Here is an 83,470-nt window from a genome sequence, read left to right as displayed (position 1 = left end):
TGCGTCAGTTGTGTATAAGAGACCGGGTCCCGGACCGCCCGGTGCGGTCCGGGACTCGGGACCGGCGCGAGGTCCCTCAAAGCGCGGGCGCATCAGAGGGCTGCGAACCTGACCACCTCCGCGTACGACGAATACGGGAACACGCTGGGCGCGGCCACGGCCACTGCCTACGGATGGCTGGGCTCGCACCAGAGGGCGGGCGAGGGCGTGAGCGGCCTGACCCTGATGGGAGCCCGTCTGTACGACCCGAGGACCGGGCGCTTCCTTCAGGTCGACCCGGTGTACGGCGGGAATTCCGACGCCTACACCTATCCGGGTGATCCTGTGTCGATGCTGGATCTCGACGGGCTGACGAAGAGTCCGCGTTCCTGCGGAATCATCTGTCAGGCGCTCTTCTCGGCGGCCAAGTTCGGCATCGGCAAGATCGCGTGCAAGGCCACGGGACTCGCGTCGTTCGTGTGTGCCGGCCTGGTCGGAGCGGTCTTCGCCGTCCTGAAATACGCGTACGGCTGCTACGAGCGCTGCTGGAAGACCACCACTGCCGCCAAGAAATTCGCTACCGGATTCGTCACCGGCGTTGCCGGAAAGATGGCTTTCGGTAAGGCCAAGGCGAAGTACGGACCCAAGCTGACCAAAGCGATCAAGAAATGGGGAGGCGTCATCAAGAAGACCCTCAGAAGCTGGGGCGGCAAGCTCTGGAGCAGGGTACTGGTCGTCATGGCTAAACTCGGCCTCCGGTAGAACGGCCTCGTTCTGAGCAAGGGGGCCGGTGGGAATCCGCGACGGCCCGAGCCGCAGCGCGCCGATCCACCGGCCCCTCTGACCCCACGTACAGCGAAACAGCAGGAATCGGAAACCGAGCACGTCATGCACATATTCTTTTACGTGGCCCGCCGTGCGCTGGTGGGATCTCTTCTCTTCAGCGTCGTCGCCACGAGCCTCGTGGCGATCGAATCGTTCTACGAGGACGGCATGCCACTGGATGCCGGCAGTGATCGGGTTCCGGTCATCGCGTTCTGTCTACTGATCGGCTTTCTGGGCTTCCTCCTGATCGCGGGCTACAGCGGTTTCCGCCATGTTCAGGAGATCAAGAAGGCAGGGTTTCCGGTCGACCTGGCCCACGTGTCGATGAAATCGGAAGAGGAATTCGGACTCGACCTGCCGGCCGACAGGGCATGCGATGCCGCCCGGAACGGCCTCGCATCGCTGGACGGACTGCGTCTGCGTGACGGTGGGACGACCGAGCGGCAGGACCTCCGGGCCGTACGGCGCATCGGTCCCGAATTCGCCGAGGAGACGTACCGGCAGGTGGTCTCGGTACGGATTCGCCCCGCGGCAGCAGGCACCTCACGGGTGACGGTCCGCAGCCGGGCACGGTTCCGGCTGAGTCTCTTCGACCACGGGCGCAGCAGACAGCACCTGGCCGAGGTGGTCGCCGCGATCCGGTCCCACGCGGCCGGTTCCTGAGCCGGCGGCCACCCTCCAGCAGGGTGTCTCTCCGGCCACTCCGCCCGCCGGGCGACGCCCGGCTCGCACCGTTCGCCGCGGTGCCGGAACCGTCCTCGTACGCCCGCGCGAGGACGGTTCCTCCATCTTTCAATCGCGCGCACCGGACGCCGCCGGACCGGCCTCCGGCCGGGCGGCGGCACTCCCTACTTGCCGCGAGCCCGGGCGGAAGCATGGGCCGATGCCTCGGCGTCCGGGGCATCGTCCGGGGTCTCCTCGAAGTTCACCCGGCCCATGTGGCGGTTCATGGACTTCATCAGCAGCCACACGCCGACGGCGAGCGCGGCGAAGACGAGGAAGCCGAGAACGCCGGGGGTCACCTTGTTCTTGTCGAGCTCGTCGGCGGCCAGCGGGACGAGATGCGTCAGTGCCTGGGTGGAGTACATATCAGGCATTGTCGCGGATGCCCGCGAAGAGATCGCTCTCGGGGAGGGAGGTATCGACGCCGGACCTCACGAGCTCGTACTCCTCGGTCGGCCAGACCTCCTTCTGCACGTCCATCGGCACGCGGAACCAGCCGCCGTCCGGGTCGATCTGCGTGGCGTGGGCGATGAGCGCCCGGTCCCGCACCTCGAAGAAGTCCGCGCACGGGATGTGCGTGGTCAGGGTGCGTTCGGTGTGCTGCGTCTCCTCCCAGCGCTTCAGCCAGTCGCCGTACGGGGACTCCAGGCCGCGCGCCAGGAGCGCTTCGTGCAGGGCGAGGGTGCGGGGCTTGTTGAAGCCCTGGTTGTAGTAGAGCTTCCGCGGTTCCCAGACGGGGCCGAACGCGTCCTCGGGGAAGCGCTCCTTGTCGTTCGCACCCTCGAACGCGATCATCGTGATCTTGTGGGTCATGATGTGGTCGGGGTGCGGGTAGCCGCCGTTCTCGTCGTACGTGGTGACGACCTGCGGGCGGAACGAGCGGATCCGGGCGACGAGGCGCCCCGCGGCGGTCTCCTCGTCCTCCAGCGCGAAGCAGCCCTCGGGAAGCGGGGGCAGCGGGTCGCCCTCGGGAAGGCCGGAGTCGACGAAGCCGAGCCACTCCTGCTGGACGCCGAGGATCGCGCGGGCCTCGTCCATCTCCTTCCTGCGCACCTCGTGGATGTTCTCCTCGATGTACGCGTCTCCCTGGAGCCGGGGGTTGAGGATGGAACCACGCTCGCCACCGGTGCAGGTGACGACCATGACCTCCACCCCCTCGGACACGTACTTGGCCATGGTGGCCGCGCCCTTGCTCGACTCGTCGTCGGGGTGGGCGTGGACGGCCATCAGGCGCAGCTGCTCGGTCAAGACTCGGTCCTCAGTTATTTGTCGCGATGGGCAACTCCTATAGTGACCGAACGGGAAGGTGGAAAATTCCTCGATTCCCCGCACAGGAGGAACGATCATGACGGCGCTGCGCGAGGCCACACCCGAGGGCCGGTACGGCCGGAACCGGGACCAGCAGGCCGACCGCACGCTCCGGGTGGTCGGCGCGGTCCTGGGTGCGGCGCTGGTCGGCGTGATCGTCTGGATCGGTGTGGACTACATCGGCGGTACGGACATCAGCGCTGAGCTGATCAAGTCCAAGGTCGTCTCCGACGAGCGGGCCGAGGCCCATCTCGAAGTGCACAAGGACGAGGACTCCGGCGGCTTCTGCACGGTGCGCGCCCTGGACGCGGCGGGCAGCGAGGTGGCCCGCAAGGACTTCCGCTTCGACCAGCACGTGGGCCGTATCGACGAGGTCGTGGCGCTGCGCACGACGGCCCGGGCCAGCGCGGTGGAGCTGGTGGGCTGCACCAGCGGCGGTTCGGCGGGCTGAGCCCCGGCGTTCCGCCCGACGCCCCCGGCGCACGGCCCGACGCGGACCAATCCGCCCGGCGTCCCTACACCCCGTGGTTCCTCATGGCGGCCGTACTGTCCGCCACGCCTCCATCGGCACCGGGTAACCTTCTCCCCCTTTGCCCGGGAAATTGTTAGGCTCGTGGTTTCGCCCACCCGAGAGGGAACAAGCTCGGGGCAGGGCGATGCTTTGTATTCCCAGCACCGACGAGGAGCACCTGTGACCCAGACCAGCGAAAACGTCACCTGGCTCACGCAGGAGGCGTACAACCAGCTCAAGGCCGAGCTGGAGTACCTGTCTGGTCCCGCGCGCACGGAGATCTCCGTAAAGATCGCGGCGGCCCGTGAGGAGGGCGACCTCCGCGAGAACGGCGGGTACCACGCGGCCAAGGAAGAGCAGGGCAAGATGGAGCTCCGGGTGCGCCAGCTCACCCAGCTCCTGGAGCACGCGAAGGTCGGCGAGGCGCCGGCCGACGACGGTGTGGTCGAGCCCGGCATGGTCGTGACGATCGCCTTCGACGGCGACGAGGACGACACGGTGACCTTCCTGCTCGCCTCCCGTGAGTACGCGAGCACGGAGATCGAGACGTACTCGCCGCAGTCGCCGCTCGGCAAGGGCGTCAACGGCAAGCGCATGGGCGACGACGCGGAGTACGAGCTGCCCAACGGCAAGAAGGCCACGGTGAAGATCCTGTCGGCCAAGCCGTACACCGGCTGAGCCACCGAGCCGTCCGCGTCGCGCCGCGACGCGTGAAGCCCCGGCGGCGGACTCCCGAGGAGTCCGCCGGCCGGGGCTTTCGCGTGCGGCGTCCAGCGGGACGCGGCACCCTCAGGTGGCCGCCCGCCGGTATTTGCGGACCGCCAGCGTCCGGAAGACCACGGTGATCACGACGGACCAGATCAGCGAGGCCCAGACCGGGTGCTGCATCGGCCAGGCGTCGGACGGGGAGACGCCCGGGTTGCCGAAGAGGACGCGGCACGCCTGCACGGTCGCGCTGAACGGATTCCAGTCGGCGATCGGCTGGAGCCAGGACGCCATCTGGCTGGAGTCGACGAAGGCGTTGGAGATGAAGGTCACCGGGAAGAGCCAGATCAGGCCGCCGGAGGTCGCCGCCTCGGGGGTGCGTACGGTCAGCCCGATGAGGGCGCCGATCCAGGAGAAGGCGTACCCGAGCAGCAGGAGCAGGCCGAACGCGCCCAGGGCCTTCCAGATGCCCTCGTGGATGCGCCAGCCGACGAGCAGGGCCACGACCACCAGCACCAGCACGGTGAGGGTGGTCTGCACGAGGTCGGCGATGGTCCGCCCGGTGAGGACCGCGCCCCGGGCCATCGGCAGGGAGCGGAACCGGTCGATGAGGCCCTTGTGCATGTCGTCCGCGATGCCCGCGCCCGCGCCGGCCGTGGCGAAGGTGACGGTCTGGGCGAAGATGCCGGCCATCAGGAAGTTGCGGTAGACCTCCGGGGAGGTCGAGCCGCCCACGTTCATCGAGCCGCCGAAGACGTAGCTGAACAGCACCACGAACATGATGGGCTGGATCAGGCCGAAGAGGACCACCTCGGGGATGCGGGTCATCCGGATGAGGTTGCGTTTGGCGATCACGAGGGAGTCGCCGACCGACTGGACGATGCCGCCGGACGGGCGGGGGGCCAGGCTCGTTTGGACCTCTTCCGTGCGCGTGGTCACCGTACGTCCTCCTTCGCGTTCCCGGGCCCGGGGGAAGCCGCCGTCGAGCCGCCTCCTCGCCTGCCGCCCCTGGCGTTGCCGTCCCCTCCGTCCGCGCCTTCGCCGTTCCCGTTCCCGTTGCCGTTCTCGGTCTCGGCCGCGTGGCCGGTCAGCGAGATGAAGACGTCGTCCAGGGTGGGGCGGCGGAGCCCGATGTCGTCGATCTCCACGTTCCGGCCGTCCAGGTCACGGATGACCTCGGCGAGGAGTTTGGCGCCGCCGGTGACCGGGATGGTGAGCTTGCGCATGTGCCGTACGACGGTGACCTCGCCCTGGCCGTACCGGGCGAGCGCCTCGCGGGCGGGGTCGATCTCTTGTGGGCTGTGCACGACGACCTCGACGCGTTCGCCGCCGGTACGGGCCTTGAGCTGGTCGGACGTACCGCGCGCGATGACCTTGCCGTGGTCGATGACGCAGATGTCGTGGGCGAGGTGGTCGGCCTCTTCGAGGTACTGCGTGGTGAGCAGCAGAGTCGTTCCGCCACCGACGAGTTCCTCGATGACCTCCCAGAGCTGCTGGCGGTTGCGGGGGTCGAGGCCGGTGGTCGGTTCGTCCATGAACATGACCGGTGGCCGGACCACGAGGGCCGCCGCGAGGTCGAGCCGCCGCCGCATGCCGCCGGAGTACGTCTTGGTGGTCCGGTCGGCGGCGTCGGTGAGGTGGAACCGCTCCAGCAGTTCGTCCGCCCGCGTCTTCGCGTCCCGGGCGCGCATCTGGTAGAGCCGGGCGACCATCCGCAGGTTCTCGCGGCCGGTCAGGTACTCGTCGACCGCGGCGAACTGCCCGGACAGCCCGATGGAGCGGCGTACCTCGTTGGGTCGGGCCAGTACGTCGATGCCCGCGACCTCGGCCCGGCCGCTGTCGGGCTGCAGCAGGGTGGTGAGGACGCGCACCGCGGTCGTCTTCCCCGCGCCGTTGGGGCCGAGGAGGCCGAGAACCGTTCCCTCGGGGACGTCGAGATCGACGCCGTCCAGCGCTCGTACGTCGCCGAAGGTCTTGACCAGGCCTTCGGCGTGGATCGCACCTGGCACAGGAGATACCCCCCGTCTGCTGTGGGACCGTCTGCTGTCGGACGGACCGGTTGTCCGTTCACATACCTACGGAGCGCATCCTAGGGCGTTACGGACAATTCGCACCCGAGGGGAACGGCCGGGCGCGGCCCCGCCTCACTCGACGATGAGGTGCCCCGCGGCACGGAGGACGGCGGCGACCTCCTCGCAGTGTTCCGGGCCCTTGGTCTCCAGGTGCAGTTCGACCTCCGCCTCGGTGAGGCCGAGGCGCGGCTCGGTCCGTACGTGGCTGATGTCGAGCACGTTCGCGTCGGCACCGGACAAGGTGGCCAGCAGGGCTGCCAGCGCGCCGGGCCGGTCCACCATCCGCACCCGCAGGCTCAGGTAGCGTCCGGCCGCGGCCATGCCGTGGCGCAGGGTGCGCTGCATCAGCAGCGGGTCCACGTTTCCGCCGGAGAGCACGGCCACGACCGGCCCCCGGAAGGACGTCGGGTCGCTGAGCAGGGCGGCGACGGGGCTGGCGCCCGCGGGTTCGACGACGAGCTTGGCCCGTTCCAGGCAGAGCAGCAGGGCACTGGAGAGTTCGTCCTCGGTGACCGTGCGGACCTCGTCCACCAGCTCCTGGATCAGGCCGAACGGTACGTCGCCGGGGCGGCCGACCCTGATGCCGTCGGCCATCGTCTGCGGCGTCGTCTCCAGGGCGACCGGGTGCCCGGCGTCGAGGGAGGGCGGGTACGCGGCGGCGCCCGCGGCCTGCACCCCGATGATCTTCACGTCGGGACGGAGCGCCTTGACGGCGACGGCGATGCCCGCCGCGAGTCCCCCACCGCCGATGCCGACGACGATGGTGCGGACCTCCGGGCACTGTTCGAGGATCTCCAGACCGACGGTGCCCTGGCCCGCGATGATGTCGGGGTGGTCGAAGGGGTGGATGAAGACCGCTCCGGCCCGCTCCGCGTACTCCTGGGCGGCGGCCAGGGTCTCGTCCACGACCTGGCCGTGCAGCCGGACCTCGGCACCGTACTCGCGGGTCGCGGCGACCTTGGGGAGGGGGGCGCCGACCGGCATGAAGACCGTGGAGCGTACGCCGAGCAGAGAAGAGGCGAGTGCGACACCCTGCGCATGGTTTCCGGCACTCGCGGCGACGACTCCGCCCGCCCGCTCCTCCGGGGTGAGGCCCGCGATGCGTACGTAGGCTCCGCGCAGTTTGAAGGAGCCGGTGCGCTGGAGGTTCTCGCACTTGAACTGGACGGGGGCGCCGACGAGCTCCGACAGGTGGCGACTGCCCTCCATGACGGTCGTTCTGGCCACGCCGGACAGTATTTTCTGCGCGCCCCGGACGTCGTCGAGGATCAGCGGCGGGTGGGGTGCGGACGTACGGAAGCTCATGACCGCCAGTCTCGCAGCTCGCCGCCGGGCCGCCCGCCGAGTGGTCCTGCCGCCCCGGCGTCGCGGCCTCCACCGTCTTCCCGGGTGCCCGGGTTTGCCTACCGTGGACACACCCGCCCGCATCGCCGCGTACTGTGTCCCCCACCCATCCGACACCGCACGAAGAGAGCTATTGGCCATGCCCCCTCAGGACATGACGAATGCTGCGTCTCCTTCCGGGGACGACGTCCCCGCCCCCCGGGGCTACGACCCCGTCGTCCTCGACACGCTCCAGCACCAGGTGGCGGTCTTCGCCCGGCGTGCGGAGCAGACCCGTCTCGGCGGCGTCGGCAAGGTCCGCAACTCGATGGACCGGGCCGCCTACTTGCTGCTGAACCGGCTGGACCGGGAAGGCCCGATGGGCGTGAAGGCCCTCGCCGCGGGCATGGGGATCGACTCCTCGACGGTGACCCGTCAGGTCGCCCCGCTCGTGGACACCGGGCTGGTCAAGCGGACCTCGCACCCGGAGGACGGCCGTGCGGTCGTGCTCCAGTTGTCCCCGCGCGGACAGGCCCGCCTGGAAGAGGTGCGCACCTCCCGCCGCGATCTGATGTCGCAGGTCACGAGCGACTGGAGCGAGGAGGAGCGGGAGACCTTCTGCACCTTGCTGACGCGCTTCAACGGTGCTCTGGCGGTCCGGCAGGCTGCTCACCAGCAGCAGAGCGACTGACCTGGAACTACCCTGGAAAAGCAGGCCCACGTGAAGAACGAGGAGGCCGCCATGACCAGGAAAGTCGCCGACTGCCGTAAGTATCCGAGCGTGTCGGGCTGCTCGCTGACCATCTCCGGCGAGGAGAACGAGGTCGTCCGGGCAGCGGCCGAGCACGCCGTCTCGGTGCACGAACACAAGGACGGCCCCGAGCTGCGTGAGCAGATCAGGGCCTCGCTGGACGACGAGAACGCGAAGTCCGCCGTCTGAACGGCCGGCTTGAGGGCCCGAGAGCCGGAAGCCCGTGCCGGGAGCCCGAGAGCCCGTGCCGGGAACCCGGGCCCGAGCGCCTGCCGGATGTCCTGCGGTGTCTGCGGGTGTCCGGGAGTACGGTGCCGGGGAGCGTTCCCCGGCACCGCTCGTACGGGCGGACGCCACGCGCAGTGGCGAAGTGACGGAGTGGCGGAGGGCCGGGCAACACCCCTCCGCCGTGACGGAGTCCTGTGTCGGCCGAGCCTCCGCCGCAACGGATTTTGGTGTCAGCCGAGCGCCTGGGCGAGGTCGGCCAGCAGGTCGTCGCCGTTCTCGATGCCGACGGAGAGCCGGACCAGGTCGGCGGGGACCTCCAGCGGGGAGCCCGCGGCGGAGGCGTGGGTCATCCGGCCCGGGTGTTCGAGCAGCGACTCGACCCCGCCGAGTGACTCACCGAGGGTGAACAGCTCCGCTCGGTTGCAGACGTCGACGGCCGCCTGCTCGCCGCCGCGCACGCGGAAGGAGACCATGCCGCCGAACGCCCGCATCTGCTTGGCGGCGATCTCGTGGCCCGGGTGGTCCGGCAGTCCGGGGTAGAGGACCTGCGTCACCGCGGGGTGGCGGGTGAGGAGTTCGGCGATCCGGCCGGCGTTCTCGGTGTGCCGGTCCATGCGCACGGCGAGGGTCTTGATGCCGCGCAGCACCAGCCAGGCGTCGAACGGGCCCGCGACCGCGCCCATCGCGTTCTGGTGGAAGGCCAACTCCTCGGCGAGTCCCTTGTCGTTGACGACGAGCGCGCCGCCGACCACGTCGGAGTGGCCGCCCATGTACTTGGTGGTGGAGTGCACCACGACGTCCGCGCCCAGCGCCAGCGGCTGCTGGAGGTAGGGGCTGGCGAAGGTGTTGTCGACGACCAGCCGGGCACCGGCCTGGCGGGCCACGTCCGCGACGGCCGCGATGTCGGTGATGCCGAGCAGCGGGTTGGACGGCGTCTCGACCCAGACCGCCTTGGTGCGCGGGGTGATCGCGGCGCGTACCGCGGCCACGTCCGAGGTGTCGGCCACCGAGAACTCCACGCCCCACCGCGACGCGACCTTGGCGAACAGCCGGAAGGTGCCGCCGTAGGCGTCGTCCGGGATCACCACGTGGTCGCCGGGGGTGAGCAGCGTACGGAGCAGGCAGTCCTCGGCGGCGAGTCCGGAGGCGAAGGCCAGTCCGCGCCGGCCGCCCTCCAGCGCCGCCAGGTTCTCCTCCAGGGCGGTGCGCGTCGGGTTGGCGCTGCGGCTGTACTCGTATCCCCCGCGCAGTCCCCCCACACCGTCCTGCTTGTACGTGGACACCTGGTAGATGGGCGGAACGACGGCGCCGGTGAGCGGATCGGCGGTGTTTCCCGCGTGGATCGCGAGGGTCTCGAAGCTGTGCTGGTCGGTCATGAGGCCCGAGCGTAGTTCGTCGCGAGGGCCCGCACCGGACGCTCGGCCGTACGGGGACAATGGGTCCATGGAGATTCTGTGGTTGCTGGTCGCGCTCTGCATGATCACAGCGGTGCTCGGGCCGTTCCTGTGGCGCCGCCGGGACGGTGGTGTCCAGCTCACGACGCCCGGTTCGCCGGACGCGGCCGATCCGGAGACGTACGGCTTCCTGCGGCAGGAGCTGCTGGACGTGCGGCTGCCCGGTCCGGACCAGGACCTGGTCGACGTGCTCCACGTGGTGCAGGCCACCCAGGAGTGGCGGGCGGCGGCCCAACTGCTCGCCGGTACGCCGCAGGAGGGCGAGCTCCGGTGGCAGCGGGTACAGGCGTTCGCAGGGGCAGCCGCGCTCGAACTCGGCGAACGGCCGGGCGTGGGCGGTGCCTGGCTGCGCTCGTGGCGTGCAGAGGCGCCCGGGGACCCGGGTGCGGCGGCGGTGCACGCGGAGTTCCTGGTGCAGCGGGCGTGGCGGTCCTCCGCGGTGGGCAGCGAGGACTTCCGGGTGCTGCTGGACGAGGCGCGCACGGTCGCCGGTGAGGCGTCGGCGCTCGCGCCCGGCGACCCCGTTCCGTACCTCACGCGGCTGGCGGTGGCGCGCGGACTGGGCTATGCCCCCGAGGAGTTCGACCGGCTCTGGGCGGAGGTCCTCGACCGCGCCCCGGCGCACTTCGGCGCGCACCTGGCGGCACTGCACTACTGGTCCTCGAAGTGGCACGGCTCGCGCGAGCTGGCCGACCGGTTCGCCACCTCCGCCGCCGCGCGCGCCCCGCAGGGCTCGCTGCTCGCCGCGCTGCCGCTCTTCTCGCTCTACGACAATCTGCCCGAGCTGAACCTGACACCGAGCTTCTACCGGAGCGCGGCGGTGACGAAGGCCGTCGAAGGGGCGATGTACACGGTGCACTCGGCGCGCCAGGACGACCCGACGCTCGCCCATGTCCGGCACCTGCTGGTGCTCTTCCTGGTCCGGATGGACCGCTGGTCCGAGGCGATGCACCAGTTCGTCCGCATCGACGGGTACGTCGGAGCGCTGCCCTGGACCGAGGACGCCGACCCGGCCGGCGCGTACGCGATCCACCGCGCGCTCGCGGTGGCCGGCTACGAGGCGAACGGCGGCAGCCCGGCGCGACTGCTCGGCTGAAGGTTGGGGTGGACGGAGGGCCCCGCCCTGAGCCCATCGGGCCCCTCCGCCCCGCCCGGCCCCTCGTGCCCCACCACGCCCACCGCTCCCTCTGCGTCCCCTGCCTACCTCACGCCCTCGGGGTCCCCCGCGCCCGCCAGGTCACCGGTGGGACACGATCCGATCACTCCCCACAACCATTTGACCTCGGGCTTTGTCGTTTTTCGCGGACTGTCACATCCATCGGCTGATGTCCGTCCGCCGATGCCCGATTCCCGTGGGGGGAACCATTCCGTGGGCGCAACCCTGCGCGCGCTGCGCGCCCTCGTCCTGCTCGCCGGCTTCTACGTCTTCGGACTGCTGCTGCTCGCGGCGATCCTCGCCGTCGACGTGTCCCTCGCCCTGGCCGGCCTGCGCGGCCCGGCGCTGCTGAAGCTGTGCATCCTCTCGGCGCTGGTGGCGTGGCCGATCGTCCAGGGCTTCCTGATGCTCCGGACACCGCACGGTGAGGACCCCGTCGGGCTGGAGGTCTCCGAGGCCGACGAGCCGGAGCTCTGGCGTACGGTGCGCGAGCTCGCCGACGCCGTCCGGACCCGGGCCCCGTCCCGGATCGTGCTCACCGGCGACGTCAACGCCGCGGTCTCCGAGGACTCCCGCTTCCTCGGCATGCTGCCCGGCCCGCGCGCCCTCTGCCTCGGCGTCCCGCTCGTCCAGGGGCTCAGCGAGGCGCAGCTGCGCTCGGTGCTCGCCCACGAGCTGGGCCACTACTCGCACGCCGACACCCGGCTGGCCGGGATCACCGTCCGGGGCCGCGCCCAGGTGATGCGTACCATCGCCCGGTTCGAGGAGCGCGCGGGCAGGACGGCTGACCGCGAACGCGCGCGGCTGCAGGAGAAGTCCGACCGCGCCGTCGCCAAGGGCAAGCAGCCCAAGGACGTCGACCCGGGCCGGGCGGGCATCAGCTTCCGCACGATGGCGAAGGTGTACGGCCTGTACGCCCGGTTCTACTTCTGGGCGACGCTCGCGGGCGCCCGCCGCCAGGAGTTCGCGGCGGACGCGGCGGCGGCCCGGATCACGGGCCGCGACGCCACCGCGTCGGCGCTGCGCGAGATCCCCGGGCTGAGCGCCGCCCACGCCTTCTACCTCGACCGGTACGCGACGCTCGGGCTGTCCGCGGATCTGATGCCGCCGCGCGGCGAGGTGTTCGGCGGCTTCGGCCGGATGCTGGCGGCGCGTGAACTGGAACTCGCCTCGATGCGCGCCGAGCTGCCCACCGAGACCGTCTCCCGCTACGACTCGCACCCGCCGATCCAGGAGCGCGTGCGCCGCATCGAGGCGCTGGCCCCCGACGGCCGCACCGACGAGGGCAAGGGCGCCGCGTCGGGGCTGCTCGCCGACGTGGACCGGACACTGGCGGCCCTGGAGGACGTGGTGCTGATCGACACGGTGCGCTCGCTGCCGCGCGCGGCCGGCTGGCAGGAGCTGCTGGACGCGTCCATGGACGTGCGGCTGCGCTCGGCGGACTCCCCCGTGCACCGCGCGCTGGCCATGTACACGCAGGCGCCGCCGACGCTCGCCGCGCTGCTGAAGGTGATCGAGGACGGTCAGCTCTGGAAGCTGGCGCAGCGGCTGCCGCTGTCGGAACAGGCCGCCGCCGCCAAGGGGCGCGCCTTCCGCGAGTTCGCGCGGCCCTCGCTCCTCGGCGGGGTGAAGGCGATGGCGCTGGCGGAGCTCTCCGCCGAATCCCGTCTGACCTGGGAGTTCTCCTGGTCGGAGCCGGCCGCGCCGCGGGTCGTGGCGCTTGCGGACGGCACCGAGCCCGATGTGGAGGCCGCTGTGGAAGCGGCGGTGGCCGACGTCCCCGAGACGGCCGCGCTGCGCGCGCTGGTCGGGTCGGCCCGGCCCACCGCGCCCTCGCCGGACTCCCCCGGCTCGCCGGAATCCCCGGACTCGCCGGATTCCCCGGCCCCCGGTGCCTCCGCGTGAGCCCCCGCACAAGACCGCACGCACGACTCCGCCCCGTTCATCACCACACGGATTCACAGAGAGACACGACGTGACCATTATGCTCTGGGTCGTCCTGACCCCCATCGCCCTCATCGCCCTGGCCATCGTGATCTTCTTCGGCAAGGCGATCCTGGCGGGGGCCGTCGAGGGCTGGCGCGAGGGGACCTCCGAGACCGACGCGAACGGCGACGCGTACGAGCTGCCCGAGGAGTGCGCGGCGCTCGGCCTGCTCCCCCGCGACCAGCTGGACAAGACCGCGCCCGGCCCGGAGCCCGAGGTGGTGACCGCCGCGCTCACCGCTGCGGTGACCGGTGACTGGCAGCCCGCCGCCGAGCTGATGCGGAACACCGCCGAGGCGAAGGACTGGGAGCGCCGCTCCGGGTACGCGTACACGCTGGGCGACAAGGCGGCGGAGGACGACGCCTGGCTGCTGGCCTGGGAGACCGCGCGCCCCGACGACCCGGACGCGGCGGTCGTACGGGCGCGCAGCACCGTCTCACTGGCCTGGAACATCCGGGGTGCGAAGCGGGCCGAGTACACGACGGGCGAGCAGTTCCAGGGGTTCCACACCGTCCTGGCCCGCTCCCGCGAGGAGATAGCCCGCGCCGCCGGGCTGAACCCCGCCGACCCCACCCCGTACATCACCGAGATCTGGACGGGGCTCGGGCTGGGCTACCCCCACGCGGAGATGGACCGGCTGTGGGCGGAGATCACGGCGCGTGCGCCGCACCACTACGAGGCGCATTTCTCGGCGCTCCAGTACTGGTGCAAGAAGTGGCGCGGCTCGGAGGAGCTGGCCCACGCCTTCGCCGCCGAGGCCGCCTCGAACGCGCCGCTGGGCAGTCTGCTGAAGGTGTTCCCGCTGATCGCGCACTTCGAGCACGACGACACCTCCGACGGCGACTTCACGAAGACTCCCGAGGTGCTCGCCCGTGTGGACGCCGCACTCGCGGACGCCGCCGCCGCCGACCCCGGCCACCCGCGCCTGGCGGAGGTCCGCCACGTGCTGGCGTACTTCCTCTCGTTCCAGGACCGCGACGAGGCGGCGGTGGAACAGTTCAAACTGGTGGACGGGTACGTCGGCTCGCTGCCGTGGTCGTACGACGGAGATCCGGCCAGGCTCTACTGCCACCTGCGCGACCTGTCCGTGAAGGCGGTGGCGAAGGCCTCCTGACCGGCCTCCGGACCCGGCCCGGCGCGAGAGACGCCGGAAACGCCGGACGGAATGCGGGGCGGTACGCAGGCGTTGTCCGGATACCGCCCCGCAGAAGGAGGACCGATCATGTTGTTCGGCCGTACACCCGTGCTCCCCACCCCCGAGCAGGCCCTCAAGGGCAGCCCGACCCCCACCTTCACGGTGCCCGACCGACACATCGTGCTCGGCAACCCGCTGCAGGGGCCGTACCCGGAGGGCCTGGAGGTCGCCGACTTCGCGCTGGGCTGTTTCTGGGGAGCCGAGCGCAAGTTCTGGCAGACGGAGGGCGTCTGGACGACGCTCGTCGGCTACCAGGGCGGCTACACCGAGAACCCGACGTACGAGGAGACCTGCTCCGGCCAGACCGGCCACACGGAGGCGGTCCGCGTCGTCTTCGACCCCGAGGTCGTCCCGTACACCGAACTGCTGAAGCTGTTCTGGGAGTCGCACAACCCGACCCAGGGCTTCCGCCAGGGCAATGACGTGGGTACGCAGTACCGCTCGGCGCTCTACACCCACTCCGCCGAGCAGGCCGAGGCCGCCGCCGCGTCCCGTGAGGCGTACCAGAAGGTCCTGACGGGCTCCGGGTACGGCGGGATCACCACGGAGATCCTGCCCGCCGAGGGCCGTACCTTCTGGCCGGCCGAGGGCTACCACCAGCAGTACCTGGAGAAGAACCCCGGCGGCTACTGCGGTATCGGCGGCACCGGAGTCTCCTGCCCGATCGGCGTGGCCCGCGCGGGCAGCTGATCCCGGCCGGGCCGGGCCCCGGGGCGCACGCGTCCCACGGTCCGGTCCGGCAGCACACCGCCACGAGGGGCGTCCGTCATGGGCGCCCCTCGTCGCGCTCCGGGGAGAGCTGTCCGGGAGGGGTCAGCCGTTGTCGGTGAGCGCGGCGAAACCGGCGACGAGGCCGACGAGGGCCAGCACCCCGAGCAGGCAGAGGAGCAGCACCAGCCAGCCCGTCAGGATGGACGCCAGGGCGACCCCGCGCCCGGCGCCGCCCAGGCGCTTGCCCCGGAAGCGGCCCACGTGTCCGGCGGGGATGGCGATCAGGGCGCACAGGATCGCGAGGGCGATGAAGACGGGCGGGTTGATCAGCGCGAGGCCGGTGGCGAAGTTCCCCATGGCACCGACGGCGCCCAGCGCGAAGACCCCGCTGACCGTCGCCGCCCGGTTCCTCGGCGCGGAAGCGGAAGCGTCGTCCGAGGCAGTCGACTGTTCCGTCGCCTCGGCCGTCACCGGTATGCCGTCCGTCTCGCTGCCCATGTGCCCCGCCCCCGTGATCTCCGTGCTCGCTCGTCACGGGATCCTACGGGGCCGCCGGGGACGCCGGCGGCGGCGGGAGAGCCGTCGCCCCGTCAGGCGGCCAGCCGCACCTGCGCCCTGGGTATCGCGCGCGCGGGCACGAGCCCGGCCGCTCGGGCCGCCGTACGGAACGCGCCCCGGCGGGCCAGCTCCGACGTCGCCCGGCCGAGCACGTCGGCGAGGCCGAGCCCCAGGGCGTGCGCGGCGGAGGCGAGCACCTCGGAGGACGCCTCCTTGCGGCCCCGCTCCAGCTCGGAGAGGTAGGCGAAGGAGATCCGCGCCGCGTCCGCGACGTCCTTCAACGTCCGCTCCTGGGAGAGGCGTTCCTGGCGCAGCACCTCGCCGACGAGGTCGCGCAGCAGCGGCTCCCGGGCCGTGCCCGGTGCGGGAGCCGGGACCTCGGACGGAGAAGCCGCGGGCGCCGGGGTCGCGGGAGCGGGGGTCGCGGACGCCGGGACCGGTCGCAGGGGTATCACCCGGGCGCCACGCGTGGGGCGGCGCGGTCCGGGGGCGTACGCGCTGGGTTCGTACGGGCTGGTGTCCCTCGCTCGGTTCGTCATCGCTCAAGCGTAGGAGCGGCGCCGCGCCCGTGGGGCGTACAGCGCTGTGCCCTCGGCGGATCTGCTGACGGAGAAACAGCGCAACCCCCGGCCCAGGCGCACCGTCCCGGCACCGTCAAGCACCGCCGAGCACCGCCCACCCCAGCACCGGGGCCGGTTCCGTACGCGCGCGCGCACGCACGCACCGAACCGGCCCCGGCCGGGAAACGGTCACCCGTGACCGTCGCCCGTCACCCGTGACCGTCGCCCGTCAGATGAGGCCCTGGGCCAGCATCGCCTCGGCGACCAGCTCGAAGCCGGCGATGTTGGCGCCGACGACGTAGTTGCCGGGGCTGCCGTAGCGCTCGGCGGTGGTGTAGCAGGAGTCGTGGATGTGCCGCATGATCTCCTCCAGGCGCGCCTCGGTGTGGGCGAAGCTCCACGAGTCGCGCGAGGCGTTCTGCTGCATCTCCAGCGCGCTGGTGGCCACGCCACCGGCGTTCGCCGCCTTGCCGGGGCCGAACGCGACGCCCGCCTCCTGGAAGACGCGGACGGCCTCCGGGGTGGTCGGCATGTTGGCGCCTTCGGCGACCGCCTTCACACCGTTGCGCACGAGCGCGCGGGCGTCCTCCTCGTGCAGCTCGTTCTGCGTGGCGCAGGGCAGCGCGACGTCGACCGGCACGGTCCACAGGCCGCTGCCCGCCACGAAGGTGGCGGAGGCGCCGCGGCGCTCGGCGTAGTCGGAGACCCGGCCCCGGTCCTGCTCCTTGATCTCCTTGAGCAGGTCGAGGTCGATGCCCTTCTCGTCCACGACGTAGCCGCTGGAGTCGGAGCAGGTGATGACGGTGGCGCCGAGCTGCTGGGCCTTTTCGATGGCGTAGATGGCGACGTTGCCGGAGCCCGAGACGGCGATGCGCTGGCCCTCCAGCGACTCGCCCCGAACGCGCAGCATCTCGGAGGTGAACATGACGCAGCCGTAGCCGGTGGCCTCGGTACGCGCCTGGGCGCCGCCCCAGCCGAGGCCCTTGCCGGTGAGGACGCCGGACTCGTAGCGGTTGGTGATCCGCTTGTACTGGCCGAAGAGGTAGCCGATCTCACGGCCGCCGACGCCGATGTCACCGGCGGGGACGTCGGTGTACTCGCCCAGGTGGCGGTGGAGTTCGGTCATGAAGGACTGGCAGAAGCGCATGATCTCGGCGTCCGAACGGCCCTTGGGGTCGAAGTCGGAGCCGCCCTTGCCGCCGCCGATCGGCATGCCGGTGAGGGCGTTCTTGAAGATCTGCTCGAAGCCGAGGAACTTGACGATGCCGAGGTTGACCGAGGGGTGGAAGCGCAGTCCGCCCTTGTACGGGCCGAGCGAGCTGGAGAACTCGACACGGAAGCCGCGGTTCACGTGGATGTCGCCGTTGTCGTCCGACCACGGCACGCGGAAGATGAGCTGACGCTCGGGCTCGCACAGCCGCTCGATGATGCGCGCGTCCACGAACTCGGGGCGCGCGGCGAGCACCGGGCCGAGGGTCTCCAGGACCTCCCGGACGGCCTGGTGGAACTCCTTCTCGCCCTGGTTGCGGCGGAGGACCTCCGCGTAGAGCGGCTCGATGACGCGGCTCTCAGCCGTGGGCGTGAGAGCGGATTCAGAAGATACCGACATCTGATCAAGACCTTCCTTGGAGCAGTGGCAGATACGTGCGCGCCCGTCCCGAGAACGCACCCGGCCCCGTCGCCCCCCGTGCGTGTGCGGGTGTCGCGCGCGGGACGGACAGAAACCGGTGTATGGCTCAATTGTCCTCTCGGACGGCGCGCGCCTTCCGGATCATCCACATAGTGGCCATCGCGCGACGGTCGCACCCGACGGACCGGGCCGCCGAACGGCCGTACGGCTCCGAAGGATCACCGCCTTCCCGCCGTCCGGACGGACGGCTCGTGGTGTGACCGTAATCACGGAGGGGCGGCTTTTGGTCTCCGCCGTGCGGAACGTGCCCGCGTACGCGGACGCGCCGGCCACCCGGGGGTGGTCGGCGCGTCCGTGGCGCGGGGCGGCCGGGTCAAGCGGAGGCGTTCTCCGTGATGGTGACCTTGCCCTTGCGGATGGTGGCGAGGCGCGGGGCCTTGCGGGCGAGGGAGCTGTCGTGGGTGACCATGACGAAGGTCAGCCCCAGCTCCTTCCAGAGCCCTTCGAGCAGCGTCATGATCTCGTCGCGCATGGACTCGTCGAGGTTGCCGGTCGGCTCGTCGGCGAGGAGCACCTTGGGCTTCTTGACGAGCGCACGGGCGATGGCGACGCGCTGCTGCTGCCCGCCGGACATCTCGCTCGGCAGGTGGGTGGGGCGGTCGCCGAGGCCGACCGACTCCAGCGCCTCGATCGCCCGTTCGCGGCGGATCTTTGCACTGATGCCGAGCGGGACCAGGGCGGTCTCGACGTTCTCCGCGGCGGTGAGCGTCGGGATCAGGTTGAAGCTCTGGAAGACGAAGCCGATGGACTCGGCCCGGACCTTGGTGAGCTTGGCCTCGGAGAGCTTGGCGAGGTCGACGCCGTCGAGCTCGATGGTGCCCTCGGTCGGCCGGTCGAGGCCGCCGAGCATCTGGAGGAGGGTGGACTTGCCGCCGCCGGTGGGGCCCTGGATGACGAGCCGGCCACCGTCCTCGATGGTCAGGTCGACCCCGGCGAGCGCGTCGACCCTGGTCTTTCCCCGCATGTAGCGCTTGGTGACGCCTCTGAGCTGATACACGTGTGGACTCCTGCTGTACGTACGGAAGGTGAGGTCGTGGAGCCGGTGACTACTCGACGCGACGCAGGGCGTCGGCCGGGCGCAGCCGGGAGGCACGCCAGCCGCCGAACGCGCCGGCGATGAGCCCGCCCGCCACGGCCAGTACGACAGCGATCACGATGGTGGAGAGGGAGACCGGCGCGGTCAGCGCGATGTCCAGGGTCTTCGCGGCGGACTGGCGGCCGGGGCCGCCCATCCCGCCGCCGCCCATGCCGCCGAAGCCGCCACCACCGCCGCCACCGCCACCACCGGAGCCGAGCTCCGCGGTGAGGGTGGGGCTGATCGCGGTGACGATGTACGCGCCGGCCAGGCCGACGGCGATGCCGAGGACACCGCCCATGAGGCCGTTGACGAGCGCCTCGCCGATGACCTGGCGGGTGACCCGGCCGCTCTTCCAGCCGAGGGCCTTCAGGGTGCCGAACTCGCGGACGCGACGGCTGACCGCCGAGGAGGTGAGCAGGCCCGCCACCACGAAGGCGGCGATCAGGACGACGATGGAGAGCCACTTGCCGACGCTGGAGGCCAGGTCGGAGGCGGTGGAGAGGGAGCCGGAGACCGTGTCGGCCAGGTCGGCGGAGGTGGTGACGGTGGTACCCGAGATGTTCTTCTGGATGGCCGACTTGACGCTGTCGATGGCCGTGGAGTCCTTGGCCTTCACGTAGACCGTGGTGACCTTGGCCTTCGAGTCCGAGAGCGTCTGGGCCTGCTGGAGCGGGATGTAGACGTTCGCGGCGGCGTCACCGCTGCTCGCGGTGGAGACACCGATGATCGTGAACTTGGTGCCGGAGATGGTGACGGTCTTGTCGACCGCGAGCGACTTCTCCTTGGCGTAGGAGGCGTCGACGATCGCGACCTTGCCGTTGGTCTCGGTGGTCTTGAAGGTGCGGCCCTTGGTGATCTCGGAGGAGGTCAGCGGGCCGAGGTCCTGGTGCGTGACGTCGGTGCCGTACACGGTGAAGGAGTTGACGTCGAAGGAGGCGCCGCCACCCTCGACGCGGCCCTGCGGGGCGCCACCGCCGCCGCCCTGACCGCCGAAGCCGCCCTGGCCTCCGCCGTTGCCGGACGACTGGTCCTGCTTGAACTCGCCGCGCTTGAACTGGCCGTCGACCTTGAGGACGTTCAGGCTCAGCCCGCCGACCGCGGTCGCCACGCCGGACTGCTTCCCGACCTTGGTGACGGTGGAGTCGGCCAGGGTCTGGAAGCCCTGGACCATGACGCGGTCGGTGGACTGCGTCGCGTCGTCGTCGCTGTCCTTGGCGTCGAAGTTGAACCTCGGGCGCTCCTGGGCGCCCGAGGTGCCCTGGGCGGCGGCGGCCTTGGTCACGGTCATGTCCGTGCCGAGACCGTACAGCGATTCCAGGACCTTGTCCTGGGCCTTGCCCATCCCGGCGGTGACCGAGCTGACGACGATGACCAGCGCAATGCCGAGGGCGAGCCCCGAGGCGACGACCAGCGCCGCCTTTCTGCGACGGCGCAGCTCGCGCCGGAGGTAGGTGAAGAACATGCCGCGAACCTATGGACCGGGCGTGATGGTGAGTTAAGGCCATCATGAGAGGAGGATGAGAACCTGCCGGGCCGGGAACTCCCGGAGGATCACCGCCCCCGCCAACGCCCGAGGGCGGTGGCACCGGCGGTCCGTGGACCGGGGTGCCACCGCCCTCGGCGGGGGAAAACGGGGTGCCGGGGATCAGGCCGCCGAGCCGGCGGTCCACTCCGACCAGCTCATGTTCCAGCCGTTGAGACCGTTGTCGGGGGCGATGGTCTTGTCCGGGGAGTTCTTCACGACGACGACGTCGCCGATGATCGAGTGGTTGTAGAACCACGCGGCGGGCTGGTCCGCGTCGCCGGCGCCCTTGACGTCCTGGAGGCCGACGCAGCCGTGGCTGGTGTTGGCCGAGCCGAAGATGCTGGGGTCGCCCCAGTAGTTGCCGTGCACGAAGGTGCCGGAGCTGGAGAGGCGCATGGCGTGCGGGACGTCCTTGATGTCGTACTCGCCCTTGCCGTCGTCGTCGGTGAAGCCGACCGTGGCACCGTTCATGCGGGTCTCCGTGTACTTCTCGGAGATCACCATCTGGCCGTTGTACGTGGGGTTGTCGGGCGAACCGGAGGAGATCGGGATCGTCTTGATCGTCTTCCCGTCCTGGGTGACGGTCATCGTGTGCGCCTTCGCGTCCACGGTGGAGACCTGGTTGCGGCCCACCTTGAACGTGACCGTCTTCTGCTGCACGCCGTAGACGCCGTCCGCGCCCTCGACACCGTCCAGCGCGAGCTTCAGCGTGACGGTGGAGCCGCTCGTCCAGTAGTCCTCGGGGCGGAGGTCGAGGCGCTGCGAGTTGAACCAGTGGCCGACGACCTGCTGGCCGCTGCTCGACGTGACGGTGATGCCGGCCTGGACGGCGGCCTTGTCGCTGATCGCCTTGTTGAAGTTGATCGAGACCGGCATGCCGACGCCGACGGTGGAACCGTCCTCGGGGGTGAAGTTCCCGATGAAGCTGTTGTCCGGCGAGACGGTCGTGAAGGAGCCGTTCTCGTGCGCCTCGCGGCCCTGGGAGTCCTTCGCCGTGGCGATGACCTTGTACGTGGTGGAGCGCTCCAGCTGGGCGGCGGGCTTCCAGCTCTTCCCGTCCGCGGCGAGCGTGCCCTCCACGGTGTCCCCGGCCGCGGTCGTCATGGTGACGGTGGTCAGCGTCCCCTTGGCGACGGTGACCTTGGCCGCGTTGTTGATGCTGGCGTTGGTCGAGCCGTTCTTCGGCTCGATCGATATCTGGGCCTCGGACACGTCCTTGGCCGCGGCCTCGTCGACCGCGGTCTGGGACTTCTGCGTGCTGCCGGCACCCGTGGGACTCGCATCGTCGCCGCCACTGCACGCCGAGAGCACCAGCACGCCGCCGAGCAGTGCGGACGCGGCCATGAGGCCCTTGCGCCGCTTGCTGTCCGTGATCACACGCTTCTCCATCGTTGCCAATTCCCCAAAATCCCCGTAACGGCGCCGCCAGATGCGGGTTCCCGTCAATGTTCCAGAACCCCGGTCGGTGGCGATCCGTTCCACATCCGCACCGGATGTGGGGAACACCACTCATCGACGCGTCCCCGACGGCCTTGGTTCCCGCCCGCGCGTGTCCGGCCCGGTGCGGTTCCGGTCCGGGCCGGCGCGCGGCCCGGAAACGGTGTCCTCACAGGTCGGACCGGTCGCCGCGGACGGCTGCCCGCGTGGTCGCCCCTTCCATTCTCCTCGGCTGCCCACCGCCCCGGCCCCGGTGCGGAGCCGGGGCCGGACGCCGGCTACTCCTTCCCGCTCTCCTCGTCGTCCTCGTCGTAGTACTCGTAGGCGTCCGCATCGTCGTCGCCGTCGTACGCGTCGTGCTCGACGGCCTCGCTGCTCCAGGAGGCCTGTGCGAGCTCGATCCCGGGTACGGCGCTGACCAGGTCGAAGGGGTCGATCAGCGAAGCGAGCGCCTCTGCGGCGTCTGCCCGGACAAGGGACTCGGCATGCCTGCGCTCCTGGTCCGCCCCGTCGTCGTCGGGGTCGGGGAGGGCGTCCTCGTACTCGGCGGCGACCGCTTCCAGGGCGGTGCCGGTGAGGGCTTCCAGGTCGGTGACCTCCACCACCAGCTCCACCTGGAGGCGGACGAACGCGGGCTCCGGAGCGTCCTGTGCCACCGGCTCCCGCGCGTCCCGGGCCAGTCCCCGCGCCATGTTCTGTGAAGTGCTCTCGGAAGTGCTCATGGCCGGAGCGTATGGCTCCGGTTCCCGCGCGCTCCAGCGACCCGCTGCGGGCGGGGCCCCTTCGCACCGGCCCGTTCGCGGCGGTGGTCGTCCCCGGGGCCGGACGCGCCGGGGCCGCTCGGTGCTCCTTGATGAAGGTCGTACCATCGGCCCACGGGGGTCAACTCAAGGTCGTCGTCAGGGGATCGAATCTGTGACCATCACTCGTCGCACACTGCTGACCGTTTCCGCCGCGGGCATCGTGCTGGGCGCGCTCTGCTTCGTACCGTCGGCGAAGACCACGGGCGACACGCGTGCGGACACCGCGTCGGCGAGAACCGCGGCCACCGTTCCGGTGCAGGGGACGGACGAGTCGTACGGCTCGTCGAGCCGGGAGTTCGCCCAGGCGGACTCCGGTTCCGGCACGGACGCCACGCCGTATCTGATCGGCGGCACGGTCCTGCTGGGCCTCGGCGCGGGGTACGTCGCGCGCTCGGACCGCCGGTCCTCCTCGCCCGCGTGACATGACGTCACCCGCGTGACACGACGGTCGCCCGCGTGACACGGCACCGCCGCCCTGCCGCCCGCCCTCCGGACCGGGGGACGGGCGGCAGGGCGGGCGGAGCCGAGGCGGGTGCGTCAGTCCAGCGGTCCGGTGACCCGCTCCACGGCCCGGACCAGCCCGCCGCCGCGGACGAACGCGTCGGCGGCGGCCAGGTCGGGGGCGAGGAAACGGTCCGGCCCCGGCCCCTCGGCGCCCGCCTCGCGCAGCGCCTCGACGGCCGCACGGGTGGCGAGTGCGGGGAACAGCCCTCCGGCGGCCCGCAGTTCGACGGCGCGCGCCGCCGCGTACAGCTCGACCGCGACGATCCGCGAGAGGTCGTCCACGGCGGTACGGAGCTTGCGCGCGGCCGACCAGCCCATCGAGACGTGGTCCTCCTGCATCGCGGAGGACGGGATCGAGTCGGCGGACGCGGGCACGGCCAGCCGCTTCATCTCGCTGACCAGGGCCGCCTGGGTGTACTGAGCGATCATCAGGCCGGAGTCCACCCCGGCGTCGTCGGCGAGGAACGGCGGCAGCCCGTGCGAGCGGTTCTTGTCCAGCAGCCGGTCGGTGCGGCGCTCGCAGATGGAGCCGAGGTCGGCCGCGACGATCGCCAGGAAGTCGAGGACGTACGCCACCGGGGCGCCGTGGAAGTTGCCGTTGGACTCCACCCGCCCGTCCGGCAGCACCACCGGGTTGTCGACGGCGGAGGCGAGCTCCCGTTCGGCGACCGTGGCGGCGTACGCGAGGGTGTCCCGGCCCGCACCGTTGACCTGGGGCGCGCAGCGTACGGAGTAGGCGTCCTGGACGCGGGGCGCGTCGTCCTGGTGGTGGCCGGTGAGGCCGGAACCCTCCAGCACCCGCAGCATGTTGGCGGCGCTGACGCCCTGCCCGGGGTGCGGACGGATGGCGTGCAGTTCGGGGGCGAGGACCTTCTCGGTGCCGAGCAGCGCCTCCAGCGAGAGCGCGGCGGTGATGTCGGCACTGGTGTAGAGGGCGCGCAGGTCGGCGAGGGCCATCACCAGCATGCCGAGCATGCCGTCGGTGCCGTTGAGGAGGGCGAGTCCCTCCTTCTCGCGGAGCTCCACCGGCGTGATGCCGTGCTCCGCGAGGAGTTCGGCGGCGGGGCGTACGGTGCCGTCCGGCCCCTCGGCTTCCCCCTCGCCCATGAGCGCGAGGGCGCAGTGCGAGAGCGGGGCGAGGTCGCCGGAGCAGCCGAGCGAGCCGAACTCGTGGACGACCGGGGTGATCCCGGCGTTGAGGAGGTCGGCCATGGTCTGCGCGACCTCGGGGCGTACGCCGGTGCGGCCGGAGGCGACCGTCTTGAGGCGGAGGAACATCAGCGCGCGCACCACCTCGCGTTCCACGTGCGGGCCCATGCCCGCGGCGTGCGAGCGGACGATGTTGCGCTGGAGGCGTCCGCGCAGCTCGGGGCTGATGTGGCGGGTGGCGAGGGCGCCGAAGCCGGTGGAGACGCCGTAGACGGGTTCGGGGCGCGCGGCGAGCGCGTCGACGGTCCTGCGGGCGGCGGCGAGGGCGTCCAGGGCCTCCGGGGACAGGACCACGCGCGCGTCCTCGCGGGCCACGGCCAGGACGTCCTCGGCGGTGGTTCCGGAGGTCCCCACCACGACAGTGTGCATATCCATATTCAGGACCCTACGCACTGAAACTGGCCATGTCACCAGTGCTCGGCGGGTTGACCCCTTACCGACGACCTGCCCCGGCCGCTCCACCCGCCGGCCCACCCCGGCCGCCCGCACGGCGGGTCTTCACACCGCAGGTCTTCACACCGCAGGTCTTCACACCGCAGGTCTTCGCACCGCAGGTCTTCTCGCGGCAGGTCCTCTCACGGCAGGTTCCCCCGCAGCCTCCGGCGGTCGTGGGCCGGGGCCGGCGGCGAGTCGGCGAGCCGCATCACCTCGCCGTCCCGCCCGGCCACCACCGGGCCCACCGCACGGTCGGCCTTCGCCCGGTACTGCGCGGCGTCGGCGAGCCGGAAGAGCCGCCGGGCCGAGTGGACCGGCCCGATCGGGTCGCCGGTCGAGGCGAGCCCGCAGGCCACCCCGTCGCCCAGCTCCATCGCCGCGGCGCGCTCGCACAGTTCGGCGGCGACCCGGATCACCTCGTCCGCCCCGGGGCCCACGGAGATCAGGCAGAACTCGTCGCCGCCGAGCCGGGCGGCGAGGGCGTCCGGGAGTATCGCCCCGCACCGCGAGAGCACCGAGCCGAAACGTTCCAGCAGGCGGTCGCCGACGGCGTGGCCGTGGGTGTCGTTGACCGCCTTGAGCCCGTTGAGGTCGCAGACCACCAGGCTGACCACGGCGCCCTCGACGCGGTGCCGCTCCACCGCCTCGTCCAGCCGGATGTCCACGGCCCTGCGGTTGGCGAGGCCGGTCAGCGGGTCGGTGAAGGCGAGCTTGCGCACCTCTTCCAGCCGCTCGGTCTGCGCGATGCCCGCCGCGACCACGGCCGCGAGCACCGTCGCGAAGTCGGCGTCGTCCCGGTCGAAGACGGGCGTCCCGACCGGCCGGGCCACGTACAGCTCGCCCCAGGCCCGGCCGTGCAGCACGATCGGCGCGACCACGCAGCATCCCCGGCCGCGCCGCTGGAGCGCGGCGACCCGCTGGTGGCAGAACGGGCGGGCGCCCCGGGCCGGTGCGCCGCCACCCGGGTGGTGCCCCTCCGCGGTCTCCACCCAGGCGTCGGGTTCGCCGCCGCCCGCCCAGCGCTCGTGCAGGAACTCGGTGATCTCCGGGAACCGGTGGACGGGGTACGCCTCCTCCTCGGGGAACTCCTCCTCCCCCTCGGCCCGCTCCCCCGCGTTCACCAGGACGCGGAGCCTGCCCCGGTCGCGCTCCCACACGGAGAGAGCGGCGAAGGAGCCGCCCAGCGCCTCGCAGGCGCCCAGGGCCGCGGCCCGCCACGACTCCTTCGCGGTGCAGGCCGCCGCCATGGTCTGCGCCAGCGACACCACCGCCCGCAGTCGCACATCGTCACCACCCATCACACCAGCTTATGTACGTATGAGCCGGTGTGATCACCCGAAGGGTCCGCGCCGGGCCGGGAACTCCCCCTGCCGCCCCCGGCTCCGCGGTCACACTGCGTCATGCACCCGCGGCCGGGTCACCCCAGCCCCGGCCACCGGGGCTCGCGCTTCTCGTTGAACGCGGCCACGCCCTCCGCACGGTCGCCGGAGAAGGCCACCGTGCGCCAAGCCGCGTCCTCCACCTCCAGCCCCGTCCGCAGGTCGAGCCCGTGGCCGAGGCGCAGGGCGCGCTTCGCGGCCCGCAGCCCGACCGGGGAGTTGGCGGCCATCCGCCCGGCCAGCGCCAGCGCCGCGTCCCGGTCCGTGCCCTCCGCCACCAGCTCGTCCACCAGCCCCAGGGCGTGGGCCTCCGCCGCCTCCACCCGGCGCGCGGTGAAGATCAGCTCGGCCGCCCGGGCCGCGCCGACCCGGCGGGGCAGCAGCTGGGTGCCGCCGCCGCCCGGGATCACCCCGACCGACACCTCGGGCAGCCCCACCACTGCGGTGGAGTCGGCCACGATCACGTCGCAGGAGAGCGCCAGCTCGAACCCGCCGCCGAGCGCGTAGCCGTGCACGGCGGCCACGGACGGCATCGGCAGCTCCAGCACCCCGGTGTACGCGGCGCGCGCGACCGGCCGCTGCCGCCCCAGCTCGGCGTCGCCGAGGGAGTTGCGCTCCTTGAGGTCCGCGCCCACGCAGAAGGCGCGCGGGCTGCTGGAGGAGACGACGGTGACGCGTACGTCAGGGTCCGCCCCGAGCGCCTCGCAGGCGGCGGCGACCGACCGGGCCATCTCCGAGGAGACCGCGTTCATGGCCTTCGGCCGGTCGAGCACCAGCTCCGCGACGTGCCCGGACTCCGCGTGACGCCGTACGACGACGAACTCCCCGAACCGCTGCTCGGACGTGACACTCATGGGTTCCATCCCTCCGGTGGTGGCGTTCCGGGGGAGCTTAGGCCGGATCGGGCAGCAGGCGTGGTCCGAGCGGTGCGGACGAGGGGCTGGGGACAGATGAAGGGCACGGTGCGTCACGCGTGGCCCGAGCGGGGGCCCTGCCCTCCGGCCGGACCGCGGTGCGGGAGGCACGCGGGGCCGAGGGGGCAAGGTCGCGGTCGGCCGTTGCCCGTTCGAGCAGCCGGTCCTGCCCGGAAGTACGGGGCGGCCGGAAGGAACCTCGTGTAGGAAGTCAACGAATCCACGTCGTTGAAGGGGTCTCCTTGTACAGCCATGAGAGCGCCAGGACGGGCGGGGCCGAGAAGGCCGCGCGTCCAGCCCACCGGTCCGGGTCCGCCCGTCCCGGACAGCCTCAGGGCCTCGTCGGCCTTCAGCAGGCGGCCGGCAACGCGGCGGTCGTCCAGCTGCTCCGCCAGTCCGGCCACTCATGGGCTCAGCCCGATCAGCACCAGCACTCCGCCGGCTGCGGTCACCGGGAGGAGTCGCCCGCCGTGCAGCGCTCCGCCGTCCACGACGTGCTGAGGTCCGGCGGCAGCCCGCTCGACCAGGCCACCCGTACGGACATGGAGACCCGGCTCGGCGCGGACTTCTCCGACGTCCGGATCCACCGGGACAGCGCGGCCCGCGCCTCCGCCGCCGAGGTCGGCGCCCGCGCCTACACCAGCGGGAACCACGTGGTCATCGGCGAGGGCGGCGGCGACAAGCACACCCTGGCCCATGAGCTCACCCACGTCATCCAGCAACGTCGGGGCCCGGTCGCCGGGACCGACAACGGCCGGGGGCTCTCCGTCAGCGACCCCGGCGACCGGTTCGAACGGGAAGCGGAGGCCAACGCGACGCGGGTGATGCGGAGCAGCACGTCGCTTCCGCCGCGGACCGCGGAGGCACCCGCCGAGAGCAGCGGCGGGCCGGCCGAGGGCGCGATCCAGCGCCGGGTGAGCCTCCGGGACGCGCAGAATCCGCAGAGCACCCGGGAGTTGGGCGACGAGAAGAGCGTGCGGGAATTCCTCGAACAGCACGGCATCTCGGTACTCGATTCCGTCAAAGCCCGGATGGGTGCGTCCCTCGGCGTCGCGGCGGCGATTCGCGTGGAGCTCAAGGCCACGGCCGTGATCAAGGAAATCGTCGCCGACGCGGACCATCTCGTCCACGACGACAGCAAGGCCGGCGCGGAGGAGCTGGCCGACGTCATCTGCGACCGGGTCATCGCCTCCTTCGCGGCGCCACCCGCGCACTCCGCGCCCAGCACTCCGGGCGCGATGCTGCGGCAGATGAACCAGCGGCAGTCGGGCGACCGTCCCGGACCGTCCTCCAGCGGTCCGGAGCACGGGCCCGTCGCGGACGTGCTGTCGCAGTTGGCCCGGCGGAAAATGGCCGAGCGCACTCCTGAGACACCGTTCCTGAGCGGGCTGGCGAGCGGAGCGAAGTCGGCTGTCACCGGGCGTGCCGCCGGGTTCTCCGAGCCTCTGCCGAGCCGGGGGAACGTGTCGGAAGGGATGCTGTGGACTGCCTGGGTCGCCCTCGAGGGTGAAGAGAAGGTGCGCCAGGCACTGGAGCAGGCCGCCCAGCAGACGAGTCCGGCGGAGGGCCGACGGCTTCTGGCTCAGTTCGACGACACCCTGGAAGCGAAGAAGCAGGAAGCGGCGGGGGCCGTCGTCGGCTCCGTGGCCACGAGCCAGGTGATCGGCCAGGTCGCGAATGCCATCCCGCACCCCGGCGTCAAGGCAGCGGTCAAGGTCGGTTCGATGTTTCTCGGAGGTCTGGCGGCGGCCAGGAAGTTCGGCGACGGCGCGGATGCCGTCCAGAAGCTCGAAGAGGTCAGCCCCCAGACCTACGCGAAGCTCCGGAGCGCGCGTGACCAGGCCCTGGACCAGGCCGCCGACAAGTTCGTGGCGAGGAACCGGGAGCACATCCTGGACCACGTGGCGGACATGGGCTTCTGACGCCCCCCGTGCCCGGGGCGGGCGGGCGCCGTCCCGGGCACGGGCGGGGACGGGGGCGGGCCGAGGCGCGCGGGACGCCCCGGCCCGTGAGACCCGTGAAGGCGGTCGCGGGCCCGGAGCCGTGCCGGGTGGACCGGAGCGGTCTCAGCGACCGCCCTCGCGCGGGGCGCGCCGGGTCAGCATCCACGGCTCGACCACGCCGAGACCACGCACCGGCCGCTGCCACATGGGCTGGAGCTGGAAGCGGTAGGCGGGCAGCGGCGGCTCGTCGGTGAGCGTCCGGCCCTCCTTCTCGGCGATCCGGGCCCGCTCGGCCGCGGCGGCGAGCTCCTCGGCGGCCCTCGCCTCGGACTCCGGCGAGTCGCCCGTGCGGATCAGCTCCTCGGCGAACGCCCCGTCCACCAGGACGGCGTCCTTCGCCGCTATCGAAGTGAGCCGGCTGGCCAGGTTGACGGTCGTACCGAAGACATCGCCCATCCGGGTGGTGACGGTGCCGAAGGCGATGCCCACGCGCAGGGCGGGCATGGTCGTGTCGGCGGACATCGCCTCGATGAGCCGGAGCGCGATCTCGGCGGCCGTACCGGCGTCGTCGGCGGCGAAGAGCACCTCGTCACCGAGGGTCTTCACCAGTCGGCCGCCGTGCGCGGCCACCAGGTCGGCGGCGGTCGTCTCGAAGGCCTCGACGAGTTCGCCGAGCTCCTCCTCCTCCAGCCGCCGGGTGAGCCGGGTGAACCCGACCAGGTCGGCGAAGCCCACCGCGAGCCGCCGGTCGACCATCTCCTCGTCGTCCTGCGCCTGCACGACCCGTCCGGTGGAGGCGGCCAGCTGGCGCCGCCACACGTAGACGAGGAACTCCTGGAGCTCCGGCAGCAGCAGTTCGACCAGGGGGTAGGTGACCTCGGTGCGGGTCATCCCGGGCTCGGGCGGCTCGGTGAGGCCTTCCAGGAAGGAGTCGATCTGCCATTCGGCGAGGCGGGCGGTGGTCTGGCCGGTGGAGCGCGCCACCTGGATCGCCATCGGCTCGCTGAGCAGCCCGGCCTCGACGAGACCGGCGAGGCGGCGCAGCGCCAGCACGTCGGCCTCGGTGAGCGCCTTGGCCTGGCCGATGTCGGCGAAGCCCATGGCGCGCCAGAACCGCGAGGCCAGGTCCATGGAGACGCCGGCGGTGCGGGCCGCCTGGAAGGGGGTGTACTGGCGCTCGGCGCCGAGGATCAGCTGCTCCAGCCGGATCGCCAGCGGGTCGTCGGTCGGTTCGGCCGTGTGATCGACCTCGTGATGGGGCGTGGCATGGACCGAGGGGTCCGTAGGCGGCCTCGCGCCCCCGTCCGAACCCGTGTCGCCGACGGTCACTGCCCGCCTCCTGCCCGTTCCCTGCGCACTGCCCTGCCGATCTGTGATCTGTCGCTGGATCGCCTCAACGATACGGCAGGTGTGCCCTGGCTCACGTCCCCGATGGGCCGGTACGGGTGCGTCGGACGTGACAACTCACGCTTTCGCACTCCGGCGCGCGCCGCGTTCACCCTCCCGGGGGGCGCGTGTTCACTCTCCGTACGCCCCCGCACGCACACTCGCGCGACCCTCGCACGCGTGCGCGTCCCCTCCCCCGGGGCCGTCCGCCGTCAGACGAGCCCGCCCGCCGTGCCGCGCAGGTGCACGATGTCGCCCGCCGAGACCGGCTGCTGGAGCCCGTCGCCGGTGGAGAGGACGAGACGGCCGTCGCCGTCGATCGCGACGGCCTGCCCGACCACCGAGCGGTCGCCGGGCAGCTCGGCCCGCACGGTGCGGTCGAGCGTGGCGCAGCCGGCCGCGTACGCCGCCTGGAGCCCGCTGCGGGCCGCGTCGCCGCCGGCCGCGCGCCACTCGCCGTACCACTGCTCCAGCGAGCGCAGGACGGCCCGCAGCAGGGTCTCGCGGTCGAGCGAGACGGCCTTGGCGAGGGCGAGGGAGCCGGCGGTGGGGGCGGGGAGTTCGTCGGCGCGGAGCGAGACGTTGACGCCGAGGCCGACGACGACGCCGTCCCCCGCGCGTTCGGCGAGGATGCCGCCGGCCTTGCGCTCCACGCCGTCGACGGTCACCAGCAGGTCGTTGGGCCACTTCAGCGCCATGTCCACCCCGGCGGCGCGGGCCAGCCCGGTCGCGGCGGCGACCCCGGTGAGCAGCGGCAGCCAGCCCCAGCGCTCCACGGGTACGTCGGTGGGCGCGAGGTGGACGGAGAAGAAGAGCCCGGAGCGCGGCGGGGCGGTCCAGACCCGGTCGAGCCGGCCGCGTCCGGCGTTCTGCACCTCGGCGACGAGCACCGCGCCCTCGGCGGGCGGGTTCGCCGAGGCGGCCCGGGCGGCGAGGTCGGTGTTGGTGGAGCCGGTCTCCTCGACGACGTCGAGCGAGGTCCACAGCGCGCCCGGCCGCAGCAGTCCGCGGCGGAGCGCGGTGGTGTTCAGGGGCGGCCGGTCCAGGTCCGACCAGCGGTTCGAAGGCGCATCCGGAGGTGTCATGCAAGTAACCCTAGGTGTGGCAAAGGACGCACTGCCGATCCGCGGGGCCGCCGATACGCTACGGGGCAGTAGCTGTACAGGAACGAGGGCTTCCCCGCGGGTGCGTGCCGGGCCCGTCCCCGGGACCGAGCCCCCGTCATGTCCCGTCACCAGGCAGGGAGCCGCCACCCGATGTCCGAGCCGCAGAGCGACATCCACACCACCGCGGGCAAGATCGCGGACCTGCAGCGCCGTATCGGCGAAGCCACGCACGCGGGTTCCGAGCGCGCGGTCGAGAAGCAGCACGCGAAGGGCAAGCTCACCGCGCGGGAGCGGGTGGACCTGCTGCTGGACGAGGGTTCCTTCGTGGAGCTGGACGAGTTCGCCCGCCACCGGTCCACCAACTTCGGGATCGAGAAGAACCGTCCGTACGGGGACGGGGTGGTGACCGGGTACGGCACGGTCGACGGCCGTCCGGTGTGCGTGTACTCGCAGGACTTCACGATCTTCGGCGGCTCGCTGGGCGAGGTGTACGGCGAGAAGATCGTGAAGGTCATGGACTTCGCGCTGAAGACCGGCTGCCCGGTCATCGGCATCAACGACGGCGGCGGCGCCCGCATCCAGGAAGGGGTGGCGGCGCTCGGGCTGTTCGCCGAGATCTTCCGGCGCAACGTGCACGCCTCCGGTGTGGTGCCGCAGATCTCGCTGATCGTCGGCCCCTGCGCGGGCGGCGCGGTCTACTCGCCCGCGATCACCGACTTCACGGTGATGGTCGACCAGACCTCGCACATGTTCATCACCGGACCCGACGTCATCAAGACCGTCACCGGCGAGGACGTGGGCTTCGAGGAGCTGGGCGGAGCCCGTACCCACAACACCACCTCCGGTGTGGCGCACCACCTCGCGGGCGACGAGAAGGACGCCATCGAGTACGTCAAGTCCCTGCTGTCGTACCTCCCTTCGAACAACCTCTCCGAGCCGCCGGCCTTCCCGGAGGAGGCGGACCTGGGGACGACGGACGAGGACCGCGAGCTCGACACGCTGATCCCGGACTCGGCCAACCAGCCGTACGACATGCACACCGCCATCGAGCACGTGCTGGACGACGCCGAATTCCTGGAGACCCAGGCGCTGTTCGCGCCGAACATCATCACCGGCTTCGGCCGCGTGGAGGGCCACCCGGTGGGCGTGGTCGCCAACCAGCCGATGCAGTTCGCCGGTTGCCTGGACATCGACGCGAGCGAGAAGGCCGCGCGCTTCGTCCGCACCTGCGACGCGTTCAACGTGCCGGTGCTGACCTTCGTCGACGTGCCGGGCTTCCTGCCGGGCGTGGACCAGGAGTACGGCGGCATCATCCGCCGGGGCGCCAAACTGATCTACGCCTACGCGGAGGCGACCGTCCCGCTGATCACCGTCATCACCCGCAAAGCGTTCGGCGGGGCGTACGACGTGATGGGCTCCAAGCACCTGGGCGCCGACGTCAACCTCGCCTGGCCGACCGCCCAGATCGCCGTCATGGGCGCCCAGGGCGCGGTGAACATCCTGCACCGCCGCACCATCGCCGCCGCCGAGGACCCGGAGGCGACCCGCGCGCAGCTGATGACGGAGTACGAGGACGCGCTGCTCAACCCGTACGTCGCGGCCGAACGCGGTTACGTGGACGCGGTGATCATGCCCTCGGACACCCGCAAGCACGTGGTGAAGGCGCTCCGGCAGCTGCGCACCAAGCGCGAGTCCCTGCCGCCGAAGAAGCACGGCAACATCCCGCTGTAGGCGTGCGTACGCCCGACATCCCACTGCAGGGCGCGTGTACGCCACCCGCCGCACGGAAGGAGCCCGACCATGATCAGGGTCGTACGGGGAAACCCGACCCCCGAGGAACTCGCCGCCGCCCTCGCGGTGGTCCGGGCGCGCGCCGCCGCGGCGGCCTCGGCGCCGGACACCGGGGCAGCGGCGACGCACGCGCCGTGGTCCGACCCGGCACGGATCGCCCGTACCGCCCGGCCGGCGCCGGGGCCGGGGGTCTGGGCGCGCACGTACTGGCCCGCCTGAGCGGCCGGCCACGCCTTCGCACCGCCGTCCGCCGAGCGACGGCGGTGCGAAGGCGCGCCCCGGGAGCGGTCGCCGAGGGTGACCGGACCCGGCAAACGGGTGGTTGAGTACCCGTACTCAGGCAGGACCGCGGCGGGCGGAGCAGGATCGGACGCATGCTCTGGTCCGACCCCGACGACCGCCCGCCGAAGGAACTGCGCGACGCCCAGGAGATGCTGCGGCGCGCGGGGTTCCTCCTCGCGCTGGCCATGGTGGTCGGGATGTTCGTGATCGGCCTGCGCTGAGCCGCCGGGCCGTACCTACAGCGTGACGACCCACAGGACCGTCTCGGCGACGGCGACGGCCACCACCGCGATCCAGCTCAGCCCCCGGGCCCAGTGCGGGAAGCGGTGGCGGTCGGGGGCGGGAACGGTCCGGTTGTGCCACATCCACCAGAGTGTGCCGACGCGCACGGCGAGCGAGACGGCGCTCAGTGTGAGGTGCATGGCCCGGTTGTCGGTGGCCGCGATCCCGAGGGCGAGAAGCAGGTTCGGCAGCAGGAGCCAGGCGAGGGCGATCCATCGGCGGGTCCGGCTCCACCACGGCGACAGGCACAGCGCGACGCCCGCGCCGAAGGCCAGCAGGAAGACGGGGAGCGAGGCGACGGCGGCGATCTCGTCGTCCGACGGGAGCATGCTGAGGACGCGCACCGCAGTGGCCGCCGCCAAGCCCCACACGATCGGGCCGGGGCTGCTCCACCAGGGGGCCCGCCCGTCCGCCCGGTGCCCCGCCACGTCGTCCGGGGACCCCGGTTCGGCCGGGGCATGCTGATGGTCGGCGGCATGAGCCTTCATGGCGACTGCTTTCGGGGTGGGAGCACGGAGGTGCGAGGGCCGGTGGCGGCGCGCGGGCGCCGCCGGTCAGTAGGCCGCGGTGCGGCGGCGCAGCACGCGGAGTGCGGCGGCGGTGAGCAGGGCCGCGGCGGCGAGCACCAGCACGCTGGAGGCGATCTGGTAGCCCCAGTAGTCGCCGGGTGTGAGGGAGTTCATGAGGTAGCTGTCCTGGGGCAGGGCGTCGTAGAACTGGAGACCGACGATGCCGCCCGGGTGGAAGCCGTCGACCTTGGAGAAGAGCGGGAAGTCGACCAGCAGTACGGCCCGGGAGCGGACCAGCGCTCCGGCGACCAGCCAGGTGAGGACGGGCGCCGCGACGAGGGCGGGCAGGGTGCGGCGGAGGAACGTTCCTGCGAGTGCGCCCGCGGCGACCCCGAGGAGGACGTGGGCGACGGTCACCGGGCCGATCGTGTAGTACGCGTTCTGCCGCTCGGCGCCGAAGGTGAGCAGGTTCCGGCCGAAGCCGTGCACGACGCTGATCCGGTAGAGCACCACCGGGGGGACGGTCACCGCCGCGAGGACCGCCGCCAGGACCGCCCAGCGGACGGTGAACCACCGGCGGGGCGTGACCGACTGGGTCAGCGCGAGGACGACCCGGCGGCTCTCCCACTCCCGCGCGGTCAGGACGGCGGTGACGACCGCGGCGAGCAGGGCCGGCTGGAAGGCGAGGGACGCGCCGTCGTTCACCAGCTGGGCGGTCACCTGGTGGGCGTCGTGCGCGTACCGCCCGAAGTGGTACTCCTGACCGCCGACACGGTCGCGCAGGGCCAGGGCGTCGGCCCAACTTCCGTAGTGCCGAAGGAGCGCGACGCAGACGCGGGCGGCCGGCAGCGCGACGACGAGCGCGATCCACCGGTACTGCCGTACGGCGATGAGCACGAGCGGCATGCGAGTTCCGGGCCCGGGGCGGGTGAGCCGGCCGGTCGGGGCGGTGGTGGTGGCGCTCATGCGGCGTCTTCCTTGCTGAGGGAGGTCGGGGCGGCAGCGTGGCCGACGGCGGCAGGGGTGAGGTGGGCGAGGACCAGTTCCTCCAGCGAGGGGGTCCGCGCGTCCCACCCGGCGGGCAGCGGCCCGGCGGGGCGGATGAGCGCGCTGGTGCCGCGCCCGGCCGGGCGGGTCTCCACGACGGTGTGCCCGCCGAGCCCCTCGGCGCCGCCGGGTACGGCCACCACCGCGTGGGAAGCGGTCAGTTCGTCGATGTCGCCGCAGAGCCGGACCGTGCCCCGGTCGAGCAGGAGCAGGTGGTCGCAGACGTCGGCCAGCTCGGAGATGATGTGCGAGGACATGACCACGGTGGTGCCGGTGTCGGCGACGTGCGCCATGAGCAGCCCCATCACCTCCTGCCGCGCCAGCACGTCGAGTTCGGCCATCGGCTCGTCCAGCAGCAGCAGGTCGGCGCGCTTGCCGAGGGCGAGGGCCAGGGCCAGGCGGGTGCGCTGGCCGCCGGAGAGGGTCCCGACCCGTTCGTCGCCCAGGGGCTCCGCGATCCGACCGGCCAGCTCCGCGTCCCAGTTGGACGGGTTGGTCCGGGCGCCCAGTCGCAGCGTCTGACCGACCGTGAACCGGGGGAAGAGCGGCCGGTGCTGGGCGAGGTACGCGACCCGGGGATGCCCGGCTCCGGGCGGTCCGCCCAGGACCTCGAGCGTTCCCGACGCGGGCCGCCGCATGCCGGCCACCAGCTCCAGCAGAGTTGACTTTCCGGCACCGTTGGGCCCCACCAGGGCGGACACGACCCCTGCGGGGACGTCGAAGGTGCAGTCGTCGAGGACGGCGCGCCCCTTGCGCCCGAATCTCTGGGTGACCCCGCGGGCGGCGAGCGCCGTGTCAGGGCTGCTGGTGGGGAAGGGCATCGGATTCCTCCGGTGGGTAGAGATCGTCCAGCACGTCGGTGAACAGGGCGGCGAGGTCGGCGCGTTCGGCACCCTCGGCGGCGGCCCGGGCGGCCACGTCCGCGAGCTCCGCCCGCCAGGGCGAGTCGGCCGAGGACGCGCCGAGGGTGCCGGTGACGAAGGTCCCGTGTCTGCGCCGGGTCTCGACCAGCCCCTGGGACTCCAGCTCGCGGTAGGCCTTGAGCACGGTGTTGGGGTTGAGCGCGGTCGCCTCCACCACCGCCCGGGCGGTGGGCAGCCGGTCTCCCGGCTTCAGCAGCCCCAGCCGGAGCGCCTGCTGGACCTGCTGGATGATCTGGACGTAGTTCGGCACGCCGCTGCGCCGGTCGATCCGGAAGGCGAACCCCATGGCCTCACCTCCCGTATGACCAATGAACTAATGGAATGATGCATTGAATGATCCATGCACGTCAAGGCGTCCCCGGTAGCGGTGACGGCTGCGGCTTCGGCCGTGGCCGGACGACGGAAGTACGCACGTGCGCGGGCAGAAGGGCGCCCCGGTGCGGCCACCTCACCGGGGCGGGCCGCACGGGGCGCGCAGCGGCCGGGGCCGCACCCGGCCCGGGACCTACGATGGCCCGCATGACTGCTCAGCGCCGGCTCGTGCTCGCCTCCGCCTCCCCCGCCCGTCTCGGCCTGCTGCGGCAGGCGGGCTTCGCCCCCGAGAAGATCGTCAGCGGGGTGGACGAGGACGCGCTCTCCGCCCCGACCCCCGGCGAACTGGCGCTCGTACTGGCGCAGGCGAAGGCGACCGCGGTGGCGGCGCTCCCGGAGACGGCCGGGGCCCTGGTCGTGGGGTGCGATTCGGTGCTGGACCTGGACGGGGAGGCGCTGGGCAAGCCGGCCGACGCCGAGGAGGCCACGGCCCGCTGGCAGGCGATGCGGGGCCGGGCCGGGGTGCTGCGGACCGGCCACAGCGTGATCGACCGGGCGAGCGGCCGGACCGCGTCCGCGACCGCGTCCACCGTCGTCCGCTTCGGCGAGCCCACCGACGCCGAGATCGCCGCCTACGTGGCCACGGGCGAACCGCTGCACGTCGCCGGGGCGTTCACCCTGGACGGCCTCTCGGGTCCGTTCGTCGACTCCATCGAGGGCGACCACTCCAACGTGATCGGCCTCTCGCTGCCGCTGCTGCGCCGACTCCTCGGCGAACTGGGCGTCTCCGTCACGGAGTTGTGGGACTGATCACAGGCGGAGCCGGGGCCCCCGCCACGGGGGCCCGCCCCTCGGAGCCGCCGGGGCCGTCGGAGCCGGAGGGGTCGCCGGAGCGGCCGGGGCCGCCGGGGCCCCGGCGCCGTCGCCCTCGGTGCCGGGCGACCGCCGCCCGGGCCCGTACCCGATCAGCGTGCCGACGAGCAGCGCCAGCGCGGCCATCAGGAAGCCGAAGGCGTACCAGCCGATCAGGCCCACCGCCAGGGCCCCGAGCACCGCGTGCGCGACGGCGGTGAGGATCAGCGCGATCCGGCCCACCCGGCCCGGGGAGCGGTCGCGTACGGCGGCGGTCAGCACGACGAGCGCGACGATCACCAGCAGGGCCGTCGAGACGCCGCCCATCACCCAGGCGCCGGTACTCATGGCCCCGGGCTCCAGTCCGGCCAGCGACATGTTCTGGTTCTCCGCCACGGTGGCGAGGACGGTGTTGACGATCGCCACCCCCACGGCCTCGGCGAGGAGCACGAGCGCCGTCACGACGGCCACCGGTCTGCGCAGCACGGCGCCACCCCCTGTTACCCAAAGTTACGTCCGGTACCGCGGACCTTACTAACGGGTAATCATCTGGACAAGAGCGTGCGCACGGCCGGCGCGGTTCCGCCGTACGGCAAGGGAATCCTTCATCCATTCGTGGGGACCCGACAAAGAAAAGCCACCGGTCGTTGCGCCTACAGACAGAGACCTGAACCACACCGGGTGGCTACTGTGCGGTTAAGGATCGCGGCGTACCGTGGTCCGACAAGGGATTTTGCGACTCCGGAGACCTCGAAATCACACTCCGTGTGGGCAAGCTCACCACTGGGGACGAGTCGTACGGCCGTGTTGGTAGTCCCTAAACTCAGCTTGTTCCTAGGAGGGAGTCATCGTGCGCAAGGTGCTCATCGCCAACCGTGGCGAAATCGCAGTCCGCGTCGCTCGGGCCTGCCGGGACGCCGGGATCGCCAGCGTCGCCGTGTACGCCGATCCGGACCGGGACGCTCTGCACGTCCGCGCGGCGGACGAGGCGTTCGCGCTGGGCGGTGACACCCCGGCGGCCAGCTACCTGGACATCGCCAAGGTGCTGCGCGCCGCCGCCGACTCGGGCGCGGACGCGATCCACCCGGGGTACGGATTCCTGTCCGAGAACGCGGAGTTCGCGCAGGCGGTGCTGGACGCCGGGCTGACCTGGATCGGCCCGCCGCCGCACGCGATCCGCGACCTCGGCGACAAGGTCGCCGCCCGGCACATCGCGCAGCGCGCCGGTGCCCCGCTCGTCGCGGGCACCCCGGACCCGGTCTCCGGTTCCGAGGAGGTCGTGGCGTTCGCGCGGGAGCACGGCCTGCCCATCGCCATCAAGGCCGCCTTCGGCGGTGGCGGACGCGGCCTGAAGGTCGCCCGCACCCTCGAAGAGGTCCCGGAGCTGTACGACTCCGCCGTCCGTGAGGCCGTCGCGGCGTTCGGCCGGGGCGAGTGCTTCGTCGAGCGCTACCTCGACAAGCCGCGCCACGTCGAGACCCAGTGCCTGGCCGACCAGCACGGCAACGTCGTCGTCGTCTCCACCCGCGACTGCTCGCTCCAGCGCCGCCACCAGAAGCTGGTCGAGGAGGCCCCGGCCCCCTTCCTCACCGAGGAGCAGAACGCCCAGCTGTACGCGGCGTCGAAGGCGATCCTGAAGGAGGCCGGCTACGTCGGCGCCGGCACGGTCGAATTCCTCGTCGGCACGGACGGCACGATCTCCTTCCTGGAGGTCAACACCCGCCTCCAGGTGGAGCACCCGGTCACCGAGGAGGTCACCGGCCTCGACCTGGTCCGCGAGATGTTCCGGATCGCCGACGGCGAGGAGCTGGGATACGGCGACCCGGCCGTACGCGGTCACTCCTTCGAGTTCCGTATCAACGGCGAGGACCCGGGCCGGGGTTTCCTGCCCGCCCCGGGCACCGTCACCACCTTCAACGCCCCGACCGGCCCCGGTGTCCGGCTCGACGCGGGTGTCGAGTCCGGCAGCGTCATCGGCCCGGCCTGGGACTCGCTCCTGGCGAAGCTGATCGTCACCGGCGCCACCCGTGAGCAGGCGCTCCAGCGCGCCGCCCGCGCGCTCGGCGAGTTCACCGTCGAGGGCATGGCCACCGCCATCCCGTTCCACCGCGCGGTCGTGGTGGACCCGGCGTTCACCTCGGACCCGTTCCGCATCCACACCCGCTGGATCGAGACCGAGTTCGTCAACGAGATCAAGCCCTTCACCACGCCCGCCGAGGCGGACGAGGACGAGGGCAACCGGGAGATCGTCGTCGTCGAGGTCGGCGGCCGGCGCCTGGAGGTCTCGCTCCCCTCGTCGCTGGGCATGAGCCTGGCGCGTACGGGCCTGGCGGCCGGTGCGAAGCCGAAGCGCCGCGCGGCGAAGAAGGCCGGCTCCGCCGCCTCGGGCGACACCCTCGCCTCCCCCATGCAGGGCACCATCGTCAAGGTGGCCGTGGAGGAGGGCCAGGAGGTCAAGGAGGGCGACCTCGTCGTCGTCCTGGAGGCCATGAAGATGGAGCAGCCCCTCAACGCGCACCGCTCCGGCACGATCAAGGGCCTCTCGGCCCAGGTCGGCAGCTCGCTGTCGTCCGGCGCCGCGATCTGCGAGATCAAGGACTGAGCCCGTCGGGCTCCCCTCCGGGGCCCCGTCCGGTCCGTACGCCCACCGCGTGCGGACCGGGCGGGGCCCCGGTGCGTACCGGCTCCGGGGCGACGCGGCCCCGCCGCGTCCGGGGGTCGGTGGCATCCTGGAGGCCGAGAAGACCCGGGAGGACGACCCCACCATGGCCAGCGTGACGCCGCCGAGCACGGCACCGAATCCGGACCCGGACAAGGCCGGTCCCTGTTCGCCCGCGCCCGGACGGCCGATGCGCGCCGACGCCCGCCGCAACCACGACCGGCTGGTCGGCGAGGCCCGCACCCTCTTCGCCGAACAGGGCACCGACGCCTCGTTGGAGGACCTGGCCCGGCGCGCGGGCGTGGGGATCGGCACGCTGTACCGGCACTTCCCCACCCGGCCCGCGCTGATGAACGCGGTCTTCCAGGACGCGCTGGCGGACCTGCTCGACCGCTCGTACGCCCTGGCACGGGCCGAGCGGCCCTGCCACGCCCTGGTGGAGTGGCTCGGCGCGATCGTCCGGCACGCGGGCGAGTACCGGGGGCTGGCCCGTGCGCTGCTCTCCGCCTCGCGGGACGACACCTCGGCCCTGGCCCCCTGTCACATACCGCTGCGCGAGGCGGGGGCCCGGCTGCTGGCACGGGCGCAGGAGAGCGGGGCCGTGCGGGCGGACGCGTCGATCGACGATCTGATGCGGCTGACGAACGCCATCGCGCTCGCCGCCGAGCAGCACCCCGAGGATTCGGAGCTGGCCGACCGGCTGCTCCTGCTGACGCTCCAGGGGCTCAAGAGCAGGCCTGAGACCTGAGACGACGAGGGACGACGCCGGGGGCCCGAGTACCGGCCCCCTCCGCCCTCAGCGCCGCCGCAGGTCCGCGACGCGGGCGCGCTCCGGGGGGCCGGGGTCGGCGAGCACCGCGGCGCCGCGCAGTTGCTGTCCCAGGCCGCCGCCGTTCTGGGTGCGGCGCTGGCCCGGCAGCGGCATGTCGCGCCGGGGTCTGCCGTTCGGCGGGGCGCTCTCCATGCCGGTGCTGCCGGAGTCGGTGTCGCCACCGGCGAGGGTGATCTCCACACCCTGGTCGGCCAGGGCCTGGATCTCGGCGGCGGCCCGCTCGTCGTGCAGCGGGGGTTCGTCGGTGACCAGCCGGGTGACCAGCTCCGTGGGTACCGTCTGGAACATGGTGTCGGCGCCCAGCTTGGTGTGGTCGGCGAGGACGACCACCTCGGCGGCGGCCTGCACCAGGGCCCGGTCGACGCTGGCCGAGAGCATGTTGGAGGTGGAGAGGCCGCGCTCGGCCGTCAGCCCGCTCCCGGAGAGGAAGGCGCGGGAGACCCGCAGCCCCTGGACGGACTGCTCGGCCCCGCTGCCCACCAGGGCGTAGTTGCTCCCGCGCAGCGTGCCGCCGGTCATCACGACCTCCACGCGGTTGGCGTGCGCCAGCGCCTGGGCGACCAGCAGGGAGTTGGTGACGACGGTGAGGCCGGGCACCCGCGCGAGCCGGCGCGCCAGCTCCTGCGTGGTCGTACCGGCGCCGACGACGATGGCCTCGCCCTCACCGACCAGGGCCGCCGCCGCGTCGGCGATGGCCGTCTTCTCCGCGGACGAGAGATGGGATTTCTGCGGAAAGCCGGACTCCCGCGTAAAACCGCCCGGCAAGACCGCACCGCCGTGCCGGCGGTCGAGGAGTCCTTCTGCCTCCAGTGCCCGCACGTCCCGCCGTACGGTCACTTCGGAGGTCTGGACGACGCGGGCGAGCTCACGGAGCGATACCGCCCCGTTGGCGCGCACCATTTCGAGGATCAATTGACGACGTTCTGCAGCGAACACAGAACTGACAGTAACCTGACCCGCGCGCGTTTTCAGCGCATTGGGCCGAATTGCAGAAGTTGGCAACGGAGTGCGCCACCAAGTGATATACGCGAACCCGATGTTGTCAGACTTGCCTGCGGAGTCGCCGTCCGTCGCCGCCGGATTGACTGGAACGTGCACACAACTGGTCGGGGAGCGGTCAGATGCGATCCGCCCGAATCCCAACAACCCCCGCCACGACGGCAGTTGCCGTCGCGCGGGGGCGGTCGCGCGGGGTGACTAGGCCTCGCCGTCGAGCTTCCGGGTGTGCAACTGGCGCGCCACCTCGGCGATCGAACCCGACAGGGACGGGTACACGGTGAACGCGTTAGCGATCTGTTCCACCGTCAAGTTGTTGTCGACCGCGACCGAAATCGGATGAATCAGCTCGCTGGCGCGCGGCGCGACGACGCAGCCGCCGACCACGATGCCGGTGCCGGGGCGGCAGAAGATCTTGACGAAGCCGTCGCGGATGCCGAGCATCTTGGCGCGCGGGTTGCGCAGCAGCGGGAGCTTGACGACCCGGGCCTCGATCTTGCCGGCGTCCACGTCGGCCTGGGTGTAGCCGACGGTCGCGATCTCCGGGTCGGTGAAGACGTTGGAGGAGACGGTCTTGAGGTTCAGCGGGGCCACCGCGTCGCCCAGGAAGTGGTACATCGCGATCCGGCCCTGCATCGCGGCGACCGAGGCCAGCGCGAAGACGCCCGTGACGTCGCCGGCCGCGTAGACGCCGGGGGCGCTGGTGCGGGAGACCTTGTCGGTCTTGATGTGGCCGGACTCCTTGAGGTGGACGCCCGCTTCCTCCAGGCCCATGCCCTCGGTGTTCGGGATCGCGCCGACCGCCATGAGGCAGTGCGTGCCGGAGATGACCCGGCCGTCCGCGAGCGTGACCTCGACCCGGTCGCCGACGCGCTTGGCGGCCTGGGCGCGGGAGCGGGCCATGACGTTCATGCCGCGGCGGCGGAACACGTCCTCCAGCACGGCAGCGGCGTCCGGGTCCTCGCCCGGCAGCACCCGGTCGCGGGAGGAGACGAGGGTGACCCGGGAACCGAGCGCCTGGTAGGCGCCGGCGAACTCGGCGCCGGTGACACCGGAACCGACCACGATGAGCTCTTCGGGGAGCTCGTCGAGGTCGTAGACCTGGGTCCAGTTCAGGATGCGCTCGCCGTCGGGCTGCGCGTCCGGGATCTCGCGGGGGTGGCCGCCGGTGGCGATCAGCACCGCGTCGGCGGTGAGGCGCTCCTCGCTGCCGTCGGCGGCGGTCACCACGACCTGGCGGGAGCCGTCGGCGGCCTGGAGGCCCTCCAGACGGCCCCGGCCGCGCATCACGCGGGCGCCGGACCGGGTGACCGAGGCGGTGATGTCGTGGGACTGGGCGAGCGCGAGGCGCTTGACACGGCGGTTGACCTTGCCGAGGTCGACGCCGACCACCCGGGCGGCCTGCTCCAGGGCCGGGGTGTCGTCGGCGACGATGATGCCCAGCTCCTCGTAGGAGGAGTCGAAGGTCGTCATGACCTCGGCGGTGGCGATCAGGGTCTTGGAGGGGACGCAGTCGGTGAGCACGGACGCTCCACCGAGGCCGTCGCAGTCGACGACGGTGACGTCCGCCCCGAGCTGGGTGCCGACCAGTGCCGCCTCGTAGCCGCCGGGGCCGCCGCCGATGATCACGATCCTGGTCACGAAATGTCCGCCTCGCGTGGTGTCATCCCGCGGCCGTCTGCCGTCCCGGCCGGGGTCCGGGGGATCGCCCCGGGGGAATGCAGTACGTACTCCATTGTCCCGCACCCGCCAAACTGCTTCGCCCCGGGTCCCTCCATCCGGGCGCCGGAGCCGTCCTCGCAGGTCGGGCCCTTCGTCCGGACCACGCCGGGATCGCGCGCCCGGACGCCGCCGGGCGGCCGTGGGAGGTTCGCTCTCCCGGGCTGTTCCTGCCAGGAGTTCGGCGCGCCGCTCCGCATCTCCCGTACCCTCGGACTCATGTCGCTCTACGCCGCGTACGCCGGCAACCTCGACGCGCGGCTGATGACGCGCCGCGCACCGCATTCCCCGCTGCGCGGTACGGGCTGGCTCAACGGCTGGCGGCTGACCTTCGGCGGGGAGCAGATGGGCTGGGAAGGGGCGCTGGCGACGGTCGTCGAAGCGCCGCGCTCCCAGGTGTTCGTCGCGCTGTACGACATCGCGCCGATGGACGAGGACTCCCTGGACCGCTGGGAGGGCGTCGGCCTCGACATCTACCGGCGGATGCGGGTGCGCGTGCACACCCTGGACGGCGAGGAGCCGGCCTGGATGTACGTGCTCAACGGCTACGAGGGCGGTCTGCCCTCCGCCCGCTACCTCGGCGAGGTGGCCGACGCGGCGGAGTCCGCCGGGGCCCCGCACGACTACGTGATGGAGCTGCGCAAGCGCCCCTGCTGACCCGGGGGCGGGTCTCCCTGGACACACCCTGGCCACAGCTGCCCCAGGGGCCCCGTACGCCCCACGGGCGCTGCCGTCTCCCGGCCCGCCGACCCCCCTCGTCAGCGCCCTCGCGGACCCCTCCTCGGCCCCCGCCTCGACCCCCTCGTCGTATGAAAATACGAAAGGATCGGACAGATGGCATGCCGGTCCATCTACGCGCGTAGGGATTCAGCGGTTACCCTCGTCCGGTGAACGCATCTGTTATTCCGGACGACATCCAGGACGACCCGCACGCGGTGGCCGCGGAGGCCGCCGCCAGGCTGCGGGAGCTGACCGGCGCCGAGACCCACGACGTGGTCCTCGTGATGGGGTCCGGCTGGGGACCCGCGGGCGATGCCCTCGGTACCCCCGACGCCGAGTTCCCGGTGACGCACCTGCCCGGATTCCCGCCCCCCGCGGTCGAGGGGCACGGCGGCACGGTCCGCTCGTACCGCATCGGCGAGAAGCGCGTGCTCGTCTTCCTCGGCCGCACCCACTTCTACGAGGGACGCGGCGTCGCCGCCGTCGCCCACGGTGTCCGTACGGCCGTGGCCGCGGGCTGCCGGACCGTCGTGCTGACCAACGGCTGCGGCGGTCTGCGCGAGGGCATGCGCCCGGGGCAGCCGGTGCTGATCGGTGACCACATCAACCTCACGGCCACCTCCCCGATCATCGGCGCCAACTTCGTCGACCTGACCGACCTGTACTCCCCCCGGCTGCGGGCGCTCTGCCAGGAGATCGACCCCTCGCTGGAAGAGGGCGTGTACGTGCAGTTCCCCGGCCCGCACTACGAGACCCCGGCCGAGATCGGCATGGTCCGCGCGATGGGCGGCGACCTGGTCGGCATGTCCACCGTGCTGGAGGCCATCGCCGCGCGCGAGGCCGGCGCGGAGGTGCTCGGCATCTCGCTGGTGACCAACCTCGCCGCGGGCCTGTCCGGCGAACCGCTCAACCACGAAGAGGTCCTGCAGGCCGGCCGCGACTCGGCCGCGCGCATGGGCGACCTGCTGGCCCGCGTGCTCGACCGCATCTGACCGGCCGGTCCGGTGGCGGCCCCGCACGACCGGCCGGGCCGCCACCGGGCAACCACCCGCTCCCCCCGCACGCCCCGCACGCCCCGCACGCCCCGCTCGCCCCGCTCGCCCGGCACTCCCCGCACCACCGGCACCCCCGTCATCCCCGAAAGGTGGACCCCGTGCACCACGACGACCTCCTCGAACGGGCCAGGGCCTGGCAGGCCGAGGACCCGGACCCCGAAACGCGGGAGGAGCTGGGGCGGCTGATCGCCACGGACGGCCCCGAGGCCCGCGCCGAACTCGCCGCGCGCTTCGCCGGCACCCTCCAGTTCGGCACCGCCGGTCTGCGCGGGGAGCTGGGCGCCGGGCCGACGCGGATGAACCGCGCCGTCGTGATCCGCGCCGCCGCGGGGCTGGCCGCGTACCTCAAGGCCGAGGGCCACACCGGTGGGCTCGTCGTGGTCGGGTACGACGCCCGCTACCGCTCGGAGGACTTCGCCCGGGACACCGCCGCCGTGATGACCGGCGCCGGGCTCCGCGCGGCCGTCCTGCCGCGCCCGCTGCCCACCCCCGTGCTGGCGTACGCCATACGGCATCTGGGCGCCGTCGCGGGTGTAGAGGTCACCGCGAGCCACAACCCGCCGCGCGACAACGGCTACAAGGTCTACCTCGGCGACGGATCGCAGATCGTGCCTCCGGCCGACGCGGAGATCGCCGCCGCCATCGCCGCGGTCGGCCCGCTCGCCGGGGTGGACCGGCCGGAGGACGGCTGGCAGGTCCTGGGCGAAGAGGTCCTGGACGCCTACCTGGCCCGTACCGACGCCGTGCTCCTGGCCGGCTCCCCGCGCACCGCCCGGACCGTTTACACCGCGATGCACGGCGTCGGCACCTCGGTGCTGACCGCCGCGTTCGAGCGGGCCGGGTTCCCGGCGCCGGTGCTCGTCGCCGAGCAGGCCGAGCCCGACCCGGCGTTCCCCACCGTCGCGTTCCCCAACCCGGAGGAGCCGGGCGCGATGGACCTCGCCTTCGCGACCGCGCGCCGGGCGGACCCCGATCTGATCATCGCCAACGACCCGGACGCGGACCGCTGCGCCGTCGCCGTCCCGGACCCGGCGGCCGAGGGCGGCTGGCGGATGCTGCGCGGCGACGAGGTCGGCGCGCTCCTCGCCGCGCACCTGGTGGACCGGGGCGCCGAGGGCGTCCTCGCCGCCTCGATCGTCTCCTCCTCGCTCCTCGGCCGGATCGCCGAACGGGCCGGTCTCGGGTACGAGGAGACGCTGACCGGCTTCAAGTGGATCGCCCGGGTGGACGGTCTGCGGTACGGCTACGAGGAGGCGCTCGGCTACTGCGTCGACCCGGACGGCGTACGGGACAAGGACGGCATCACCGCGGCGCTGCTCGTCACCGAGCTGGCCTCGGTGCTCAAGGAGCGCGGCCGGACCCTGCTCGACCTGCTGGACGACCTGGCTCTCGCGCACGGGCTGCACGCGACCGACCAGCTGTCGGTCCGGGTGGAGGACCTCTCGGTCATCGCCGACGCCATGCACCGGCTCCGCGAGCAGCCGCCGACCGCGCTGGCGGGGCTCGCGGTCACCTCGGCCGAGGACCTGTCGAAGGGCTCCGCGGAACTGCCCCCCACGGACGGGCTGCGCTACCGGCTGGACGGTGCCCGCGTGATCGTCCGCCCGAGCGGGACCGAGCCGAAGCTCAAGTGCTACCTGGAGGTCGTCGTGCCGGTCGTCTCGGCGGACGGACTGCCGGCCGCGCGGGCGCGCGCCGCCGAGCTGCTGGCCGGGATCAGGCGGGACCTCTCCGCCGCGGCCGGCATCTGACCCGCCGCCCCCTGCCGCACGCGCGAAGAGCGGGCCGGCACCTCCCCGGGGGAGGCACCGGCCCGCTCGCGTACGCGGCCGAGGGCGACGCGCGCGTCACGTCGTGGCGAACAGCACCACCAGCGCGATCCCGCCCGCGACGGCGGGGCCGATGATCTCCCACGCCCAGCGCACCGAGGCGGTCACCTCCTGGGCACCGGCGGCGCCCCGGGTCGCGGCGTCCTCCTCGGCGAGCTTGCGCAGATCCCCGACCGCCTGGTCGGCCACCGCGGGGCGCACCTGCTTCGCCGCGGCGGCGCCTTCGCGCCGGGCGGCGGACGACTGGCGTACCGCCCGCTTGCGGTCGCGCAGCGAGACGGGCAGCGCCCACACCTGGTACTTCTTCCCGTCCGTGGTGAACAGCTCGGTGGAGTACGCGGCGCGGACGTCGGCCATCCGTGACCACGGCAGCACGATGGTGCGGAACGGGTTGCGGATCAGGATGCGGCGGGCTCCGGCGCGGACGGCGGGGCGGAGCGTGAAGGCGACGACCAGCGGCGCCACCAGCACCGCTCCGGCGAGCGCCAGCCAGGGCGCGCGGCCCTCTCCGGAGATGAGCGCGTCGCCCAGCAGCCAGGCGATGAGCAGGAGCAGCAGTACGCCGGCCACCGTCGCGGGGGTGGACCGGTAGGTCCGGTCGGCGTAGGTGGGCTCGCCGGGGGGCGTGGAGCTCGTCATGGCCCGATTGTGCCTGACGCCCGGGGCCGGGTGCCGTGCGGCCGGGTCGCGGCGCACGGCCGCACGGCACTGAAGCGTGTCCCGGCCGGGGCGTACCCGGCGTGCGGGGCGCCCGCGCGGGGCGTGTGAGGGTCCGTACCCCCCTGTACAGGCTGCTACGCGCGTAGATATGCTCCCCTGGTGACCATGCCCACCACTGCACCCGCATTCTCCGGCGCGACCGCGTCCGACGGTGCGCTGCGCCGCTTCCTGCACGGGCTGCCCGGCGTCGACGCCGTCGGCCTCGAAGCGCGCGCCGCCTCGCTCTCCACCCGGTCGATCAAGACGACGGCCAAGGCGTACGCCATCGACCTCGCCATCTCGATGATCGACCTGACGACGCTGGAAGGCGCGGACACCCCTGGCAAGGTCCGGGCGCTCTGCGCGAAGGCCCTGCATCCCGACCCGACCGACCGGACGACCCCGCGCACCGCCGCGGTCTGCGTCTACCCCGACATGGCGGCGACCGCCGTCGCCGCGCTGGCCGGCTCCGACGTGAAGGTGGCGTCCGTGGCGACCGCCTTCCCGGCCGGCCGCGCGGCGCTCGACGTCAAGCTCGCGGACGTCCGCGACGCGGTGGCGGCCGGGGCCGACGAGATCGACATGGTGATCGACCGGGGCGCGTTCCTGGCGGGCCACTACCTCAAGGTGTACGAGGAGATCACGGCCGTGAAGGCCGAGTGCGGCAGCGCCCGCCTCAAGGTCATCTTCGAGACCGGCGAGCTCTCCACGTACGACAACATCCGCCGCGCCTCCTGGCTCGGGATGCTGGCCGGGGCCGACTTCATCAAGACGTCGACGGGCAAGGTCGCGACCAACGCCACCCCCGCGAACACCCTGCTGATGCTGGAGGCCGTCCGCGACTTCCGGCTCCAGACCGGCGTACAGGTCGGGGTGAAGCCCGCGGGCGGCATCCGTACGACCAAGGACGCGGTCAAGTTCCTGGTCCTGGTCAACGAGACCGCGGGCGAGGACTGGCTGGACAACCACTGGTTCCGGTTCGGCGCCTCCGGCCTGCTGAACGACCTGCTGATGCAGCGCCAGAAGCTCAGCACCGGCCGTTACTCCGGCCCCGATTACGTGACGGTGGACTGATCCCCATGGCATCTGCATTCGAGTACGCGCCCGCCCCCGAGTCGCGGTCCGTCGTCGACATCGCGCCCTCGTACGGCCTGTTCATCGACGGCGAGTTCACCGAGGCCGCCGACGGCAAGGTCTTCAAGACCGTCTCGCCGAGCAGCGAGGAGGTCCTGTCCGAGGTCGCCCGCGCGGGCGAGGCGGACGTGGACCGCGCGGTCCGGGCAGCCCGGAAGGCGTTCGAGAAGTGGTCGGCGCTGCCGGGCTCCGAGCGCGCCAAGTACCTCTTCCGGATCGCCCGGATCGTCCAGGAGCGCAGCCGCGAGCTGGCGGTCCTGGAGACCCTGGACAACGGCAAGCCGATCCGGGAGACCCGCGACACGGACCTCCCGCTGGTCGCGGCGCACTTCTTCTACTACGCGGGCTGGGCCGACAAGCTCGACCACGCCGGTTTCGGCGCCGGCCCGCGCCCGCTGGGCGTGGCCGGCCAGGTCATCCCGTGGAACTTCCCGCTGCTGATGCTGGCGTGGAAGATCGCCCCGGCGCTCGCGGCCGGCAACACGGTGGTCCTCAAGCCCGCCGAGACGACCCCGCTCTCCGCCCTGTTCTTCGCGGACATCTGCCGCCAGGCGGGTCTGCCGAAGGGCGTCGTCAACATCCTGACGGGGTACGGCGACGCGGGCGCGGCCCTGGTCGCGCACCCGGACGTCGACAAGGTCGCCTTCACCGGCTCGACCGCCGTGGGCAAGGCCATCGCCCGGCAGGTCGCGGGGACGGAGAAGAAGGTCACCCTGGAGCTGGGCGGCAAGGGCGCCAACATCGTCTTCGACGACGCCCCGGTCGACCAGGCGGTCGAGGGGATCGTCACCGGCATCTTCTTCAACCAGGGCCAGGTCTGCTGCGCGGGCTCCCGCCTGCTGGTGCAGGAGTCGGTGCACGACGAGGTGCTGGAAGCGCTGAAGCGCCGGCTGTCCACGCTGCGCCTCGGCGACCCGCTGGACAAGAACACCGACATCGGCGCGATCAACTCCGCCGAGCAGCTCGCCCGGATCACCGCGCTGACGGAGACGGGCGAGGCGGAAGGCGCCGAGCGCTGGTCCGCGCCGTGCGAACTGCCCTCCTCCGGCTACTGGTTCGCCCCGACGCTCTTCACCGGGGTCACCCAGGCCCACACGGTCGCCCGGGACGAGATCTTCGGCCCGGTGCTCTCGGTGCTGACCTTCCGCACCCCGGACGAGGCCGTCGCGAAGGCCAACAACACCCAGTACGGCCTGTCGGCGGGCATCTGGACGGAGAAGGGCTCCCGCATCCTCGCGGTGGCCAACAAGCTCCGGGCGGGCGTCGTCTGGGCCAACACGTTCAACAAGTTCGACCCCACCTCGCCGTTCGGCGGGTACAAGGAGTCGGGCTACGGCCGCGAGGGCGGCCGTCACGGCCTGGAGGCGTACCTCGATGTCTGAGCACGGATCGACCAACGGCTCCGCGTCGCGGCGCCTCAGCGTCTTCAAGACCTACAAGCTGTACGTCGGGGGCAAGTTCCCCCGTTCCGAGAGCGGCCGGGTGTACGAGGTGACCGACTCCAAGGGCACGTGGCTGGCGAACGCTCCCCAGTCGTCCCGCAAGGACGCGCGGGACGCGGTCGTCGCCGCCCGCAAGGCCTTCGGCGGCTGGTCCGGCGCGACCGCGTACAACCGGGGCCAGGTCCTCTACCGCGTCGCCGAGATGCTGGAGGGCCGCCGGGAGCAGTTCGTCCGCGAGGTCGCGGACGCGGAGGGGCTGTCGAAGTCCAAGGCCGCGGCCGTGGTGGACGCCGCGGTGGACCGCTGGGTCTGGTACGCGGGGTGGACGGACAAGATCGGCCAGGTCGTGGGCGGGGCCAACCCGGTCGCCGGGCCCTTCTTCAACCTGTCGACGCCGGAGCCGACCGGTGTGGTCGCGGTGCTGGCGCCGCAGCGCTCGTCGTTCCTCGGGCTGGTCTCGGTGATCGCCCCGGTGATCGCGACGGGCAACACGGCCGTGGTGGTCGCCTCCGCGGAGGCCCCGCTGCCCGCGCTCTCGCTGGGCGAGGTGCTGGCCACCTCGGACCTGCCGGGCGGCGTGGTGAACGTGCTCTCCGGCGCGACCGCCGAACTGGCGGCCCCGCTCGCGGCGCACCAGGACGTCAACGCCATCGACCTGACCGGCGCGGACGCCGCACTGGCGAAGGAGCTGGAGATCGCGGCGGCCGACAACCTGAAGCGCGTACTGCGTCCACAGCCTGTGGACGGCGACGCGGGACCCGACTGGACCGCCGACCCGGGCACGTACCGCCTGACGGCCTTCCTGGAGACCAAGACGGTCTGGCACCCCACGGGCGCGCTGGGCGTCTCCGGGTCGTCCTACTGACGGTCGCGCACCGCGGTCGGCGGGGCGTACGCACACGGCGGGGCCGGTCCTCCCGCGACGGGAGGGCCGGCCCCGCCGGTGCGTCAGCCGGTCAACGTCCCCCGGTGATCAGCCCGGTGACCTGACCCACCACGGGCAGGTCGCGGAGCGCGCCGCCCTGGGTGAGGTGGTCGGTGACCAGGGCGGTGGAGACCGGCTTGAAGTCGGCGACCTGCGTGCCGACGGCGTTGTCCAGCGGATCGGACCCGGTCTTGGCCAGCGGGTCGAGCTGGAGCGCGGTGACGGGGGCGAGGCTGTTCGACAGGGCGCCGGTCACCGCGGGCAGGGCGGCGTCCGTCACCGCCGACACGGCCGCCTGCGTGCTGTCGCTCGCCTCGGTCACCGCCTCGGGCGTGGCCGCCTGCGCGGACGCGGCGCCCGCGCCGAGGGCGGCGCCCAGTGCGGTGACGGTCAGCCCGGCGCGCAGCAGGACGTGCCGCGAGGGCTTGGTTCGTGCATGACGTGCCATTTTTCCCACCTGATCGACTTCGTTCCGGTAGTCGTACGTGCGCGCAGAGTAGTGGAGATGTGATGCTCGATACCAACAGGACTTCCGAGGGGTCCCCTGCTCGGGTCATGCCTCACACTTTTGTTCTGTGAGTTCCCAACCGATCCCGACGCGCGTCGTCCTGCTGACAGGACCCTCCGGCTCCGGGAAGTCCTCCCTCGCCGCCCGCACCGGTCTTCCGATGCTGCGGCTGGACGACTTCTACAAGGAGGGCAACGACCCGACCCTCCCCCAGGTCACCGGCAGCACGGACATCGACTGGGACTCCCCGGAGTCCTGGGACGCCGACGCCGCCGTGGCCGCCGTCGCCGACCTCTGCCGCTCCGGCAGCACCCACGTCCCGGTGTACGACCTCGCCACCAGCTCCCGCACCGGCACCGAGGTGCTGCACATCGACCGCTCGCCGCTCTTCGTGGCCGAGGGGATCTTCGCGGCGGACATCGTCGCGCGCTGCCAGGAGCTGGGACTGCTCGCCGACGCGATCTGCCTGCGCGGGCGCCCGTCGACCACGTTCCGGCGGCGGCTGATGCGGGATCTGCGCGAGGGCCGCAAGTCGGTGCCGTTCCTGCTGCGGCGCGGCTGGCGGCTGATGCGCGCGGAGCGCGGGATCGTGGCCCGTCAGGCCGCCCTCGGCGCGCACCCGTGCGGCAAGGAGGAGGCGCTCGGCCGCCTGGCCGCCGCCGCCGCGGGCCGCTGCCGCCGCACCCCGGCGGGGAGCGGCGCGGCTTAGGTCGTGTGTCGAACGTGGCGCCGTCCGGGAGCGGGAACGACGGACGGGGCCGTACCGGGCCCCCCAGCCCGTACGACCCCGCCGTTCCCCCGTCGCTCGCCGTTTCCCCCCGGAGCGGCGAGCTCCGTCGTTCCCCCGTGGTCCCCCCGTTTCCCCCGTGGGTCCCCCGTTGTTTCCCCCGTAGCCTCAGGCCACCAGCTCGCCGAAGGATTCCTTCTCGTCACGTCCGAAGCTGAGGACCTCGTCCTCACGCAGCCGGCGGAGCGACCGCCAGATGCTGGACTTCACCGTGCCGACACTGATGTCGAGGATGGCCGCGATCTCCGGGTCGGTGCGCCCCTCGTAGTAGCGCAGGACCAGCATGGTGCGCTGGAGTTCGGGCAGCCGGGCGAGCGCCTGCCAGAGCACCGCGCGCAGCTCCGTGCCGCGCATCGCGTCCGAGTCGCCGACCGTCTCCGGCAGTTCCTCGGTCGGGTACTCGTTGAGCTTGCGGCGGCGCCAGGCGCTGATGTGCAGGTTGGTCATGGTGCGGCGCAGGTAGCCGCCGACGGCCGCCTTGTCGCTGATCCTGTCCCACGCCCGGTAGGTCGAGAAGAGGGCGCTCTGCAGCAGGTCCTCGGCCTCGAACCGGTCGCCGGTCAGGTGGTAGGCGGTCGCGTACAGGGAGGCGCGGCGCTCCTGGACGTAGGCCGTGAACGCCGCTTCGGCGTCCTCGACCGGCGCCTGAGGCGTCCGCTCCCCCGTGATGCCCTCCCCGTACGCGCTTCCCCCGTGTCCCCCGTACGTTCCCCCGTACGTGCCCGGTCCGTCCCCCGTGACGTCGGTGACCGGCGTCGGAGCCGGGTGCTGGCGCCCGGTGCCGCGAACGCACCCCCGTCCGTTCACCGCACCGGACTTCTCCGGACCCCGGCCGACGTCGTGGAGACGCGTGACAACCGCGCTTGAGCCGTTGCGTTGCAGTCGCAGTGCGTTCATCGTGCGCCTCCCCGTCGTGGAGTCCGTTCGAACCGTGTGCCCTTGAGTCTGGCCGGGCAGTTTCATGGCACTGTCCGCCGACTGTCACAGAGCTGTCACAGGCCTCGTGGGGTCGTAACCGTCACAACTGGGGCCGCTCACGCACAGGAAGTGACCCCCGGCGGTCGAACTGGGGCGCCACCATGGGACAGAATGGCCCGCGTGCCTTTCCTGTTGCTGATCGAGGACGACGACGCCATCCGCACGGCCCTCGAACTCTCGCTGTCACGCCAGGGCCACCGAGTGGCCACCGCGGCGACGGGCGAGGACGGCCTGAACCTCCTGCGGGAGCAGCGGCCCGACCTGGTCGTGCTGGACGTGATGCTGCCCGGGATCGACGGTTTCGAGGTCTGCCGCCGCATCCGCCGCACCGACCAGTTGCCGATCATCCTGCTGACGGCGCGCAGCGACGACATCGACGTCGTGGTGGGCCTGGAGTCGGGGGCCGACGACTACGTGGTGAAGCCCGTGCAGGGCCGGGTGCTGGACGCGCGCATCCGTGCCGTACTCCGGCGCGGGGAGCGGGAGTCGACCGACTCGGCGACCTTCGGGAACGTGGTCATCGACCGTTCCGCGATGACGGTCACCAAGGACGGGGCTGATCTCCAGCTGACCCCGACCGAGCTGCGGCTGCTCCTGGAGCTGAGCCGCAGACCCGGACAGGCCCTGTCCCGGCAGCAGTTGCTGCGGCTGGTGTGGGAGCACGACTACCTCGGCGACTCGCGGCTCGTGGACGCGTGCGTGCAGCGGCTGCGCGCGAAGGTGGAGGACGTGCCGTCCTCGCCGACGCTGATCCGTACGGTGCGCGGGGTGGGCTACCGGCTGGACTCGCCTCAGTGAGTGGACGTGCCGGGCGCGGGGTCCGTGCGGGACTCCGCTGGAGCAGCCTGCGGCTACGGCTGGTCGTGGTGTTCGGCCTGGTGGCCCTGGTGGCGGCGGTGTCCGCGTCGGGGATCGCGTACTGGCTCAACCGCGAGGCGGTGCTGACGCGTACGCAGGACGCGGCGCTCGGGGACTTCCGGCGGCAGATGCAGAACCGGGCGGCGGCGCTGCCGTTGCAGCCGACCAAGGACGATCTCCAGTCCGCCGCCGTGCAGATGGCGGACAGCGGGCCGGGGTACGCGGTGCTGCTGGAGGACGAGCGGGACGGCGGGAAGCCGATCGTCGGCTACTCCGACCTGGACTCCTTCACCAAGGTGGACGTGCCGGCCTCGCTGGAGCGCCAGGTCTCCGCCCAGCAGCGGCTGACCTCGGGCAACACGTACGAGTACCACCTGTTCTGGCAGCGTACGAGCATCGACGGCACCCCGTACCTGGTGGCCGGGACGCGGATCATCGGCGGCGGACCGACGGGGTACATGCTGAAGTCGCTCGACCAGGAGCGCCAGGACCTCAACTCGCTGGCCTGGTCGCTGGGGATCGCCACCACGCTGGCGCTGGTCGGCGCGGCGCTGCTCGCGCAGGCGGCGGCGACGACCGTGCTGCGGCCGGTGCAGCGGCTCGGCGAGGCGGCGCGCAAGCTGGGCGAGGGGAAGCTCGACACCCGCCTGGTGGTCTCCGGTACGGACGAACTCGCCGAGCTCTCCCGCACGTTCAACCGGGCGGCGGGTTCGCTGGAGAAGAAGGTCGCGGACATGAGCGCGCGGGAGGAGTCCAGCCGCCGGTTCGTCGCCGACATGTCGCACGAGCTGCGCACCCCGCTCACCGCGATCACCGCGGTGGCCGAGGTGCTGGAGGACGAGGCCGACAGCCTCGACCCGATGATCGCGCCCGCCGTGCATCTGGTGGTGAGCGAGACCCGGCGGCTCAACGACCTGGTGGAGAACCTCATGGAGGTCACCCGCTTCGACGCGGGCACGGCCCGGCTGGTCCTGGACACGGTGGACGTCGCCGACCAGGTCACCGCCTGCATCGACGCCCGGGCCTGGCTGGACGCGGTGGAACTCGACGCGGAGCGCGGCATGATGGTCCGGCTCGACCCGCGGCGGCTCGACGTGATCCTGGCGAATCTGATCGGCAACGCGCTGAAGCACGGCGGTTCACCCGTGCGGGTAGGCGTGCGCACCGAGGGCGGGGAACTGGTCATCGAGGTACGTGACCACGGGCCGGGGATTCCCGAGGACGTGCTGCCGCACGTCTTCGACCGGTTCTACAAGGCGAGCGCGTCCCGCCCGCGCTCCGAGGGCAGCGGGCTCGGGCTGTCGATCGCCATGGAGAACGCGCTGATCCACGGCGGCACCATCTCGGCGGCCAACTCCCCGGACGGCGACGGGGCGGTGTTCGTCCTGCGACTCCCCCACGCCGAGGACGAGGCCACCAAGGACGACGCGAACGGCGCCGGCGACGGCGCGGACGGCGGGGAGTCGTGAGGCGGCGCGGCCCGGCGGACGGGCACCGGATCCCGGCGGACGGACGGCGGAACCCGGCGGGCGTACGGCGTCCGCTCACCGCGGTGGTCCTCGCCGTGGCCGCCGCCGCGCTGGCCGCCGGATGCGGCATCCGGTCCACCTCGGTGCCGGTCGACGCGGGGGCCGCGCCCTCCCGGGTGCCGTGCCGCACCAGCGGTACGGACTCCGGGGCGCGCGAGGGGGACGAGCGGGTGCGGGTGTATCTGGTCTGCGCGTCGGAGCTGGTGACGGCGGACCGGACGCTCGCGGAGACCGGCCGGGGCGACAGCCGCCTGGACCTGGCGCGGGCGCTGCTGGCGCAGATCCGGCAGGCGCCGCTCGCCGCCGAGCGACGGGCCGGTTTCACCACGGCGGTCCCCTCGGACCTGAGCGTCGGGGAGGGCACCGCGGACGATCCGGCGGGCGCCCTGCGGCTGAGCGCCCAGCCCGAGGACCTGTCCTCGGAGGCGCTGGCCCAGGTGGTCTGCACGTTCGCCGAGGAGCGCGCGCTCGTCACCGGCGACGCGGTGCTGCTGGGCGGGCCGAGCGACGACTACGCGCCCCGGGGCTACCTCTGCACGACGGAGACGAAGGCCCGGCCGCAGAACGTACCGACCGTCAGCACGCCGTCCCCGTCGCCCCGCTGAGCGCGACGGGGTCCGCCCAGCCGGCCGAGCGCGCCGGGCGCACCGGTGCGCCCGTGAGGGTGCCGGTGCTGCCGGTGGCCGTGTGGCGGTTGGGGCGCGGCGGGGGCGCGCGTCCCGTGGTCTGCGCCACTTCCAGCCGTTTGCCCGGAACCGTTCCTTCAGGAGCGGGCGTCTAGGGGGGCGTGCGTCAAGGTCCCGGCGGTAAGGCCGTCACCCTGTTCCGCGTGGTGGGGTTCACGCTTCTCCTCGCGCATCTCGTGCTCGTCGGGTGGCTGACGCTGCGCCCCCTGGACGTCCCCTGGATCACCGCCGCGAACTTCACCCCGCTGGACGGCATCAAGGCGGACCTCGCACTCGGCCCGGGGGCCGCGGTCCGGCGCATCGGGGCGGGGCTGCTGCTGCTCGCGCCGCTCGGGTTCCTGCTGCCGATGGCCGACGCGCGGCTCACCGTCTCCCCGTGGGCGTCGCTGGTCCGGACGACCGCCGCCGGAGCGCTGATATCCCTCGCCATCGAGCTCGGGCAGACCGGGGTCCCCGGCCAGGTGGTCGACATCGACTCACTGCTGCTCAACACGGTGGGGGTGCTGCTGGCGCATCTGCTGGTGGTGCCGTTCGTACGGGCCCGGCTGCGCCGCAGGCACCACCGGGTGACGGCGGGTGCCGACGCGGACGCGGCCGACGGAACCCCTCAGGGCACGACCCCGACGATTGACAGGGTCGGGGTCGCCCCGTAGAGGGAGGCACCGACCCCACCGGTGGAGCGACCATGGATACATCGGGAGCGCCGCGGCGGCTGCTCCCCCGACGGTTCACCGAGGAGCCCATCATGGCCGGATTGGTCCGCCCCATCGACGGGCGCATGATCGGCGGAGTGTGCGCGGCGCTGGCACAGCGCTTCGGCACCTCCGCGACGACCATGCGCGTCATCTTCCTGGTCTCGTGCCTGCTGCCCGGCCCGCAGTTCCTGGTCTATCTGGCGCTGTGGATCCTGCTGCCCGGGGAGAAGTCCTCGTCGGGCACCACGTCCGCGACGGCCTGGTGACGCGGGTACGACGGGGGACGGCCGTCACGTCGGCCGACAGCACGGAACACGCGGTGGGGCACCCGGCCTGAACAGGCCGGGTGCCCCACTGGCGTATGCCGGGCGGATCAGCCGCCGATCGGCAGACCGTTCGCGGTCAGGCCCTTGGTCGGCAGGCCGCCGAGCAGCTGGGTGACGGGCTTGGCGGCGTCGGTGGCCTTGCCGCCGAGGAGGCTGCCGGTGGTCTCCTTGACCGGGAGGGTCTGGGCGGTGTGACCGAGGTTCGCCAGCGCGTCGGTGGAGACGGGCAGCGAGCTGCCCGCGTCCAGCGGGAGCGCCTGGGCGGCGGACGCGCTGCCGGCGGCGGCAGCGGCGAAAGCGGCACCGAGAGCGGCGACACCGATGATGCGGGCGGAGGAGAGCTTCATGACATTCATCCTTGGGGAAAGGGGATGCGAGCGGCTCTGCAAACTAGTCACCCCGCTCCCCGCTCCGCAAATGGCGCGACACACGGAAAAGGGCCGGGAAATGTGTTCCCCGGCCCCTTTCGGAATGGTCTCGTTCAGCTCTGTTCGACGGAGGAGACGCTGGTCGCGGCGGTCTGGCTGAACAGCCATGCGGACTTCAGTTCGGCGTATCCCGGCTTGACCACATCGTTGATCATCGCGAGACGTTCATCGAAAGGAATGAATGCTGATTTCATCGCATTGACGGTGAACCACTGCATGTCGTCGAGCGTGTATCCGAACGTCTCGGTCAGCCGCTCGAATTCCTGGCTCATGCTGGTCCCGCTCATCAGACGGTTGTCGGTATTCACCGTGACGCGGAAGTGCAGGGTGCGCAGCAGCCCGATCGGGTGCTCCGCGTAGGAGGGGGCGGCGCCGGTCTGGAGGTTCGAGGTGGGGCAGAGCTCCAGCGGGACGCGCTTGTCGCGCACGTAGCCGGCGAGGCGGCCGAGCTTGACCGTGCCGTCCTCGGCGACCTCGATGTCGTCGATGATCCGGACCCCGTGGCCGAGCCGGTCGGCGCCGCACCACTGGAGGGCCTGCCAGATCGACGGGAGGCCGAACGCCTCGCCCGCGTGGATGGTGAAGTGGTTGTTCTCCCGCTTGAGGTACTCGAAGGCGTCCAGGTGGCGGGTGGGAGGGAAGCCGGCCTCGGCACCCGCGATGTCGAAGCCCACGACCCCCGAGTCCCGGTACCGGTTGGCGAGTTCGGCGATCTCCAGCGAGCGGGCGGCGTGCCGCATCGCGGTGAGCAGCGCGCCGACCCGGATGCGCCGGCCGTCCTCGCGGGCCAGCCGCTCCCCTTCACGGAAGCCGTCGTTGACCGCCTCCACGACCTCTTCGAGGGTGAGCCCGCCGGTCAGGTGCTGCTCGGGGGCGTACCGCACCTCGGCGTAGACGACGCCGTCCTCGGCGAGGTCCTGGGCGCACTCGGAGGCGACCCGGACGAGCGCGTCACGGGTCTGCATGACGGCGCAGGTGTGGGCGAAGGTCTCCAGGTAGCGCTCCAGGGAGCCGGAGTCGGCCGCCTCGCGGAACCAGGTGCCCAGCTTGTCGGGGTCGGTCTCCGGCAGGTCCTCGTACCCCTGCGCCCGGGCGAGTTCGACGATGGTGCCGGGGCGCAGCCCGCCGTCGAGATGGTCGTGGAGGAGCACCTTCGGGGCGCGGCGGATCTGGTCGGCGTCGGGGACGTCACGGAGCTGGCTCGTCATCTGCGCACTCTAGCGCCTACGCGCGTAGATGGCCGAGTGAAGATACGTAACAGTGATGGTGAGGACAGGTGGAGTACACCCGCGCTTCTGACACTGTTCCGTTATGGCCATGCGCGCGCTTCCCCTGTCCACCGCCCGGCTCGGACGCTCCGTCCGGGCCGCGGGACCGTCCTCGGAGGTCGGTGGTGTCGTCCTGCTGCTCCCGGACGGAGCCGCCGAATCCCACCGCAAGCCGTCCCCGTTCACCTACGCCGGCCAGCTGCCGTTCGCCCGGGCACTGGCCCGGTCCGGCCGGGACGACGGGCTGACGGTGCACGTCCTGCACTACCGCCACCGCGGCTGGAACGCCCAGGACGCCGACCCGGCGGCGGACGCCGGGTGGGCGGCGGACGAGGTGGTGCGCCGCTACGGCGACGTGCCGGTCTGCCTCGTCGGCCACGGCATGGGCGGCCGGGCGGCGCTGCGGGCGGCCGGGCATCCGGCGGTCTCCGCCGTGCTCGCGATGGCCCCCTGGCTGCCGGGGCGGGCCGGGCCCTTGGCGCACAGCGCGCCCGAGACGGCGGCGGAGCCGGTGAAGCAGCTCGCCGGGCGCCGGGTGCTCATCGTGCACGGCACCAACGACACCCGCACCGACCCCGAGCTCTCCTTCCGGCTGGCCTCCCGGGCCAAGAAGGCCAACCGGGACATCTGCCGCTTCGAGGTCCACTCGGACGGGCACGCGCTCCGCCAGCACCGGGCCGAAGTGGTGGCGCTGGCGGCCGACTTCGTCCAGGGCTCGCTCTTCGACCGCTCCTACGCCCGGCCGGTCGAGGACGCGCTGGCCGCGCCGCCGCCGCTGGGGCTGCGGATGCCGCTGGCCGCCGGTTTCGGCAGGTCGCTGCGGCACTGAGGCGGGTCGTGGGGCGCTGCGGCCGGTCAGGGCTTCCGGTGCGGTGCGAGGCGGGCGAGGCTGCGGTCGTGCAGGCGGCTGAGGAGGAGCAGGGAGCAGACGGCGCCGATCAGCGCGCAGAACATGTCCCACTGGGTGTCCCACACGTCGCCCTGGGTGGCGAGGAACGAGTCGGCGGCCTGCCCTCCGACCTCGGCCGCCAGCCATTCCAGCATCTCGAAGACGGCGCTGAAGGCGAGGCAGGCGCACACGGTCAGCGGCGGGAGCCAGCGGCTGCCGCGCAGGGGCGAGGTGCGGACGAGGAGTTCCCGGACCAGGATCGCGGGCACGAATCCCTGCATGAGGTGGCCGAGCCGGTCGTACGGATTGCGTTCCAGGCCCAACCGGTCACGCACCCAGTCGCCGGCCGGGACCTCGGCGTACGTGTAGTGCCCGCCCACCATGAGGACGAGGGCGTGGACGGCCAGCAGTCCGCAGAGCAGGCCGCTCAGCGGGAACCGCTTGCGCAGCAGGAACAGGACCGGCAGCCCCAGCATCACCCACACCGTTTCCAGCACCCAGGTGCCGGACTCCTTGGCGCCCCAGGCGGACACCGCGAGTGCCACGGCGACGGCGGGCGCGAGCACGGCGGGCAGCAGGCGGCCGGTGGCCGCGGGGGCGGCCGGCGCAAGGTCCTCGGACGGAAGGGTGGCGGACATCGGGGGCTCCTCGTGTCTGGGCTGTACCGCCATCCTGCGGCGCCCCGCGAGGCCCGCACCTGAGTGCGGATACTCAACGGCCCCGACTTTTCACCCGGTTGGGAGCGCTGCGGGAAGCCCCGCGCGGCACGGCGTCCCGAGCCCCGCCCGGCGCACCGGGGTTCAGTCCGGCAGCAGGTGGCCGCGCCGGGAGATCAGGAACTGCTTGAAGGCGGCGACCGGCGGGGTGTCCGGATGGCCGTCCAGCCAGGCCACGCCGATCTCGCGGACCGCACGCGGCGCGGTCACCGTCAGCTCCACGACCCCGGGGCGGGCGACGGCGGGCGGCGGCAGCAGGGCGACACCGAGCCCGGCGGCCACCAGCCCGCGCAGCGTCTCCGCCTCCTCGCCCTCGAACGCGACCCTCGGCACGAACCCGGCCTCCGCGCAGAGGTCGTCGGTGATCCGCCGCAGGCCGTACCCCGGCTCCAGGGTCACGAAGGTCTCGTCGGCGGCCTCCGCGAGCCGGACCCGGCGGCGGGCCGCGAGCCGGTGGTCGTCGGGGACGACCAGCCGCAGCCGCTGCTCGTCCAGCCGCCGGGCCACCAGGTCGGGCGCGTCCGGGACCGGTGAGGTGAGGCAGAGGTCCAGCTTCCCCGCGCGCAGCCGCTCGATCATCGCCTCGCCGTAGTTCTGCACCAGCTGGAAGCGGACGCCCGGGTGGTCGACGCGGAAGGCGCGGATGAGGGCGGGTACGGTCTCCGAGCCCATGGTGTGCAGGAACCCGAAGGCCACCTTGCCGGAGGCCGGGTCGGCGTCGGCCCGTACGGAGTCGGCGGCCTTCTCCACCTCGGCGAGGGCGCGTTCCGCCGAGCCGAGGAAGGTGCGTCCGGCGGGGGTGAGGGAGACGGTCCGGCCCCGGCGGGCAAATAGGGCGACGCCGAGGTCCTCTTCGAGGCGGACCATGGCCCGCGACAGCGTGGACTGGGGCACCCCGAGCTCGTGCGCGGCCCGGGTGACGTGCTCGTGGCGGGCCACCGCCTCGAAGTGGGCGAGCCGGGGCGCGAGGACCGCGCGAATGTCTTCTTCGTAACTGCTCGGTGACAGTCGTGGCTGTGAGCTGCGGTCATGCACCATGGGAACGATTATCGCGGTTTCATGCATTGGACGCATCAAACGCACCGGCCTACCGTCGAACCATGCCTCCTGCCGATACCGGGGCATCCACCGTCGTGGTGGGTGCCTCCGCACAGCCCGCTCCGCACACCTCCGCCCCGGCCTCCGACGAACCGGCCGCCACGGAACCGGCGTCCACCGGACCCGCCGCCGCCCCGGGCGACACGCGCCTCGACCCCGGCCGTCCCGGCTACCGCCGCATGAGCTTCGGGCTCTTCGCCGCCGGTGTCGCGACGTTCGCCCTCCTCTACTCCACCCAGGCCCTGCTGCCCTCGGTCTCCGCGTCGTTCGGCGCCACGGCCGGGCAGGCGAGCTGGACGGTCTCCGCCGCGACGGGGGCGCTGGCGCTCGCCGTGCTGCCGCTGAGCGCGCTCTCCGAGCGCTTCGGCCGCCGTCAGATGATGACCGCCTCGCTGACCATCGCCGTCACCATCGGCATGCTGGTGCCGTTCGCCCCCTCGCTCGGCTGGCTGATCGCCCTGCGCGCGGTGCAGGGCGCGGCACTGGCCGGGCTGCCCGCCTCCGCGATGGCCTTCCTCGCCGAGGAGGTCCGGCCCAAGGCGCTGGTCGCCGCGATCGGACTGTTCGTGGCGGGCAACAGCATCGGCGGCATGAGCGGACGCATCCTGACCGGCTGGATCGCCCAGCTCTGGGGCTGGCGGGCGGCGCTCGGCGCGGTCGGTCTGCTGGCGGTGGGCTGCGCGGTGGCGTTCCACCTGCTGATGCCCCGGGCGCGGCACTTCGTCCCCGGCTCGCTCAACCCGAAGGCGCTGGTGCGGACCGTCGGCGGGCACCTGGCCGATCCGCTGCTGCGCCGGCTCTTCCTCATCGGCGGGCTCTTCATGACGGTGTTCGGCGCCGTCTACACGGTCATCGGCTACCGCCTGGTGGAGGCTCCGTTCAACCTCCCGCAGGGCGTGGTCGGTTCGATCTTCCTCGTCTACCTGGTCGGTACGGTCTCCTCCGCGGCGGCGGGCCGACTGGTCGGCCGGTTCGGCCGCCGGGGCGCCCTCTACCTCGCGGTCTCCACCACCGCCGCCGGGCTGCTGCTCTCGCTCGCCGACCAGCTGGTCGCGGTCCTGCTGGGCCTGGTCCTGATCACCGCCGGGTTCTTCGCCGGCCACGCGGTCGCCTCCTCCTCGGTGAGCCGTACGGCCACCACGGGCCGCGCCCAGGCGTCGGCGCTCTACCAGTCCTCGTACTACCTGGGCTCCAGCGCGGGCGGCACGCTCGGCGCGGTCGCCTTCCACGCCGGCGGCTGGTCCGGCACGGTCGGGCTCGGGCTCCTCGCGGTGCTCGGTGTCGCCTCCGTGACGCTGTACGGGTCGCGGTGCGCGCGGGCCGAGCGGAAGGCCCGCCCGCAGCACACCACCATGGCCGTCGCACGCTGAGCCGTTGACCCCGGTCCTTGCCGAACCGGACCTGGACCGGGGCCCGTTCCGGCCCTCGCACTCCCCTTCGCCGCACCGCGGGTGACCAACCTGCCGGGGGCGGAGGGGAGTCGGCGTACCGGGGTGATCACGGGGGCACCGGGCCCCGACCCGGGCCCGCGCCCGGAACCCGGGACCGCCACGCCCGCCGACGCCGTACCGGGCGCCCGCGCCGACGTGCGCGCCACCTGCGCGCGGGCATACTGGAAGCTGCTCGTGAACGGCGACGACGACCGTGTCCACGGGCGCGCGGAGGGCCACGGACGGCGCGCGGGGCCAGGGACCTGAGCGGTTGTGCGCTTCCCGCCCGTGTGTGCGTGCGCTGCGGTAGCTTCCTGACTGCGGGGGGCGGTGTCACAGCGCGACAGGGGTAGAGCGATGGGTGATCTCACGACGACGGCCGCGGAAGGCGCGGCGGTGCACGGCGTGGAGGGTACGGCGGACGCTGCGGAGGCAGTGAGCGTCGAGAGCCGGCTGGAGGGGCACCGGGTCGAACTGACCGGATACTGCTACCGGATGCTCGGTTCGGCCTTCGAGGCCGAGGACGCGGTCCAGGACACGATGGTGCGGGCCTGGCGCAACTTCGAGAAGTTCGAGGGGCGTTCGTCGCTGCGCTCGTGGCTGTACCGGATCGCGACCAATGTCTGCCTGGACATGCTGACGGCGGGCAACAAGCGTGCCCGGCCCGTCGACCTGTCCGGGCCGACCCCGCTCGCGCAGGCCGCTCTCAACCCGCTGCCGGAGAACACCTGGCTGGAGCCGATGCCGGACGGCCGTGTCCTGCCGTCGGCCGCCGACCCGGCGGAGGCCGCCGTGGCCCGCGAGTCCGTACGCCTCGCCTTCGTCGCGGCGCTCCAGCACCTGCCGCCGAAGCAGCGGGTGGTCCTCATCCTGCGCGAGGTGCTCGCGTGGAAGGCGGCCGAGGTCGCCGAGCTCCTGGACACCTCCGTCGCCTCGGTGAACAGCGCCCTCCAGCGGGCCCGCGCCACCCTGGCCGAGGCCGGGGAGCGCGGCCCCGACACCGCCGACCCGCTCGACGAGGAGCAGCGCAAGCTGCTGGAGCGGTACGTCGCCGCCTTCGAGGGGTACGACATGAAGGCGCTCACCGCGCTCCTCCACGAGGACGCCGTGATGACCATGCCGCCGTTCGACCTCTGGCTCCGGGGGCACGACGACATCACCGGCTTCATGCTCTCCATCGGCGCGGGCTGCGCGGGTTCCCGGCTGGTGGCGACCGCCGCCAACGGCACTCCGGCCTTCGCCCACTACAAGCCGAACCCGGACGGGCCCGGGTTCGTGCCGTGGGCGGTGCAGATCATCGACATCGAGGACGGTGCGATCACGGGGATGCACTGCTTCCTGGACACCCCGCGCTGGTTCCCGCTGTTCGGGCTGCCGGACACGCTCGACGCCGACGGGAAGGCGGCCGAGGGGGAGATTCCGGTCGGGAAGTGAGCCGTCAGGAAGTGAGCCGGGGGGAAGTGAGCCGAGGGGGAAGGCGTCCGGCGGAGGCGACCGCGCGTCTCAGGGCGCCTCGGTGAGGCCCGCCTGACCGGCCAGCCCCACCAGGTCCAGCAGGGTGCGCAGTTCCGGTGGTGTGCCGCGCAGCCGCAGCGGGCCCCGGCCCGCCCGGCGCGCGGTGAGGGAGAGCCGGGCGAGCGCCTCCACGGCGGTGAGGCCGGGGCGGACCACTCCCGTCAGGTCGCACTCCACCGGGGCGGCGGCGTGCCCGGGGGCGGCCAGGAGCCGGTCGAGCGCGGCGCAGAGCTCGGGTACGTCGGCGCGGGTGACCGGGCCGGTGACGACGAGGGTGATCGGCGGTGTGGCTTCCACACCCATGAGACCGTCCCCGCCGCCACAACTCATCGGTGCGCGGCCACCGGGCTTCCCCGCCCACGCGTGCGACGGCGGCCGGGTGGCACGGATCTTCCCGTGCCACCCGGCCGCCGTGGTGCGGACCGGCCGCCGTCACACCGCGGACCGGCCCGCGTCACTCGCGGGAACCGGCCCGCGTCACGCGATGCGCTCGCGCACCACGGCGGAGGCGGTGAAGTCCGTACCGGCCGGGGCGATGTCGTAGGCGTTCGGCAGCGCGTCGAGGGCGTAGGAGAACTTCTCCGGGGTGTCCGTGTGCAGGGTCAGCAGCGGCTGGCCCGCGGTGACGGTGTCGCCGGGCTTGGCGTGCAGCTCGACACCTGCTCCCGCCTGCACCGCGTCCTCCTTGCGGGCGCGCCCGGCGCCGAGGCGCCAGGCGGCGACGCCGATGTCGTACGCGTCGAGCCGGGTCAGCACGCCGGAGGCCGGGGCGGTGACGACGTGGCGCTCGCGGGCGACCGGGAGGGCCGCGTCCGGGTCGCCGCCCTGGGCGGAGATCATGCGGCGCCAGACGTCCATCGCGGAGCCGTCGGCGAGCGCCTTCTCGGGGTCGGCGTCCTTGAGGCCCGCCGCGTCGAGCATCTCGCGGGCGAGCGCCAGGGTGAGGGCGACGACGTCCCTCGGGCCGCCGCCGGCCAGCACCTCGACGGACTCGCGGACCTCCAGGGCGTTGCCCGCCGTGAGGCCGAGGGGGGTGGACATGTCGGTGAGCAGGGCGACCGTGCGCACGCCGCTGTCGGTGCCGAGGGCGACCATGGTGGAGGCCAGCTCGCGGGCGTCCTCGATGGTCTTCATGAAGGCGCCGCTGCCGACCTTCACGTCGAGGACGAGCGCCCCGGTGCCCTCGGCGATCTTCTTCGACATGATCGAGCTGGCGATCAGCGGGATCGACTCGACGGTGCCGGTGACGTCGCGGAGCGCGTAGAGCTTCTTGTCGGCGGGGGCGAGGCCGTCGCCCGCCGCGCAGACGACGGCGCCGGTGGTGTCGAGGACGCCGAGCATCTCCTCGGTGGAGAGGTGGGCGCGCCAGCCGGGGATGGACTCCAGCTTGTCGAGGGTGCCGCCGGTGTGGCCGAGGCCCCGGCCGCTCAGCTGCGGGACGGCCGCGCCGCAGGCGGCGACCAGCGGGGCGAGCGGCAGGGTGATCTTGTCGCCGACGCCACCGGTGGAGTGCTTGTCGGTGGTGGGGCGGGAGAGCGCGGAGAAGTCCATCCGCTCGCCGGAGGCGATCATCGCGGCGGTCCAGCGGGCGATCTCCGTACGGTTCATGCCGTTCAGCAGGATCGCCATGGCCAGGGCGGACATCTGCTCGTCCGCGACCTCGCCGCGGGTGTACGCGTCGATGACCCAGTCGATCTGTTCGGGGGTCAGTTCGCCGCGGTCCCGCTTGGTGCGGATGACGGAGATGGCGTCCATGGGATTCCTTCCGGCAGGGGAGCTCGATCATGAGGGCGCGGGCCGCGCGGGGCAAGAGGACGGACCCGGCAGACTCTACGCGCATAGAGGTGGGACACGGAGGTGGCCCTCCCGCCGCGCGGGAGGGCCACCGGAGTCGAGGAACGCCGTCTCAGGCCAGGTTCTGCGGACCGAAGGCCTGGGGCAGCATCTCGTCGAGGGTGCGCAGCCCGTCCGGGGTCTCCAGGACGAGGTCCGGGCCCCCGAACTCGTACAGCAGCTGACGGCACCGGCCGCACGGCACCAGGATCTCCCCCGAGCCGTCCACGCAGGTGAAGTGGGTCAGCCGGCCGCCGCCGGTGGCCACGAGCTCGGAGACCAGCCCGCACTCGGCGCACAGGCCGATGCCGTACGAGGCGTTCTCGACGTTGCAGCCGGCGACGGTACGGCCGTCGTCGACCAGGGCCGCGGCACCGACCGGGTAGCCGGAGTACGGGGCGTACGCCCGGGACATCGCCTCCCGGGCCGCCTTCCGCAGCCCTTCCCAGTCGGCCTCGGCCGCCGGGGTCGTCACTTGCCCTGGCCCTTGAAGTACGGCATGCCGTCCGCCTTGGGCATCCGCAGCCGTTGCGCGGAGAGCGCGAGGACCAGCAGCGTCGCCACGTACGGGGCGGCGTCCACGAACTGGCTGGGCACCTCGTCGGTGAGCGCGTACCAGACGAAGAGCCCGGCGGAGAAGACCGCCGAGACCGCCGCGCCGATGTACTTGCGCCGCACCAGCTGCCAGATCACCGCGGCGACCAGCAGGATCGCCAGGAAGAGCAGCACCGCGTGGACGTTCTCGGCGCCGCCGCGCAGCTTGAGGCTGTCGGTGAAGCCGAAGAGTCCGGCGCCGAGCGCCATGCCGCCGGGCATCCAGTTGCCGAAGATCATCGCGGCGAGACCGATGTAGCCGCGCCCGCCGGTCTGGCCCTCCTGGTAGATGCCGGTCGAGACGATCGCGAGGAACGCGCCCGCCAGACCCGCGAGTCCGCCGGAGACGGCGACGGCGATGTACTTGTACGCGTAGACATTGACGCCGAGCGACTCGGCGGCCACCGGGTTCTCGCCGCAGGAGCGCAGGCGCAGGCCGAACGCGGTGCGCCAGAGCACCCACCAGGTGGCCGGGACCAGCAGCAGCGCCACCACGGTCAGCAGCGAGAGGTGGGTGACCACACCGCCGATGATCCCGGCGAGGTCCGAGACGAAGAACCAGTGGTGGGCCTGGAGGTCGGCCATCCAGTCCGAGAGCCCGGGGACCGTGATGTCGGTGATCTCGCCGATGCGCGGGGACTGCTTGGAGGAGCCGCCCTCCGCCTCGGCGAAGGTGTAGTTCGACAGGTAGCGGGTCACACCCACCGCGAGGATGTTGATCGCCACACCGGAGACGATGTGGTTGACCTTGAACGTCACGGTCATCACGGCGTGCAGCAGGCCGCCGAGGGCGCCGCCCACGATGCCCATCAGGACACCGGTCCACGGGCCCCACTGGTAGCCGGCCCAGGCACCGAACCAGGTGCCGAGGATCATCATGCCTTCGAGGCCGATGTTGACGACACCGGCGCGTTCGGCCCACAGGCCGCCGAGTCCGGCGAGGCCGATCGGCACGGCGAGCTGGAGCGCTCCGGACACCTGGCCGATCGAGGTCAGGTCGTCCGCGCCGCTGATGACGCGGGTCAGGGAGAAGAGCGCCAGACCGGCCGCGGCGATCAGCAGGACGACCGGCAGGCTCAGCCTGCGCCGGCCGCCGCTCTTCCCGGGCGCGGTGGTGGCGGTGGACGTCGTCGGGACGGTGCTCATGCCGCTGCTCCCTCACGGTTCTCGCGGGCCTGGGCGGCGAGTTCCTCGCCGACCTTCTGCTGCTGTCGGCGGAGCCCGTACTGGCGGACAAGTTCGTAGGAGACGACGACGGAGATCACGATCAGCCCCTGCATGATCATGGCGATCTCCTGCGGGTACCCGTACTGGTCCAGGGAGGCGGAGGTCTTCTCCAGGAAGGACATCAGCAGGGCGGCGAAGAACATGCCGACCGGGTTGTTGCGGCCGAGCAGGGCGACGGTGATGCCCATGAAGCCGACCCCGGCGGGGAAGCTGAGGTTGTACGTGTGGCTCTGGCCGAGCAGGATCGGCATGCCGACCAGACCGGCGACCGCGCCGGAGATCAGCATGGCCGTCAGCACCATCCGCTTGGCGTCGACACCGCTGGCCCGGGCGGCGCTCTCGCTGGCGCCGGTGGCGCGCAGGTCGAAGCCGAAGCGGGTGCGGCCGAGGACGAACCAGTAGACGACGCCGAGCGCGAAGGCGACGAAGGTGAAGCCGTAGACCGTGCCGCCGTCGCCCGCGTCCAGGCCGGGGAACCAGCCGGAGGAGGCGATCTCGCCGGTGTTGAGGTCGTTGGAACCGGCCGCCTGGACACCGAAGTTGTCCGTCAGGATCAGCCAGGCGATCAGGCTGGTCGCGATGGCGTTCAGCATGATCGTGGAGACGACCTCGCTCACGCCCCGGAGGGTCTTGAGGAGGCCGGCGATGCCGGACCAGAACGCGCCGACCGCCATCGCCGTGACGAGGATCAGCAGGATGTGCAGCGGACCCGGCAGGGTCACCGAGGCACCGACCACGGCCGCGATCATCGCGGCGAGCCGGTACTGGCCGTCGACGCCGATGTTGAAGAGGTTCATCCGGAACCCGACGGCGACGGCGAGCGCGGCGAGGTAGTAGGTGCCGGTCTGGTTGACGATCAGCACCTGTACGTCGACGTACTGGGCGTTGTCGAACATCAGCCGGAACGGCTCGAAGGGGCTGTTGCCGGAGAGCAGCAGCACCACCGCGGTGAGCAGGAACGCCACCACCAGGGCGAGCGCCGGGCCGGCGACGCCCAGGAGCAGCCGGTCCCTGTCGAACTTCTTCATCGGCTCTCACCGTTCTCGTCGGGCGCGATGGTGTCGTCGTGCGCGATGTGGCCGGAGGCCGCGCCGGTCATGGCGGTGCCCAGCTCCTCCGGCGTGATGCTCGCGGGGTCGGCGTCCGCGACCAGCCGGCCCCGGTACATGACGCGCAGCGTGTCGGACAGGCCGATCAGCTCGTCCAGGTCGGCCGAGATGAGCAGCACCGCCAGGCCGTCGCGGCGCGCTTCGCGGATCTGGTCCCAGATCTGCGCCTGCGCGCCGACGTCCACCCCGCGGGTGGGGTGGGCGGCGATGAGCAGCTTCGGCCGGTGGCTCATCTCGCGGCCGACGATCAGCTTCTGCTGGTTGCCGCCGGAGAGGGAGGCCGCGGTGACGTCGATCCCGGGCGTACGGACGTCGTACTCGCGCACGATCCGCTCGGTGTCGGTGCGGGCGGCCTTCAGGTCCAGGAAGACGCCCCGGCTGTTGGGCTTCTCGGTGACGTGGCCGAGGATGCGGTTCTCCCAGAGCGGGGACTCCAGCAGCAGCCCGTGGCGGTGCCGGTCCTCGGGGATGACGCCGAGGCCGCCCTCGCGGCGCTTGCGGGTCGAGACGTGCGAGATGTCGGCGCCGTCCAGGGTGATGGTCCCGGCGTCCGGGTCGCGCAGGCCGGTGAGCGCGTCGATCAGCTCGCTCTGGCCGTTGCCCTCGACACCGGCGATGCCGAGGACCTCGCCCTTGTGGATGGTGAAGCCGATGCCGTCGAGTACTTCGCGGACCACCCCGTCGGTGTCGGTCGCGGTGAGCCGCAGGGCGTCGACGGTGAGCATGGGCACGTCGGTGACGGTCGACTCGCGGGTCTCCGGCGAGGGCAGCTCGCTGCCGACCATCAGCTCGGCGAGCTGCTTGGTCGTCGCGGTGCGCGGGTCGGCGGTGCCGACGGTGGTGCCCCGGCGGATGACGGTGATCTCGTCGGCGACGGAGAGCACTTCGCCGAGCTTGTGCGAGATGAAGATGACGGTCAGGCCCTCGGCCTTGAGCTCGCGGAGGTTCGCGAAGAGCGCGTCGACCTCCTGCGGGACGAGCACCGCGGTGGGCTCGTCGAGGATGAGGGTGCGGGCTCCCCGGTAGAGGACCTTGAGAATCTCCACCCGCTGGCGGTCGGCGACGCCGAGGTCCTCGACGAGGACGTCGGGGCGGACGCCGAGACCGTAGGCGTCGGAGATCTCCAGGATCTTCTTCCGGGCCGCGCCTCCGATGCCGTGCAGCTTCTCCGCGCCGAGCACGACGTTCTCCAGGACGGAGAGGTTGTCGGCGAGCATGAAGTGCTGGTGGACCATGCCGACCCCGCGCGCGATGGCGTCGGCGGGGCTGCTGAAGGTGACGGTCTCCCCGTCGATCGCGATGGTGCCCTCGTCCGGCTTCTGCATGCCGTAGAGGATCTTCATCAGGGTCGACTTGCCGGCGCCGTTCTCGCCGATGAGCGCGTGCACGGTGCCCTTGGCGACGGTGATGTCGATGTCGTGGTTGGCGACGACGCCGGGGAAGCGCTTGGTGATGCCGCGGATTTCTACGGCAGGAGGGCTGGACGCGTTGATGACGCACTCTCCTTGGCGGGGAAGGAGCGGAGCACGGCTGCCGGGAACGACGGGGCCGTACGAGCAGGGGCCGGGGGCGAAGCTACCGCGCCCGAGGGTGCTCTACACGCGTAGCGTTGCCGAAGAGATAGATCCCGGACGGCGGAACGCGATCCGGGGCCGGGGAGGTCGGCGTACGCCGTTCTCCCCGGTCCCGGAATCATAGGGTTCCGCGCCCGAGCACTGACGGGCGCACCCCTGACGGGCACACCCGAGTACGTACGGGCGCACCCGCGAAGGGCGGCGGCGCACAGGCACGCCGCCCTCGCGGGTGTGGCCGTTACGGGGTCGTCTTGACCGTGATCTTGCCGGCGATGATGTCGGCCTTCGCCTTGTCGATCGCGGCGTTGACGTCCGTCATCGCGGTGAAGGCCGGGTTGGAGGCCGCCAGGCCCACGCCGTCCGTGTCCAGGCCGGCGCGGATCTCGCCGGTCTCCGGCTTGCCGTCCTTGACCGACTTGATCAGGTTGAAGACCGAGTCGGCGACGTCCTTGGTGACCGACGTCAGGATGTAGTCCTTGTAGTCGGCGAGGCCGGCCTGGTTGTACTGGTCGGAGTCGACGCCGATGGACCACTTCTTGGCCTTCGAGGTGACCTCGATCGCGCCGGAACCGGCGAGGCCCGCGGCGGAGTAGATCACGTCGGCACCGGCGTCGAGCTGGCCCTGCGCGGCGGCCTTGCCGAGGTCCGGCTTGGAGAAGCCGGTGAAGTCCGGCGGCTGGGTCAGGTACTGGACCTTGACGTTGACGCCCGCCTTGGTGTCCTTGACACCCTGGACGTAACCGGCCTCGAACTTCTTGATCAGCGGGGTCTCGACGCCACCGATGAAGCCGACCGTGTTCGTCTTGGTGACCTTGGCGGCGGCGACACCGGCGAGGTAGGAGCCCTGCTCCTCGCTGAAGACCAGGTTCGCGGTGTTCTTGGTGGGCTTCGAGCTGTCGTCGATGATGCCGAACGTGGTGTTCGGGAACTTCGCGGCGACCTCGGCGATGGCGTTGGCGTAGACGAAGCCGACACCGATGACCGGGTTGTTGCCGCCGCGCGCGAGCTCGGTCAGGCGCTGGATCTTGTCCGCGTCGCTCTCGCCCTCGGAGGGCTCGGCCTCGACGCCCTTGAAGCCGAGCTCCTTCGTGGCCTTCTCCAGGCCCGCGTAGGCGGCGTCGTTGAACGACTGGTCGCCGCGGCCACCGATGTCGTAGGCGAGGGCGGTCTTGCCACTGGAGGACGAGTCGCTGCTGCTGTTGTTGCTGCTGCCCTCGGAAGACGTCTTACCGCCACAAGCCGTGACGGACAGCGCGAAAGCCGCGGACGCAATGCCCACGGTGGCGATCCTGGTGATCCGGCGCACTGGGAGGCTCCTTAAAAACCTGACCGAAAGCGCCACTCCGGCGCTGGGTTCGCCGCGATCGTAACGCGCGTAGATGTCAGTTAAAGACACGTTCACCGGTCGTTATCGGATCGTCGTGAAGAGTTTTGGTCACATCGCACCAGCTGACACTCCGCCATATTTCGGACGGATGTCCCTCCCGGCGGGCCCCGGAAGACCACGAAGGGCCCGGGGGCGACCGATCGGGACATCGGCGGACATCGGGGAGTCATCGGGGGGAAACATGCCGGGAACGTCTGGAAAGGGGACGCGATGCGACGCGGACCTCACGCCCCCCGGCCGGCCATGGACCTCACGCCCCCTCCGCCGGGCTGACCCGGGGCCGGCGCCCCGGGTCACTACCTCGCGCCGTTGAGCAGGGCGGCGGCGGTGAAGAGCTCGACCCCGACGGTGATCGCCTCCTCGTCCACGTCGAAGTCGCCCCGGTGCAGGTCGAGACCCCGGGTGTCGCCGTGCGCCCGGACACCGAGGCGGGCCATGGCGCCCGGCACGTGCTCCAGGTACCAGGAGAAATCCTCGCCGCCGAGGCTCTGCTCGGTGTCCTCGATCGCGTACGGTCCGCGGCGCTCGGTCATCGCGGCGTCGAGCAGCCCGATGGAGGCGGCGTCGTTGACGACGGGCGGCACGCCCCGGACGTAATTGATGACGGTCTTGGCGCCGTGCGTCGTCGCGATCTCGTCGACGGCCGCGTGCACCAGGTCGGGGGCGTCCCGCCAGGCCTTCAGGTCGAGGCAGCGGACCGTCCCGGAGAGCTCCGCGTGCTGCGGGATCACGTTGCAGGCGTGCCCGGTGTGCAGCCGCCCCCAGGTGACGGCGAGTCCGGAGCGGGCGTCGACCCGGCGGGCGAGCAGCGCGGGCACGTCCACGGCGACGCGGGCGGCGGCGGTGACCAGGTCGGTGGTGAGGTGCGGGCGGGCGGTGTGGCCGCCCGCACCGTCCAGGGTGACTTCCAGCCGGTCGCAGGCGGAGGTGATCGCGCCGATCCGCAGCCCGATCTTGCCGACGTCCACCTTGGGGTCGCAGTGCACGCCGATGATCCGGCCGACGCCCTCCAGCACTCCGGACTCGATGGCGTCGGGGGCGCCGCCGGGCAGCACCTCCTCGGCGGGCTGGAAGATCAGCCGCACCGCGTGCGGGAGTTCGCCCCGGCGGTCGAGTTCGGCGAGGACCAGTCCGGCGCCGAGGACGGTGGTGGTGTGCACGTCGTGGCCGCAGGCGTGCGCCCGGTCGGGGACGGTCGAGCGGTAGGGGACGCCCGTCTTGACGTCCGGGATGGGCAGCGCGTCGATGTCCGCACGCAGTGCCAGCATCGGCGTCTCGCCGTCCCACCGCCCGACGTCGCACATCAGGCCCGTGCCGGTGGCGAGCACCCGGGGGGCGAGCCCGGCCTGCTCCAGCCGCGCCTTGATGGCGGCGGTGGTGCGGAACTCCTGGTTGCCGAGCTCGGGGTGCATGTGGAGATCGCGGCGGAAGGCGATCAGCTCGGCCCGGAGCTCTTCGGAGAGCGTGCCGGGCAGAGAGGCTGCCCGGACCGGTGAGCCACCGGCCGGTTCACCGTCGGCGTGGACGAGGGACGCGCGGGACTTCAACTGGTTCACCCATCGAAGGGTATGCCTACGGACCCTCCGATCGGACATGGATCAACAAAACTTCAGCACCTCGGATGAATATGAAACGGCGCGGAAACGTGTGGGACGCGACCCCGGTGGGTAGACTCCGCCGTTTTTCCCGTTTGCGCCGTACGGGTGGGCCCGGGGCCCGTACGACGTACGGCAGTCGGGGGATCCCGGGCCGGTACGACGAACGGCGTACGGGCGGGGAGCCGCGTACGCCGTGGGGGCCGGGTCTCCCGCGCGGGGAGCGTCGGTGGGCCGGGGTCAGGGGCTCGCCGGAGGGGCGAAGGCCAGCCGGTGCACGTCCCGGGCGGTCTCGGTGACGCCCGAGAGGAAGCCCTGCGCGCGCGGGGACGCGGTGTCCCGCAGCCACCGGGGGTCGATGTCGCAGACCGCGACCTTGACCCCGGTCCCCGCCAGCGCGAGGGGCAGCGTGTGCACCACGGTGGAGGGGAAGCTCAGCACGGTACGGCCGATGGGTCCGCGCCGGGCGATGAGCTCCAGCGGCAGGTCGGGGCGGACGATCTCCAGGCCGGTGGCGGCTTCCAGGGCGTGGAGCTTGTCCGTCGCCTCGCGGCGGTGGGCGAAGTAGCGGGTGGCGCCGTGCGTACGGGCGAGGGCCGCCACCGCTTCCTGGTACGGCACCGCCTCGACCACTCCGGTCTCCACCAGGGAGGTGCCGACGATGTCGGCGCCCTTGGTCAGACGCGGCGGGCCGAAGCGGGCACGGGTCCAGGAGAAGGTGTTGGCGGTGATCTCGACCCCCGCGGGCGTCTCCACCGGCATCGCGGTGAACACCTCGACGCGGTGCCGGTCCGAGGGCACGAACCGGCGGCGGGCGGAGGCGGTGACCGGCGCGAGCAGCAGCTCGCGCGGTCCCCTGTTCCCCTTGCGGTGCCAGCGCACCAGCCGCTCGCCGCGGGCGAGCTGCGCCACGAACTCCATCGTGGCGGTGCCGTCGTCGACCACGGTGAGACGGCCCGGCCGCACGATGCTCAGCAGGAGCTGTACGTAACGGGAGAACGGGTCGCCGATCACGACGTGGTCGGCCCTGCGCACCAGCCCGGCCAGGGCGCGCAACGTCCTGACCGGCGTGCCCTGTTCGCCGCGCGCCTCCTGCCAGCGCACGGTGATGCCCTCGTCGCGGGCCAGGTCAGCCATCCTGCGCAGCTGGCCGCGCGACATCGGGTCGACCGGGGGGAGGACGACGACCGTGGTGACGGCCGGCGCCTCCTCCCCCATGGCGTGGGTCCACTCCAGGACGTTCAGGAGCTGGACCGGGCTCTCGACGAAGGCGAGATTCACCGGAGGTCGTCTCAGACCGCGGCCGGCTCGGCGGCCGTCGCGTTCTCGGCTTCGGCGACGACGCCCGCGACGCGGCGGAGCTTCTTCATCGGGCCGAGCTCCGACGCGTAGACCTTCTTGACGCCGTCGCCGAGGGAGGCCTCGATGGTGCGGATGTCGCGGACGAGGCGGGCCAGGCCCTGCGGCTCGACGGACGCGGCCTGGTCGGAGCCCCACATGGCGCGGTCGAGGGTGATGTGGCGCTCGACGAAGGTGGCGCCGAGGGCGACGGCGGCCAGCGTGGTCTGCAGGCCGGTCTCGTGGCCGCTGTAGCCGATCGGGACGTTGGGGTACTCGGCCTGCAGCGTGTTGATGACGCGGAGGTTGAGCTCCTCGGCGACCGACGGGTACGTCGACGTGGCGTGGCACATGAGGATGTTGTCGCTGCCGAGGACCTCGACCGCGTGGCGGATCTGCTTCGGGGTCGACATGCCGGTGGAGAGGATGACGGTGCGGCCGGTGGCGCGCAGGGCGCGGAGCAGCTCGTCGTCGGTGAGGGAGGCGGAGGCGACCTTGTGGGCGGGGACGTCGAACTTCTCCAGGAAGGCGACGGCCTCGGTGTCCCACGGGGAGGCGAACCAGTCGATGCCGCGCTTGGCGCAGTGCTCGTCGATGGCGCGGTACTCGTCCTCGCCGAACTCGACGCGGTGGCGGTAGTCGATGTACGTCATCCGGCCCCAGGGGGTGTCGCGCTCGATGTCCCACTGGTCGCGCGGGGTGCAGATCTCCGGGGTGCGCTTCTGGAACTTGACGGCGTCACAGCCCGCGTCGGCGGCCACGTCGATCAGGGCGAGGGCGTTGTCCAGCTCGCCGTTGTGGTTGATGCCGATCTCGCCGGTGATGTACACGGGCCGGCCGGGGCCGGCGGTGCGGGAACCGAAGCTGCGCAGACGGGAGTCGCTCATGGTGAGGGTGTTCCTTACTTGGTGGTGATCGTGGGGGTGTTGACGGTGGGGGTGGTGCCTGTGGGGGTGGTGGTGGCTGTGGGTGCGCCGGACCGGGTGCGGGCCAGTTCGGGGCCGAGGAGCCAGCCCGCGATCTCGCGGACCGCGCCCCGGCCGCCGGGGGTCTCGGTCACGGCACGCGCCGCGGTCCGTACGGAGTCGTGGGCGCTCGCGACCGCGACGGGCCAGCCCGCCAGGGCGAAGCAGGCCAGGTCGTTGACGTCGTTGCCGGCGTAGAGGACGCGGTCGGGGCTGACGCCCCGCTCGTCGCACCACTGCTTGAGCGCGAGGTCCTTGCGGTCGATGCCGTGCAGCACGGGGACCTGGAGCTTGCGGGCGCGGGCGGCGACGACCGGGTTCTGCTCGGTCGACAGGATGAGGACGTCCAGCCCGGCGCGGCGCAGGGCCGCGATGCCGAGGCCGTCGCCGCGGTGGACGGCGACCGTCTCGTGGCCGTCCTGGTCGACCATGACCCGGTCGTCGGTCTGGGTGCCGTCGAAGTCGAGCACGACGGCGTCCACGTCCGCGAGGGTCGGCAGCGGCGACGGGTCGAGCAGCGGGGCGAGCGCGCGGGCACGGGCCAGGTCGTGCGGGTCGTCGATCTCCAGCACCCGCGCCGGGTCCGTGCGGACCAGCGCGGTGTGGCCGAAGAAGCGGTGGCGGTGGGTGCGGAATCCGGCCACGTCCATGGCGTACGCGGCGCCGGTCTCCAGGTAGTCCTGCGGACGGTCCTGGCGGCGGGGGCGGACGGACTTGTCGTGGTTGACGCCGTAGCTGCTCTCCTCGACCGCTTCCCCGTCGCGCCAGACGAAGCCGTGGAACGGGGCGACGGTGACGGCGGTGTCGGCGCCTTCGCGGGCGACCGCGCGGGCCACCCCGTCGACGTCCTCGGGGGAGAGGAACGGGCTGGTGCACTGGACGAGCAGCACCACGTCGGCGGGGCGTGAGGAGAGCGCTTCGAAGGCGTCGAGCGCGTGCAGCACGGCGGCCTCGCTCGTCGCGGTGTCCCCGGAGATGTCCGCGGGGCGCCGCACGACGTGCACCCGGCCGGCCGCGCCCGCGCTCTCGCCGGCGATCCGGGCGGCCTCGGCGATGGCGGGGTCGTCGGTGGAGACGACGACGTCCGTGACCTCGGTGGACCCGAGGCAGGCGCGGACCGCGCGGGACACCAGGGGGACGCCGCCGACCTGCGCGAGGTTCTTGGCGGGGACGCCCTTGGATCCGCCCCGGGCGGGGATCACCGCGAGGACGGTGGGTGTCGTCATGGATGCTCCTGAAGTGGTGGTCACAGTTCGCCCATCCGCCGGATCACGGGGGCGACGCGCTGGACGCCCTGCCGGTAGGCGCCGCGCGCCGCGTTGCGGACGGTCTCGCGCACCGCGCCCCTGATGCGGCCGGTGGCGACGGGGGCCGCCGCACCGGGCAGCGGACGGCCGTCGGGGCCGAGGTGGTGGCGGGCGAGGATGCCGGGGAGGTATCCCGGCGCGGTGGCGGGGGTGTAGTAGGGGGCGAGCGGCGGCAGTTCACCGGCGGCGAGCAGCGCGCCGACCCTGTCGCGGGCGCCGTCGTAGGCGGTGGCGTACGTGCCGTCGGCGGCGACGCCCTGGCCCGCCAGCCACGCGGGGTCCGGGACGGGGTGCAGACCCTCGTCCAGCCGGTCCCAGGAGGTGATGAGCCCGGAGCCGACGAAGTGGTGGTTGCCGAGGGTCTCGCGGACGCCGAGGTCGCTGAGGATCGCGGTCGGGACGGACCGGTGCAGCGATTCCAGCGCGGCGGTGGAGGAGACGGTGACGAGCAGGTCGGTGCGGTCCAGGACCTCGCCCATGTGCCCGTACACCAGCCGGAAGTTGGGGGGCGGTCCGCCGGGCAGCCGCTCGGCGAGCCGCTGGTAGGGCAGTTCCTCGATGTGCGTGGTGTGCTCGCCCGGCTTGGAGCGGAGCTTGAGCAGCACCTCGCGGTCGGGGTGCTTGCGGGCGTGCTCGACGAGCCTGCGCAGCAGGTACGTGCGGTCGGCGCGGGACGCCGGCACGGAGGGCTGCGCGGCGAACACAACGGTGTGACGGCCGGGTTCGGGGGTGTGCGGGGCGCCGCCGAGGAACGGCAGGGCCGCCTCGGTGACGGCGCTCGCGTCGGCGCCGACCCCTTCGTACACGGCGCGGAAGCGCTCCGCGTCGTGGGCGGAGTTGGCGAGCACGACGTCGGCGCCGTGGCGGAGCAGGAGCCCGTCGGCCAGCTTCTCGTACACGACCCCGACGTAGCCGGTGACGACGACGGGCCTGCGGGGCAGGCCGAGGGCGGCGAGGCCGTGCAGCATCGCCTGGACGCCGCCGCCGACGAGAGCGAGCACGACGACGTCGTACTGCTCCTCGCGCACGGTGTGCAGGAACTCGACGGCGGTGACCTCGCGGACCCGTCCGGCGTCGACGCCCACGTCGCCGACCTCGGCGAGCTGGCGCGCGGTCGGGGTGGCCCGGCCGCGCAGCAGGAGCCCGCTGATCTCGACCGGGCGCTCCGTGACGGAGGTGTCGCCCGCGGCGGTCAGGCGGCGCGCGGTGAGCGCGCCCCATTTCCACCGGGTGTCGGAGTCGGCGAGGACGGCCACCCGGAGCGCCGCGGGGTGCGCGGCGGCCTCGGCGGGTTCGGCCTGGTCATGGGTACGAGGGGGCACGTCCCAAAAGGTAGGAAGCCATTTCGTTGAGCGGCCCAACACGACGGCAACAAAGGGTTAACAGCCCGCTGCCGCTTGGGGTCGTGATTCGAATGCCCTCGAACTCACCGTCAATTCGGGGCCGTTCGCGGTACCGACACACGGAGTTCACGCTCCGTACTCCCACTGGACGGGGAATGGGACGGGTCCGCATCTAGCGTGCTCCCGTGGTCAAGCTCTCCGTCATCCTGCCTTTCTTCAATGTGCAGAGATATGCCCCCGAAGCCCTGAAGAGTCTGCGCGCGAACGCGCGTGACGACTTCGAATTCATCCTCGTCGACGACTGTTCGAGCGACGGAACGCGCGAAATCCTGGAACGCGCCGCGGAAGACCTGCCGGGCGCCGTCCTCATCCGGCGCGAGGAGAGCGGGGTGTCCGCCGCGCGCAATACCGGAATCGACGCCGCGCGCGGCGAATACCTCACGTTCCTCGACGGCGACGACTGGGTGGCGCCCGGCTATTTCACGCGGCTCGTGGCGTCCATCGAGGAACTGGGCTGCGATTTCGTGCGCACCGATCACGTCCGGTGCACGGGCACCGAACGCGTCGTCCACCGGGTTCCTTACGGCAGACGGGACACCGTCCTCTCGCCGCGCGACGTGATCCTGCCGGGCAACCGTTCGACGCCGGTGGACTATCCGTACTCGTGGGCGGGCGTCTATCACCGCCGGCTCGTCGAGCGGGGTCTCCTGCACTTCCCCGAGAACCTGCACACCGCCGAGGACCGGCCGTGGATCTGGCGGCTGCACCGGGAGGCCGAGTCCTTCGCGGTGGCCGGCCGGTTGCTCGGCATCTTCTACCGGCGCGGGGTCACCTCGTCGCTCACCCAGATCGGCGACGTCCGGCAACTCGACTTCATCCCCGCGTTCGACCAGGTCGTGGCGGAGACCCAGGCGGACCGGGATGCCGCGCTGTTCCTCCCGAAGGCCGTCCGTACCTACTGCGCGATCATCGCGCACCACCTGAACACCATCGACAAGTTCGAGCCCGCGGTCGCGCGCAGACTGCGCTCCATGAGCGCGGCGGCCCTGCGCCGACTGCCCCAGGACGTCCTCGACGAAGCACTCGACTCGATGGACCTGGAGCGCTCGTCCCGGCTGCGCCGGCTCCGCCGCCGGCCCGCCCCCCTCTCGGAGGCCGCACCCGCATGACCACCCAGATCTTCTGCGCCTCCACCCTGTACGGAGTCGCCACCCTCGCCGCCGCCCTGGACGCCGACCGGTTCACCCCGGTGGACCGGCGCATCCTGCTGGTCTCCAACAACGCGGCCAACCCCGAGGTCAGCACCCCCCTCGACCGGATGCCGGGCTTCGAGCGCCTGCGCGACCGTTTCGACGAGGTGCTCTCCTGGAACGAGGCGATCGAGCCCTTCCACCCCGGCGGCTGGTCGCCGCGCCCGGACGACATCCCCCTGTGGGAACGCCATCTGCGGCTGCTGTGGAGGCTCGGTGACGACGACGTCGAGCTCGCCGTGGAGTCCATCCAGGTCAACCCGGCCCTCGCCGTCTGCCAGATCTTCTCCGTCGCCCCCGTCGACGTGTACGCGGACGGCCTGATGAGCTACGGCCCCACCCGCTTCAAGATCGATCCGCTGGTCGGCACCCGGGTCCGCCGACTGCTCCACCTGGACCTGGTGCCCGGCCTGAAGCCGCTGCTGCTGACGGAGTTCGGCGTCGAGCCGGAGATCGTCCCGGCGGCGGACTTCCTGAAGGTCCTCGGCACGGTCGGCGCCACCGACGCGGAACTGCCCGCGCTCCCCTCCGACTGCGCCCTGCTGCTGGGCCAGTACCTGTCGGCGCTCTCCATCCTCACGCCCGAGGAGGAAGAGGACCTGCACGTACGGATGCTGCGGGGCGCCGTCGGACGGGGGCACCGCGCGGTGGTCTTCAAACCGCATCCGACCGCGCCCGCCCGCTACGGCCGGGCACTGGAGGAGGAGGCCGAACGGCTCGGGGCGGAACTCACCGTCCTCGACGTCCCCGTCCTCGCCGAGGTGCTCTTCGAACGGGTCCGTCCGGCCCTGGTGGTCGGCTGCTTCTCGACCGCCCTGTTCACCGCGAAGACCTTCTACGGCCTGGCCACCGCCCGCACCGGGACCGAACTGCTGCTGGAACGCCTCGCTCCGTACCAGAACAGCAACCGCATCCCGGTGACACTGGCGGACGCGCTGCTCCCCGACGTCGAGGACGCCCCGTCCACCACGGCCGCCGGGGACGCGGAGCGGACCGGCTCCGAGGTCTTCGGCCTGACCCGCGCGGTGGGCTTCGCCATGCAGCCGGAGATCTACGCCGAGCTGCGCCCCCAGGCCGAGGCCTACCTCTCCGCCCACCTGAAGCGGGAGACCGCGCGGTACTTCAAGCGGCGGCGGCTGACCGCGCTCGCGCTGCCGGGCGGGGTGCCGTCCCAACTGGCCTTCCTGCCCCGCAACACGACCGTGCGGCGCATGGCGAAGCGGGCACGCGCGCTGCGGCGGGGCACCCGCCGCTGAACCGTCCCGGCCGGTCAGGCGGCCGTCCCGGCAACGGACCGGCGCCCCGGCCGGTCAGGTGGCCGCCCCGGTTACGGACCGGCGCCCCGGCCGGTCAGGACGCCGCCCCGGTTACGGACCGGCGTCCTGACGGGAAACGGCGGCACCCGGTCGGTGAACTCACCCCGAAGCCCGCGTGAACACCGCACGACCGGGCCCCTGTCCGGGATTTCCGCACCTACGCTGACGCGGCGCACACGCTGAATTGGAGTGGCCTTGACCCTTACCCCCGCGGACGCGGATCACACCTCCCGCGCCTCCTCGATACCCTTCCCGTCGCTCCCCGCCGCAACCGGTCCGCTCTCACCGGCGGCGGAGTCCGAGGGGCCCGCCGGCTCCCGGCCCGCGCCGAAGGTCCGGCTGCGCGCCCTGGACGGGCTGCGCCTGGTGGCCGCGCTGATGGTCGCGGGCTACCACTACGGCGGGCGCGGCGGTGACATCACCAAGGCGTGGGGCAGTTCGCCGCACTGGCAGTTCCCCACCGCGCACAACTGGTTCGCCTACGGCTGCCTCGGTGTGCAGATCTTCTTCGTGATCAGCGGCTTCGTGATCTGCATGAGCGGCTGGGGACGGCCGCTCTCCTCGTTCTTCGCGTCCCGCGTGTCCCGCCTGATGCCCGCCTACTGGGTCGCCGTGATCCTGGTGACGGCCGTGATGGCGCTGCCGATGGTGACGTACGAGGCCGTCTCCCCCACCGACGGCCTGCTCAACATGACGCTGATGCAGCTGCCGCTGGGCGCGGACCGGGTGCTGGGCGTGTGCTGGACCCTCTGGGCGGAGATCCGCTTCTACGCGCTGTTCGCGCTCTGCGTCGTCCTGCCAGGCGCCACCCGGCGGCGGGTGGTGCTCTTCAGCGCGGTGTGGACGATCGCCGCGGTGATGACGGACGCGGCCGACAGCAAGCTCCTCGACGTGGTGCTGATGCCGGAGTACGCCCCGTTCTTCATCGGCGGCGTGGGCCTCTACCTCGTCCACCGCGACCGCAGGGACGCCCTGGGCTGGGGCATCGCGGGCGTGAGCCTGCTGCTCGGCCAGCACTACGCGGTGGCGGACCTCTGGCGCCCGTACAGCGCCGACGCCTTCTCCAACCGGTCGGCGCTGGTCATCATCCTGATCGTCGCCCTCGGCTTCGCCGCCGTGGCGGCCATCGCGGTGGGCCTGCTGAACTGGATGAACTGGAAGTGGCTGACGGTGGCGGGCGCGTTGACGTACCCGTTCTACCTGGTCCACGAACACCTGGGCTGGGTGGTGGTGACCGTCCTCCACCGCAAGCTCGACATTCCGTCCTGGGCCACGATGGCGCTGACCACGGTGTGCATGCTCGTCCTGGCCTGGGTGATCCACCGCCTGATCGAGCGGCCGTTCACCCCGAAGCTGCGCAAGGTGCTGCTGACGAAGCTGTAGGCCTTCGTCCGGACCGGGCCGAAGCCGCCCGTTGCAGAGGGCCGTCGGCGCACCCGGACATCATCCGGGCTGTCTC

79 protein-coding genes and 1 pseudogene are annotated in these 83,470 nt (G+C 72.3%); 36 read left to right on the top strand and 44 right to left on the bottom strand.

Going from position 1 to position 83,470, the window contains the following annotated elements:
- The first annotated feature begins 108 nt into the window (after positions 1 to 108).
- Together ACFWEE_RS23760 and ACFWEE_RS23755 are read left to right on the top strand one after the other, a co-directional pair.
- Positions 109 to 741 (top strand): RHS repeat-associated core domain-containing protein, encoded by a 633-nt coding sequence (locus ACFWEE_RS23760; RefSeq protein ID WP_386891918.1) that lies wholly within the window; start codon positions 109 to 111, stop codon positions 739 to 741.
- A 144-nt stretch (positions 742 to 885) separates the two neighbouring features.
- Positions 886 to 1,467, top strand: a complete 582-nt coding sequence (locus ACFWEE_RS23755; protein ID WP_386891903.1) for a hypothetical protein — start codon at positions 886 to 888, stop codon at positions 1,465 to 1,467.
- Positions 1,468 to 1,652: 185 nt separating this feature from the next.
- Here ACFWEE_RS23755 and ACFWEE_RS23750 read toward each other — a convergent pair whose 3' ends face one another.
- Positions 1,653 to 1,892, bottom strand: a complete 240-nt coding sequence (locus ACFWEE_RS23750; protein ID WP_386891902.1) for a hypothetical protein — start codon at positions 1,890 to 1,892, stop codon at positions 1,653 to 1,655.
- 1 nt (position 1,893) lies between these two features.
- Positions 1,894 to 2,775 carry a mycothiol conjugate amidase Mca gene (gene mca / locus ACFWEE_RS23745; protein ID WP_386891900.1) on the bottom strand — a complete coding sequence of 294 codons (882 nt, stop codon included), beginning with the start codon at positions 2,773 to 2,775 and terminating at the stop codon, positions 1,894 to 1,896.
- 97 nt (positions 2,776 to 2,872) lie between these two features.
- Here mca and ACFWEE_RS23740 point away from each other — a divergent pair, with 97 nt between their 5' ends.
- On the top strand, positions 2,873 to 3,286 hold the full coding sequence (locus ACFWEE_RS23740; protein WP_386891899.1) for a DUF4307 domain-containing protein: 414 nt from the start codon (positions 2,873 to 2,875) through the stop codon (positions 3,284 to 3,286).
- Positions 3,287 to 3,526: 240 nt separating this feature from the next.
- Positions 3,527 to 4,024: a transcription elongation factor GreA gene (greA, locus tag ACFWEE_RS23735; protein ID WP_327177680.1), complete on the top strand. Its 498-nt coding sequence runs from the start codon at positions 3,527 to 3,529 to the stop codon at positions 4,022 to 4,024.
- Positions 4,025 to 4,135: 111 nt separating this feature from the next.
- On the opposite strand, the gene ACFWEE_RS23730 is transcribed toward greA, so the two are convergent.
- The 3 genes from ACFWEE_RS23730 to ilvA form a co-directional block, all read right to left on the bottom strand.
- Positions 4,136 to 4,990, bottom strand: a complete 855-nt coding sequence (locus ACFWEE_RS23730) for an ABC transporter permease (RefSeq protein WP_386891897.1) — start codon at positions 4,988 to 4,990, stop codon at positions 4,136 to 4,138.
- Positions 4,987 to 6,060 (bottom strand): ATP-binding cassette domain-containing protein, encoded by a 1,074-nt coding sequence (locus ACFWEE_RS23725; RefSeq protein ID WP_386891895.1) that lies wholly within the window; start codon positions 6,058 to 6,060, stop codon positions 4,987 to 4,989. Before ACFWEE_RS23725 ends, ACFWEE_RS23730 begins: the two co-directional genes overlap by 4 nt.
- Before the next feature lie 135 nt (positions 6,061 to 6,195).
- The gene (gene ilvA / locus ACFWEE_RS23720) at positions 6,196 to 7,428 is read right to left on the bottom strand and encodes a threonine ammonia-lyase (protein ID WP_386891893.1); all 1,233 of its coding nucleotides are present in this window, start codon (positions 7,426 to 7,428) and stop codon (positions 6,196 to 6,198) included.
- 178 nt (positions 7,429 to 7,606) lie between these two features.
- Between ilvA and ACFWEE_RS23715 the strand changes: the two genes are divergently transcribed.
- Complete coding sequence (locus ACFWEE_RS23715; RefSeq protein ID WP_386891891.1) at positions 7,607 to 8,137, top strand: MarR family winged helix-turn-helix transcriptional regulator; 531 nt, start codon at positions 7,607 to 7,609, stop codon at positions 8,135 to 8,137.
- Positions 8,138 to 8,188: 51 nt separating this feature from the next.
- Positions 8,189 to 8,386 (top strand): DUF1059 domain-containing protein, encoded by a 198-nt coding sequence (locus ACFWEE_RS23710; RefSeq protein WP_327177675.1) that lies wholly within the window; start codon positions 8,189 to 8,191, stop codon positions 8,384 to 8,386.
- A 269-nt stretch (positions 8,387 to 8,655) separates the two neighbouring features.
- On the opposite strand, the gene ACFWEE_RS23705 is transcribed toward ACFWEE_RS23710, so the two are convergent.
- Positions 8,656 to 9,801 carry a cystathionine gamma-synthase gene (locus tag ACFWEE_RS23705; RefSeq protein ID WP_386891890.1) on the bottom strand — a complete coding sequence of 382 codons (1,146 nt, stop codon included), beginning with the start codon at positions 9,799 to 9,801 and terminating at the stop codon, positions 8,656 to 8,658.
- Between the two features lie 67 nt (positions 9,802 to 9,868).
- On the opposite strand from ACFWEE_RS23705, the gene ACFWEE_RS23700 reads away from it, so the two are divergent.
- From ACFWEE_RS23700 to msrA, 4 genes are all read left to right on the top strand, one after another.
- A complete protein-coding gene (locus tag ACFWEE_RS23700) occupies positions 9,869 to 10,975 on the top strand; it encodes a hypothetical protein (RefSeq protein WP_386891889.1) in 1,107 nt (368 codons plus the stop codon).
- Between the two features lie 273 nt (positions 10,976 to 11,248).
- A complete protein-coding gene (locus ACFWEE_RS23695; protein ID WP_386891887.1) occupies positions 11,249 to 12,940 on the top strand; it encodes a M48 family metalloprotease in 1,692 nt (563 codons plus the stop codon).
- Positions 12,941 to 13,010: 70 nt separating this feature from the next.
- The gene (locus tag ACFWEE_RS23690; RefSeq protein ID WP_386891885.1) at positions 13,011 to 14,135 is read left to right on the top strand and encodes a hypothetical protein; all 1,125 of its coding nucleotides are present in this window, start codon (positions 13,011 to 13,013) and stop codon (positions 14,133 to 14,135) included.
- A 105-nt stretch (positions 14,136 to 14,240) separates the two neighbouring features.
- Positions 14,241 to 14,906 (top strand): peptide-methionine (S)-S-oxide reductase MsrA, encoded by a 666-nt coding sequence (msrA, locus tag ACFWEE_RS23685; protein WP_386891916.1) that lies wholly within the window; start codon positions 14,241 to 14,243, stop codon positions 14,904 to 14,906.
- Between the two features lie 123 nt (positions 14,907 to 15,029).
- On the opposite strand, the gene ACFWEE_RS23680 is transcribed toward msrA, so the two are convergent.
- From ACFWEE_RS23680 to ACFWEE_RS23650, 7 genes are all read right to left on the bottom strand, one after another.
- On the bottom strand, positions 15,030 to 15,425 hold the full coding sequence (locus ACFWEE_RS23680; RefSeq protein WP_386891883.1) for a DUF4190 domain-containing protein: 396 nt from the start codon (positions 15,423 to 15,425) through the stop codon (positions 15,030 to 15,032).
- Positions 15,426 to 15,517: 92 nt separating this feature from the next.
- Entirely contained in the window at positions 15,518 to 16,024 is a 507-nt protein-coding gene (locus tag ACFWEE_RS23675) for a helix-turn-helix domain-containing protein (protein WP_386891882.1), read from the bottom strand.
- 250 nt (positions 16,025 to 16,274) lie between these two features.
- Entirely contained in the window at positions 16,275 to 17,654 is a 1,380-nt protein-coding gene (gdhA, locus tag ACFWEE_RS23670) for an NADP-specific glutamate dehydrogenase (protein ID WP_386891881.1), read from the bottom strand.
- Between the two features lie 394 nt (positions 17,655 to 18,048).
- Entirely contained in the window at positions 18,049 to 18,732 is a 684-nt protein-coding gene (locus ACFWEE_RS23665) for an ABC transporter ATP-binding protein (RefSeq protein ID WP_386891879.1), read from the bottom strand.
- Positions 18,733 to 18,781: 49 nt separating this feature from the next.
- Positions 18,782 to 20,275: an ABC transporter permease gene (locus ACFWEE_RS23660; RefSeq protein WP_386891877.1), complete on the bottom strand. Its 1,494-nt coding sequence runs from the start codon at positions 20,273 to 20,275 to the stop codon at positions 18,782 to 18,784.
- Between the two features lie 183 nt (positions 20,276 to 20,458).
- Complete coding sequence (locus tag ACFWEE_RS23655; protein ID WP_386891876.1) at positions 20,459 to 21,727, bottom strand: Ig-like domain-containing protein; 1,269 nt, start codon at positions 21,725 to 21,727, stop codon at positions 20,459 to 20,461.
- A 326-nt stretch (positions 21,728 to 22,053) separates the two neighbouring features.
- Positions 22,054 to 22,497: a hypothetical protein gene (locus ACFWEE_RS23650; RefSeq protein ID WP_386891875.1), complete on the bottom strand. Its 444-nt coding sequence runs from the start codon at positions 22,495 to 22,497 to the stop codon at positions 22,054 to 22,056.
- 193 nt (positions 22,498 to 22,690) lie between these two features.
- Between ACFWEE_RS23650 and ACFWEE_RS23645 the strand changes: the two genes are divergently transcribed.
- A complete protein-coding gene (locus tag ACFWEE_RS23645) occupies positions 22,691 to 22,999 on the top strand; it encodes a hypothetical protein (protein WP_386891874.1) in 309 nt (102 codons plus the stop codon).
- 116 nt (positions 23,000 to 23,115) lie between these two features.
- Here ACFWEE_RS23645 and hutH read toward each other — a convergent pair whose 3' ends face one another.
- The 3 genes from hutH to ACFWEE_RS23630 form a co-directional block, all read right to left on the bottom strand.
- A complete protein-coding gene (hutH, locus tag ACFWEE_RS23640; RefSeq protein WP_386891914.1) occupies positions 23,116 to 24,660 on the bottom strand; it encodes a histidine ammonia-lyase in 1,545 nt (514 codons plus the stop codon).
- A gap of 206 nt (positions 24,661 to 24,866) precedes the next feature.
- Positions 24,867 to 26,024, bottom strand: coding sequence for a diguanylate cyclase domain-containing protein (locus ACFWEE_RS23635; RefSeq protein ID WP_386891873.1), 1,158 nt, complete (start codon positions 26,022 to 26,024; stop codon positions 24,867 to 24,869).
- Between the two features lie 119 nt (positions 26,025 to 26,143).
- A complete protein-coding gene (locus ACFWEE_RS23630) occupies positions 26,144 to 26,959 on the bottom strand; it encodes an enoyl-CoA hydratase/isomerase family protein (protein WP_386891872.1) in 816 nt (271 codons plus the stop codon).
- Between the two features lie 302 nt (positions 26,960 to 27,261).
- Between ACFWEE_RS23630 and ACFWEE_RS23625 the strand changes: the two genes are divergently transcribed.
- Positions 27,262 to 28,941 (top strand): DUF4157 domain-containing protein, encoded by a 1,680-nt coding sequence (locus ACFWEE_RS23625; RefSeq protein ID WP_386891871.1) that lies wholly within the window; start codon positions 27,262 to 27,264, stop codon positions 28,939 to 28,941.
- Positions 28,942 to 29,085: 144 nt separating this feature from the next.
- Here the strand turns inward: ACFWEE_RS23625 and ACFWEE_RS23620 are convergent, their stop codons facing one another.
- Positions 29,086 to 30,291 carry an adenylate/guanylate cyclase domain-containing protein gene (locus ACFWEE_RS23620; protein ID WP_386891870.1) on the bottom strand — a complete coding sequence of 402 codons (1,206 nt, stop codon included), beginning with the start codon at positions 30,289 to 30,291 and terminating at the stop codon, positions 29,086 to 29,088.
- A 269-nt stretch (positions 30,292 to 30,560) separates the two neighbouring features.
- On the bottom strand, positions 30,561 to 31,433 hold the full coding sequence (locus ACFWEE_RS23615; RefSeq protein ID WP_386891869.1) for a biotin--[acetyl-CoA-carboxylase] ligase: 873 nt from the start codon (positions 31,431 to 31,433) through the stop codon (positions 30,561 to 30,563).
- A gap of 171 nt (positions 31,434 to 31,604) precedes the next feature.
- Here ACFWEE_RS23615 and ACFWEE_RS23610 point away from each other — a divergent pair, with 171 nt between their 5' ends.
- The 3 genes from ACFWEE_RS23610 (at position 31,605) to mmpB (ending at position 33,748) form a co-directional block, all read left to right on the top strand.
- A complete protein-coding gene (locus tag ACFWEE_RS23610; protein WP_386891868.1) occupies positions 31,605 to 33,185 on the top strand; it encodes an acyl-CoA carboxylase subunit beta in 1,581 nt (526 codons plus the stop codon).
- 69 nt (positions 33,186 to 33,254) lie between these two features.
- A complete protein-coding gene (locus ACFWEE_RS23605; RefSeq protein ID WP_386891866.1) occupies positions 33,255 to 33,464 on the top strand; it encodes an acyl-CoA carboxylase epsilon subunit in 210 nt (69 codons plus the stop codon).
- Positions 33,465 to 33,619: 155 nt separating this feature from the next.
- Positions 33,620 to 33,748, top strand: coding sequence for a morphogenic membrane protein MmpB (gene mmpB, locus ACFWEE_RS23600; protein ID WP_327177657.1), 129 nt, complete (start codon positions 33,620 to 33,622; stop codon positions 33,746 to 33,748).
- Positions 33,749 to 33,763: 15 nt separating this feature from the next.
- On the opposite strand, the gene ACFWEE_RS23595 is transcribed toward mmpB, so the two are convergent.
- The 4 genes from ACFWEE_RS23595 to ACFWEE_RS23580 form a co-directional block, all read right to left on the bottom strand.
- Positions 33,764 to 34,297, bottom strand: a complete 534-nt coding sequence (locus tag ACFWEE_RS23595; protein WP_386891865.1) for a hypothetical protein — start codon at positions 34,295 to 34,297, stop codon at positions 33,764 to 33,766.
- Positions 34,298 to 34,363: 66 nt separating this feature from the next.
- Entirely contained in the window at positions 34,364 to 35,284 is a 921-nt protein-coding gene (locus ACFWEE_RS23590; protein WP_386891864.1) for a hypothetical protein, read from the bottom strand.
- Positions 35,281 to 36,186: an ABC transporter ATP-binding protein gene (locus tag ACFWEE_RS23585; RefSeq protein WP_386891863.1), complete on the bottom strand. Its 906-nt coding sequence runs from the start codon at positions 36,184 to 36,186 to the stop codon at positions 35,281 to 35,283. The genes ACFWEE_RS23590 and ACFWEE_RS23585 overlap by 4 nt, the downstream gene beginning before the upstream one ends.
- Positions 36,161 to 36,574: a GntR family transcriptional regulator gene (locus ACFWEE_RS23580; RefSeq protein ID WP_386891862.1), complete on the bottom strand. Its 414-nt coding sequence runs from the start codon at positions 36,572 to 36,574 to the stop codon at positions 36,161 to 36,163. Before ACFWEE_RS23580 ends, ACFWEE_RS23585 begins: the two co-directional genes overlap by 26 nt.
- A 224-nt stretch (positions 36,575 to 36,798) precedes the next feature.
- Between ACFWEE_RS23580 and ACFWEE_RS23575 the strand changes: the two genes are divergently transcribed.
- Complete coding sequence (locus ACFWEE_RS23575) at positions 36,799 to 37,410, top strand: nucleoside triphosphate pyrophosphatase (RefSeq protein WP_386891860.1); 612 nt, start codon at positions 36,799 to 36,801, stop codon at positions 37,408 to 37,410.
- Positions 37,411 to 37,494: 84 nt separating this feature from the next.
- Here the strand turns inward: ACFWEE_RS23575 and ACFWEE_RS23570 are convergent.
- A pseudogene (locus tag ACFWEE_RS23570) lies at positions 37,495 to 37,935 on the bottom strand (hypothetical protein); the annotation flags it as partial.
- A 367-nt stretch (positions 37,936 to 38,302) separates the two neighbouring features.
- Here ACFWEE_RS23570 and ACFWEE_RS23565 point away from each other — a divergent pair.
- Together ACFWEE_RS23565 and ACFWEE_RS23560 are read left to right on the top strand one after the other, a co-directional pair.
- Positions 38,303 to 40,054 carry an acetyl/propionyl/methylcrotonyl-CoA carboxylase subunit alpha gene (locus tag ACFWEE_RS23565; protein WP_386891858.1) on the top strand — a complete coding sequence of 584 codons (1,752 nt, stop codon included), beginning with the start codon at positions 38,303 to 38,305 and terminating at the stop codon, positions 40,052 to 40,054.
- Between the two features lie 247 nt (positions 40,055 to 40,301).
- Positions 40,302 to 40,859, top strand: a complete 558-nt coding sequence (locus ACFWEE_RS23560) for a TetR/AcrR family transcriptional regulator (RefSeq protein WP_386891911.1) — start codon at positions 40,302 to 40,304, stop codon at positions 40,857 to 40,859.
- A 48-nt stretch (positions 40,860 to 40,907) separates the two neighbouring features.
- Here ACFWEE_RS23560 and ACFWEE_RS23555 read toward each other — a convergent pair whose 3' ends face one another.
- The gene (locus ACFWEE_RS23555) at positions 40,908 to 41,879 is read right to left on the bottom strand and encodes a DeoR/GlpR family DNA-binding transcription regulator (protein WP_386891856.1); all 972 of its coding nucleotides are present in this window, start codon (positions 41,877 to 41,879) and stop codon (positions 40,908 to 40,910) included.
- 261 nt (positions 41,880 to 42,140) lie between these two features.
- Complete coding sequence (locus ACFWEE_RS23550; protein WP_386891854.1) at positions 42,141 to 43,580, bottom strand: NAD(P)H-quinone dehydrogenase; 1,440 nt, start codon at positions 43,578 to 43,580, stop codon at positions 42,141 to 42,143.
- Positions 43,581 to 43,877: 297 nt separating this feature from the next.
- Here ACFWEE_RS23550 and ACFWEE_RS23545 point away from each other — a divergent pair, with 297 nt between their 5' ends.
- The 3 genes from ACFWEE_RS23545 (at position 43,878) to ACFWEE_RS23535 (ending at position 47,184) form a co-directional block, all read left to right on the top strand.
- Complete coding sequence (locus ACFWEE_RS23545; protein ID WP_386891853.1) at positions 43,878 to 44,315, top strand: gamma-glutamylcyclotransferase; 438 nt, start codon at positions 43,878 to 43,880, stop codon at positions 44,313 to 44,315.
- A gap of 230 nt (positions 44,316 to 44,545) precedes the next feature.
- Positions 44,546 to 45,370 (top strand): purine-nucleoside phosphorylase, encoded by an 825-nt coding sequence (locus ACFWEE_RS23540; protein WP_386891852.1) that lies wholly within the window; start codon positions 44,546 to 44,548, stop codon positions 45,368 to 45,370.
- Positions 45,371 to 45,531: 161 nt separating this feature from the next.
- The gene (locus ACFWEE_RS23535; protein WP_386891851.1) at positions 45,532 to 47,184 is read left to right on the top strand and encodes a phospho-sugar mutase; all 1,653 of its coding nucleotides are present in this window, start codon (positions 45,532 to 45,534) and stop codon (positions 47,182 to 47,184) included.
- A gap of 96 nt (positions 47,185 to 47,280) precedes the next feature.
- Here the strand turns inward: ACFWEE_RS23535 and ACFWEE_RS23530 are convergent, their stop codons facing one another.
- Positions 47,281 to 47,901, bottom strand: coding sequence for a PH domain-containing protein (locus ACFWEE_RS23530; protein WP_386891850.1), 621 nt, complete (start codon positions 47,899 to 47,901; stop codon positions 47,281 to 47,283).
- Between the two features lie 186 nt (positions 47,902 to 48,087).
- Between ACFWEE_RS23530 and deoC the strand changes: the two genes are divergently transcribed.
- The 3 genes from deoC to ACFWEE_RS23515 are packed head-to-tail and all read left to right on the top strand — an operon-like array spanning position 48,088 to position 51,402.
- Positions 48,088 to 49,035 (top strand): deoxyribose-phosphate aldolase, encoded by a 948-nt coding sequence (gene deoC / locus ACFWEE_RS23525; protein WP_386891910.1) that lies wholly within the window; start codon positions 48,088 to 48,090, stop codon positions 49,033 to 49,035.
- 5 nt (positions 49,036 to 49,040) lie between these two features.
- Positions 49,041 to 50,477, top strand: a complete 1,437-nt coding sequence (locus tag ACFWEE_RS23520) for an aldehyde dehydrogenase family protein (protein WP_386891848.1) — start codon at positions 49,041 to 49,043, stop codon at positions 50,475 to 50,477.
- Entirely contained in the window at positions 50,470 to 51,402 is a 933-nt protein-coding gene (locus ACFWEE_RS23515; RefSeq protein ID WP_386891847.1) for an aldehyde dehydrogenase family protein, read from the top strand. Before ACFWEE_RS23520 ends, ACFWEE_RS23515 begins: the two co-directional genes overlap by 8 nt.
- Before the next feature lie 91 nt (positions 51,403 to 51,493).
- Here ACFWEE_RS23515 and ACFWEE_RS23510 read toward each other — a convergent pair whose 3' ends face one another.
- On the bottom strand, positions 51,494 to 51,910 hold the full coding sequence (locus tag ACFWEE_RS23510; RefSeq protein WP_386891845.1) for a hypothetical protein: 417 nt from the start codon (positions 51,908 to 51,910) through the stop codon (positions 51,494 to 51,496).
- A gap of 127 nt (positions 51,911 to 52,037) precedes the next feature.
- Here ACFWEE_RS23510 and ACFWEE_RS23505 point away from each other — a divergent pair, with 127 nt between their 5' ends.
- Positions 52,038 to 52,679, top strand: a complete 642-nt coding sequence (locus tag ACFWEE_RS23505) for a uridine kinase (RefSeq protein WP_386891843.1) — start codon at positions 52,038 to 52,040, stop codon at positions 52,677 to 52,679.
- A gap of 186 nt (positions 52,680 to 52,865) precedes the next feature.
- On the opposite strand, the gene ACFWEE_RS23500 is transcribed toward ACFWEE_RS23505, so the two are convergent.
- Positions 52,866 to 53,654, bottom strand: coding sequence for a SigE family RNA polymerase sigma factor (locus ACFWEE_RS23500; protein ID WP_386891841.1), 789 nt, complete (start codon positions 53,652 to 53,654; stop codon positions 52,866 to 52,868).
- Positions 53,655 to 53,855: 201 nt separating this feature from the next.
- Between ACFWEE_RS23500 and afsQ1 the strand changes: the two genes are divergently transcribed.
- From afsQ1 to ACFWEE_RS23475, 5 genes are all read left to right on the top strand, one after another.
- On the top strand, positions 53,856 to 54,533 hold the full coding sequence (gene afsQ1, locus ACFWEE_RS23495; protein WP_266708396.1) for a two-component system response regulator AfsQ1: 678 nt from the start codon (positions 53,856 to 53,858) through the stop codon (positions 54,531 to 54,533).
- Positions 54,530 to 56,062, top strand: a complete 1,533-nt coding sequence (locus ACFWEE_RS23490; RefSeq protein ID WP_386891839.1) for an ATP-binding protein — start codon at positions 54,530 to 54,532, stop codon at positions 56,060 to 56,062. The genes afsQ1 and ACFWEE_RS23490 overlap by 4 nt, the downstream gene beginning before the upstream one ends.
- Entirely contained in the window at positions 56,059 to 56,727 is a 669-nt protein-coding gene (locus ACFWEE_RS23485) for a hypothetical protein (RefSeq protein WP_386891837.1), read from the top strand. The genes ACFWEE_RS23490 and ACFWEE_RS23485 overlap by 4 nt, the downstream gene beginning before the upstream one ends.
- Before the next feature lie 182 nt (positions 56,728 to 56,909).
- Positions 56,910 to 57,461 carry a VanZ family protein gene (locus ACFWEE_RS23480; protein ID WP_386891835.1) on the top strand — a complete coding sequence of 184 codons (552 nt, stop codon included), beginning with the start codon at positions 56,910 to 56,912 and terminating at the stop codon, positions 57,459 to 57,461.
- A 92-nt stretch (positions 57,462 to 57,553) separates the two neighbouring features.
- On the top strand, positions 57,554 to 57,769 hold the full coding sequence (locus tag ACFWEE_RS23475; protein ID WP_386891908.1) for a PspC domain-containing protein: 216 nt from the start codon (positions 57,554 to 57,556) through the stop codon (positions 57,767 to 57,769).
- Positions 57,770 to 57,876: 107 nt separating this feature from the next.
- Here ACFWEE_RS23475 and ACFWEE_RS23470 read toward each other — a convergent pair whose 3' ends face one another.
- A complete protein-coding gene (locus ACFWEE_RS23470) occupies positions 57,877 to 58,176 on the bottom strand; it encodes a hypothetical protein (protein ID WP_386891833.1) in 300 nt (99 codons plus the stop codon).
- Positions 58,177 to 58,310: 134 nt separating this feature from the next.
- Entirely contained in the window at positions 58,311 to 59,465 is a 1,155-nt protein-coding gene (locus ACFWEE_RS23465; protein WP_386891832.1) for an adenosine deaminase, read from the bottom strand.
- Between the two features lie 103 nt (positions 59,466 to 59,568).
- On the opposite strand from ACFWEE_RS23465, the gene ACFWEE_RS23460 reads away from it, so the two are divergent.
- A complete protein-coding gene (locus tag ACFWEE_RS23460; protein ID WP_386891830.1) occupies positions 59,569 to 60,354 on the top strand; it encodes an alpha/beta hydrolase in 786 nt (261 codons plus the stop codon).
- A gap of 26 nt (positions 60,355 to 60,380) precedes the next feature.
- On the opposite strand, the gene ACFWEE_RS23455 is transcribed toward ACFWEE_RS23460, so the two are convergent.
- Both ACFWEE_RS23455 and ACFWEE_RS23450 read right to left on the bottom strand, forming a co-directional pair.
- Entirely contained in the window at positions 60,381 to 61,052 is a 672-nt protein-coding gene (locus ACFWEE_RS23455; RefSeq protein WP_386891828.1) for a DUF2238 domain-containing protein, read from the bottom strand.
- 162 nt (positions 61,053 to 61,214) lie between these two features.
- Positions 61,215 to 62,168 (bottom strand): LysR family transcriptional regulator, encoded by a 954-nt coding sequence (locus ACFWEE_RS23450; RefSeq protein WP_386891827.1) that lies wholly within the window; start codon positions 62,166 to 62,168, stop codon positions 61,215 to 61,217.
- Positions 62,169 to 62,230: 62 nt separating this feature from the next.
- On the opposite strand from ACFWEE_RS23450, the gene ACFWEE_RS23445 reads away from it, so the two are divergent.
- Positions 62,231 to 63,598, top strand: a complete 1,368-nt coding sequence (locus tag ACFWEE_RS23445; protein WP_386891826.1) for an MFS transporter — start codon at positions 62,231 to 62,233, stop codon at positions 63,596 to 63,598.
- A 417-nt stretch (positions 63,599 to 64,015) separates the two neighbouring features.
- The gene (locus ACFWEE_RS23440; protein WP_386891824.1) at positions 64,016 to 65,092 is read left to right on the top strand and encodes a sigma-70 family RNA polymerase sigma factor; all 1,077 of its coding nucleotides are present in this window, start codon (positions 64,016 to 64,018) and stop codon (positions 65,090 to 65,092) included.
- A 69-nt stretch (positions 65,093 to 65,161) separates the two neighbouring features.
- On the opposite strand, the gene ACFWEE_RS23435 is transcribed toward ACFWEE_RS23440, so the two are convergent.
- The 12 genes from ACFWEE_RS23435 to ACFWEE_RS23380 all read right to left on the bottom strand — a co-directional run bounded on the left by ACFWEE_RS23435 (position 65,162) and on the right by ACFWEE_RS23380 (position 79,424).
- Entirely contained in the window at positions 65,162 to 65,476 is a 315-nt protein-coding gene (locus ACFWEE_RS23435) for an STAS domain-containing protein (protein ID WP_386891822.1), read from the bottom strand.
- A gap of 174 nt (positions 65,477 to 65,650) precedes the next feature.
- Positions 65,651 to 66,928: a thymidine phosphorylase gene (locus ACFWEE_RS23430; protein ID WP_386891820.1), complete on the bottom strand. Its 1,278-nt coding sequence runs from the start codon at positions 66,926 to 66,928 to the stop codon at positions 65,651 to 65,653.
- 151 nt (positions 66,929 to 67,079) lie between these two features.
- Positions 67,080 to 67,481: a cytidine deaminase gene (locus ACFWEE_RS23425; protein WP_386891818.1), complete on the bottom strand. Its 402-nt coding sequence runs from the start codon at positions 67,479 to 67,481 to the stop codon at positions 67,080 to 67,082.
- On the bottom strand, positions 67,478 to 68,746 hold the full coding sequence (locus ACFWEE_RS23420) for an ABC transporter permease (protein ID WP_386891816.1): 1,269 nt from the start codon (positions 68,744 to 68,746) through the stop codon (positions 67,478 to 67,480). The genes ACFWEE_RS23425 and ACFWEE_RS23420 overlap by 4 nt, the downstream gene beginning before the upstream one ends.
- Positions 68,743 to 69,855, bottom strand: a complete 1,113-nt coding sequence (locus ACFWEE_RS23415) for an ABC transporter permease (protein ID WP_386891814.1) — start codon at positions 69,853 to 69,855, stop codon at positions 68,743 to 68,745. Before ACFWEE_RS23415 ends, ACFWEE_RS23420 begins: the two co-directional genes overlap by 4 nt.
- The gene (locus ACFWEE_RS23410) at positions 69,852 to 71,429 is read right to left on the bottom strand and encodes an ABC transporter ATP-binding protein (RefSeq protein ID WP_386891907.1); all 1,578 of its coding nucleotides are present in this window, start codon (positions 71,427 to 71,429) and stop codon (positions 69,852 to 69,854) included. The genes ACFWEE_RS23415 and ACFWEE_RS23410 overlap by 4 nt, the downstream gene beginning before the upstream one ends.
- 319 nt (positions 71,430 to 71,748) lie before the next feature.
- Complete coding sequence (locus ACFWEE_RS23405) at positions 71,749 to 72,816, bottom strand: BMP family protein (protein ID WP_386891812.1); 1,068 nt, start codon at positions 72,814 to 72,816, stop codon at positions 71,749 to 71,751.
- 377 nt (positions 72,817 to 73,193) lie between these two features.
- Complete coding sequence (locus ACFWEE_RS23400) at positions 73,194 to 74,444, bottom strand: amidohydrolase (protein WP_386891905.1); 1,251 nt, start codon at positions 74,442 to 74,444, stop codon at positions 73,194 to 73,196.
- A gap of 288 nt (positions 74,445 to 74,732) precedes the next feature.
- Positions 74,733 to 75,773: a hypothetical protein gene (locus ACFWEE_RS23395; protein WP_386891810.1), complete on the bottom strand. Its 1,041-nt coding sequence runs from the start codon at positions 75,771 to 75,773 to the stop codon at positions 74,733 to 74,735.
- An 11-nt stretch (positions 75,774 to 75,784) separates the two neighbouring features.
- Entirely contained in the window at positions 75,785 to 76,717 is a 933-nt protein-coding gene (locus ACFWEE_RS23390) for an N-acetylneuraminate synthase family protein (protein WP_386891809.1), read from the bottom strand.
- A gap of 14 nt (positions 76,718 to 76,731) precedes the next feature.
- The gene (locus ACFWEE_RS23385; RefSeq protein ID WP_386891808.1) at positions 76,732 to 78,021 is read right to left on the bottom strand and encodes a cytidylyltransferase domain-containing protein; all 1,290 of its coding nucleotides are present in this window, start codon (positions 78,019 to 78,021) and stop codon (positions 76,732 to 76,734) included.
- A 20-nt stretch (positions 78,022 to 78,041) separates the two neighbouring features.
- Positions 78,042 to 79,424 carry a DUF6716 putative glycosyltransferase gene (locus ACFWEE_RS23380; protein WP_386891807.1) on the bottom strand — a complete coding sequence of 461 codons (1,383 nt, stop codon included), beginning with the start codon at positions 79,422 to 79,424 and terminating at the stop codon, positions 78,042 to 78,044.
- Positions 79,425 to 79,630: 206 nt separating this feature from the next.
- Between ACFWEE_RS23380 and ACFWEE_RS23375 the strand changes: the two genes are divergently transcribed.
- From ACFWEE_RS23375 to ACFWEE_RS23365, 3 genes are all read left to right on the top strand, one after another.
- A complete protein-coding gene (locus tag ACFWEE_RS23375; protein ID WP_386891806.1) occupies positions 79,631 to 80,614 on the top strand; it encodes a glycosyltransferase family 2 protein in 984 nt (327 codons plus the stop codon).
- Positions 80,611 to 81,951 (top strand): polysialyltransferase family glycosyltransferase, encoded by a 1,341-nt coding sequence (locus ACFWEE_RS23370; RefSeq protein WP_386891804.1) that lies wholly within the window; start codon positions 80,611 to 80,613, stop codon positions 81,949 to 81,951. Before ACFWEE_RS23375 ends, ACFWEE_RS23370 begins: the two co-directional genes overlap by 4 nt.
- A gap of 255 nt (positions 81,952 to 82,206) precedes the next feature.
- Complete coding sequence (locus tag ACFWEE_RS23365; protein WP_386891802.1) at positions 82,207 to 83,394, top strand: acyltransferase family protein; 1,188 nt, start codon at positions 82,207 to 82,209, stop codon at positions 83,392 to 83,394.
- Positions 83,395 to 83,470: the final 76 nt, after the last annotated feature.

It is taken from the genome of Streptomyces sp. NPDC060184 (assembly GCF_042728795.1).
Taxonomy (GTDB): domain Bacteria; phylum Actinomycetota; class Actinomycetes; order Streptomycetales; family Streptomycetaceae; genus Streptomyces.
This window is presented reverse-complemented; position numbering and strand designations above follow the sequence as displayed.

Coding starts and splice junctions, on each gene's coding strand:
- ACFWEE_RS23575 (WP_386891860.1), top strand. CDS start 36,799: ATGGCCCGCATGACTGCTCAGCGCCGGCTCGTGCTCGCCTCCGCCTCC.
- ACFWEE_RS23370 (WP_386891804.1), top strand. CDS start 80,611: ATGACCACCCAGATCTTCTGCGCCTCCACCCTGTACGGAGTCGCCACC.
- ACFWEE_RS23605 (WP_386891866.1), top strand. CDS start 33,255: ATGATCAGGGTCGTACGGGGAAACCCGACCCCCGAGGAACTCGCCGCC.
- ACFWEE_RS23590 (WP_386891864.1), bottom strand. CDS start 35,284: ATGAGCGCCACCACCACCGCCCCGACCGGCCGGCTCACCCGCCCCGGG.
- ACFWEE_RS23530 (WP_386891850.1), bottom strand. CDS start 47,901: ATGACGAGCTCCACGCCCCCCGGCGAGCCCACCTACGCCGACCGGACC.
- ACFWEE_RS23470 (WP_386891833.1), bottom strand. CDS start 58,176: ATGAAGCTCTCCTCCGCCCGCATCATCGGTGTCGCCGCTCTCGGTGCC.
- ACFWEE_RS23610 (WP_386891868.1), top strand. CDS start 31,605: ATGTCCGAGCCGCAGAGCGACATCCACACCACCGCGGGCAAGATCGCG.
- mmpB (WP_327177657.1), top strand. CDS start 33,620: ATGCTCTGGTCCGACCCCGACGACCGCCCGCCGAAGGAACTGCGCGAC.
- ACFWEE_RS23615 (WP_386891869.1), bottom strand. CDS start 31,433: ATGACACCTCCGGATGCGCCTTCGAACCGCTGGTCGGACCTGGACCGG.
- ACFWEE_RS23635 (WP_386891873.1), bottom strand. CDS start 26,024: ATGGGTGGTGACGATGTGCGACTGCGGGCGGTGGTGTCGCTGGCGCAG.
- hutH (WP_386891914.1), bottom strand. CDS start 24,660: ATGCACACTGTCGTGGTGGGGACCTCCGGAACCACCGCCGAGGACGTC.
- ACFWEE_RS23545 (WP_386891853.1), top strand. CDS start 43,878: ATGTCGCTCTACGCCGCGTACGCCGGCAACCTCGACGCGCGGCTGATG.
- ACFWEE_RS23595 (WP_386891865.1), bottom strand. CDS start 34,297: ATGAAGGCTCATGCCGCCGACCATCAGCATGCCCCGGCCGAACCGGGG.
- ACFWEE_RS23475 (WP_386891908.1), top strand. CDS start 57,554: ATGGCCGGATTGGTCCGCCCCATCGACGGGCGCATGATCGGCGGAGTG.
- ACFWEE_RS23705 (WP_386891890.1), bottom strand. CDS start 9,801: ATGACCGACCAGCACAGCTTCGAGACCCTCGCGATCCACGCGGGAAAC.
- ilvA (WP_386891893.1), bottom strand. CDS start 7,428: ATGAGCTTCCGTACGTCCGCACCCCACCCGCCGCTGATCCTCGACGAC.
- ACFWEE_RS23660 (WP_386891877.1), bottom strand. CDS start 20,275: ATGTTCTTCACCTACCTCCGGCGCGAGCTGCGCCGTCGCAGAAAGGCG.
- ACFWEE_RS23510 (WP_386891845.1), bottom strand. CDS start 51,910: ATGGCACGTCATGCACGAACCAAGCCCTCGCGGCACGTCCTGCTGCGC.
- ACFWEE_RS23675 (WP_386891882.1), bottom strand. CDS start 16,024: ATGACGAACCGAGCGAGGGACACCAGCCCGTACGAACCCAGCGCGTAC.
- ACFWEE_RS23710 (WP_327177675.1), top strand. CDS start 8,189: ATGACCAGGAAAGTCGCCGACTGCCGTAAGTATCCGAGCGTGTCGGGC.
- ACFWEE_RS23465 (WP_386891832.1), bottom strand. CDS start 59,465: ATGACGAGCCAGCTCCGTGACGTCCCCGACGCCGACCAGATCCGCCGC.
- ACFWEE_RS23650 (WP_386891875.1), bottom strand. CDS start 22,497: ATGAGCACTTCCGAGAGCACTTCACAGAACATGGCGCGGGGACTGGCC.
- ACFWEE_RS23440 (WP_386891824.1), top strand. CDS start 64,016: ATGGGTGATCTCACGACGACGGCCGCGGAAGGCGCGGCGGTGCACGGC.
- ACFWEE_RS23740 (WP_386891899.1), top strand. CDS start 2,873: ATGACGGCGCTGCGCGAGGCCACACCCGAGGGCCGGTACGGCCGGAAC.
- gdhA (WP_386891881.1), bottom strand. CDS start 17,654: ATGTCGGTATCTTCTGAATCCGCTCTCACGCCCACGGCTGAGAGCCGC.
- ACFWEE_RS23435 (WP_386891822.1), bottom strand. CDS start 65,476: ATGGGTGTGGAAGCCACACCGCCGATCACCCTCGTCGTCACCGGCCCG.
- ACFWEE_RS23715 (WP_386891891.1), top strand. CDS start 7,607: ATGCCCCCTCAGGACATGACGAATGCTGCGTCTCCTTCCGGGGACGAC.
- ACFWEE_RS23455 (WP_386891828.1), bottom strand. CDS start 61,052: ATGTCCGCCACCCTTCCGTCCGAGGACCTTGCGCCGGCCGCCCCCGCG.
- ACFWEE_RS23500 (WP_386891841.1), bottom strand. CDS start 53,654: ATGAACGCACTGCGACTGCAACGCAACGGCTCAAGCGCGGTTGTCACG.
- ACFWEE_RS23390 (WP_386891809.1), bottom strand. CDS start 76,717: ATGAGCGACTCCCGTCTGCGCAGCTTCGGTTCCCGCACCGCCGGCCCC.
- ACFWEE_RS23585 (WP_386891863.1), bottom strand. CDS start 36,186: ATGCCCTTCCCCACCAGCAGCCCTGACACGGCGCTCGCCGCCCGCGGG.
- ACFWEE_RS23460 (WP_386891830.1), top strand. CDS start 59,569: ATGGCCATGCGCGCGCTTCCCCTGTCCACCGCCCGGCTCGGACGCTCC.
- ACFWEE_RS23445 (WP_386891826.1), top strand. CDS start 62,231: ATGCCTCCTGCCGATACCGGGGCATCCACCGTCGTGGTGGGTGCCTCC.
- ACFWEE_RS23450 (WP_386891827.1), bottom strand. CDS start 62,168: ATGGTGCATGACCGCAGCTCACAGCCACGACTGTCACCGAGCAGTTAC.
- ACFWEE_RS23630 (WP_386891872.1), bottom strand. CDS start 26,959: ATGAGTGTCACGTCCGAGCAGCGGTTCGGGGAGTTCGTCGTCGTACGG.
- ACFWEE_RS23680 (WP_386891883.1), bottom strand. CDS start 15,425: ATGGGCAGCGAGACGGACGGCATACCGGTGACGGCCGAGGCGACGGAA.
- ACFWEE_RS23700 (WP_386891889.1), top strand. CDS start 9,869: ATGGAGATTCTGTGGTTGCTGGTCGCGCTCTGCATGATCACAGCGGTG.
- ACFWEE_RS23560 (WP_386891911.1), top strand. CDS start 40,302: ATGCGCGCCGACGCCCGCCGCAACCACGACCGGCTGGTCGGCGAGGCC.
- deoC (WP_386891910.1), top strand. CDS start 48,088: ATGCCCACCACTGCACCCGCATTCTCCGGCGCGACCGCGTCCGACGGT.
- ACFWEE_RS23520 (WP_386891848.1), top strand. CDS start 49,041: ATGGCATCTGCATTCGAGTACGCGCCCGCCCCCGAGTCGCGGTCCGTC.
- ACFWEE_RS23580 (WP_386891862.1), bottom strand. CDS start 36,574: ATGGGGTTCGCCTTCCGGATCGACCGGCGCAGCGGCGTGCCGAACTAC.
- ACFWEE_RS23515 (WP_386891847.1), top strand. CDS start 50,470: ATGTCTGAGCACGGATCGACCAACGGCTCCGCGTCGCGGCGCCTCAGC.
- ACFWEE_RS23750 (WP_386891902.1), bottom strand. CDS start 1,892: ATGTACTCCACCCAGGCACTGACGCATCTCGTCCCGCTGGCCGCCGAC.
- ACFWEE_RS23420 (WP_386891816.1), bottom strand. CDS start 68,746: ATGAGCACCGTCCCGACGACGTCCACCGCCACCACCGCGCCCGGGAAG.
- ACFWEE_RS23415 (WP_386891814.1), bottom strand. CDS start 69,855: ATGAAGAAGTTCGACAGGGACCGGCTGCTCCTGGGCGTCGCCGGCCCG.
- ACFWEE_RS23430 (WP_386891820.1), bottom strand. CDS start 66,928: ATGGACGCCATCTCCGTCATCCGCACCAAGCGGGACCGCGGCGAACTG.
- ACFWEE_RS23655 (WP_386891876.1), bottom strand. CDS start 21,727: ATGGAGAAGCGTGTGATCACGGACAGCAAGCGGCGCAAGGGCCTCATG.
- ACFWEE_RS23385 (WP_386891808.1), bottom strand. CDS start 78,021: ATGACGACACCCACCGTCCTCGCGGTGATCCCCGCCCGGGGCGGATCC.